Genomic DNA, 115343 nt, shown 5'->3' on the forward strand with positions numbered 1-115343 from the left:
CTTGGCGCCGGCGCCCGCCACGGTGGCCGGCGCGGGTGCGGGGGCCTGCTTGGCGGCCGGTAGCGCACGCTCGGCGTTCCAGGCCGGTTCCGCCGCTGCGGGCGGCGGCGCCAAGGGCGCGATGGCCGGCTTGGGCAATGTCGCTAAGACCGGCGCGCAGGCAGCCGGGCGCAGCGCCGCATCCGGGGCTTCCGGCGCTGCGCAGAAGATGACCGGCTCTTTCCGCGCTGGATGGAACGGCACAGAGGCCGGTGGCGGCGCTACGCCCGGTGCGGCTGGCTCCGGCCAGGCGGCGGCAGGCGAAGCCACAGACAGCGCCGCCAGCTCGCAGAAGCAAGAGCAGCCGGCATGGGCCAAGCGGATGCACCGCCGCCAGCAGATCACCCATGCCGCGACCACTGCCGCACACACGTTGCGCGGCGGCGATGGCGGCGGCTCCGGGCAAGGCCCGAGCCTGCGCGGCTCCGACGACTAAAGCGATTCACAAGGAGAACTGACCATGCGATTCAAACGACCGCAGGTGCGCTATGCCGACACGCCGCAGCCTGCCACTCCATACCAATCCGCCGCGCAGGTGTGGGACGAGCGTATCGGCTCGGCCCGCGTGCAGGCGAAGAACTGGCGTTTGATGGCCTTCGGCTGCCTGGTGCTGGCGCTGCTGATGGCCGGCGGTTTGGTGTGGCGCTCGGCACAGTCCATCGTGACGCCCTACGTCATCGAAGTCGATCAATCCGGCCAAGTGCGTACCGTGGGCGAGGCCGCCACGCCGTATCGGCCCGCCGATGCGCAGATTGCGCATCACCTGGCGCGCTTCGTGACGCTGGTGCGCTCGCTGTCCATCGACCCCATCGTTGTGCGGCAGAACTGGCTCGATGCCTACGACTACACCACCGACAAGGGTGCGGCCGTGCTCAACGACTACGCGAGCAAGAACGATCCATTCGCCCGCGTCGGCCGCGAGTCGGTGACGGTGCAGATCACCAGCGTCACGCGCGCCAGCGATGCCTCGTTCAACCTCCGGTGGACGGAACAGCGGTTCGTCAATGGCGCACCCGCTGGCACCGAACGCTGGAACGCCGTGCTTTCTACCGTCCTGCAAACCCCGCGCACCGAGCAGCGCCTGCGCAAGAACCCGCTGGGGATCTACGTCAACGGCCTGTCGTGGAGCCGCGAACTGGATTCTTCCGAAGGAGCCAAACCATGAACCTGCGTTTCCGCTTATACGCTTTCGTGTTGATGTTCGCGGCCATCACGTCGTCATTGCTGGGCTGCGCCTCGCAAGGTAAGCCGCCGCCGTCAATCTCGCTCGATGAGCCGGTGCAGGCGCAGCCGCTGCCCGAGCCGCCCAAGCCGGTCGAAGTCGTCGCCGTGCCCGAGCCGCTGGCGCTGCCGGCGCAGTTGAAGCCGCTGCCGGAGCTGGACGAGGCAGCGCCCGCGCTGGAGCCGGTCGACGAGAAGCTGCGCGTCTCGCGCGCCAATGCAGAAGCGCGCATCGCGCCGACCCGCGAGGGCTACGTCAACGCGATCCAGGTGTGGCCGTACAGCGACGGCGCGCTGTATCAGGTCTATGCGGCGCCGGGGCGCGTCACCGTGGTGTCGCTCCAGCCTGGCGAGGAACTTGTCACCGTCGCCGCTGGCGATACCGTGCGCTGGATCGTCGGCGACACGTCCAGCGGCAGCGGCGAGGCGCTGCGCGTCAATGTGCTGGTCAAGCCCACCCGCTCGGGCCTCAAAACCAATCTGGTCATCACCACCAGCCGCCGGACGTACCTGTTGGAACTGACCTCGACCGAAAAGGCATGGATGGCATCGGTGTCATGGGACTACCCGAAAGACCGGATGCTGGCCTTGCAGCGCCAGTCGCAGGCGGCCAGCGCCGCCGCGCCGGTCGATACCGGCCTGGCGTTGGACAAGATCCGTTTCCGCTACGCGGTGTCAGGGAGCAATCCGCCGTGGAAGCCATTGCGGGCGTTTGACGACGGCGAGAAGGTCTATATCCAGTTCCCGCCGGGTATCGCCCAAGGCGAACTGCCGCCGCTGTTCGTCATCGGCGCGCAGGGTGACGGGCAACTGGTGAATTACCGCTTCCGCTCGCCGTACTACATCGTGGATCGCCTCTTTGGCGCGGCCGAACTGCGCCTGGGCGGTGATGGCGGAGACGTGGTGCGGATCGAGCGCACCGACGGCGTTGCGCGGAGGAACTGACCATGAGCCAGGACGACACTCCCGACCTCACCGCGCCGCAAGCGGCGGGCAAGATCGCACCCGAGGCGGTGGCGCTGCGCGCCCAGCCGCACCCGGTCACGCGCCTGAACCGACGCACGCTGGCCATCCTCGCTGGCGGCCTGTCAGTCGCCGTGCTCGGTGCGCTGATGTGGTCGCTGCAACCGCAGCGGCGCGGGGCCAACGAGCAGACCGAGCTTTACAACGTCGATCGTGTCTCCAAGTCCGAAGGGCTGGATGCGCTGCCGGCGGACTACTCCAAGCTGCCGCCGGCCTTGCCGCCCACGGTGCCCGAACTGGGGCCGCCGCTGCCGGGCGATCTTGGCCCCGCCATCGTCAAGTCGCAGCAGCCCATGACGGCAGCCTCCACGGCCCCTGGCCACGACCCCAACGATGCGCTGCGCAAGGAAGCCGAAGCGGCCGCAGCGTCGTCCGTGTTCTTCCGCTCAGGCACGCAGAAGGCCGCGCCGGCGGCGCAGTCGCAGGTCGCCGCCGCGCTGGGCTTCGCCGCCAATGCGGCGCTCGACCCGATGGCTGCCGGGCCAGCCTCCACGGCGGCCCAGCCTGCCGACCCGACGACGGTGCAGAACCGGCAAGACCAGAAAGAGGCGTTCCAGAACGCCGGAAGTACGGAAACCCGTAATTCCGGCAATCTGACACTGCCGGCATCGCCGTATCAGGTGATGGCCGGGACGGTCATCGCCGGGGCGCTGGTGACGGGCATCAAGTCGGACTTGCCGGGCGATGTGATCGCCACGGTGACGGAGCCGGTCTATGACACGGCTACCGGGCGCTTCCTGCTGATCCCGCAGGGTTCGCGCATCCTGGGCCGCTACAACAGCCAGGTCAGCTACGGACAAAGCCGCGTGCAGGTGGTGTGGAACCGGATCATCCTGCCTGACACGTCTTCGCTCACGCTCGACAACCTGGTCGGAGCCGACCCGGCCGGCTATGCCGGGCTGGAAGACGACGTGGACTACCGCTGGGGCCGCATCTTTGCCGGCGCTGCGTTGACCACGCTGCTGGGCGTCGGTGCCGAACTGGCCGCGCCGGAGAACCGCCAGGATGGCGACCGCATCATCATCGCCGGGCGCGACAGCGCGCAGGACAGCATTAATCAGGTCGGGCAGGAGATGACCCGGCGCAATCTCAACATCCAGCCCACCTTGACCGAACGGCCGGGCCTGCCGGTTCGCATCATCGCCAACCGGGATCTGGTGCTGCGGCCCTACCAGCCGTTGTTCTTCAACAAGGGGACTTCACGATGACGACGCGCAAGCTGCGGCTCGGGCCGCTACCGAAAACGGAATCCACGAAGCTGACCTTTGCCTGCCCGACCAGTCTGAAAGCCGACCTCGACCGCTACGCCACGCTGCACGCACAGACCTACGGTGAAGCTGTCGATGCGGCGACGCTGATCCCGCACATGCTGGAAGCCTTCATGGCAGGGGATCGGGGATTCAGAAAAGGAAGTGCAAACAAGGCTTCCCTTCTGAAATCGGGTCAATGAACTAGGTTGAACTGCTATCTCCAGTCCTCCAGGCGTTGACCGTCTGGTGGTCATTGCTCTGTAGAGCGGCCCAGATCGGATCGCCGACATGGATCGCGACACTGGTCAGTCCGAACGTGCCCAGGCGCCACAGGACATCCGTCTCGTTGGCGTCCAGGATGGGCGGGCGTTCATAGACAGCGGTTTGCGTGGTCGGCAGAATCAGGGCCGGTCGGCCATCGCGGGTGAGCAGCAGCGCGTCCTCGCCGTCTGGCACGGTGCCTGCCGGTTGGTTCAGCAAGGTGACACGTGGTGCTCCCGTGCGCACCCGGTGCAGGAAACCGGCCATGATGCGTTGTGCTTCTTCGGCGCCTTCGCCGACATCCACGGCAATGCCCGCTGCCCTCAGTTGCGCAAAGCCACCACCGTTGACCCGTGGGTCAGGGTCTTGTATCGAGGCCACCACACGGGCGATGCCGGCCGTCAGGATGGCCTCCACGCAAGGCGGCGTCTTGCCCCAGTGGCAGCATGGCTCCAGGGTCACGTACAGCACGGCCCCTCGGGCGACGTTGCCGGCGCGTTCCAGCGCGGCCCGCTCGGCATGCGGCCGTCCACCGGGATGGGTCGCCGCTTCGGCGACGCAGAGGCCCTCTTTCACCACCACGCAGCCGACCGGCGGATTGGGCCATACGCGCCCGCGCATGGCCCGCGCCAGCGCCAATGCCCGCTGCATCCAGTGGGTATCGTCAGAGCTGTGTGGGGTTGTGGGCATCGCCGTAGACCTCGACCGGGTCGAACACCTTCTCGCTCTCGGCGAATACCAGCGGCTGCGCCGCGCCGGCCCCGTGAGGCACGATGCGGTAGAAGCAGGAGCGATAGCCGACGTGGCAGCTCGCGCCGCCGTTGATGTCCACCCGCAGCCAGATCGCGTCCTGGTCGTCGTCCACACGGATTTCGCGCACCTTCTGCACCAGCCCGCTGGTGGCGCCCTTGTGCCAGAGCACTTGCCGCGAGCGGCTCCAGTAATGCGCTTCGCCGGTCTGGACGGTCTTCTCCAAGGCTTCGCGGTTCATGTAGCCCAGCATCAGCACTTCGCCACTGGTTGCATCGGTGGTGACGCAGGCGATGAGACCGTGCTCGTCGAACTTCGGGGCCAGTTGCTGGCCTTCTTCCACCTGCTCGATGGACAGGCGTTGTGCAAACAGGGCCTCGCTGGATGGGGTGGCTTCGTGGCTCATGAGGCAAGCTCTTTCAGGATTCAGGGAATGGAGATGGCGGGGCGGTTTCGAGAAACCGCAGCGGCTGCCCTTGCGGGGGCGTATCGGTCAGCGCTTCGTCGCGCACGGCGGCATGGCCGCGCACGATGGTATGGATGGGCCAGCCGGTGACGCTCACGCCGTCATACGGCGTCCAGCCGCTGACGCTGGCGATCCAGTCGTTGCGGATGGTGCGGCGCGCCCGTAAGTCGACGATGCTGAAATCGGCGTCGTAGCCCAGCGCGATGCGGCCCTTGCCTTCGGTGCCGAAGATGCGGGCCGGGCCAACGCTGGTGAGATCGACCAAGCGTTGCAGGCTCAGACGTCCGGCATGCACGTGGTCGAGCATCAGCGGCAACAGGGTCTGCACACCGGTCATGCCGCTGGGCGACTGCGGGTAGGGTCTGGCTTTTTCATGAAGCGTGTGCGGCGCGTGGTCGCTGCCGATCACATCGACCACACCGTTGCGGATGCCTTGCCACAACGCATCCTGGTGGTGCTGTTCGCGCACCGGCGGGTTCATCTGCGCGAGGCTGTCCAATCGTTCATAGCAGTCCGGCGCGTGCAGCGTGAGATGGTGGGGCGTGACTTCGACGCTAACGCGGTGCTTGTGCCCCGCCAGGAAGGTGATTTCCTCTGCGCTGGAGATATGCAGGATATGCAGCCTTCGCCCAGTTTCGGAGGCCAGCCGCACGATGCGCTGAGTCGCCATCAATGCGCTTCCCACGTCGCGCCATACGTGGTGTTGGCATACGTCGCCGCTGGCTTCGACGATGGCCTTGCGTTCGCGCAGCCGGGCTTCGTCCTCGGCATGCACCGCCATGCGGCGGCGGCCGTGGCGCAGGATGCGGCGCAGCACCTCGTCGCCATCGGCCAGCAGGTCGCCGAAGGAACTGCCCATGAACACCTTGACGCCCGCGCAGCCGGGCAGGTTCTCCAACTCGGCAAGCTGTTCGGCGTTGACCGTCGAGCCCCCGATGTAGAAGGCATGGTCGCACCAGGCACGGCCATGGGCGGCATCGAGCTTGGCCTGCAAATCGGAAGGTGTGAGCGTCAGCGGACTGGTGTTGGGCATCTCGAACACGGCGGTGACACCGCCCAGCACCGCACCGCGCGTGCCGGCTTCGAGGTTCTCCTTGTGTGTGAGGCCTGGTTCGCGCAAATGCACCTGGCTGTCGATCACGCCAGGCAGCACATGCAGGCCGGTGGCATCGAGCACGGTGTCTGCGCTCCAGATGCCTTGCAGATCGCCCAGCGCAACGATGCACCCCTCCACGCAGGCCACGTCGATGCGTTCGGCGCCGCCCGGTGTCAGCACGGTGCCGCCCTGCACCAGCAGATCGGCATGGCGGCGCGCCAGTCGGGCGCCTGGGTCGAGGCCGTCCCGTGCTGTCATGCTGAAACGGCTTCCGAAGGTGTTTCTGCCAGCGATCGTGCAGAAACCAGCCGCTTCAGCCGTTCAGCCTGCGCGGACTGGCGAGTGGCCGCGTCAGGCGCTTCGGTTTGCTCGCGCAGGAAGGCGATGGCCTCGGCCAGGCCCAGCGTGCCCAGATCCTTTCCATCGCGCGTGCGAATGGTGATGGTGCCGGTGCCGACCTCCTTGGCCCCGGCCACCAGCAGGAAGGGGATGCGTTGCAAGGTCTGTTCGCGGATTTTGTAGCCGATCTTCTCGTTGCGCACGTCGGCCTCGGCGCGCAGGCCAGCGCCGTGCAGCAGTTGCGCCACGTCTTTGGCATAGGCGGCATGCGCCTCGGTGATCGAAAGCACCACGGCCTGCACCGGCGCCAGCCATGCGGGCAGCTTGCCGGCGTGGTGCTCGATCAGGATGCCGGTGAAACGTTCCAGCGAGCCGAACAGTGCCCGGTGCAGCATCACCGGGCGCTTGCGCTGGCCGCCTTCATCGACGTATTCGATGCCGAAGCGCTGGGGCAGGTTCATGTCCACCTGCAAGGTGCCGCACTGCCAGTCGCGGCCAATCGCATCGCGCAGCACGAACTCCAGCTTGGGGCCGTAGAACGCACCTTCGCCAGGGTTGAGCCGGTACTCCAGCCCCATATCGTCCAGCGCCTGCACCAGCGCGCCTTCCAGCAAATCCCAGGTCGCATCGTCGCCCATGCGGTTGTCGGGCCGGGTGGAGAGCTTGATGCGCACGTCCTCAAAGCCGAACTGGTGGTAGATGTCCAGCACCAGCGCCACCACCTCGCGGCACTCAGCGTCCATCTGTGGCGGCGCGCAGTAGATGTGGGCGTCGTCCTGGGTGAAGTGGCGCACGCGCAGCAGGCCGTGCAGCGCGCCGGACGGTTCGTAGCGATGCACCTTGCCGAACTCGCCCATGCGAATCGGCAGGTCGCGGTAGCTCTTGAGGCCGTGGCGGTACAGCAGCACGCTACCGGGACAGTTCATCGGCTTGAGCGCCAGCGCTCGGCCGTCTTCGGTCTCGGTGGTGAACATGTGGTCGCGGTAGTTCTGCCAGTGGCCGGAGATTTCCCACAGGCTGCGGTCCATCACGTCGGGCGAGTTCACTTCCACGTAGCCCGCATCCTGCTGGCGGCGGCGCATGTAGGCGATCAGTTCCTGGAACACCGCCCAGCCGCGCGGGTGCCAGAACACCGCGCCGGGCGCGTCTTCCTGGAAATGGAAAAGATCCAGTTCGCGGCCAAGCTTGCGGTGGTCGCGTTTCTCGGCCTCCTCAATGCGCTGGATATAGGCTTCCAGCTGATTCTTGTCGGCCCAGGCCGTGCCGTAGATGCGCTGAAGCTGTTCGTTCCTGGCATCGCCGCGCCAGTAGGCCCCGGACACCTTGGTCAGCCGGAAGTGCTTGAGGAAGCGGGTGTTGGGCACGTGCGGTCCCCGGCACATGTCCACGTATTCCTGGTGGTGGTACAGGCCCATCGCGGGTTCGTCCGGCATGTCGTCGATCAGGCGCAGCTTGTAGTCCTCGCCGCGTTCCTTAAACACGCGGATGACTTCATCGCGCGGCGTCATGCGCTTGACGACGTCGTAGTCCCTGGCGATCAGCTCTTTCATGCGCTGCTCGATGGCGGCCACGTCCTCGGGGGTGAAGGGGCGCTCGTAGGCGATATCGTAGTAGAAACCATCGTCAATCACCGGGCCGATCACCATCTTCGCGTCCGGATAGCGCTGCTTGACGGCGTGGCCCACCAGGTGTGCGCAGGAGTGGCGGATGATTTCCAGCCCCTCTTCATCCTTGGGCGTGATGATGTGCAGCGTGGCGTCGTGCTCGATGAGATCACTGGCATCGACCAGGCGGCCATCGAGCTTGCCGGCCACGGTGTTCTTGGCCAGGCCGGGGCCGATGGCGGCGGCGACCTCGACAACGGTCACGGGATGGTCGAAGCGGCGCGTGGAGCCATCAGGCAGGGTAATGGTGAGAATCCGATTGGAAGCAATGACGTTCATTTACAGCGCCTGCGGTTGAAACGGCAACGAAGATTGGTGGAGCACGATCCTGACCCTTGCGTCGTCGCAAATCCTGAATACAAAACTCTTGTTGACGAAAATGTGGCTATCGTCCGCGCCGATGAGGTGGACGTTGCACTGAACGATGGCGAGGTCGCCATGCAGCACATAGTCGAGCTGGTTGAACCAGACTTTCACCCAGGGCTTGAGCTTGAAACCTTCGTCGTTCGGAAAGTCGGGATTGCCACCAATGAAGTACGACAGCGCCCCTTCTTTGGTTGGACGAAAGGTCTGTGGGCCAAACGTCAATGTCGGCTTGAACAGCACCTTGCCGTTGTCATAGTCGTAGTTGTCACTGAGTATCTGCGCTGCGGCAGAGGCCACATCACCACCTTCTGCATGGATCTTGCCAATCTGCACGACGTTGTCGCACCAGAGTTGCAGGGTGCTGACGACCTGTTCATCGGTAAAAGTATTTGTGGTCATGCCTCGCCTTGCTGATGCGCTGGGGTGGATGTGCGGCGGCTCACCGTGAGGTCTTTGCGGATCATGCAATTTCTTGTGTTTGGGAAATGGGTTGGTCTGGTGCTGGCCGCACGCCGCGCAGCAGCAGATGGCGCAACAGCGTCAAATGCGGAAACTCCAGCAGCATGCCGATGACAATGGCTGCATGCACCATCGGCTGGTCGGGCAGTGCGGCCATCGTCACTGCCAGCATCAGTGGGGCATTGCGAGCGGCAATCGTCATGGTCAGTAGCGCATGCTCGGGTGGGTGCAGCCGCGCCAGGCGGCTGAGTGCCTCCCCTAGCACAAAGGTGGCCGCGAAGAACAGAAACACCGCCAGCAGCAGCCAGCCGAACACGCCCAGGTGCGCCAGGATCGTCTCGATATTGGCCGCAAAGATTTCGGCTATCAGCGGTGCAATCAGCCACGGCGTAGTGGCATCTGTCCCTGCCAGCACGCGCTCAAAGCGCACAGCCCCCAACAGCAGGCGTAGCAGGTAGTGCGCCACCACGGCAACCACCAGCGGCAACAAAAACCATTGCAGCAAGGTGCTGCCAATCAGGCCCGGCTCCACCAGCACGACATTGCGCGTGAACAGGTGCAGATACAGCGGATACAGCAGCAACTGCACGACCATGTTGACCGGAATCAGCGCCATCCCCAGCGCCACATTGCCCTTGGCCAGGCGCGTGAAACCCAAGAACCAGTCGGTACACGGCGACATGAAGTAAATCACCAGCCCGACCATGAACAACGGGTAGTGGGGCAGGATCACGCTGGCAATGCCCCAGCCGATGAAGGGTATGCACACGAAATTGGCCAGCAGCGCCAGCGCGATGAAGCGCAGATGCCCCAGTGCGCGCACGATGGCATCAAAGCGCACGCCGAAGAACAGCAGGCCGATCAGCACCAGCAACGTTGGATCGATGCGGTCACCCAGCCTGGCACCGCTGGCCGGTGAGAAGTGCCCGATGGTGGCACCCAGCGCAATGGCGCAGATCAGCAGCAGCGAGATACCGCTGCCGCCCAGGAATTTAAGAAGATTCAACATTCACACCCCTCGCAGCAATCGCTGTTGCCAAACGGCCCCCAGGCACCATCGCCTGCCTGCAGAGCCAAGGCATCAACCTCCAGCCGCTCGGCGATGCGCGCGGCGATCAGGGCAAAGCGCTGGCGGAACTTGTAGATGAAGCAGTAGATGCGCTGCTCATGTCGCACTTGCGGGCCGACCAGGAACAGGCCCGGCGCGCGCGTGGACTCGTCCAGGCCGCTCAGCACGATGCGGCCCTCGTCGTTCCAATCCCATAAATCGGCGATCTGCCGCGCGCCGCCGCCCTTGAGGAAGCCGGTGCCGAGAATCGGCGGCTGCGCCTCGTCCCAATGCCGCCCATCGGCGGCGTGGATGCGATAGCCGCCGGCACTGTCGAGCGTGACTTCCACCACGTCTGCGCCGAAGACGATCTCCAGTTGGCCCGTGTCCGCGGCCTCGTAGAGGCGGACGCGAGTATGCGGCGACAGCGACAGGCTGGGGTCGTAGTAACTCTGCATATCCCAGGTGGACCTGCGCGCAAGCAGCCGCACCGTGCGCCCGAGCCGCACGAGCTGGATCGCGGCATCGGTGCCGCTCTCGTAGCCGCCGATCACCGTGTAGCGCGGCGCGTCGAAGTCCGCCCAGGTCGCCACCTGCGCGTAGTGTGGGCACCAGTGCGCGCCGGGGAGTGGTTTCAGGTCGGGGAACTGGTATTCCCCGGTGGCCCAGATCAGAAAGCGGGTATGCAGCTCGCCCTGCTCGGTGGCGAGCACGAAGCCGTCTTGCGGCGCCCGCCTGACCTCCTGAACCTTGCAGGCGCTGACGATCGGCAGCGAATGCCCATTGGCGATGAAGGCCAGGTAGTTGGCGTATTGCTCGCCGCTCGGATGCTCGGCGCCGGTGAAGATGGCGGGCGAACTGTCCTCGTTGACCGCGTTGAGGTCGGCCAGCCCGAATGGGTTGCTGTGGAAGGACGGGGTGATGAAGCGCGTCTGCTCCGGCCAGCGACGGAAGGATTCACCGACACGGTCGCTTTCCAGCACCGCGTAGCGGATGCCGGACAGCTTGGACAGTGCCAAGGCCATGCCGATGCCAGCCGCCCCGGCCCCCACGATGGTCACGTCAAGGCTGCGCATGACACCTCCTTGGCAGCTGAGCCAGCTTCACGCTCAGACCGTCTCGGCATGTGTGCTCTCCTCTTCGGAATCCGTGCAGGGCAGCGGATTGGCCTGGCGTTCGCCGAGCCGCAGACGCTCGAAAAGGTGGGGATCGTGCCATTCGCGCACAATCGCTGGCGAGAAGGTGATGGCGTCCAGGTCGATGTGGCCCATGCGCGGGTTGTCGGCATCCTCGCGGAAGCACTGCGCATAGCCGGTCTCGGTTTCATGGATGATGACCGAGTGCAGCCGCACATCGGCTTCACCGTTGCTCATGTCGGTCAAGGACAGCGCGGTGTCGACGAGGCGGAAGAACAGCCGCGAGAACTGCTCCGCGCTGGGCGATACCGGACTCAGCACCCAGCGTTCGGAATGCTGGCGCATCGCCTCCAGGTAGCTCGGATCGTCACCCGACCATAGCGTGACGGCATGGTCGAAGGCGTCGATCAGCTTGCGCACGTCCCCCTTGAGCAGCCCGAAGTCATAGACCATCTGGCCGTTGTCCAGCGCCTGCGCCTCCAGCAGCAGTTCGACCTTGTAGGAATGGCCGTGGAGCGAACGGGCGCAGCGCCGCGTGCTGCATCCACGCACGATGTGGGCGTTCTCGAAGCGGAACAGCTTGCGGATCAGCATTTCCTCGCCTCCTGCTTGGCCGGCGGCACCGGGTCGTAGCCGCCCGGATGCAGCGGATGGCAACGCAGCACGCGCTTGACCGCTAGCCACAGCCCCTTGAATGCGCCGTGGGCCTGCACAGCCTCGATCGCGTACTGCGAGCAGCTCGGATGAAAACGGCAACGCGGGCCGAGCATCGGGCTGATGAACAGCTGGTAGCCGCGAATCGGCAGGATCACCGCCTTGCCAAGCCAGCGCGTCATGCCGTCACCTCCTCGGCCGCGATCCAGGTGCTGCCCTGCGGCGTGTCCTGCACCAGGATGCCGATCTCAGCCAGTTGCTTGCGCAGGGCATCGGCCCGTGCGAAGTCGCGTTGTTGGCGCGCCTGCATGCGCTCGGTCACCAGCGCTTCGATCCGGGCAAGGTCGAGCGATGGCAGGGTCTGCGCGGAGGCCGGCGCACGCAAGGTGTCCAGCGCGACTGCCGGTGCCTGCTGCAACAGCCCGAGCAAGCGCGCGGAGGCCAGCAGGCGGGATTTGATCGGCGCCCGCTGGACGTCGCTGTTGGCGCCGTCCAGTTCCGCCACTAGGCCATGCAGCCGGGCCAGCGCACCAGGGACGTTGAGATCGTTTTCCAGCGCCGCCAGCACCTCGCCATCGGGCGCGACATCGGGTGCGGCGGCAAGGTGTTCGACCTTCTCCAGGCTGCGGTAGAAGCGCGTCAAGGTTTGTCGTGCGGCCGCCAGACGCTGGGCGTTCCAGTCCAGCGGATGCCGATAGTGCGTGGTCAGCAGCGCTAGCCGGATGGCTTCGCCCGGCGCCTGCGCCAGCAGGTCGCGCACCAGCAGCACGTTGCCCAGCGACTTGGACATCTTCTGTGCGTCCACGGTGACGAAGCTGTTATGCACCCAGGTGCGGCAATACAGGGTGCCGTTGGCGCAGGTGCCCTGGGCGATCTCGTTCTCGTGGTGCGGGAAGATCAGATCCTGGCCGCCGCCGTGGATGTCGATGGTGGTGCCCAGGTGCTGGCCGATCATCGCCGAGCATTCGATGTGCCAGCCCGGCCGCCCACGGCCCCAGGGGCTGTCCCAGCCGGGCAGATCAGGCGTGGAGGGCTTCCACAGCACGAAGTCCAGCGGGTCGCGCTTGTAGGGTGCGACCTCGACCCGTGCCCCGGCGATCATGTCTTGCGGGCGATGCCCGGACAAGCGCCCGTACTCGGGGTAGGACGGCACGTGGAACAGCACATGCCCCTGTTCAGCGTAGGCATGCCCGCGTGCGATCAGGATCTGGATCAATTCGATGATCGCGGGAATGTGCTCGGTAACGCGCGGCTCCAGGTCGGGCGTCAACACCCCGAGGGCATGCATGTCGGCTTGGTAGGCGTCGATGTAGCGGGCCGTGATCGTGCCGATGGGCACACCTTCTGCTGCGGCAGCGGCGTTGATCTTGTCGTCGACGTCGGTGAAGTTGCGGGCATACACCACCTGCGTGTAGTGGTGCCGCAGCAGCCGCGCCAGCACGTCGAAGACCACGGCCGGGCGGGCATTGCCGATGTGGGCGTAGTTGTAAACCGTGGGCCCGCACACGTACATCGTGACCCGATCCGGTCGCTCGGTGCGCAGTGGCTGTTTGGCCCGCCTCAGCGTGTTGTACAGGCGGATGGGAGCGGTCATGCGGCGCGCTCCAGGGCTTGTGGCAAGACCTGCCGGAAGGCGTGGAAGGTTTCTTCGATGGTCTTGCGATCCACATCCCGGGTGATGAACACGAGACGCGAGCGGCGATCCTCGTTGGGCCAGGCTGGCAGCGGCACCGGCGGATGGAAGATGTGCTGCACACCGTGAACGATGATCGGCCCCTCGTGCCCTTCGACGTTGAGGATTCCCTTGACGCGCAGGATGTTGCTGCCGACGAAGGCCATCAGCACGTCCAGCCAGGCTGCCAGCATCTCCTCGGGAATCGGCTCGTCCACCGCGAAGCAAAAGGCCCGGATGCGGTCGTCATGGCGATTCACGTCATGGTGGTCGTGTTCTTCGTGCTCATGCCCATGCGCGTGGCCATGATGGCGGTGTTCGTGTTCGTGTTCGTGTTCGCCGCCGTGGTGGCCGTGGTGATGGTCAGAGCCTTCATGCGCCTGACCGCGCGGTGCCGATTCCGCATAGGCCTCTTCCCGCAGCCAGCGCACGACGTCCGGGGTCTTGCCCTCTACCGAAAACAAGCCTAGGTCGAGCACCTTGGCCGGTGTGATCTCGCCATTGCTCACCGTCCAGCGTGGCGCGGCAGGGTTGATGCCGTCGAGGCGGCGCAACAGCGCCGTGCGCTGTGCGTCCGTCGCCAGGTCGCTTTTGGTCAACAGCAGCGCGTCGGCCATCGCGGCTTGCTTGACGGCCTCGGGGTGGCTGTCCAACGTGTGCATGCCAGCGGCCAGATCCACCGTGGCGACGATGCCGTCGAGCCGGTATTTCGGCGCGATCTGCGGATGGGTCATCAGCGTGTGAATGATCGGTGCCGGATCGGCCAGGCCGGTGGTCTCGATCAGCACGCGCCGGAACTTGCGCTGCCCGTTCCGCGAGAAGCGCCAGGTGATGTCGCGCAGCGTCTTCACCAGGTCGCTGCGGATGGTGCAGCACAGGCAGCCGCTGCTCATCTCCATCACCAGGTTCTCGGTGCTGTGGGCGACCAGCAGGTGGTCTAGCGCCATCTCGCCGAACTCGTTGATGATGACCAGCGCATCGGCCATCTCGGGCTGGCGCACCAGATGGTTGAGCACGGTGGTCTTGCCGCTGCCGAGGAAGCCGGTCAGCAGGGTGACGGGAATTAGAGGGGATGCTGTCGTCATGCGGGCACTCCTTCGGCGACCGAGGCGGCCCACGCCACCGCATCGTGCGGGTGCAGGCTCTCCAGATGGCGGACATGGACACGTGGCTGGGCGTAGCCGTCAGTCAGTGCAGCCTGGATGCGCCGCGCCGCGTCCTCGACGAACATCAGGTTCTGGCCGTTGAGCGCCGCGAACGCTTGCTCGTCGGCGCGTTTGACCGCCGTCTGCACGGGTGTGCCCACGGCTTGCTCGATGCGGTCGATCAGCGTCAGCAGTCCCAGGGTCGGCGCGTCGGCGGCGATGTCCACGGCGACGATGGCCTCGCTGCGCTGGCTGTGCGGGGTCGCCAGCGTGGCCTGCCGACGCAGCCAGTTGGCGATGGCTGCAGACTCAATGAGTTTCTGACCAGCAAACGCCTGCGCGAAGCCTTGTTCGACCAATTGCCGCGTCAGCGCGGCCGAGCACGGGCAGGTCGAGGAATAGCCGACCGTGACCTGCGCGCGCAGCGAGAAGACGCCAGCGGTCAATGTCGCGTCCAGGCGCACCGGATAGGATTTCCAGCCCGCCAGCCCCTCGGTGATCAGCGCCGCGCGGCGTGCCAGCAGGTCGACGTGCAGCCGCACCCGCGCGCTGCCGCTCTCGCAGTCGCGGTGGCTCTCCACCATCGCCTGCAGACAACGGTGCAGGCTGGCGGGCGACAGTGCCTCGTCGTCGCCCAGGGCATCCAGCAGTCGGTACAGCCGGGACATGTGTATGCCCTTGACATGCGGCGCGGGAAGGTCGACCTGCGCATCGCCGCGCGCATGCAGCGTGCGGCGATAGCCGGGTTCGGCAACGGTGACGGGCAGGTCGATGCCCTGCATGCCGACCCATTGCAGGGGGCTGAGGGTCGGCGAAGGTTCGGTCAGGGAAACGTCGGGAAGTGCTGCGTTCATGCTCAAAGTCGTGTGGGGTGCATCCCCCACCCGGTTGGGAGCATGGGGAGCACGGGGTTGTCAGGGCCAGTCGCGGAAGGGGTTGTGCCAGCTTGCCCAGGCCGTGGGGCCTTGGGCCATCTCCGCGTCGGTCAGCAGACACGCATCGAAGCGCGCGCGCAGCCCGTCCTCGTCCATGTCCACGCCGATCAGCACGAGTTCCTGGCGGGCATCGCCCACGCGCTCGTCCCACTTGGCGCGGATCAGGGCCACCGATTCCGGATCCTGCGGCCAGCGTTCCTCCGGCACTGCGGCCCACCAGTAGCCCACCGGGCCGTGGCGGGCCACGGCGCCGGCCTGCGACCAGGAGGCGGCCAGCGTCGGATGGCTGGCCAGCCAGAAGTAGCCCTTGGAGCGCACCACGCCCGGCCACTCGTGATCGACCCAGTCGAAGAAACGCTGTGGATGGAACGGGCGTCGTGCGCGATAGACGAAATTGCGGATGCCGTACTCTTCGGTTTCCGACGTATGCGTGCCGCGCATTTCCTGTAGCCAGCCCGGCGCCTTGGAAGCTTCATCGAAGTCGAACAGCCCGGTCTTCAACACACGGTCGAGCGGCACTTTGCCGAATTCGGAGACCTCGATGCGGGCGCGCGGATTGAGGCGGTGCAGGATCGCCGTCAGCCGTTCGCGCTCGGTATCGCTGATCAGATCGACCTTGTTCAGCACAATCACGTCGCAGAATTCGATCTGGTCGATCAGCAAATCGACCACGGTGCGCTCGTCCTGCTCACCCAGCGACTCGCCGCGCGATTGCAGGCTGTCGCGCGAGCCGTAGTCGCGCAAGAAATTGAAGGCATCAACCACAGTCACCATGGTGTCGAGCTGGGCGACCTCGCCCAAGCTGCGGCCGTCCTCGCCCTCGAAGGTGAAGGTCTCGGCCACCGGCAGCGGCTCGGAAATGCCGGTCGATTCAATGACCAGTTGGTCGAACTTGCCATCGCGCGCCAGCCGATCGACCTCGACCAGCAGGTCTTCGCGCAAGGTGCAACAGATGCAGCCGTTGCTCATCTCGACCAGCTTCTCGTCCGTGCGCGAGAGTTCGGCACCGCCGTCACGCACGAGGTCGGCGTCGATGTTGACCTCGGACATGTCGTTGACGATGACCGCCACGCGGCGGCCCTCGCGATTGTTGAGGATGTGGTTGAGCAGGGTCGTCTTGCCGGCTCCGAGGAAGCCGGACAGGACGGTGACAGGGAGTTTCCTAGGCAGGGTGGAATTCAAGGCCTGGTTATTCATCGTGGTAGGAGCAGAAAGCATCAGGAGTCAGGGAGGGAGATCGTTGCTGGCGTTCAGCTCGTTCCCGCTTGCGGCAGGCTGGCGCAGTTGGCGCAGCGGCCGCGCAGCTCGATCGTGCTGTCACGCATGGCGAAGGCGTTGTTTTTCACCCAGCGGCCCAGACATCGGCCAAGGTCGATGTCCACGAACTCGTCGATGTTTCCGCAGTTGTCGCAGATGGCGAACGCGGTCATGCCGTGTCGACAGTCCTTGGGGTGGGTGCAGGTGACGTAGGCGTTCAGGGTTTCCAGCCGATGCACCAGACCATGCTCGGCCAAGCGTTCCAGCGCCCGATACACCTGCGTGGGCGCGCTGAAGCCCTCCGCACGCAAACGGTCGAGCAAGGCATAGGCGCTCAGTGGCCCGCTGGCTTGCTGGAGCGTGGCGAGCACGCGCTGCTGGTTGTTGGTCAGTTGCATGGCAATTCCCTGGCAAGGGCGGTAGGCACCACTGGAATGATTTTTGGTATTTGATGAGATGTTATAACATAACACTAAAGCGATAATGACTTCAAACCATCGAATCCTGATCGGCCACCGTGTCATCGGCCTGTTCAACCAAAAGGAGAAACCCCAATGGTGATCCCGCAAACTTACGCGCAGTGGCATCACTGCATCACTGTCGAATGCGGCATCGCATTGACGAAGACGTTCGTCGAGCAGCGTCTGACGACTTGGCGCAATGCCCAGTCGGAGGAGTCGGTGCGCTTTCGCCGTCTTTATGGCGATAGGCACTGGCAATCGGTGATTGCTTGGTTTGAGCGAGCCGAGCGCGAAGAGCGTGCCATCGGAAGCTAGATTGAAGATGCTCAGCGCCACTGGTGGGCGATCTCGAACGCGTCACCCAGCGCTGCGCATTCTTCGTTGAGAACGGGGACAAGGAAGGTTATTCTCGCGAAGCAAGCATGTCGTCGTCGGCAAGCGTTCTCGATGCAGCACGACCTTGCCCTCCACCGCGACGCTCCCATACGGTTCCTACCCCACATAGCCGCAGCCTCGCAAAGCGACCCAAAGTAGAGCTAACACCCTGTTTCGTTTAATCTTTCGGCCTCTTGGCGATTTCCGCTAAGGGCTTGACGCCGGCCCTTTTTTATGGGCGCTCTTCCGAAGCATGCTGCGCCAGGACGGTTGCAACCGATACCATCGCCGCCCCGTTGGGGTGCCAGCGCCGCATCCCAATCCCGACCGGCCGGACCACACCGTTCCAGTACGTTTGCGTATGGGATGGCTTTGCTCCGGGGGGCTGAAAACGCGACAATGCTGGGGTTTCCCGCCGTGCGCGCCGTTGGTTGGCGCGGTCCCCGGGGAAAGTGCGGGCCAGGCTGTGCGAGGCCCTGCACGCGACACGGTTGCACGCGGCCCGGCATTGCCGTCGGCCATCATTCACGAGATCTGCAAGAGAGCCCTGATCCCCCATGTCGAACACGCCCAAGATTCTCTACACGCTCACCGATGAAGCCCCGTTCCTGGCCACGCAGTCGCTGCTGCCGATCGTCGAGGCCTACACCGCCACCGCCGGCATCGCCGTGGAAACCCGCGATATCTCGCTGTCCGGCCGCATCCTGGCCCTGTTCCCGGATTACCTGAAAGACGACCAGAAAGAAGCCGATCACCTGGCCGAACTGGGTCAGCTGGCGACCACCCCGGACGCGAACATCATCAAGCTGCCCAACATCAGCGCCTCGGTGCCGCAGCTGAAGGCCGCGATCAAGGAACTGCAGGACCAGGGCTTCGCACTGCCGAACTACCCGGACGTGCCGACCGACGACGTCTCGCGCGACATCAAGGCGCGCTACGACAAGGTCAAGGGCAGCGCGGTGAACCCGGTGCTGCGCGAAGGCAACTCCGATCGCCGCGCGCCGCTGTCGGTCAAGAACTACGCCCGCAAGCATCCGCATCGCATGGGCAAGTGGTCCACCGAGTCCAAGTCGCATGTCTCGCACATGGACGGCGGTGATTTCTACGGCAGCGAAAAGTCGGCCACGCTGGCCAATGCCGGCAGCCTGAAGATTGAGCTGTTCAAGGCCGACGGCAGCAGCGTCGTGCTGAAGGAAAAGACGGCGGTCAAGGCCGGCGAGATCGTCGACGCCGCTGTGATGAGCCGCAATGCGCTGGCCTCGTTCGTGCAGGCGCAGATCGCCGATGCCAAGGCCAAGGGCGTGCTGTTCTCGCTGCACCTCAAGGCCACCATGATGAAGGTCTCCGACCCGATCATGTTCGGCGTGGTTGTCGAAGAGTTCTACAAGGACGTGCTGACCAAGCATGCCGACGTGCTCAAGCAGGCAGGGTTCGATCCGAACAACGGTATCGGCGATCTGTTCGCGCGCCTGCCGCAGCTGCCCGAAGCGACCCAGGAAGCGATCAAGGCCGACCTGGCCGCCGAGTACGGCAAGCGCCCGGGCCTGGCCATGGTCAATTCGGACAAGGGCATCACCAACCTGCACGTGCCGAGCGACGTGATTGTCGATGCCTCGATGCCGGCGATGATCCGCGACTCCGGTGGCATGTGGAATGCCGACGGCAAGCTGCAGGACACCAAGGCCGTCATCCCTGACCGTTGCTATGCCGGTGTGTACCAGGCCGTGATCGATGATTGCCGCACCCACGGTGCGTTCGACCCGGCCACCATGGGCTCGGTGCCGAACGTCGGCCTGATGGCGCAGAAGGCCGAGGAATACGGCTCGCACGACAAGACCTTCCAGATCCCGGCCGACGGCACCGTGCGCGTCACCGATGAGGCGGGCGCCGTGGTGTTCGAGCACACCGTGCAGACCGGCGACATCTGGCGCATGTGCCAGACCAAGGACGCCCCGATCCAGGATTGGGTGAAGCTGGCCGTCAACCGCGCCCGCCTGAGCGGCACCCCGGCGGTGTTCTGGCTGGATGCCGCCCGCGCGCACGATGCGCAGGTGATCGCCAAGGTCGAGACCTACCTGAAGGACCACGACACCAGCGGCCTGGACATCCGCATCCTGGCCCCGGTGGAAGCGACCGCCTTCTCGCTGGACCGCATCCGCAAGGGTGAGGACACCATCTCGGTGACCGGCAACGTGCTGCGCGACTACCTGACCGACCTGTTCCCGATCATGGAGCTGGGTACCAGCGCCAAGATGCTGTCCATCGTGCCGCTGATGGCCGGTGGTGGCCTGTTCGAGACCGGTGCCGGTGGTTCGGCGCCCAAGCACGTGCAGCAGTTCGTGGAAGAGGACTACCTGCGTTGGGATTCGCTGGGTGAGTTCCTCGCGCTGGCCGCCTCGCTGGAGCATCTGGGCAACCGCTACGACAACGCCGGTGCCACCGTGCTGGCCAAGACCCTGGACCAGGCCAACGGCCAGTTCCTGGACAACGACAAGTCGCCGTCGCGCAAGCTCGGTGGCATCGACAACCGCGGCAGCCATTTCTATATCGCGCTGTACTGGGCCCAGGCTCTGGCAGCACAGGACGACGATGCCGCGCTGAAGGCCCGTTTCGCTCCGCTGGCCAAGGCCCTGGCCGACAACGAGCAGGCCATCGTCGGTGAGCTGGCCGCGGTGCAGGGCAAGCCGGTCGACATCGGCGGTTACTACCGTCCGGACGTGGCCAAGGCCAGTGCCGCGATGCGTCCGAGCGCTACCTTCAACAGCGCGCTGTCTGCGCTGTAACGAAGCGGTCCCGCGGCTGCGGTGATCGATGAAGAACCCGCGCTTCGGCGCGGGTTTTTTTGTGGGCGGTGGCTGGGCAAGCGCCCAGTCGCTGCCGTATGGTGGCGGCAGGTCCTGTGGAAGTGGATGCATGCACGGTCGCTGTTCCTGCCAGAACGTTCCATGCCCCATCGGCGGCACCGCATGAATGCATCAGCGGAGGCGATCGCGCGGCTGATCCGCGACGGGTTCGAGGAGTACCATGCGCGCTTCGCAGCGATCAGCCGGCGTGCGCGACAGCGCTTCGAACAGCGTGACTGGGCAAGTGCCCGGCAGGACGCGGTGGAGCGCATCGGGTTGTATGACCAGTGCATTGCCGAGACCGTCGATACCCTGCGCCGCGCAGCCGGTGAGCATGTAGGCGAGCGCGCGCTGTGGCTGCAGGTGCGCACGGCCTATGCAGTGTTGCTGGCGGGGCTGATCGACGCCGAGCTGTACAAGACGTTCTACAACACGCTGGCGCGCCGGTTGTTCGCTACCCGCGGTGTGGACGGCGCGATCGAGTTCATGGCAATGGATGTGGAGCCGTCTGATGCGATCACCCATCCGGTCGCGCGGCACAGCTATACCCTCTCACCCACGCGCCCTGCGGACGCGTTCATGCGGGTGCTCGGTGACTACCGATTCGACGTGCCGTATGCGCACCAGCTGCGCTGCGCCGCCGCGATCGCAGTGCGCCTGCAGGACGATCTGGCGCACTGGGGCGACGACCCGGTGCGCAGCATCGAACTGCTCGACACCGTGTTCTATCGCGAACGCCGCGCCTATCTGGTGGGGCGCGTATTCGGTGAGCATCGCTTCTCGCCCTGCGTGATCGCGCTGGTGCATGACGAGCGCGGCCTGCGCGTGGACGCGGTGCTGACCCGGCGTCGCGATGTCGCGCATCTGTTCGGCGTCTCGCGCAGCTACTTCCAGGCCGATCTGACCACCGTCGGTGATGCGGTGGTGTTCCTGCGCAGCCTGCTGCCGGGCAAGCCGGTGGATGAGATCTACACCGTGCTCGGGCGTGCCAAGCAGGGCAAGACAGAGCGCTATCGCACCTTCTTCCGCCACTTCCAGGAACAGCCAGGTGAGCAGCTCGTGCAGGCCGATGGCACGCCCGGCATGGTCATGGCGGTGTTCACCCTGCCCAGCTATCCGCTGGTGTTCAAGCTGATCCGGGACCGTTTCGCCTGGCCCAAGACCATGACCCGGCACCAGGTTGAAGAGAAGTATGCGTTGGTGTTCAACCTGGATCGCGTCGGTCGCTTGCTGGACGCGCAGCCGTATCGACATCTTCGCTTCCCGCGGGCGCGCTTCTCCCCAGCGCTGCGCGAGGAACTGCTGACCCAGTGCGCCAGCAGCGTGCATGAAGAGGGCGAGGACCTGGTGATTGCGCTGTGCTACGTGCAACGGCGTTTCCGTCCGCTCAACCTGTACCTGCGCGAGCAGACGGCCGAGGCGCGACGTGTGGCCGCGCTCGACTATGCGCAGGCGATCACCGACATGGCGCGCAACAACATCTTCCCTGGTGACATGCTGCCGAAGAATTTCGGTGTCTCACGCCACGGGCGAGCGGTGTTCTATGACTACGATGAACTCTGCCTCGTCACCGAATGCACCTTCCTCGCCTGGCCAACACCGCGCAACGAGGAAGAGGCGCTGGCCGACGAACCTTGGTTCCAGATCGGGCCACGGGATGTGTTCCCGGAACGGTTCTGGATGTTCATGGGCCTGCCGGCACTCGAGCTGGCGGCGGTGCGCGAGCATTTCGCGCCTCTTTTCGATCCGGAGTGGTGGCAGCGGCTGCAGGTCGGCTTCGCCGCAGGTGAGTATCCGGATACGCCTCCCTATTCAGCCAGTAACAGACTTGCCTGATAGGCCTCGGCCGGAACCTGGGCTAGGCTTGGATGCATTCACAAGGAGAAGGTGGAAATGCGTTCATTCCGAGGGATTGCGTTGATGCTTGTACTGGGCGGCGTGGGCGCGTCGACGGTGTTCGATGTCGCCGCGCAGACCAGGCGCGAAGTGCGCGAGCAGGCTGAAGCAAGCATGGTGCTGACCGGTGAGATCGATATCGGTACCGAAGGCCAGGTCGAGGCGTTCCGCCTGGACAAACGCGCGCAGGTCGACGAGACCATCGTCACGTTCGTCGAAGGTGCGGTGAAGACCTGGCGTTTCGCCCCGGTGCTGGTGAATGGTCAGGCCGTCAAGGCGCGCGCGCCGGCCACCATCCGCTTGGGTGCGAAGAACAACCCCGATGGCACCGGTCTGATCACGTTGCTGGCGGCGAACTTCGAGACATATGACGAAACCTCGACAGACAACGTCACCAAGGTAAAGATGTCGCCCCCGATGTACCCCGAGGATGTCTTCAATGCACGCGGGCGGGGCGATGTGCTGCTCCTGGTGCAGGTCGGCCGCGATGGGAAGGTGCTGGACGTGGCCACCGAGCAGGTCAATCTTCGTGTGATTGCCAACGAGGCGAACATGCGGAAAATCCGCGACAAGCTGGCCCGCGTGTCGATGGGCGCCGCACGTAAGTGGACCTTCAAGGCGCCCTCTACCGGCGATGGCAAGGACGACGCCAGCTGGACCGTGCGGGTGCCGGTGCGATTCGAGCTGAGCGATGAGGTTGAGCGCTATGGCCGCTGGGACGTCTACATTCCCGGCCCGCGCCAGCAGGCACCGTGGCGCAGGGACAAGGCATTGATCGCCGATGCCAGTACCGACCTGCTGCCTGCCGGCGGCGTGTTCATGGCCGATGCCACGAGCAAGGGACCGAAACTGCTGACCCCGTTGGGCGGTTGATTATCATCACGACATCCATCGAATCCGTCACCGGCAAGGATGGAACGCAGAAGGAGCAACACAGGATGGACGCAATCAAGGGATTTGCTGTGGCATTGATGCTGGCGGCAACACCGGTGCAGGCTGCCAAGCTGCCGGCCGACGTGCCGGTGGAAGTGGGGATGCGCGTGGAGGGCGCGCTGGCCATTGGAAGCGACGGGCGTATCACTGCGCTGGAGATCGACAAGCAGGACGCGCTTCCCGATGCCGTAGCCGCGCTGGTGCGCAACACGGTGCAGCAGTGGCAGTTCGAGCCGAGTGTGCGTGACGGCGTGCCGGTGCCGATGGACACGCGGATGACCGTGCGCGTGGTGGCGCGGCCGGGGGCGAACGAGACGTTCAACGTGCGGCTGGTCAGCGCGCACTTCGAGCCCGCCAAGAGTGATGCCGAACGTGCAGCAGACATCCGGGGGCGGATGTTGCCGCCACGGTATCCGGCCGAGGTATTCCGCAATGGCGGGCAGGGCACGGTGTATCTGGCGCTGAAGGTCGACGAAGAGGGCCGGGTGATCGACCGGATCGCCGAGCAGGTCAACCTGCGCAGCGCTGGCACGCCGCGACAGATGGACGCGTTCCGCAGTGGCCTGGCCAAGGCGTCGCTGGAGGCCGCACGCAAGTGGCGCTTCCCGCAGAGCGCTGGCGATACCGCCCTCGGTCAGCCTTACCGCACGCTGCGTGTGCCGGTGACCTTCGCCATCAACCAGACGCCTGCCGATGATCTGGGGCACTGGCGCGCTTACATCCCCGGTCCGCGCAGCCGCATCCCGTGGGTGACCGGCGCCGACAGCGCCGGGTTCTCGCCGGATCTGCTGACCGATGGCACGGCGACGCTGGCCGCCGATCCCGACGCACCGCGCCTGCTCACGCCGCTCAGCAGCTGAACTCGCTTCCGGACATCGCGGGCGTCCTGCGCCCGCGATGCGTTTCTTACCCGATGCCGGTACTGTCGGGTTGCGGGTATACCACCGTGCGGTTGCGGCCCTGTTCCTTGGCCATGTACAGCGCCTTGTCGGCCAGGCGCAGGGCCTGCTGCGGGTCGTTGTGATAGGTGGGGTAGTGCGCCACGCCCAGTGATACGGTGACCGTACCGACCTGATCGAATACTTCGGCCGCGACCTGCACACGCAGGCGTTCAGCGACCTGCCCGGCAATGATCGCATCGCTGCCTGGCAGCAGGATCAGGAATTCTTCACCGCCGTTGCGGCACAGCAGGTCGGTGTCGCGCGATCCGTCGCGCATCAACTGCGCGATGCGCAGGATCACGGCATCGCCAACGGCGTGACCGAAGCGGTCGTTGATAGTCTTGAAGCGGTCGATATCCAGCGCGATGATCCCGAACGGCTGGCCACGGGCCTGCCAGTCTTCCAGCCCTTGCTGCAGGCCCCGCCGGTTCTGCAGGCCGGTGAGCGGGTCGGTCATGCTGGCCCGGTTGAGCTTGCCGATGCGGTCCTGCAGCAGATTGAAGCTGTAGAGCAGGGCGGTCTTGAGCTGGGCTACTTCGTAGTACCAGGCGCGGATGCCGGTGACATGGCGGATCGCGATGCCGGTGTCGCGGTTCTGCACGTTGCGGGCAAGCTGCCACAGCGGCAGCGAGATGCGTCGCGCGAACCACCAGGTGATCAGCAATGACAGGATGCCCAATGGAATGGCATTCCAGATCACCGAAGACATCAGCGTGGACAGCGGAGCCAGGGTGGCCGTCGTCGGGCGCTGGGCCACCACGCCCCAGCCCACGCTCGGCACCGGCGCGTAACCGGCCAGCATGCGCACGCCGTGGCTGTTGAGCACCTGTTGCGCGCCCGAGTGCCCTTGAGTGACCGCTTGCACGGCCGGGTTCTCCAGGGCGAACTGACCGACCCGGTCCTGTTCGATGTGGTACAGGATGCGGCCATGGCGGTCGACCACGTACAGGTACGAACCATCCCGGTAGTAATGCTTGCCCAGCAGCGACTGCAGGATGCTGCGCTGGCGCAGGTAGATCGTCCCGCTGACGTAACCTTGATACTCGCCCTGCGCATTGAAGATCGGATGCGAGATCGCGACCAGCAGCCGGCCGGTCGCCGATTGGTAGGGATCGCTGATGAACGGCACGCGGCGTGCCAGGGCATCGCGGTTGCCGGCACTCTTGAGCAGCACGCCCTGCAGCGCCAGGCTTTGCGGTGAGGTGGCCAGCACGGTACCGCCGGCATCGACGATCAGCACGGAATTGAAGCTGTTGGTCTGCAGCTGCAGGCGTGCGGCTTCGGCTTCCAATTGCGTGCGGTCATGGCGGCGCTGGCCGAGCAGGGTGGCGCTGTAGGCCACCTGCTGCTGGGCCGAGAGCACGAAGTTCTGGGTCGATTCGGCGAGCTTGCTGGCGTACACGCGGTTGGCTTCGAGCGTGCTGCCGATCAACTGTTCGCGCTGTACGCGATAGCTGGCATGCAGGGTATTGGCCAGCGCGATCAGGGCACTGAGCAGGGCCAGGGCAAGAATCAGCGTGCCGAGGTTGAGGCGGGCGGACAACGGGCGCATGGGGTTCACGGGCGGGCAGGGCGCAGCGCCAACCGGACATGCGGATGGAACGGCAGCAGCGAAGCGGTCAGGAGCGCACGACATCGGACTGAACCGCTGCGCGTCCTGCGCAGGTCACCCGTCGACCCCGCCCCCGGGCGGTCTACAAGTCTCTCAGGGGGATTATTGCGGATTCTGCCCTGCAAGGGTCAAGCCTGCGATGCCAGGCCGGCGCGGCGATACAAAAAAGGCCCCGCAGTGCGGGGCCTTTTCCTGTCCGGATGGCGCGCCGATCAGCGCTTCATCGAACCGAAGAACTCGTCGTTGGACTTGGTGTTCTTCATCTTGTCGAGCAGGAACTCCATCGCAGCCATTTCATCCATCGGATGCAGCAGCTTGCGCAGGATCCAGATCTTCTGCAACAGTTCCGGTTCGATCAGCAGATCTTCGCGGCGGGTACCGGAGCGGTTGATGTCGATCGCCGGGAACACGCGCTTTTCAGAGATGCGACGGCTCAGGTGCACTTCGCTGTTGCCGGTGCCCTTGAACTCTTCGTAGATCACCTCGTCCATCTTGCTGCCGGTATCGACCAGCGCGGTAGCGATGATGGTCAGGCTGCCGCCTTCCTCCACGTTACGCGCGGCGCCGAAGAAGCGCTTCGGGCGGTGCAGGGCGTTGGCATCCACACCACCGGTCAGCACCTTGCCGGAGCTCGGCACGACGTTGTTGTAGGCACGTGCCAAGCGGGTGATCGAGTCGAGCAGGATCACCACGTCCTTCTTGTGCTCGACCAGGCGCTTGGCACGCTCGATCACCATTTCGGCGACCTGCACGTGACGGGCGGCTGGCTCGTCGAAGGTGGAGCTGATGACTTCGCCGCGCACGGTGCGCTGCATTTCCGTCACTTCTTCCGGGCGTTCATCGATCAGCAGCACGATCAGGTGCACGTCCGGATGATTGGTGGTGATCGCCGTGGCCACCTGCTGCATCATCATCGTCTTACCGGCCTTGGGCTGGGAGACGATCAGCGAACGCTGACCCTTGCCCTGCGGTGCCATCAGATCGAGGATGCGGCCGGTGATGTCTTCGGACGAACCGTTGCCGCGTTCCAGGGTGAAGCGCTTGCGCGGGAACAGCGGGGTCAGGTTCTCGAACAGCACCTTGTTCTTGGACGCTTCCAGCGGCTCACCGTTGATGGTGTCCACGATCGACAGCGCGAAGTAGCGCTCGCCGTCCTTCGGGAAGCGGATGCGGCCGGACAGGTGATCGCCGGTACGCAGGTTGAAGCGGCGGATCTGGCTGGGCGAAATGTAGGTATCGTCCGGGCCGGCCAGGTAGCTGGCTTCGGCCGCGCGCAGGAAGCCGAAGCCGTCGGGCAGGATTTCCAGCACGCCGTCGGCGGCAACGCCGTCGCCATGACGGGTCAGCACCTTGAGCAGGGCGAAGATCACGTCCTGCTTGCGGGCACGGGCCACGCCTTCGGAGATCTGCAGCTGCTCGGCGATTTCCAGCAGCTTCTGTGCCGGCATGCGCTTGAGGTCGCTCAGCGAATAGACCGGGAAGCCTTCGGGCACGTTGGCCTGCTGGCTGCGCACGAACGGCTGCTGTTCGCCGTTGTCCTGCGGCATGCCGTCATCGTTGTAGCGATCGCCACCGCGGTTGCGGTCACGGCGATTGCGGAAACGGTCGCGGCGGTTGCCTTGGCCCTGACCCTGGCCTTGGCCCTGGTTTTGACCCTGACCCTGCTGGTACGGGTTCTGCCCGCCCTGCTGATTCTGGTGACGGCCATTCTGGTTGCGCTGGCCACCGTCGCCGGTGTCCTGCTGACCACCGCCCTGCGAGGGCGATGCGTCGCCACCGGCGGGAGCTGCCGGTGCCGATGCCTGCGGGGCTGCCGAAGGAGCAGCAGCCGGCGCCGGCGCGTCAGACGCGGCAGCCAGAGGCAGAGCGGGTTGTGAGGGGGGAGAACCTGCGTCGGCAGCGGTGTTGGCGGCGGCCTTGGCGACGCGCGGCTTGCGCACGCGCTTCTCGGCGGGCGCGTCGGCGCTCCCGGGTTCGGAAGTAGTGATATCGGACAAGTGCTGGATTCCTCGCTAGAAGGTGCGAGCGCCCGGCAGGGCGGCGAACGTTGGGAAAGGATCTGGAAGGAAACGACGTCCAGAAGATGCGGCGCGCGAATGCGGCCGGATATGCCGACACTAACACCGGCTCGCGGCGGCGCGCAAGCCGGGTGGGGCAGGGTCATTCATGCGGGCGACGGGCCCGCGTGGCAGCCGGACGGGGCCGGCTGCCTGCTGCGATCAGGCCAGGGCCTTGTCGAGCATGCCGGCCAGCTGGGCCTTGCCGACGGCACCGATCTGCTGCGCCTGGACTTCGCCGTCCTTGAACACCAGCAGCATCGGGATCGAACGCACGTGGTACTTGGCAGCCAGGGCGCGGTTCTGGTCCACGTTGACCTTGGCGATCTTGGCGCGGCCGTTGTAGGCGTCGGCCAGTTCGTCCAGCGCCGGGGCGATCATCTTGCAGGGACCACACCATTCGGCCCAGAAATCGACCAGCACCGGTTCCTTGGAATTCAGCACTGCGCTATCAAAGTCGGCGTCGCCGACATGTACAACCTTGTCGCTCATCTTGGTTTCTCGTCTGGTAATGCACCCGGCAGGGCCGGAGGAAGTTGAACCTGGGCAACGCCAACCGGGCGTCACCCTCGTCTGGTGCCTCGTGGCCGCGAACGGCCAGCGGTGCGTTCGGCGGATGCCTGGACGCTCACGGGGCAAAGTGTACCGCTATCGCCGTGACCGGACAGACGCTGGTTGGAAAGAAGCATCCCGTGATCGTCCCCCTCTCCAAGCGGGGCGGTCACGTCAGATATGTGGCACCACGCCCTTGGGTTCCAGTCCAAGGGAGGGGGCTGTTCAACCGGCGGCAGGGCCGGTGAACGTGGGGTCTAGAGGCCGTTCACACACGGCCACGGCCGCCCAACGCCCTGATGTCGGGGATTCTCAAGGTGTGGTGCGACCGGAGGTCCCGGTTTGAGGCCGACATTGCGCTAAACTGGGGCATTGCGCGGCGCCCTGGACCCGAGTCCGGCCCCGCCAATCCCGGCGCAGGGGCCGTTTGCGACGGTGCCCCCCAAGATGATGCAAGCCACCCGCACCTCTGCCGGCTGGCCTTACCAAGACGGACTCATGAGCGACAAACCGCTGACCGATTTGACCTTCTCCTCCTTCGAGCTGCACCCGGCCCTGCAGGCCGGCCTTGAAGGAGCCGGATTCACCCGTTGTACGCCCATCCAGGCGCTGACCCTGCCGGTCGCGCTGCCCGGCGGCGACGTCGCCGGCCAGGCCCAGACGGGTACCGGCAAGACCCTGGCCTTCCTGGTCGCCGTGGTCAACCGCCTGCTGACCCGCCCGGCGCTGGCCGACCGCAAGCCGGAAGACCCGCGCGCGCTGATCCTGGCGCCAACCCGCGAGCTGGCCATCCAGATCCACAAGGACGCCGTGAAGTTCGGCTCCGACCTCGGCCTGCGCTTCGCGCTGGTCTACGGTGGCGTGGATTACGACAAGCAGCGCGAGATCCTGCAGCAGGGCGTGGACGTGATCATCGCCACCCCGGGCCGCCTGATCGATTACGTCAAGCAGCACAAGGTGGTCTCGCTGCACGCCTGCGAAATCTGCGTGCTCGACGAAGCCGACCGGATGTTCGATCTGGGCTTCATCAAGGACATCCGCTTCCTGCTGCGCCGCATGCCCGAGCGCACCACGCGCCAGACGCTGCTGTTCAGCGCCACGCTCAGCCATCGCGTGCTGGAGCTGGCCTACGAGCACATGAACGAGCCGCAGAAGCTGGTAGTGGAAAGTGAATCCATCACCGCCGCCCGCGTGCGCCAGCGCATCTACTTCCCGGCCGACGAAGAGAAGATCCCGCTGCTGCTGGGCCTGCTCTCGCGCAGCGAAGGCGCCCGCACCATGGTGTTCGTCAACACCAAGGTGTTCGTCGAGCGCGTGGCGCGCTCGCTGGAAAAGGCCGGCTACCGCGTCGGCGTGCTGTCCGGCGATGTGCCGCAGAAGAAGCGTGAGAGCCTGCTCAACCGCTTCCAGAAGGGTCAGCTGGAAATCCTGGTGGCCACCGATGTCGCCGCCCGCGGCCTGCACATCGACGGCATCAAGTACGTCTACAACTACGACCTGCCGTTCGATGCGGAAGACTACGTTCACCGTATCGGTCGTACCGCGCGCCTGGGCGAAGAAGGCGATGCGATCAGCTTCGCCTGCGAGCGCTACGCCATGGGCCTGCCGGACATCGAGGCCTACATCGAGCAGAAGATCCCGGTCGAGCCGGTCACCAGCGAAATCCTGACCCCGATTCCGCGCGCGCCGCGTGCACCGTCGCCGGAAGGCGAGGTTGATGCCGAGGGCGACGAGAACGAGAGCGTCGGCCAGATCTTCCGCGAAGCGCGCGAAGCGCGTGCCGCCGAAGAGCAGCGTCGTGGCGGCGGCAGCAGCAGCCGTGGCGGCAAGCCGTCCGGTGGCCGCGGCGAGCGCCGTGCACCGGGTGAGCGCAGTGCCGATGGCAAACCGCGCCGCGAACGCAAGCCGCGCGTGGAGGGCGAGCAGCCGGTGGCTGCCGCCGCCGATGCCGTGGCCACGCCGCAGCTCGCACCGACCGCCGCCCCGTCTGCCGACGGCAGCCCGGCAGTGGAAGGTGAGCGCGCGCCGCGCAAGCGTCGTCGTCGTCGCCACGGCCGCCCGGTCGAAGGTGCCGAAGGCGCGACAGCCACCGGCCCGGTGACCCCGGTGCAGGTGACGGCCAAGCCGATGCGCGGTACGCCGGCCGCCGATCCGGGCGCGTCGTTCCTGACCCGCCTGGGCCGCAAGATCCGCCGGATGCTGTCCGGTTCGTAAGACCTGGCGGATGAGGTAGCGCCGGCCGCTGGCCGGCTCTACCGATCAGCCCCCATCAGGCTGCCGTTACCTACGCGCCACCCTCGTCCTGCATAATCAGGGGATGAGCGTCCTGCGTTTTGACAATGTCAGCAAACAATATGCCGGCGGCCACCAGGCACTGGTGGACGTCAGCTTCGATGTCGCCCCCGGGGAAATGCTGTTCGTCACTGGTCATTCCGGTGCCGGCAAGAGCACCCTGCTCAAGTTGATCCATCTCGACGAGCGGCCCAGCCGCGGCGCGGTGATCTTCGATGAGCGCAACCTGTTGAAGGTGCGCGGCGGCAGCATTCCGAGGCATCGACGCGAAGTCGGTGCGGTCTACCAGGACCACCGCCTGCTGATGGACCGCAGCATCGCCGAGAACGTCGCCCTGCCGTTGATCCTGCGCGGTACCCGCCGCAACGAGATCGGCAAGCGCGTGCGCTCGGTGCTCGAACGGATGGGCCTGGGCCATCGCGAAAAAGCCCTGCCTTCGCAGCTGTCGGCCGGTGAGCAGCAGCGCGTTGGCATCGCCCGCGCGATTGTCGGCGAGCCCAAGCTGCTGGTGGCCGATGAGCCGACCGGCAATCTCGATCCGACGCTGGCAGCGGAAATCATGGCCTTGTTCGCCGAGCTGCCCGACCGCGGCACCAGTGTGCTGGTGGTCAGCCACGATCTGGCCCTGCTGCGGCGCATGCGCAAGCGCGTGCTGATCCTGGACCACGGCCGCCTGGTCGATGACATCTCGCCGCAGGACCTGGCCGAATGAATACCCCGGTGACCAAAGAAACCGCCGCGCCATCGCGCTTGGGCGTGTGGCTGCATCACCACGGCCACAGCGTGGTCTTCAGTCTCGGCCGCGCGTGGCGCAAGCCGTGGGCGACCCTGCTGACCGTGATGGTCATGGCACTGGCGCTGGCCCTGCCGCTGGGCCTGTCGATCGCGCTGGACAACCTCAAGCACTTCGCCGGCAGCGTGCAGCAGTCGCGCGACATCAACCTGTTCCTCAAGACCGATGCCGGGGCCGATGCGGCCCGCCAGGTCGCCGAGACCCTGCGCGGCCGCGCCGATGTGGCCAACGTCACCGTGCAGACCCCCGAGCAGGGCCTGGCCGAGCTGCGTGAGAGCGCAGGGCTGGGTGAAGCGATCGATGCGCTGCATGACAACCCGCTGCCGACCCTGCTGATCGTGACGCCGGGCGAGGGCGCCGATGACGCACGCCTGGCACAGTCGCTGGAGGGTCTGCCGCAGGCCGATCTGGTCCAGCACGATGCGCTGTGGCGCAAGCGTTTGGATGGCTGGCTTGGATTCGGTACGCGCCTGGTGCAGGTGCTGTCGGTCCTGCTCGGCCTGGGGGCCGCGCTGGTGGTCGGCAACACGGTGCGTCTGGACATCCAGGCCCGCCGCGATGAGATCGGGGTGCTGCAGCTGCTCGGCGCCAGCGATGGCTTCATCCGCCGCCCGTTCCTGTATCTGGGTGCGTGGTACGGCCTGGGCGCCGGTGCCGTCGCGCTGGCCTTGATCGGCGCGGCAGGGCTGGCGTTGCGCCCGCCGCTGGCGGCGCTCTCGCAGAGTTACGGCAGCCCGTTCGTGCTGCATGGTCTGGATCTGCTGCATTCGTCGTTCGTGCTGCTTGGCACCGTCGTGCTGGGCTGGCTGGGCGCCTGGCTGGTGACAGGGCATTTCCTGCGCCAGACCCGTCCGACCGAAACCTGAGGCCCGCATGCGCCCGCAAGTCCTGAAGCACCTCGCCGACGATGCGCCGCGCGTGATGGTCGTCGATGGTTCCAAGCTGGTCCGCAAGTTGATTGCCGATGTGCTGCAACGCGAACTACCGGCGGTGGAGGTGGTGGGCTGCGCGAGCATCGCCGAGGCGCGTGCGGCACTGGATGCCGGTCCGGTCAGCCTGGTCACTACCTCGCTCACCCTGAGCGATGGCGACGGGCTGGACCTGGCGCGCATCGTGCGCGACGCGGCGGGCCAGGCCTACGTGCCGGTCATCGTGGTCTCCGGCGATGCGCAGCAGCATCTGGAGCAGCGCCGCTTCACCGAGTACGTCACCGATTACTTCGACAAGGCGCTCGGCCACGAAGCACTGGCCACCTTCATTCGCGGCTACGTGCAACCGGAGACGATTCCGGGCGCGACGATCCTGTATGTCGAAGACAGCCGTGTCGTCGCCGAGGCGACCAAGCGCATGCTCGAACGGCAGGGCTTGAACGTGTTGCACGTGCTGACGGCTGAAGACGCCTTCGCGCTGCTCACTGCCGAGTCGCTTGGCCGCAGCAGCCACCGCATCGATCTGGTGCTTACCGATGTCACGCTCAAGGGCGAGCTCAGTGGCCGCGATGTGGTGCAGCGCGTGCGGGTGGACTTCGGCTACGGCAAGCGCCGCCTGCCGGTGCTGGTGATGACCGGTGACGGCAACCCGCATAATCAATCCGGCCTGCTGCAGGCCGGTGCCAACGATCTGGTGCAGAAGCCGATCGAAGAACGGCTGCTCATCACCAAGGTGCTGTTCCAGCTGCGCCTGTCCCGCCTCAACGACAAACCTGTATTGCGATGAATGACGATGTAGTCCCCAGCATCCAGCTCGAGCCGAGCTGGAAGGCGCGTATCGGCGATTACCTGCTGCGCCCGGAGATGCGTGAGCTCTCCGCGTTCCTTCGACAGCGCAAAGCCGCCGGTGCACAGGTGTTTCCGCCGGGCCCGCAGATGTTCGCCGCGTTCGATGCCACACCCTTCGACCAGGTCAAGGTTGTCATCCTGGGCCAGGATCCGTATCACGGCTACGGACAGGCGCATGGCCTGAGTTTCTCGGTGATGCCGGGCGTGCCGGTGCCGCCGTCGCTGCTGAACATCTACAAAGAGATCGAGGCCGATCTGGGCATTCCGCGTCCGGACCACGGGTGCCTGCTGCCGTGGGCACATCGCGGCGTGCTGTTGCTCAACGCGGTGCTGACCGTGGAAGCGGGCAGCCCCGGTGCGCACCAGCGGCGCGGATGGGAGGGCTTCACCGACCACGTGGTCGATACCCTCAACCGCCAGCGCGAGGGCCTGGTGTTCCTTCTGTGGGGCAGCTACGCCCAGCAGAAGGGCAAGGTCATCGATACCAGCCGGCACCGCGTGCTCAAGGCACCGCATCCGTCACCGTTGTCGGCGCATCGCGGCTTTCTGGGGTGCCGGCATTTCTCGATGACCAACGAATACCTGCAACGCCGCGGCCACGGCAGCATCGACTGGTCGCTGCCTCCGCGCGCTGCGCTGGATCTGCCGGCCTGACGAGCGACGATGCTCGGCTACACGACGAGCATCTCGATGATGGATTGCGCGACTTGCCGCTTGCGGGGTGGCAGACGCCGCAGCAGCGACAGCACGTTGCCCTCCAGGTCATCACGCACGTAGTCCTGCACGGGCGTGTTCACGGTGAGTTCTTCGCCGCTGGCCTTGCACACGCCACGGCCCGTGGCCAACCACTCGAAGCGGACGCGCGTACTGACGGCGATATGTGCCAGGTGCGACACACTCGGGTGCGTCCCGCCGCGACGTTCCCATTGCGCGACCGCACTGCGTTTGACGCCGGTTTCCACGGCCAACTGTGTTTGTGACATCCCTGCACTGGTGCGTGCTGCGCGAATTCGATCCGACATCGCCAACATGGCCTTCCCCTTTCTCGTTCCTTGATCGGTGGATGGTTATCGATACTTACCGGGCAGTGATTCTTTTCCTACTCTGTACAGAATTACTTGCCGCCACTGTCGCACTAAGCGGTCCACCGAGAAACCGCGAGCCGACAGTGAAACTTCCCCCTGTACTGGATGTGGCCGGTTTGACGGTTTCCATCCGTGCACGTAGTTAATCCCTCAAGCCGGCCATGACGCGCCGGGATATCCAAAACATCGGAAGCAGGCCGATGCCCTGTCGATCATGGTCGGTACCCACCGGCCGGTGACAGGCTGCTTCGGCCAGGACGCAGGGGATGGCCGATGGATAAAGTTTCTGCTGTGAAGCTCGCGTTAAGGCGATTCAGTTTCATCGCAAAAACCGCATTATTTGTGATGCTGTTCGCATTAAGTGGCGTTATTTCTTCAGTGAATGCCCAGTCGGCATGTACGGCCGGCGCCTGCATCAGTGCCGGGCCGCGGCTGGCATCGATCGATTCCACGCAGAGTCCGGTGCTCAATCTGCTGTTCAACGCCCTGCTTCCCGGCACCACCCTCAACCTGAGCGCGGCCGACTGGAACAATCTGGCTGGTGCAAACATCAATCTCAACGCGCTGCTGACCCAACTCAACGGCGGCGTGGTGGTGAGTGATCCCAGCCAGGTGCTCAACACCAACATCACCCTCGGCCAGTTGCGTGCGGCCATGGTGCAGGTGCTGCAGGCCGACGGACAGATCGCAGCGGCCAACGTGCTCAACGCGCTCCCGCTGGGAGTGGCCGGCACCAGCGGCAGCATCCGTCTGGCCGACATCCTTCAGATCGCCCTGCCGACCGGTTCGCTGGCGACAGTGCGGTTGAACGTGCTGGACCTGCTCACCGGCAGCGTGCAGCTCTACAACTTCCGCAACGTGCTCACCACGCCCACGCCCATCACCGTCAACACCGCTGCGCTCGGGCTCAACGGCGTGGCCAATGTGCGCCTGTGGGCGCAGGTGATCGAGCCACCTGTCTACAACTGCGGTGCGGTCGGTGCGGCGTTCCACAGCGCGGCGATCCGCATCAAGCTCGATCTGGATCTGGTGCAGGGATTGAACACCGGCACGCTCAGCGCAGCGCTCAGTGGCCTCAACCTGCTGGGTGTCACACTCTCCAACACGAGTGTCAGTGCTGATGTGCTGCACCTGCAGGTGTACGCCGATGTCGCCCGCGCGGAAGGCACGATCTCGGCCATCAACCTGGTGGGCAACGCGGTCACCCTGCAGGCCCGTCCCGGCCTGGTGAATCTGTATGTAGGCCAGATCAGCGACGCCACGTTCTTCAACCGCAGCACGGTGCTCACCGATAGCGCGCTGACGGCCGCCACGCTGACCTCGCTCAGCGTGCGGGTGCGTGTGTCGGCCAACGTGCTGGGTCTGCTCACGCCGATTGCCGATATCACCATCCCGCTGACGGTCAGCATCCGCAGTTTCGCCACGGCCACGCCGGGGCTGCAGAGCGCCAGCTTCACCGGGCCCTATCCACAGACACGCACGTTGAGCGCCGGTACCGTCAGTGCGGCGACCATGGTGTCCACTCTGGTCAATTCGCTCAGCATCCAGGTCACCAGTGGCAACCCTACAGTCACGCTGCTGGGCGGCATCGCCTTGCCGTTGCCGGTAGCAGACCTGGTCAACGGGATCGTCAACACGCTGCTCACGCCGATCCGCACACAGGTCAATGCGCTGGTCACGCCCGTGTTGACCGCGCTGCTGGGCGGGCTCGTCGACAATCTGCTGGCGCTGCTCGGCATCCGCATCGGCCAGGCGGTCTTCACCGTCGAAGGCATCACCCAGGCGTGCGCGGCGACACTGCAGCTGGTCAAGGACCTGCAACCGACCAGCGATACCGGGCGCTTCAATCTGTCCATCACCTACAACGGCAGCACCGTCGGCTCGGCGAGCAACGTGGGCAACAACGGTGCCACCGCGGCGGTGATCACCGTGCCCGGTGGCAGCTACGCGCTGGCTGAAGCTGCTGCGGCCGGCACCACGCTCACCCGCTACGCCAGCACCTGGCAGTGCACCGACCAGAACAACGCCGTGGTGTCCTCTGGCACCGGAGGCAGCTTCACGCTGCAGGCGCCGGCGATGACGGCTACCGCGGTGACGCTGATCTGCCGGATCACCAACCGGACGCGACAGGCGGATCTGTCGATCACCAAGAGTGACGGTAGCAGCAGTTACACGCCGGGCGGCACCGCGACCTACACCTTGCTGGTCCGCAATGACGGGCCCGATGCCGTGACCAACGCCGTGGTCACCGACAGCCTGCCCAACGGCACCACGCTGCGTGGCGCCTGGACCTGCAGTGCCACCAGTGGCAGCACTTGTGCCGCGGCGAGCGGGGGTGCGGTGGGTGGCAACGCCGTGAATGTCGGGGTGAATCTCATCAATGGGGGGCAGGCCACGATCAGCGTACCGGTCAGCTTCAGCAGCAGTCCCGGCGCGTACTAGCGCCGGGAGCAGCATCGCGTGCAGCGCAGGGTTCGCCCTGCGCCGGGATGGACAGGACCACCACAGCCGAACGGACCGACCAAGGCCGTTGGCCGCTTTCGAGGATGAACGCATGGCAGCTACCGGCACGCATCGCAGGGTACGCTTGGCTTCGGCCGGCATCGCGCATGCGGTGGCCCTGTTGGCGTTGCTGCTGCCATCGCTGCTGCTGGCGCAGAGTTACCCCAATCCGCTCAACAACACCGCCACGATCACCGCGCCGACCGACGTGGCCGATCCGACGCCCGGCAACAACAGTGCTACCGACACCAATGCGCTGGCACTGCAGGCACAGCTGAGCGTGACCAAGACGCTGCTCAGCGCCACGCCGGTGGCCGCGGGCGGTGCGGTGCAGTACCGCATCCAGGTCAGCAACGCAGGCCCGTCGGTGACCTCGGCCGTGGCTGTGGTCGACAACGTCTCGCCGTTGCTGACTAATGTCGTCTGGACCTGCCAGGGCAGTACTGGTGCGTCCGCGTGCGCGCAGGCCAGTGGCACCGGCAATGCGATCAACGTGCAGGTCAACGTCGCCGTGGGCGACAGCGTGGTGCTGCTGGTCAACGGGACTGCACCCACCAGCACCCCGGCCACGGTACCGGCCAACACGGTCTCTCTGCTGCTGCCCACCGGCACGACCGATCCGACCCCGGGGGACAACAGCGCCACCACGCCGGCGATTCCGGTGCAGGCCAATGCACTGGTAGCCAACAACGATACCTTCGCCGCCGCGATCTCCTCGGCCACCGGTGGCAGCACGCCCACGGTGCTGGCCAACGACACCCTCAACGGCGCGCCGGTCAATGGCGCCAATCTGATCATCGCGCTGCAGAGCGCACCCGCTGGCTTCACCATCAACAGCGCAGGCGTGATCACGGTGCCTGCGGGTGCGGCCGCAGGCGCGACCACGTTGACGTACCAGATCTGCGAAAACGCCTCGCCGACCAACTGCGCGACCGCCACGGCGAGCTTCATCGTCGCCCCGACAGCGGTGAATGACAGCTTCAATGCCGTCGGGGGCGCGGCCTCGCTCAGTGGCACCGTGAGCAGCAACGACAATGCGCCAGCCGCCGCAATCTTCACTGCCATCGGCACGCCGCCGGCCGGCCTCACCATCAACAGCAACGGCACCTTCACCTACGCACCGGCCGGTGGCATCGCTGCAGCCACCTCATTCCAATACCAAGTCTGCCTGCCCGCGCCGAATGGCAGCGTGTGCGCCACCGCCACGGCCTCGATCGTCGTCAATGCCAATGCGCTGGTGGCCGCCGATGACACCTTCACCACGCCCCTGCCGTCCGGTGCGGGCGGGCTCACCCCGAGCGTGCTGACCAATGACACTTTCAATGGTGGCGCGGTGCCGCAGACCCAGGTGACGATGAGCCTGGTGGGTGCGCCGGCAGGGTTCGCCATCACCGGCAACGGGGCCATCCAGGTGCCCCCTGCTGCGGCAGCCGGCCCGTTGGCCCTGACCTACCGCTTCTGCGAAAACGCGCTGCCGGCCAACTGTGCAGCGGCCACGGCCAACCTGGTGGTCAGCCCCGACGCGGTCAACGACACGGTGACCACGCCCGGTGGCGGACAACCGGCAACCGGCAGCCTGGCCGGCAACGACAACATCGCCAGCGGTTCGGCCTACACGCTGGGAACCGCGCCCACCCGTGGCACCGCGGTGGTCAATGCCGATGGCACCTTCAGTTACACGCCGACCAACGCCAACACCGGGCCGGATTCCTTTACCTATCAGGTGTGCCTGCCGGCGCCGAATATCGGTGTATGCGATACCGCGACGGTCAGCGTGAACGTGCAGGCCAACCAGATCGCTGCGGTCAATGACGTGTTCGCCACGCCGTTGCAGCCGGGAACCACCACTACGATCAGCCTGCTTGGCAACGACTCCCTCAACGGTGTGGCAGTGGTGCCCACCGCGGTGACGTTGACGCTCACAGGCGCCCCGACCAACTTCACCGCCAATGCCGCAGGGCAGGTGGTCGTCCCGGCAGGTGCGGCGGCTGGCGCGGTGAGCTTCAGTTACCAGATCTGCGAACTGGCCTCACCGACCAACTGCGCGACGGCCACCGTGCAATTGGTGGTGGCTCCCGACGCGGTGGACGACAGCTTCGCGGCAACAGCCGGCATCCTTCTGACGGGCACTGTCGTCGGCAATGACAACGCACCGGCCGGCGCGCAGTACAGCCTGTTCGCGGTGGCCGCACATGGCACGGTCGTTCTCGGTGCCGATGGCAGCTTCAGCTACACCGCGCAGGCGGCGTACAGCGGCCCGGACAGCTTCCGTTACCAGGTGTGCCTGCCGTCGCCGAACGGCAACGTGTGCGATACCGCTACCGTGACCCTCAACGTCAGTGCCGCCACGATCATTGCCAACAACGATGACTTCAGTGCCGCGCCGCTGACCAGTGCCGGTGGGCTCACCGCCAGCGTGCTGAGCAACGACACGCTCAACGGTGTCGCCATTGCTCCCGCCCAGGCCACGCTGTCGTTGATCAATGCGCCGCCGGCGGGTTACACCCTCGACGCCAGCGGTCAGCTGCAGGTGCCGGCGGGCGCTCCGGCGGGTCCAGTCAGCCTGACGTATCAGCTGTGCCAGGCGGGCACCAGCAATTGCACCACCGCCACCATCGCGGTGGTGATCGCGCCGGATGCCGTGGCCGATGCGTACACCACCCAGGTCGCCACCCCGCTCAGCGGCAATGTGTCGGTGAATGACAACACGGCCGTGGGCACCACCTTTGCCGTGAACGGTGTATCCCCTCCCGGCTTGGCCTTCAATGCGGATGGCAGCTTCACCTATAGCCCGCCCGCGCAGTACACCGGCACCACCACGTTCGCTTACCAGGCGTGCCTGGCCGCGCCACTGGCAGGCGTGTGCGATACCGCCACGGTGACCCTCAACGTCAATGCGGGGACGCTGGTCGCCAACGACGATGATTTCCGTAGTGCGATCCTCAACCCCGCTGTGGGCGGCACCACCAACAGCGTACTGGCCAACGACACCATCAATGGTGCGGTTCCGCCGGCACCGGCCCAGGTGATCCTCAGCCTGATCGGCGCACCGGCCGGTTATGTGCTCAACAGCAACGGCACGATCTCCGTGCCCGGCGGTGCGGCAGCCGGTGCGGTCGATTTCAGGTACCAGCTCTGCGAAGCGGCGCTGCCAGGCAACTGCACCACGGCCGCAGTACGCCTGCTGCTGGCACCCGTGGTGGTCAATGACACCTTCAGCACGCCGGTGGGCGTTGCGCTGACCGGCAGCGTGGCCGGCAATGACAACGTGCCGGCGAACGCCAGCTTCAACCTCAGCGGCACGGCGCCGACCGGGTTGGTGTTCAACCCGACCGGCAGCTTCACCTATACCCCGCCGGCGGGTACCCAGGGTGCGGTCACCTTCGCTTACCAGGCCTGTCTGCCCGCACCGGATGCTGCGGTGTGCGCGGGTGCGACCGTCACGATCAACGTCAACGCGGGCACGCTGGTCGCCAACGATGATGATTTCCGCACGACGCCGATCGTTCCCGATCTCGGCGGCAGCACCGCTTCCGTCCTGACCAACGACAGCCTCAACGGCACGGTGCCGCCTGCTTCGGCGGACGTGCTGCTGACCCTGGTCGGCGCACCGGCCGGCTATACGCTGGCCACGGATGGCACCTTGACGATCAGCAGCGGTGTGCTGGCCGGCTCGGTCACGCTGGCCTACCAGCTGTGCGAAGCAGCGCTGCCAAGCAATTGCGATTCAGCGCAGATCCGGCTGCTGGTGGCCCCGTCCGCGCTCGACGATGTGTTCTCCACGCCGGCCGGCCAGCTGTTGGCTGGCAATGTCGGCACCAACGACAACGCACCGGCGGGTGCGGTGTTCAGTCTGACCACCACGGCGCCCGCCGGGCTGCAGTTCGGCCCGGATGGCAGCTTCCAGTACACCCCGCCGAGCGGCTTCACCGGGCCGGTGACGTTCACCTACCAAGTGTGTCTGCCGGCGCCGGACGGTGCCCAGTGCAGCCCCGCCACGGCCACCATCAACGTCAATGCCGGCACCCTGCTGGCGCGCGACGATGACTTCAGCGCCACGCCGCTGGCGCCGGGCGGCACAACCGTCACCAGTGTGCTGGTCAACGATGCGCTCAATGGCACCACGCCGCCGGCGGCGGGCAGTGTGCTGCTCAGCCTGGTTGGCGCACCGGCGGGCTACACCCTCGATGCCAATGGCCTGCTGCTGGTGCCAACCACCGCCGTCGGTGGCGCCACCGTGCTGACCTACCAGGTCTGCGAGGCCGTCTTGCCGAGCAACTGCGCCAGCGCTGCCATCCGCCTGGTGGTCTCACCCTCGGCGAGCAACGATGTTTTCTCCACACCGGCCGGACAGGCGCTCAACGGCAGCGTCGGCGACAACGACAACGTGCCACCGGGTGCACTGTTCACGGTGACCGGTACCGCCCCGGCGGGGCTGGTGTTCGGCGGCAATGGCAGCTTCACCTATACCCCGCCCGTCGGTACCACCGGCCCGGTCACGTTCACCTACCAGGTCTGCCTGCCCGCGCCCAACGGCGCGCTGTGTGCCACCGCGAGCGCCACCATCACCGTCAATGCCGGCACGCTGGCCGCCATCAACGATGATTTCAGTGCGACGCCGATCAACCCGATCACCGGCGGCGCCACCACATCGGTACTGGCCAACGACGCGCTCAACGGCAGCACGCCGCCTGCGATGGCCGATGTGCTGCTGTCGCTGCAGGGTGCCCCGGCCGGGGTGGCCATCACCGCCGAAGGCGCGGTGACCGTGGCACCCGGCACGGCGGCTGGAGTCAGGAATGTGACCTACCAGCTGTGCGAGGCGGCTGCGCCGGCCAACTGCGCTGTCGCGACGGTCCGCCTGGTGATCGCGCCGTCTGCGGTGGACGATGCGCTTTCCACGCCGGTAGGTCAGGCGTTGACCAGTTCGGTCGCTGCCAACGACAACGCCCCGGTCGGTGCGCTGTTCACGGTGGTCGGCACCGCGCCGGCTGGTCTCGTGCTCGGCCCCGATGGCAGCGTGGCCTACACCCCGCCGGTGAACTTCAGCGGCGCGGTGAGCTTCACCTACCAGGTGTGCCTGCCCGCACCGGATGCATCCGTGTGCGCCACTGCCACCACGACACTCAACGTCAACAGCGGCACCCTGGTGGCGGTCGATGACGGCTTCACGACACCGGTGGCGCCGGGCGCGCCATCGCCGAGCGTCCTCATCAACGACACGCTCAATGGCAACACGCCGCTGGCGACCGAGGTGGTGCTGTCGCTGGTGGGCGCGCCGACCGGGTTCAGTATCGCCGCCGATGGCACGATCAGCGTGGCCACCGGCACCGCCGCAGGCGCCACCACGCTTACTTACCAGCTGTGCGAAGCCGCCGCGTCGTCCAACTGTGACACCGCCAGCATCGCACTGGTGGTTGCGCCTGCACCTGCCGATGATGTGTTCGCCGTGCAGGCGGGGCAGACGCTCAGCGGCACGGTGTCGGGCAACGACAACATGCCGATCGGGTCGCTGTACACCGTGCCCGGCGCCGTGCCGGCCGGGGTGACCTTCAATGCCGACGGCAGCTTCACCTACGCGCCGCCGGCCGGCACCACCAGCCCGGCCAGCTTCGTTTACCAGGCCTGCCTGCCGGCCCCGAACGCGGCCGTCTGCGGCAGCGCCACGGTCACGCTCAACATCAACAACGGGGCGCTGGTCGCCAGCGATGACAGCTTCGGTGCGATCACTCCGGGTGGCACCACGCCCAGCGTGTTGAACAACGATGCGCTCAACGGTGTCAGCCCGGCGCCCGCCGCACGTGTGTCGCTGAGTCTGGTCGGCGCGCCCAGTGGGTTCTCGATCAATCCCAGCGGCACGGTTTCGGTGGCGGGCGACGCGCCCACCGGGGCGATCACGCTCAGCTACCAGATCTGCGAAACCGCGGCGGCCAACAACTGCGCCACCGCGAACATCACCCTGGTCGTTCGACCGGCCCCGGTGGATGACACGATTGCGGTGCAGGGCGGCCAAGCCAACACCGGCAACGTATCCGGCAACGACAACATGCCGGCCGGCTCCATCTGGAGCGTGGCGGCGCCGCCGCAGGGCCTGGTGTTCAACGGCAACGGCAGCTTCACCTATACGCCGCCGGCAGGCACCGTCGGTCCGGTCACGTTCGCCTACCAGACCTGCCTGCCGGCCCCCGACGCGGCGATCTGCGGCACGGCGACCGCTACGCTGACCATCGCCGTCAACGCGGTGGTTGCCAACGACGACACCTTCGTCGCGCCGGTCAGTGGCGGCTCGGCCACGCCGAGCGTGCTGACCAACGACTCCCTCAACGGTGTGAGCCCGCCGGCCGCTGCATCGGTGCAGTTGCTGCTGGTCGGTGCATCGGCCGGCTTCGTGATCAACAACGATGGCACCGTGCAGGTTCCCGCCGCGGCTACTACCGGCTCCACCGTGCTCACCTATCAGCTGTGCGAAGCGGCATCGCCGACCAATTGCGCCACCGCTGCGATCCGCTTCGTGATCGCGCCTGCGCCGCAGAACGATGCCTTCTCCGTGCAGGCCGGTGGGACCCTCACCAACGGCAGCGTTGCGGCCAACGACAGCATGCCGGCCGGTTCGACCTGGGCGGTGCAGGGCACCCCGCCCGCCGGGCTGGTGTTCAACGCCGATGGCAGCTTCAGCTACACGCCGCCGGCCGGCACCGCCGGGGCGGTGACCTTCACCTATCAGACCTGTCTGCCGGCGCCGAACGGTGGTGTGTGTGGCACGGCGACCGCGACGCTCAACGTCAACCTCGGTACGCTGGCGGCGGCGGACGACCGCTTCGTCGGTATCGCGCCAGGTACGGCCACCCCCAGCGTGCTTGGCAACGATGCGCTCAACGGCGTCAGCCCGCCGGCCCCGGCCAGCGTACAGCTGAGCCTGGTCGGTGCGCCGGCCGGCTACAGCATCGCCGCCGATGGCACGATCACTGTGCCGACGGGTGTCGTCGCCGGTGCGGCCAACCTGACCTATCAGATCTGCGAAACCGCCGCGCCGTCCAACTGCGATACCGCGACCGTCGCGCTGGTGATCCGCCCGGCACCGCAGAACGATGCGTATGCGGTGCAGGTCGGCGGCACGATCAGCAACGGCAACGTGGCAGCGAATGACGCCATGCCCGCAGGGTCGACCTGGGGCGTGCAGGGGACTGCACCGGCCGGGCTGGTCTTCACTGCCGATGGCACCTTCACCTATACCCCGGTGGGCGGTACCACGGGGCCGGTCACCTTCCTCTACCAGACCTGCCTGCCGGCACCGGATGCCGCGCTGTGCGCGACCGCCACGGTCACGCTCAACGTCAATGTGGGCACGCTGGTCGCACTGGATGACACAATCAGCGACGTTGCCGCCGGGGCCACCTCGGCGGCCAGCGTACTGGCCAATGACACGCTCAACGGCACCACCCCGCCGCTGCCGGCGGATGTGGTGCTCAGCCTGGTGGGTGCACCGGCCGGCTTCAGCATCACCCCGGCCGGCACGATCAGCGTGGCCAGTGGTGTGATCTCGGGTCCGACGACGCTCACCTACCAGATCTGCGAAGCCGCGGCGCCGACCAATTGCGATACCGCCAGCGTCACCGTGGTGGTGACACCGCAGCCACAGAACGATGCCTTCAGCGTGCAGTTGGGGCAGACGTTGAACGGCAGTGTCGCAACCAACGACAGCCTGCCCGGTGGCGCAACCTTCGCTGTGCAGGGCATGGCGCCGGCAGGGCTGGCGTTCGCGCCGGACGGTGCATTCACCTACACACCGCCGAGCGGCACGGCCGGGCCGATCACGTTCACCTATCAGGCCTGCCTGCCGGACCCGAACGCGACCCTGTGCGGCACCGCTGCGGCCACGCTCAACATCACCACCGGTGCGCTGCTTGCCGGTAACGACACGCTCAGCGGCGTCGCTCCCGGGACGACCTCGGCGGCCAGCGTGCTGGCCAATGACAGCCTCAACGGTGTCTCCCCGCCGGCGGCGGCCAGCGTGGTGCTGAGCCTGGTCGGCGCGCCTGCCGGTTTCGCGATCACACCCAGCGGCACGATCAGCGTTGCGACCGGCACCATGGCCGGCCCGACCACGCTGACCTATCAGATCTGCGAAGCTGCCGCGCCGGGCAACTGCGCCACCGCCACGGTGACCGTGATCGTCAGCCCGGCACCGCAGAACGATGCTTTCTCCGTGCAGGCCGGGCAGTCGCTGAGCAACAGCGTGGCGACCAACGACAGCTTGCCGCCGGGGTCCAACTGGGCCGTCCAGGGCATGCCGCCGGCAGGGCTGGCGTTCAACCAGGATGGCAGCTTCACCTATACGCCACCGATGGGCACGCCCAGCCCGGTGACCTTCATCTACCGCGCGTGCCTGCCGGCGCCCAACAACAGCCTGTGCAGCACGGCCACGGTCACCCTCAACGTCAACAACGGCACACTCACCGCAGGCGATGACACGCTTACCGGCGTCGTGCCGGGGGCGACCACGGGCGGCAGCGTGCTGGCCAACGACAGCCTCAACGGCGTCTCGCCGCCGTTGCCTGCCGATGTGGTGTTGAGCCTGGTTGGCGCGCCGGGCGGATTCACCCTCAATCCCGATGGCACGATCAGTGTCGGTAGCGGCGTGATGTCCGGGTCTACCAGCATCACCTATCAGATCTGCGAAGCGGCCGCGCCGGCCAACTGCGCTACCGCCAGTGTCACGGTGGTGGTCACGCCCGCACCGCAGAACGATGCCTTCGCCGTGCAGGCCGGGCAGACGCTGAGCAATACGGTCGCGATCAATGACGGTACACCGCCTGGCGCGCTGTTCAGCCTGCAGGGCACGCCGCCGGCGGGCCTGGTCTTCGCGCCCGATGGCACGTTCACCTATACCCCGGCCAGCGGTGTGATCGGTCCGGTCAGCGTCACCTACCAGGTGTGCCTGCCCGCGCCGAACAGCAGCCTGTGCGGCACTGCGATCGTCACCTTCAACGTCAACAACGGTCTGCTGGTGGCCGGCGATGACACGCTCACCGGCGTGGCGCCGGGCAGCACGTCCAGCGGCAGCGTGTTGAGCAACGACAGTCTCAACGGTGTTTCACCGCCCGCACCGGCGGACGTGGTGTTGAGTCTGGTCGGTGCACCGGCCGGCTTCAGCATCACCGCGGCGGGTACCATCACGGTGGCCAGTGGCACCACGTCCGGCGTCACCACGATCACGTATCAGATCTGCGAAGCAGCGGCCCCGGCCAACTGCGATACCGCCAGCGTGACCGTCGTGGTCAGCCCCGCCCCGCAGAACGACGCGTTCTCGGTCCAGGTCGGGCAGACGCTCAGCAACACCGTGGCCGGCAACGACGCCATGCCGCCGGGTGCTGTCTATACGGTGCAGGGCGCGGCGCCGGCGGGCCTGACCCTGGTCGCCAATGGTGGCTTCACCTATACGCCTCCGGCGGGCACGGTCAGCCCGGTCAGCTTCAGCTACCAGACCTGCCTGCCGGCGCCGTATGCCACGCTCTGCGGCATCGCCTCGGTCACCATCAACATCAACAACGGCACCCTGGTGGCCGGTGACGACGTGCTCACCAATGTTGTCCCGGGCACCTCGTCATCGCTCAGCGTGCTCGACAACGATCAGCTCAACGGTGTCAGCCCGCCGCCCGGCAGCGCGGTGCAGCTCAGCCTGATCGGTGCACCGGCCGGCTTCAGCATCAATCTGGATGGCACGATCGCGGTGGGCGTTGGCGCCCTCTCCGGTGCCAGCACGCTCACCTACCAGATCTGCGAGGCCGCCGCGCCGACGAACTGCACGACCGCTACCATCATCGTGGCCGTTACACCGGTCCCGCAGAACGACAGCTTCACCGTGCCGGCCGGTGTGCCGCTCCCGGGCAATGTCAGCCTCAATGACAACGTCGCGCCTGGTGCGGTCTATACCCTGACCAGCGGTGCCCTGCCGGGTCTGGTGTTCAACGCCGATGGCACGTTCACCTACACCGCGCCGGCAGGCGTTACCGGTCCACAGAGCTTCACCTACCGCGTCTGTCTGGCCGCGCCGTACAGCACGCAGTGTGGGGATGCCACCGTGACGCTCACGCTGTCCGTCTCGGCCAACGTCGTGCTGGCGGTCAACGACGACTTCACCGGCACCCCGGTGGACCCCGCGGTGGGCGGCACCATCGCCCGCTCGGTGTTGGAGAACGACAGCTTCAACAACGTCTCCCCGCCGCCCGTGGGCAGCGTGATCGCCAGTCTGACCGGCAGCACGCCCGGCTACACGATGAACAACCAGGGGCAGATCATGGTTGCAGCGGGCGTGCAGCCCGGCCAGGTGCAGCTGGCTTACCAGCTGTGCGAGAACGGCGTGCCGACCAACTGCACCACCGCGATCGCCACTGTGCGGGTCCAAGGCCCGGTCGGCGCGCTGCTGGCCGTGGACGACAGTGGTGGTCCGGTCGGCCCCACCGGCAGCGTGCGCCTGCTCAACGTGTTCACCAATGACACGTTCAACACCGCATCGCTGGATCCCACCCAGGTGAGTTTCGCGCCGGTGAGCACCAATGCACTGAGTTTCAGCGCCGACGGTTGGGTGAACGTCGCGGCAGGGCTGGCGCCGGGCAGCTACAGCACGACCTATACGATCTGCCTGATCAACCAGCCCACCGTCTGCGACACCGGCAACGTGACGGTCACCGTCATCGCGGGTGAGCCGGGCGTGGATGCCACGGATGATCGCGTTGAGATCCCGCAGGACGGCGTGATCGAAATCGACGTGCTGGGCAACGACCGCGTCAACGGCACGCCGATCGATCCGGACACGGTCAGCGTGACCATCACCGCAGCGCCGCCCTACGGCACCGCGACGGTGATGCCGCGTGCGCGCATCCGCTTTGCCGCGCTGGCCAACTTCTCCGGTGAGCAGAGCTTCGACTATCAGGTCTGCGACGTGGCTGATCCGGCGATGTGTGCCGGTGCGACGGTCACGGTCATGGTCGACCCGAACGTACTCACTCTGGCCGATGACGCCATGACAGCCGACACCGCCGGACCGCAGGTGATCGACGTGCTGGCCAATGACAGCGCCCGCACTGCGCCACTGGATCCTGCCTCGCTGCAGGTCGCGGCAGCGCCTGCGCACGGCACCGTGCAATGCGCCAACGGTCTGTGCACGTACACGCCAGCGGCCAACTTCGCCGGTACCGACAGCTTCCGCTACCGGGTCTGCGATGTGTCCATCCCGACGCCGCTGTGCGCCGAGGCCAATGTCGCGGTGACCGTAGCCGGCCAGCAGGCCGTGCTGCGCCTGACCAAGGTGGCCGGCAAGCGCAGCGCGCAGATCGGTGACCTGGTGCGCTACACCGTCACCATCGACAACGTCGGCGAGGTGGATGCCAACGGCGCCACCCTGCTCGATACGCTGCCGCCGGGCTTCACCTTCGTGCGCGGTGGCTTTGCGGTGACCGACGCCGACAACGACGCACACACCAGCGGGGTGCAGCCGCTGCGCATCGATGGCATCGACGTGGCCGCCGGTGAACGGGCCACGGTGGTGTACTACCTGCGCGTCGGCGCGGGTACCGGCACCGGCGTGCATACCAACCGCATCACCGCTGTCGACGGGGAGAACCGCACGATCGGCAACGTCGCCTCGGCCGAGGTGGAGATCACCACCGATCCGCTGCTCGATGAGAGCCTGATCGTGGGCAGCGTGTTCGATGACCGCAACGGCAACGGCATCCAGGATGACGGTGAGCGCGGCATCCCCGGTGTGCGCATCGCGGCGGTGGAAGGCCTGTTGATGGAAACCGATGCCTTCGGCCGCTACCACCTGGTTGGCATCCCCGGCGGTGAGGCACGCGGGCGCAACTTCATCCTCAAGGTGGATCCGTCCACGTTGCCGTCCGGTGCGCGCTTCACCACGCCCAATCCGCTGGTCCGCCGCATCACTCCCGGGCTGCCCGCGCGCTTCGATTTCGGTGTGCGCATGCCCGACGGTGCGCTCAGCACGTCCGGCCCGACCCCGACCGCGACCGGGGCACCGCGCCCGGCGCGCATCGAACTGGGCGAGGCGTTGTTCGCGCCAGGCAGCGCACAGTTGGGTGCTGACCGCGCGCCAGTGATCGCCACCGCCGCACAGGCACTGTCGAGCCGGGGTGGCGGGCGCCTGCAGCTCACGGCCCCCACCGGCCAGGATGCGCTGGCGCGGCAACGCGCGCAGGCGCTGCAGGCGGCGCTGCGGCCACAGTTGTCGGCCGCGGTCGCGGCGGCAACGACGATCGAGGTGCTGGGCGCGGACGGCCGCGTGCTGCACCGGTTGCGCCTGGACGATCCCCCCGAGCCTGCCAGTCCCGGTCGCCCGACCGGGGAGGGGCGCTGACATGGACATGACCCTGATTCCGAGCCCGATCTCCCGTCGCCTCACCCTCGGCCTGGCCAGCGCGTTGCTGCTGGCGCTGCCGGCCGCTGCCCAGCAGGCCACATCGGCGCCGTCCCCCGCGCCGATCCGCTGCGAGGCCGACAGTTGTCGCAACGATGACGGCTTGCTGCTGCGCATCCGCGATGACGATGCGCCGGCGGTCACGCCTGATGTTGCTGCAGGCGGTGGCCAGTTCATGGCCGAGCTGCCCAACGGCGGCGTGGTGTGGGCCACCGAAGACCCGACCATGGTGCCGCCCAGCCTCAGTGTGCAGGCTGCCGCCACGGTGCCGTTCGAGAATGGCCGGGTGATCCGTCCGCTGCGCTTCCACAGCTACAACAACTACGCCTCGTTCATCCAGAAACTGGAGGTCACGCTGTATCGCGGCACCGATACCGATCTGGTCACCCCGCTGGCCCGCATCGAGCTGCCGGCCGACTACGTTGGCGATGCCGAATGGAATGGTGAGCTGCCGCCGCAGATCAAGCTGCGCACGGGCGATGACCTGATCTACGTCGCACGTGCGTACGGTGCCGGTGGCGCGTTCGATGAAACCCGCCTCCAGCGCATCCAGCTGGTCACCCCGGCCGATTTCGACCGTGGCCTGCAGCTCACCCGCGAGAACGTACAGAAGACGTTGGGCCAGGCGTTGGACGGCGACAGCGCGCAGGACCTGCAGCTCAGCAACAGCATCTACGGGCAGAGCATGCTCCGCCTGCAGAACATCCCCATCCACGGCTCGCGCGTGCGCCTGTATGGCCGAAATCTGGAACCCAACAGCCGCGTGCGCATCAACGGTCAGGACTTCCCGGTCGATCTGGAGCAGAAGTTCGCCGCCGAGTTCCTCGAGCCGGTGGGCGAGCATCGTTACGACGTCAGTGTCGAATCGCGCGATGCACCCTCCGCGCAGCGTCAGCTGGATGTGGATGTCACCGGCCGCTACCTGTTCCTGGTCGCCATCGCCGATGTCACCGTGTCCAAGAACAGCGCCAGCGGCAATCTGCAGCCGCTCGCTGCCGATGACCGTGACGACGACAGCTTCCTCAGCGAAGGCCGGCTGGCGTTCTATCTGAAGGGCAAGCTGCGCGGCAAGTACCTGGTGACCGCACAGGCCGATACCCAGGACCGTGAGCTGAAGTATCTGTTCCGGGATTTCACCCAGGCCGACGCCCAGGACGTGTTCCGTCGTCTCGATCCGGACCTGTACTACCCGGTGTACGGCGATGACTCCACCACTTACCGCGACGTGGATACCCAGGGCCGGCTGTATCTGCGCGTGGACTGGGATCAGAGCCAGGCGGTATGGGGCAACTACGCCACCGGTATCACCGGCACCGAGTACGGCCAGTACGTGCGCTCGCTGTACGGCGGCGCGTTGAACTGGCGCTCGCTGGAGGCCACGCCGCTCGGTGAGGCGCGTTCGCAGGTGAAGGTGTTCGGCTCCGAGGCGCAGTCCGCCCCGGGCCACAGCGAATTCCTCGGCACCGGCGGCAGCCTGTACTACCTGCGCCATACCGACGTGTTGCCCGGTTCGGAGCAGGTGGTACTGGAAGTGCGCGATCGCACCACCGGCCGCACTGAAACGCGCGCCACGCTGCAGGAAGGCGTGGACTACGAGATCGACAATCTTCAGGGCCGGCTGATCCTGACCCGTCCGCTGGCGCAGCTGACCCGCGAGAATGTCCGCAGCATCACCCGCGACATGCCGCTCGATGGCTACGACCAGTTGCTGCTGGTGGACTACGAATACGTGCCGCTGGGTTTCAGCAGCGATGACGTGACCTACGGTGCGCGCGGCCGGCAGTGGATCGGCGACCACGTGGCGATCGGCGGCACCTGGATCGACGAAAACCGCAGCGGCGAGAACTACAACCTCAAGGGCGCCGACCTCACCCTGCAGGCCGGGCGTGGCACTTATCTGAAGATGGAGCAGACCCGCACGGAAGCCACCGCCGCCCCGGTGTTCTATTCGGACAACGGCGGCCTGAGCTTCATCCGCCGCAACCCGTACGAAGGCCGGCGTTCGGGCACTGCCAGCGCCGTGGAAGCGCGCGCCAACCTGCGTGAGCTGGGCTGGACCACGCAGGACTGGAGCCTGGGTGCATGGTGGCGCGATGTGGATGCCGGCTTCTCGGTCGCGCGCCAGGACACCGGCCTGCCGATCCAGGAATACGGTGCGGAGTTTCTTGGCTATCTCAACGATGATTTCAGTCTGTACGGTCGACACACCCGTACCGAACAGGGCGAACTGGCGCTGGAGCAGAGCCAGCTGACCGCCGAGTGGCGGCTTGGCAACGACGGCCAGTTGACCGGTGAACTGCGCCGCGTGCGCGAGGAACAGGCACTGCAGAGCGTGGATGCGCTGCTCGCCGCGATCGGGTACCGCCAGCGTTTTGGATCGTCCTGGGAGCTGTACGGCACCGGCCAGGTCACGCTGGACGATGACGGCGGCGCCTACGAGAAGAACGACCTGCTGACCCTCGGCGCGCGGTATCTGTTCGGCGACCGCAGCAGCGTGGGTGCGGAAGTCAGTGGTGGCAGCCGTGGCCATGGCGCCAAGGTCGATGGCGAGTACCGCATGGCACCGGATCACAGCCTGTATGGCAGTTACAGCTACAGCACCGACCGCACCGGCACCGATCCGTTGTTCGATACCGGCCTGCAGAGTGGCTGGACACTGGGCCAGCGCTGGCGGCTGAGCAACCAGGTCAACGTGTACAACGAGAGCCAGTATCTGAAGGATCGCCGCCAGGACAGCGCCGGCATCGTGCATACCTTCGGCATGGATTTCTATCCCGCGCAGGGCTGGAACCTCGGCTTCACGATCATGGACGGCGAGCTGGATTCCACCCTCGGCCGCGTCGACCGCCGGGCCTACAGCGTCAGTGGCGGGCGCACCGATGCGGTGGCGCAGTGGAACAGCAAGCTGGAGTACCGCCGCGACAGCGGTGCCGAGCAGCGCGAGCAGTGGGTGACCACCAACCGCCTGCTGTACAAGCTCAACGAAGACTGGCGGTTTGCGTTGCGCGCCAACTACGCCGACACCGAAGACCGCATCGACCGCCTGGCCGACGCCAAGCTGGTGGAGACCAACATGGGCTTCGCCTGGCGCCCGCACGACAACACGCGCTGGGCCGGTTTCGGCAAGTTCACCTATCTCTACGACGTGGCCTCGCTCGGGCAGGAGGGCGGCAACCTGTACGACCAGCGCTCGCAGATCCTTTCGCTCGAAGGAATCCGGCAGCTCGGCGCGCGCTGGGAAGTGGCCGGCAAGCTGGCCTCGCGCTGGGGGGATTACCGCACCGGCCGCGGTGAGGGGGCCTGGTTGGACAGCCGTGCCGACTTCGCTGCCTTGCAGTTGCGCTATCGCCTGTTCGGCGAGTGGGAGGGCTTGGCCGAGCACCGCTGGTTGAAGGTGCGCGACGGGGGCGTGCGCAAGGGCTGGCTGGTGGGCGTGGACCGCCGGGTGGGGGAGAACTTCAAGGTTGGGGTGGGCTACAACTTCACCGAGTTCAGCGATGACATGACCGAGCTGAAGTACGACCAGAAGGGGTTCTTCCTGAATATGGCCGGGTATTACTAGGCTTCGGTGGTTCGGGCCTGGCACGCATGGCGTGGAATGGGCTCCGGTGAGTTCGGGCTGCCACGCATGGCGTGGCACTACCGGGGATTGCGGTATTGGCGCTGGGCTTCGGTGGGTGGAGGGCGCAGGGGGTAGCCAAGCCATGCCTGGCTGAACTGCCGACAACCTTTCCGGGCTGAATGGGCGCTTCTGGGCAGCCTGTTCAGCCAGAAAACACGCGCCAGCGCCCAATTCATCCATCTATCCTATTGATTTAATGGGAGTTGACGGTTTGTTTCCAGCCTCTCGCCACTGTCATCATTTCGCGGTACGTTAGGGGTGTCTTCGGTGCCAGCGTCCCATGAACAGAACGCTGGAACTTCTTTCCCCTTTAGCAGTCCAATTCCGGGACTGCTAAGATGAGTGCTATGAGCCAGAACACCTCTACTGCCCTTGTGGCAAACAATCTCCCGATTCCCAGTGCGCTCGGTTCGCTGGACGCCTACATCGGTGCCGTGCACCAGATCCCGGTGCTGTCGGTCGATGACGAGCAGGACCTGGCCCGCCGCTTCCGCGACGAGCTGGATCTGGACGCCGCGCGCGAGCTGGTCCATTCCCACCTGCGCTTCGTGGTGCACGTCGCCCGCGGCTACAACGGCTACGGCCTGGCGCTGGGCGACCTGATCCAGGAAGGCAACATCGGCCTGATGAAGGCGGTGAAGCGCTTCGACCCGGACATGGGCGTTCGCCTGGTGTCGTTCGCGGTGCATTGGATCCGTGCGGAAATGCACGAGTTCATCCTAAAGAACTGGCGCATCGTCAAGGTCGCCACGACCAAGGCGCAGCGCAAGCTGTTCTTCAACCTGCGCAAGTCCAAGACCCGCCTGGGCTGGATGAACGCGGCCGAAGTCAGCGCGGTGGCCAAGGACCTGAACGTGTCCGAGCGTGAAGTGCTCGAGATGGAGTCGCGCCTTTCCGGTCGCGATATCGGTTTCGATCTCTCCAGCGATGACGATGACGATCATGCGCCGCCGTCGCCGGCTGCCTACCTGCGGGCCAACGAAGAAGATCCTTCGATGGCCTATGAGCGGATGGACAGCGAAGACAATCAGCTGCAGTTGCTGCGCGAAGGCATGGCCGAACTGGATGCGCGTTCGCGCGACATCATCCGCCGTCGCTGGTTGGATGCGGACAGCAAGGTGACGCTGCAGGAGCTGGCCGATGAGTACGGCGTCTCTGCAGAGCGCATCCGCCAGGTCGAGGCGAACGCGCTGAAGAAGATGAAGGCGCTGTTTACTGCGTAATGCGGTGAGTAGCGTGATTGCGCAAAAAGGCCCGGCTGATGCCGGGCCTTTTTGCGTTCTGGCGCTCAGAGCAGCGCTTTGATGGGGCGTGGCCCCACCGTGCCAGGTCAGCCCTGCTCGCGCGCAATCGCCCGCCAGCCGATATCGCGGCGGTGGAACTCATGGGCCCAGTGGATCGCACCGACGCCGGCGTAAGCGTTGCGCTGTGCTTCGCCCACCGTGCCACCCAACGCCGCCACGCACAGCACGCGGCCACCGGCGCTGAGCACCTGGCCCTGCGCGTCGAGCGTGGTGCCGGCATGGAACACCTTGGCCGTCGCGGCGACCGCCTCCAAGCCATGGATCACATCGCCGGTGATCGGCGTCTCCGGATACGGTGAGGCCGCCATCACCACGCCCAGCGACGGGCGCGGATCCCACTGGGCGTCCACCGTGTCCAGGCGCTCGTCGATCGCCGCTTCGACCAGATCCACCAGATCCGACTGCAGGCGCAGCATCACCGGCTGGGTTTCCGGGTCGCCAAAGCGCACGTTGAACTCGATCACCTTCGGCGCGCCGCTGGCATCGATCATCAGGCCAGCATAGAGGAAGCCGGTGAACGGAATGCCGTCGGCGATCATGCCCTGCACGGTCGGGTTGACCACCTCGCGCATCACGCGCGCATGCACGTCGTCGGTCACCACCGGGGCCGGCGAATACGCGCCCATGCCGCCGGTGTTCGGGCCGGTGTCACCGTCGCCGACGCGCTTGTGGTCCTGCGACGTCGCCATTGGCAGTGCCGTCTTACCGTCCACCATCGAGATGAAGCTGGCTTCTTCGCCGTCCAGGAATTCTTCGATCACCACGCGTGCGCCGGCGTCGCCGAAGGCATTGCCGGAGAGCATGTCGCGCACCGCATCCTCGGCCTCGGTGAGGGTCATCGCCACGATCACGCCCTTGCCGGCGGCCAGGCCATCGGCCTTGACCACGATCGGGGCGCCCTTGTCGCGCAGGTAGGCCAGCGCCGGCTCGACCTCGGTGTGCACTGCGTAGAACGCGGTCGGAATGTTGTGGCGAGCCAGGAAGTCCTTCGCATACGCCTTGCTGCCTTCCAGCTGCGCGGCGGCGGCGGTGGGTCCGAAGATGCGGTGCCCGGCGGCGCGGAAGCGGTCGACCACACCGGCCACCAGCGGCACTTCCGGGCCGACCACGGTCAGGCCGATGCCTTCGCTGCCGACCAGCGCCAGCAGGCCGTCCAGGTCGGTGACCTTGACGTCCACATTGCGGCACTTGGGCTCGGTGGCGGTGCCTGCATTGCCGGGGGCGACGATGACCTCGCGGACCTTCGCGGACTGGGCCAGCTTCCAGGCCAGGGCGTGTTCACGGCCGCCAGCGCCGATGACCAGGATCTTCAATGCAGTTCTCGCGTAAGAGGGCAGGAACGTGATTTTACGCGGTGCGGGCGGCGGGCGCATTCGGGCGGTCGGTTGCGTTGGCAACCCACGGCCTCAACTGTCGGCGCAGCCGTCGCGCTGGAGGTCGTCCGGTACCGGATACGCGCGCTGCCGGGCATCGAAGATGAGGTGGTAGTACTCGGTCGCCGGGCCGTTGCAGTCGTGGCCGCTGGCACGCACCGTCAGCGGCCAGTAGCCATCGACGGCATTGCTGTCGCCCACGGCCGTGCTGAAGTCGACCGCGAACACGCCCTCGCCGCAGTCGGCCGGATTGCCGTCACAGCCGTGCAGGGCGAGATTGTCGAGGTGGTCGCGGTACTGGGCGACATCGCGCAGGCGATCGTTGTGGAGGGCGACGTAACTGCGCCAGATGCGCCGATGGCCCCGCCGGTGCTCCTCATGGGTGATGTGGAAGGCATGGCGTTGCGGGCCGAGCTGCGCGATCTGGACCGTGCCGGGTGCGCCGCGGCGGCCGTAGGGGCGCTGCAGGCGTTGGGCGATGACCACTAGCGGGTCATTGGCCAGCTGCTGGGCAAGTGCGCCGCCGTGACTCGCCTCATCATCATCCTTGCCCAGGCGCAGCACATACAGGTCGACCCGCCCGGGTTCGACAGTGGCGGCGTCATCCAGGGTCTGGCACACCGCCAGCAGCGTCTGCTCGTGCCCCTCGGTAGTGACGGTGTCACGCGCGCACACGCGGCGGGTGACCGGACGCAGCGCCTCCACCTCGGTGTCCTCCCAGTCCTCCTTCCATGGCGCATCGAGCAGGGCGGCGTCGCCGTAGCGCTTGCGCAGAAAGGCCAGCAGACGCTGGTTGGCATCGCCCCGGACGTAGATCATGTCCTCCACCAGCACCGTGGTTCTGAGCACACGGTGCGGCTTGCCTGGTCCGGACGCCGCGGGGGGGCGATCACAGCCGGCCAGCAGTGCCAGCACCACACCTGCCAGTGCCCACGAACGCATCACTCGCACCCTTCGCGCTGAAGCGCCTCGGGGAACGCATACGTCCACGTCTTCGGGTCCAGCGTGAACCGATGTTCGCGCCGCACCGGCTGCCCGCCACAGCCCAGGCCGGTCTCTTCAATCACCAGCGGCCACTGCCGTGCCGCCGGATCACGGCTGTCGAAGCGCAGCGTGAAATCGAGGTTGAACAGCCGCGACTGGCAATCCGGTTCGGCATCGGCATCGTCGCAGTCGTAGGCCGCGTTGTTGTCGATATGGCTGCGCAAACCACCGGCCTCCACCAGCCCATTCGGGCCAGGCAGCACCAGCGTCTGCGTGATCAGCGAATAGCCCTGGCCGAACCAGCCATGCTCGATGCGGAAACCGTAGAAGTCACTGCCGGCGCGGAGAATCTGCACCGTGCCGGGCTCACCCTGGCTGCCGAAGTTCTGCCCGGTCAGCTCGGCGGCCACGACGAAGCGGTCCGCCCCGGGGCGCAGCACGAAGAAGTCGATCGCGCCCGGGTCCGGGTGGGCATTCTCGAGGGGGGAGCCGCAGACAGCCAACAGCTGCTGCCAACTGTCGACGGTCACCACCGGTTGCTCGGCACACACATGCCAATCGGTGAGGCGGGTGTCGCCGTCCTGGGTCCAGCTGCCACGCCATGTTCCTGAAAGCCTGGCGGCCTTGCCGTAGCGCTCGGTCAGGAAGGCCTGCAGGCGCTCCGTGCGGCTGACGCGGGCGAGCAGGGCCGCGTTCGCTGCGGCCGCATCGGGGACTGCCGGCGGCGGTGCCGGTTCACTGGCCGGCGTGCAGCCAGCCAACCCTGCCGCGGTGGCGATCACCACCGCGACGAGGGCAGTGCGGTGCCGTGGAGACATCCGTGTCGATCCAGGCATCAGTGGCGGAAGTGACGCACGCCGGTGAACACCATCGCCAGACCATGCTCGTCGGCGGCGGCGATCACTTCGTTGTCGCGCATCGAGCCACCCGGCTGGATCACCGCCTTGATGCCGGCCGCAGCGGCGGCGTCGATGCCGTCGCGGAACGGGAAGAACGCATCGGAGGCCATCACCGAGCCGTCCACCACCAGGTTCGCATCGGCGGCCTTGATGCCCGCGATGCGCGCCGAGTAGACGCGGCTCATCTGGCCGGCACCCACACCGATGGTGCGGTTGTCCTTGGCGTAGACGATGGCGTTGGATTTGACGAACTTGGCGACCTTCCAGGCGAACAGCAGATCGGCAAACTGCTTGTCGGTGGGGGCCAGCTTGCTCACCACGGTCAGCTCGTCGCGGCTCATGCCACGGTTGTCGGCGCTCTGCATCAGCAGGCCAGAACCAATCCGCTTGGTGTCGTAGTTGTTGAGGCCCTGCCCGTGTGGAATGCGCAGCACGCGCACATTGGCCTTCTTGGTCGCGTATTCCAGCGCGGCCGGCTCGTAGTCCGGGGCGATCAACACTTCCACGAACTGGCGGTCCAGGATCACCTTGGCGGTGGCGGCATCCAGCGGCTGGTTGAAGGCGATGATGCCGCCGAAGGCGCTGGTCGGGTCGGTCGCGTAGGCCAGCTCGTAGGCATCACCGTTACCGGCGCCCACGGCCACGCCGCACGGGTTGGCGTGCTTGACGATCACGCAGGCCGGTACGTCGAACTGCCGCACGCATTCCCATGCGGCATCCGCGTCGGCCAGGTTGTTGTAGCTCAGTTCCTTGCCCTGCAGCTGCTGGAACGTGGCCAGCGTGCCCGGCACCGGGTACAGGTCGCGATAGAACGCGCCGCTCTGGTGCGGGTTCTCGCCGTAGCGCAGGTCCATCACCTTCACGAAGTTCGAATTCATCTGCGCCGGGAACTCCGCACGCACCGGCACGGCGGTGTCGGTGGTGGTCACCGCAGAAAGGTAGTTGCTGATCGCCGCGTCGTACTGGGCCACGCGGTTGAACGCGGCCACCGAGAAGGCGAAGCGCTTGGCGGCCGAGAGCTTGCCGTCGTTGGCGTCCAGTTCGGCCAGCAGCTCGGCGTACTGCGACGGGTCGGTCGCCACGGCCACGCGGGCGAAGTTCTTCGCCGCCGAACGCAGCATCGCCGGGCCACCGATGTCGATGTTCTCCACGGCGTCTTCAAGCGCGCAGTCCGCCTTGGCGGTGACCGACTCGAACGGGTACAGGTTCAGCACCAGCAGATCGATCGCGCCAATGCCGTGTTCGGCCATGACCGCGTCATCCAGCCCGGCGCGGCCGAGCAGGCCGCCGTGCACCATCGGGTGCAGGGTTTTGACGCGGCCATCCATCATTTCCGGGAAGCCGGTGACATCGGCGACGTCCTTCACTGCCAGGCCGGCCTCGCGGATCGCCTTGGCGGTACCACCGGTGGAGAGCAGCTCCACGTTGCGCGCGGCGAGGGCGCGGGCCAGGTCGATCAGACCGGTTTTGTCGGAAACGGACAGCAGGGCCCGGCGCACGGGCAGCAGATCGGAACTCATGGGGGCAGGAGATCGAAGCGGAGCGGGGCCATATTGTAGGCCAGTGACGCGGGCATGGCCCCTTCGGCGTCGATCGCGACGATGCGCAGATCCCAGAAACGACGAAGGCCGGTATCGAGGGCTGCTCGATCCGGCCTTGTTCCGCAGGGCGCGACGCAGGCGCCCGCCGGCATCAGGTCGCGATGCCGTATTCCTTCAGCTTCTTGCGCAGGGTCGCGCGGTGGATGCCCAGCATCGCCGCGGCGCGGCTCTGGTTGCCTTCGCAGTGGTTGAGCACTTCCACGAACAGCGGAATCTCCATCTCGCGCAGCACGATCTCGTAGACATCGTCCGCATCGCAGCCGTCCAGGTCCCGCAGGTAGCGCCGGACCGACTGGGCCACGTGTTCACGCAGGGGTGGCTTGGGCGCGCCACGACTGTTGTCAGGACGAGAGAGGACAGCGTTCAAGGAGTTTCCCGGTGCAAGAGCCGGGGCGGACAACAGCCCACGGCGGAATGGTGATGGGGCCAGTCTAGCGCGTGCGTCGGCCGCCTGCCACGCTCCGGCCGCGCCGAAGACGCCTCAGAGGAACTCAAAGGTGAATGCGACGGTAGACGCCGCAGGCTCGCGCACGCGGAACGCAATCTGTGCGCTCTGGCCGGGTTCCAGCGTGGCTGCCGGGTCTGTTGTGCGGTCCAGATAGTCGGCCGGCGCGAACACATTGGTGCCGATCACGCGGCCATCGGCATCGGACAGCGACAGCCGCAGTGACGGCCACGCCTGGGCCCAGCGGGCATCGTTGCGGATGCTCGCCTGCACCTGCAGCGCGCCGGCCTGGCCCGGAACGGGGCGCACATCGCGGCTGAGCATGCTGAAGGCCGCCGGCTCACGCCAGGCCGGCACTGAACAGCGCAGCACGCTGCACAGTCCGGCGATCCACGGGCGCGTACCGGCATCGCCGGCGAGCCGGGCGCGGTCGGCCACGGCGATCTGGACCAGCAGCACGGCGGCCAGTCCGGCGACCATCCCCCATTGCCAGCGCGGTGTGCGCAGGCGCGCACCGGGCAGGCGCAGGAAACTTGGTGTGGTGATGGCTTCCGCTGGCGGCAGGGCCGCGGTAGCGCTGCCGCGCGCGTCCTCAGTGAGGGCGGCCGCATCTTCCGTGGGCGCTGTCGTGTCAGCAGGCGACGTGGCCGCTGACCCGGCGTCGGCAACCGGCGTGCGTTCGGATGGAGGTGGCAGGTCGAGTTCGAACGCCGGTGCCGGGCGCTGCGGCGTGTGCACCGGCTGTGCATCGATCACCTGTTCCACCGCCAACGGCGCGATGCCATCGTCCACGGGCGAGGTCGGCAACGCCGACGCCTCGTCGTGGGACAGCGAAGACGACTCAGCCGGATCGGCCGGCGCCTCCGGCGACGGACGCAGGAACGTGGCGATCGGGCGTCGCGGCGACATCGGAGGCTCGGACATGGGCACGGGACCGGGCAGGAGACAGACTATTCAAGCACGGCGGACGCCGGTGATGCGCATCCAGTCACCATCCTGCGCCACGGCCAACTGCTCGAACGCGGGGGCATAACGCTCCAGCAGCTCGCCTTCCTGGCCATGCAGGATGCCCGATAGCGCGATGCGGCCGCCCGGTGCCACGCGTGCGGCCAGCACATCGGCCAGTGCATCCAGCGCGGAGGCCAGAATGTTCGCCACCACGACCGGATAGGTTGCCTGCGGCTCATCGTCCGGCAGGTAGACCTGCACGCGGTCCTGCAGGCCATTGCGCTCGGCGTTGTCGCCGGTGGCGATCACCGCCTGCGGGTCGTTGTCCACGCCGACCGCACGGGCAGCGCCCAGCTTCAGCGCCGCCAGGGCCAGGATGCCCGAGCCGCAGCCGAAATCGAGCACGGTGTTGCCGGCCAGTGCGCCTTCGGTGGCCAGGCCGTCCAGCCAGCGCAGGCACAGCGCGGTGGTCGGGTGGGTGCCGGAGCCGAACGCCAGGCCCGGGTCCAGGCGGACCACGGCGGCATCCTGTGCCTGTGCAGCCTCTGGCAGCTCATGGTTCCACGGCACGATCCAGGTGCGGTCACCGAAGGCCATCGGCTGGAACTGGTCGATCCAGGCACGTTCCCAGTCTTCATCGGCCACGGCGCGGAAGCTGGCATTGGCCCAGTCCAGGCCCGGGTCGAAAGCGTCCAACGCGGCCAGCAGGGCCAGCGCGTTGGTGTCGCCCGGGAACAGCGCGGTCAGCACCAGATCGTTCCACAGCGGGGTCTCGCCCACGCCCGGCTCCAGGATCGCGCGCTCGTTGCTGGTGTCGGCATCGGCATCGAGCAGGGTCACCGCCAGCGCGCCCACGTCGTCCAGCGCATTCTCATAGCGCGGCTGGGTGGCTTCGGTGCAGTGCAGGGTGAGTTCCAGGAAGGGCATGGGGGCAGGGACCGGCGGAAAACCGTGCATGTTAGACCAGTGCGGGCCGATGGTCCCGGCAGCGCGGCACCGGTGGCGTCTCGCTGGCCGGTAAGATCGGCCGGACAGCCGGTTCAGACACCGCTGCGGCCGCTTGCTAAACTTGGATTTCTGCTGTCCATCACCGACAGCCTGTGAACCTTCGCCCATGGCGCTCGTGCCGACCCTGAAAACCTGGTTGCTGGTCGTACCGGCCCTGGCGTTGCTGGGGGTGGTGGGCTACCGCGCGGGCGATCGGGTATTGCATGCCGATCAGGCTGCTGCGCACATGGATGAGCTGCCGGCCGGCAATGCGCCGACGGCGGTCCCGGCCGAAGCGCGGCAACTGGCCCGCCGGCTGCTCGGCAGCGAGCGCGGCGCCGCTGTGGCGTCGGGCCTGCCGCTGGACCTGCGCGCCGATATCGAAGGCGATACCGATCTGTTCGCCTATGCACAGCGCCTGCAGCTGCAGGCCGCCAACGGCAACGCCGAGGCCGGGTGGATGGTCAGCCGCGTCTACGACTATTGCGCCATGTACGCGATGGACCCGGGCGGCTACCAGCTCGACAACACGCTGCTGACCGGGCTGGGCATGAATGCGTCGGCACCGATGGTCGCTGCGCGCGAACGCGTCTCGCGCCGTTGCGCGGGCTTTGTCAGCAGCGACAACCTGGGCCGGCCGTTGATCCTGGCGCAGCGGCTGGAATCGGCCAAGGCCGGCAACCTCGCCGCCGAGGCTTCGCTGTTTGCGGAAGGTCATCCGCTGGAAACCGCGCCTGCCTATCGTCGCGGGCTGGTCGAGCGGGTGATGGACTCGCGGGATCCGGAAGCCTTCATGGCGCTGGCACCGGGCATGGGCCAGCGCGCCAGTGGTGACAACGCGATGAGTGGCCTGGTGGCTGGCGATCAGTTCAGTGAACTGGCGTGGCGGCTGGCAGCGTGCGAGCTGGGCATGGCCTGCGGGCCGGACAGCGTGCTGATGAACAATTTCTGCGCGAACGGAGGGATCTGTTCGCAGGACGGTGGGCAGGACTTTGCCACTTTTGTGTATGACGCTGCGGTATCGCGGCAAGGTGCGGGGAAAATGAACGTGTTGGTCGAAGAGCTGGTCAAGCAGAGGAATGGGCGATGAATTACCGTCGAATTCTGCACGGTGCCAAATTCTGGTTCTGGGTGGCGTTGTTCGTGGCGTACTCGGCCGGAGCGGTGGGTCTGGTGATGATCGACACCTATGACGATCGTTACCGAAGCCTGTCCAAAGTGCAGCTGACCTCGGTCAAGGCCGATGCCGAAGTGCGTCGTGCCGGTGCCAGCCAGGTCGCTGCGGTGTACCGCGCGCAGAGTGGCATGCCGTTCGCGTCCTTGCCCAGCGGCAGCACCTTCCAGGTGGTGTGGCCGGATGGCTCCACCGAAACGATGGTGATCATGGATCCGACCTCGTCGCTGGGCGTGGAGCCGGTGAAGAACTCGCAGGTCACTGCGGCTGATACCGCCAAGTGACCTTCCGGCAGGGGCGGCCATGTCCGACCTGCCTGTGCTGATCGTGCTGCCGGGCATGGATGCCACCGGCACGCTGCATGACGGTTTCATCGACGCGATGGCGGCGAGGGGTATGGCGACGTCCGTCATTGCCTATCCGCACGACCGTCCGTTGGATTACCGCCAACTGCTTCCCTTCGTGCAGGCCGCGCTGCCGCGCGATGTGCCGTTCGTCCTGTTGGGGGAGTCGTTCTCCGGCCCGCTGGCGTTGGCGGTGGCGGCCCGCGCACCCGGCGGCCTGCAAGGGCTGATCCTCACCACCACGTTTGCCCGCGCGCACTGGCCGGTAGGGCGCGTGCTGCGTCCGCTGCTGCGCTGGCTCCCGATGCGGGGCATGCCGTCGCCGGCGTTGTCCTGGTGGTTGCTCGGCCGTTGGGCGACGCCGGCGATGCGCGATGCGTTGCAGAAGGCGCTGGCCCAGGTGGACGTGACGGTCTTGCGGGCGCGCCTGCGTGCCGTGCTGGAGGTGGACATGCGTGCGTCCGCGCCCGATGTCGCGGTACCGGTGCTGTGTCTGCACGCCTCGGATGACCGCTTGCTGCCTGCGCGCGCGCAGCGCGAGTGGTCAGCACTGCTGCCGCGCGCGCAGCAGCACACCGTGGCCGGCCCGCACCTGCTGTTGCAGGCCAACCCGCAGGCTGCAGCCGACGTCATCCAGCGGTTCGTCGGCAGGCTGGGCTAGCGCGGCAGCACGCCGCAGGCAAACAAAAAGGCGGGGAGATCCCCGCCTTTCTGCTGTCCGGCATACCGCTTAGAGCAAGCGATCAGGTCAACGCGATCGACTTGTTCTTGCGTTCGGCCAAGCGCTTTTCCAGGTAGTGGATGTTCTGCCCACCGGCCTGGAAGCCCTTGTCGCGCATGATGCGCTGCTGCAGCGCGACGTTGGTCTTGATGCCGTCCACGACCAGTTCGCTCAGTGCAACGCGCATACGCGCAATGGCGGTTTCGCGGTCCGGGCCGTGCACGATCAGCTTGCCGATCATCGAGTCATAGTTCGGCGGCACGCGGTAACCACTGTAGATGTGGGTATCCACACGCACACCGGGGCCACCCGGCGGATGGAACGCGGTGATCTGGCCCGGGCTCGGTACGAAGGTTTCCGCGTCTTCGGCGTTGATGCGGCACTCGATCGCATGACCGGTCAGCACCACGTCGCTCTGCTTGATCGACAGCTTCTGGCCGGCGGCGATACGCAGCTGCTCGCAGACCAGGTCGATGCCGGTCACCATCTCCGTCACCGGATGCTCCACCTGCACGCGGGTGTTCATTTCGATGAAGTAGAAACGGCCGCCTTCGAACAGGAACTCGAAGGTACCCGCGCCGCGGTAGCCGATGCGGATGCAGGCTTCCACGCAGACCTTGCCGATCTCGTCGCGCAGCTCGGCGGTGATGCCCGGCGCCGGCGCTTCTTCCACCACTTTCTGGTGGCGGCGCTGCATGGAGCAGTCACGTTCACCGAGGTGGATGGCATTGCCCTGGCCGTCGGCGAGGACCTGGATTTCCACGTGGCGCGGATTTTCCAGGAACTTCTCCATGTAGACCTGATCGTTGCTGAAAGCGGCCTTGGCTTCGGACTTGGTGGTCTCGATCGCCGCCTTCAACGAGGCTTCGGCATGCACCACGCGCATGCCGCGGCCGCCACCGCCACCGGAGGCCTTGATGATGACCGGGTAGCCGATCTCACGGGCGATCTTGGTGTTGGCCACGATGTCGTCGGTCAGCGGGCCGCCCGAGCCGGGCACGCACGGCACGCCGGCGGCCTTCATCGCGCGGATCGCTTCCACCTTGTCGCCCATCAGGCGGATGGTGTCGGCCTTGGGACCGATGAAGATGAAGCCGGATTCTTCCACGCGCTCGGCAAAGTCGGCGTTCTCCGACAGGAAACCGTAGCCCGGATGGATGGCCTGGGCGTCGGTGACTTCCGCCGCGGCGATCAGGGCCGGGATGTTGAGGTAGCTCTCCGAGGACGGTGCCGGACCGATGCAGACCGACTCGTCGGCCATGGCCACGTGCTTGAGGTTGCGGTCGACCGTGGAATGCACAGCCACCGTGCGGATGCCAAGGGTATGGCACGCGCGCAGGATGCGCAGCGCGATCTCCCCTCGGTTGGCAATAACGACTTTGTCGAGCATGGACTAATCCTTAGCCGATCACGAACAGCGGCTGGTCGAATTCGACCGGCTGGCCGTTTTCGCCCAGGATGGCGACGATGGTGCCGGAAACATCGGCTTCGATCGGGTTGAACATCTTCATCGCTTCGATGATCGCCAGCGTTTCACCGGCCTTGACGGCCTGGCCGACCGACACGAAGGCCGGCTTGTCCGGCGAGGACGACGAATAGAAGGTGCCGACCATCGGCGCGCGCAGCACGTGGCCATCCGGCAGGGCGTTGCCGGCCTTGGCGGTGCCACCGGTGGAGGCTTCGGTCGGCGACTGCATCGGCATCGCCGGGGCAGCGGCCTGGGCCGGTGCGGGGGCCATCATCATCTGCGGCTGGGCCTGGACCATGCCGTAGCCGGAGACGGGCGCGCGCGACAGACGCACGGACTCTTCGCCTTCCTTGATTTCGATTTCGGCGAGGTTCGACTCTTCCAGCAGGTCGATCAGTTTCTTGATTTTGCGGAGATCCATAGGGGCCTCTTTGGCTCGTGGTGTCAGTGGTGGGAAGCGCGGCGCGCTCGGGTCAAAGCAATTCGTAGAAATCGCGCAGCTGCCGCGTACGGTCGCGCGCGAGGGTGGTCAGGCAGTGCATCTGCGCGCCATTGCGCGAGGTGCCATCGGCGTTGAAGGCGTAGACCGCGTCGCAATCGTGGTCGCGCAGCTGCATCCACGCGCGCTGGGCCAGGATCAGCTGCTTTTCGGCATCGGCGCAGTGCGTGCAGGCGCCTTCGGCCGCTTGGCTGCGCAACTGCTGGCGCGCCTGGGCATACACCGCGTTCAATTCGGTATCGGCCGCGCTGGCCACATCCGAGGCGCACAGGTCCGATTCCATGGTGCCGCTCGGCTGCGCGCAGTCGATGCCTTCCGCGCTGCGATCAGCGGCGATGGCGGCGCCGCACAGCCAGCCCCACAGCGCGACGCTGGCGAGGACACGCGGCAGCGTCATCACGCGGAGGTGGCCGCCAGCCGGGTCAGCGCCGCATCCATCGCATAGCGATAGCTGTCCGCCCCGAACCCACAGATGACCCCGACCGCCTTGTCGCTGAAATAGCTGTGCTGGCGGAACGGCTCGCGCGCATGCGGGTTGGACAGGTGAATCTCGATGAACGGCACGTCCACCGCGGCCAGCGCATCGCGCAGGGCCACCGAAGTGTGGGTGAACGCGGCCGGGTTGATCAGGATGAAGGCGGTGCCGTCGTCACGCGCCGCCTGGACGCGGTCCACCAGCACATGTTCGGCGTTGGACTGCAGGCTCTCCACAGCATGGCCGGTGGCCTGCGCCTGGGCAAGCAGCGCCTGGTCGATCTGCGCCAGCGTGGTGTGCCCATAGACCCCCGGCTCGCGCGTGCCGAGCAGGTTGAGGTTGGGGCCATGCAGGACCAGCAGTTTCGCCATGGGTGCCGAACAACAGGAAAGGGCGGAGTCTGGCGGAACTGGTGGATCGTGTCCAGTTCGACGAAGTTACGCGTGTTTCAAGCGGATGTTTGAAAATTGTGTGGGACCGTTGCGGCAGTGGGGTATCGGCCGGTGTGTGCGGCTCAGCATAGTTAGTGGGAATTTCCACCAACTATGACGCGCGCTCACCATAGTTGGTGGAGATAGGGCTGCTAGTGGCCGACGGCGCACGTCACGGCCCCAGAGAACGTTACCAGTAGTGCTGGCGTCCGCTCTTGACCCTAAGCGAACAGCCAGGGGGAGAGGCTCGTTGGTCGAAGAAGGGCGTGTTCAGAGCGCGCATGGGACGCACCTACGAGGGTCAAGCGAAGGAACGCCCCTAGTCTGGGTCCCTGTGGATCCCGTTATAGGTCGGCTTGTTAGCCGGACCGAGCGGCCCTAAGATCGAGTCGTATCAAGAGAATAGCCCGCCATATGGTGCGCTGTGGGTAAGTCGTATGAACGGCCCCTTGGATCCGGCTATTAGGTCATTAGGCGGCACACAGTGGAGTCCAAGTTGAATCTACACCCTGAAAAGCTGCTGAAGGCAGCAGCTGACGAGGTCTATGAGACTGATCAGACCATTGGGAAGTTGCAGACTCTCAGCTTTAAGCTGAATCGAGATAACGACTATTTCGATGAAGAGCACGAAATGACAGGGCACGAACTCGAGTGGAGACTTGAGCGTTCTTATATCTGTCTATCTCTTCTGATAGAGCAACTAGGGCTCACAGAATTCCTAAAGCAGTTCGAAACTGGATTCAAAAGATTCGAAGGAAAGTTACAAGAAGTGGAGATGGTTCCCTACGTCGGCGACTTTTACAGCGAAGCACACTCTTATATTAGGAAGTACCTGTTCTCATTGTCAGCGCTTTTTGGTGCAAACCTCGAGGAGCAGCAACAAAAAGAGCAAATGGCAACTCTTGAAGGAATTCTCATTAATACGCCCAAGATCATATTTGATCGGGGTGTTGAACCGAAGAATGAAGCTGAAGTTCGAAAGAGCGTCTTTGACCTATTGATTCATGTATTTCCGGATACCGTCCGAGAAGCTTCAATTGTTCAGAATACCAAGACCTACAAGCCAGATATTGGCGTCAAATCTCTTTCAACGGCCATCGAATACAAATTCGCGGAATCTCAGGCAGAGGTGAAAAAGGCTGTCGGTGGCCTGTATGAAGACATGCGAGGATACGCGGGTAGCAAAGATTGGACGCGCTTCTATGCAGTCATTTACATGACCGACGCGTTCTTCACGCAGCAGCAGATCATGTCTGAGTTCAAGCACACATCGGCAGACGACAATTGGAAGCCCCTGCTCGTCATCGGAAAAGGCGCGAGGACAAAACGCGGTGACGCCTAACAATTCATTCATGCCGACGCCGCTTCATGGCACGGCTTAATCCAGAGGTTAGCACCCATGACAATCCGCGGCGCTATTCGTAACCTTGTGTTTACGAAAGATGAACAGGATGCTTTAGCATTTCATGCGGCGTACGTAAATCCGGAAAGATTCTTCTTCAAGATGAGCAAAGAACGTTGGGATCCTCGAGATCTGTCCCCCACTCTTTTGGGGGACAAGACTGCTCAGGACATCTATTGGGGCCTTTCCACCAAATACGGATGGGTACAGAACATAACGATCGCTGCGCAAGGTGGAACGGCCACAATAGGACACTTTGGAATTGCCAAAGATTATCTGCGCATGGGCTTGGCTACCCGACTCATTCATAGTGTTGGTCGCCAACTAAAACTCAGCAATAAAGTTTCTGTTCTACAGTTCCAGGACAACAGCCCTGCTTACACTGCATTCTTCACGTCACTTGGAGCTAGCCAGTCATCACCACCTAGTGGCAATAGCTACTCGTGGGCCATTCCATGAGTGCTAACAATCGATTCAAGCCGACCTTGCTTCACAAGCGCTAAGTTCAGGCGTTGAACGGCCGCTTCTGGCCGATAGCATACACGTAGTGCGGATGGTGGCTGTCTATTGCATCCCGGGCGATTCAGGCGGAGCATGGCACTGCCCAGGGGGGGGGGGGGGCGACAACCTACATCCTTCGTCGAAGCAATCGGGTGAGCATTCCGAGTCCAGCGCCAGCGTTTGGCGTCGATGCGGGTAGTGCGAGTCCACTTGGCGAAGATTATGGCCGAATCTCGCTCATCAAGCGCCGAGGATGGATGGGTACCGGGGTTGCCACCGCCGGAAGCAGCGACTTGTGGCTTGGAGCGCCCCCTCTGCAGTCGTGACCCTCCTGCGTCCGAGAGCCCGCATCATCAGTTAAGGGAGAGGCCGCCCCTAGCTTCAGGGAGAGGCGTGGCCCCCCGCTCAGAGGGTCAGCATTGGGGAGCTGAAGCCCAGCCACCTGGTCGCCGCTCTGCCCAAAGCGAGCATTGCGCAAGGCCGGGGCGACCTGCAGGAAAGCTAATTCGGCGCCAGTGGAGGTGGTCGGTAATGGATTGGCATCCACTGCCTGTGCTCCTTGCGTCCGGGTGCCTTAAGATGGATGCTTCCGCCCACATACGCAAAGCACATGCTCATGGACATGTCCAGCACGACTGATCGTTCCGTAGCCGCATCTCGGCTCATGACGATGCTTAAGCTTCAGGACGATATCAACTCAAAGATCAATCCGGCGTGGGTTACGGCGCAGAACGCTTGGTACCGTGCTATCTGGACGGAGTGCGCGGAGATGATGGATCACGTTGGTTGGAAGTGGTGGAAGAAAAAGGAACCAGCTCTTGGACAGGTTCACTTGGAGCTCGTCGACATCTTCCATTTTGGGCTCAGCGAGCTAATCGTCGCCGCTGGCTCTATCGATGACGCCTGGCATGCCAGCCATGCTGCCTATCAACGCATTGAGGCTGCGCCGCAAGGTAGTAAGGCCGAGCCGGGGCAGGTGCTTAAACTCGTTGAGGATTTTGCCTCTTCAACATTGACTACGAAATCTTTCGCATTGGACTCTTTCGCGGAGCTGTGTGCAGCCGTCGGCCTAGTTGGTGACCAGCTGTACAGAACATACATTGGCAAAAATGTCCTGAATGCTTTTCGGCAAGATCACGGATACAAGGACGGAGGCTACCTGAAGCTGTGGGGTGGGAGAGAGGATAATGAGTGGCTCGCGGAGATCGAGTTAACGATAGATTCTACCTCGGAAACCTTTCCTCAGGAGCTGTATGGCGCCCTGGAGCAAGCGTATCGGGCACACAGTGGCGTACAAGCCAGGTGAACGAAGAGCTCTGGAAATACTTCGTCAGGGTTCGTCTCTGGCCGAGGCAGACGAGGTTTGACCCGAGGGGTTGGATGTCCAACTTCCGGGAGTCGGAAAGGCCGTTCGCCTCTCGCTTACTGGCTGGAGTCACGTTCTTCTCGAATGAACTAGTGATTGCGATGTTTCGAGCGGTCTTCAAGAACCTGTCGCAATCAGTTCTTCGAAGTCGATCAAACTACTTGGCTGCTGTGAACGAGTGGGCATCATTCGTAGACTCCGTCATTATCGTTCGAGTCGCGAGTCAGGCGTCAAGCGAGGCGGATAGCGGCTATATCTTCACGCGACTTGCACGGGATGTGATTGGAATTCCTGAAGAGCGGCTGATGTCGCCGCACGCTGCACTTGAGTGCATTCATCGCGAGCCTCAACAAAATATCGTTTTCGTAGACGATTTCGTCGGAACAGGTGAGCAGTTTGTCGATATGTGGAAGCAAATTCATGAGCTTTCCGATGCTTTTGTATCGTTCGAATCACTCGCTCTCACTTCTGGTGCTGGACGCGTCGGCTTCTACTACATCCCCCTGGTCTGTGCGGAAAGAGGCCGTATCTATATTGCCGAGAACTGCCCGCAGGTAAAGCTTCTTCCGGCTCACGTGCTGATGCCGTCCTACAGCGCCTTAGCGACCGATTCCGTCATTTGGCGGGATGATATGGCGATCACTGGCCCACGGTTCATTGAGGATGTGAGCGCACGCGCGGGTTTACGAGATCTAGACGGCGATTCCGGATGTTGGCGCGGTTACCGGAAGCTTGGCTTGACTCTAGCGTTCGAACATGGCGTCCCTGACGCGACTCTCCCTATTTTTACTGTGGCCAACGACCATTGGAAGCCGCTCATTAGATCAGCGTCATTATGAACGAACGAGACGAGACTGTTACAAAAATCAGCAGCGTTCTTGGCCTGTACAAGGCTGAGTGGCTAAACGCAGATCTCTTCAAGCTCTTCACCGAGCCCGGCTATTTTTCTGAGCTAAAGACGCCCAGGCCCTGCGTGCTCATCGGTGGTCGAGGCACCGGCAAGACAACTGTACTACGTGGGCTGTCCTACCAGGGGCAGTTCGCCTTTGGTGAGAGCAAGAAGGAAGCCATCAAAAGCTGGCCGTTCTTCGGGCTTTACATTCGCGTCAACACCAATCGAGTCACCGCATTTCGTGGTCCAGAGTTAAGCATGGAGCGCTGGCAAGCTTATTTTGCCCACTACATGAACCTTCTCTTCTGCTCTCAGATGCTTGAATTCGTAAGTTGGTACGAGTTGCACACCGGGGAAGGCGTTGTCGTCTCCGAGCACGCACTGAAGCTGTTTAGGGCAACTTTGAACCTTCCAGATTTGGGCGGGCTGGCAAAGCTGTCGAATCAGATCCAGATTGCGTTCGTTGACTTCGAGGCATCCATCAATACAGTGGCGGATATGTCCGCGCCGTCATTGTCAATGCAGGGGGCCCCCCTAGATGCGTTGGCAAAAGCGCTTCTCTCCAGCCCGCAGCTTGCAGGCAAACAATTTTTCTTCCTCATCGACGAGTTCGAAAACTTCGAGGACTACCAGCAACGAGTTCTCAACACAATCATCAAGCACGCCACTTCCGACTATACGTTCAAGGTTGGTGTCCGTGAGCTAGGCTGGCGGGAACGCTCTACGTTGAACTCTAACGAGCAACTAACGTCGCCAGCTGACTATGCACGCATTTCAATCTCAGAAGTGCTCGATAGCTCGCGCTTCAAAACTTTCGCTGAGAAAGTCCTGCTGGCGCGCCTTGGAGGGAACGTTTCAGGTGGCGTCGAGTTGCTTCCGCCGGCTGAGATGTTCCCTGGCTACTCCAGCCTTGACGAGGCCGACCAACTTTTGGACGGAGCTGAGAAGAGCAGACTGCAACTCCTGCTAAAAGCAAGGCTGTCTTCTGAGACGCTCGAGGCGGCCCTCGCTTTGCCACCAGGTATTCATTACTTTCTCGAATATACTGCCAAGGCACGACAGGAGCCTATAGAAGAGCTGGTTCGGCTCTGGCTTGCTAATGACGCTACACTCAAGAACAACTTCAACAACCACTTCCATGCCTCGCTCTATGCCATTCGCACAGGCAAGCGAGGAATAAGGAAGTACTATTGCGGCTGGGACGAGTTCCTGGCGCTCTGCGAAGGCAACATTCGCTACCTGCTGGAGTTGGTGCATGCTGCTTTCAGAGGGCATATCGAGTCCGGCGGCCTGCCTGAACAGCCGATTTCTCAGAAGCTGCAAACGGAGGCTGCCCAGGCGGTGGGCCGTAAGAACCTTTCAGAACTCGAGGGGTTGAGTGTGGATGGCGCCCGATTGACAAAGCTTCTGCTGAGCCTGGGGCGTGTGTTCCAAGTGCTGGCGGAGTCCCCGGCGGGTCATACGCCTGAAGCCAACCAGTTCCACCTTCGGGAGGAGGCTGCGGCAGATGGCGTAGACGACAAGGCCAGCGAGCTTTTGAAGCAGGCGGTCATGCACTTGGCGCTCGTTCGCTTCTCCGGCAGCAAGCCACTTGACGAGCGCGATACTCGTGCTTACGACTACATGATTCATCCTATATTCGCGCCATTCTTTGTCTTCAGTCACCGCAAAAAGAGAAAGATTCAACTTACTAGTACGCAACTTCTGAGTCTGATCGACAGGCCGCGAGACGCAATCAAAGAAACGCTTGAAAAGAACAATCGAACGGAGTTGGAAGCGCTGCCTGACCAACTTCGGTTGTTCGGTGACTACTATGCCTGACATCAGACTTGAGCCGGTTCTGACGGAGACGCACGATTCGGCGGAGCTCTTTCGGCCTGCTTCGGGCAGCACTTACATCTATGGTCTCAGTCACGAGGACCGTAGTGGACACATCTCCGCCTGGCGTGATCTGACTACTGACGTGAATTGCATTGAGATATCGCAAGAGAGTCAGGCGTCATTCCGTGCGTCAGGGATTGAGGTGGAGCTCTTCCTGCGAAGCACTCGAGGGCTGTCGAGGCTCTTTGAGGGGTGCGCTCAGGGCGAACGAATATATGTCGACATCACCGGGCTCACCCATCCAGTGTGGGCAGCCATCCTGCGTGCAGCGCTTATGGCTAGATTCGACGTGCTGGCGGTGTATGTGGAGCCTAGCCAGTATGCGCGTAGCTTGGCGCCCGTTGATGGGCAGATCTACGATCTAAGTATGCGCATAGCAGGCATTGCGCCGATACCGGGGTTTACTTGGATTTCTACGAGTCCGAGTGATTTCGTATTTGTGCCTTTGCTTGGCTTCGAGGGTACTCGACTTCGGCACGTCATTGAGCAGGTGCAGCCAAGTGCAGGTAGGGTCGTGCCAGTCATCGGGGTGCCAGGGTTTAAGCCATGGTATGTCTTTGAAACTTATGCGGGAAACCGGGCAGCGCTCGAGGAGGAAGATGCCTGGGAAGCTGCCGAGTACGTTCCGGCAAACTGCCCGTTTAGTTGCTACTACATGCTGCAGCAGATTGCGCAGCGGAATCCTTTGGTAGTTCTGAAAGTTGCCATGATTGGTACCAAACCCCATGCGCTTGGTGCTGTTCTGTTTGCCATCACCAACCCTCAGAAGATCGAACTTATCTACGATCATCCGATTCGTAAGCCGGGCCGCACAGGAGGCGCCGATCGGTTGTACGTTCATCATATCAGCGCGATCGCAGCCGGCGTTAGTCCGCCTCAGCCAACTCAGATTTCGGCATGATTGATCAATTTTATACGCCTCCTGAACTCGCTAAGTCATTGGTGGGATGTCTGCCGGTTTCATTTCGTCCGAAGGTAATTGCCGATTTCGCCGCGGGAGAGGGGAGCCTGTTGTGTGCCGGCTCGATCCTGTGGCCTGGCGCCCAAGCGCTGGCCAACGACCTCTCGCCTGCCACCGCCCGATGGCTAAAGGTTGCGTACCCAGAATGGGTAGTCGCCAATGCCGATTTTCTGCACGACCGGTCTGTTCGCTCCTCATCGCTCAAGGGGTGGATAGGGCGTGTAGATTTGGTGCTGCTGAATCCTCCGTTTTCCCAGCGAAAGCGCGCTCCGTTGACGGTCGAGTATCGAGGCGAAATGTTCGGCGTTAGTTTGGCCATGGCGTTCGTGGTACGTAGCCTCGCCTTCGCACATCGAGGCACCTACGTCCTCGCCGTCCTGCCGGATGGGTGCCTTGTAAGTAAGCGCGACGAGCAAATATGGGCTCGTCTTAGGCAGGATTTTTATATTGAAGTACTAAGGGATAACTCGAATTCAATATTCGGCGGAGTTCGGGCACGAACTTCTATTGTGAGGTTTTCCCGGATTCAGCAATCGGCTCGTCAGACTCCTTCACTTGGAGACCGCAGCTTTGAATTGGATACATCGTATGAGGTGAGGCGGGGGCGGTTGCAGATGCACTCCATAATGCCTTCAGAGGCGCGCAGCGCAGTGCCGCTGGTGCACACTTGCCATCTGATAGATGGCCGAGTGGTGAAGTCTGGCGTGAAGGTTCTTGCCAAGAGGCAGGTGTGTGGACCGGCCATCCTGCTGCCCCGGGTAGGCCGTGTAACGCCGGATAAGATTTGTGTGCTGGAGGCAGGCGAGACCGTGGCGGTCTCCGATTGTATTATTTCGATAGAGCAGCTCCCTCTTAGAGAATTGCTTGAGTTCCGCCAAGATATTCTTGGAAACTGGGCAATCCTGGCTGGGTCGTACCGAGGAACGGGCGCACCGCACATAACTTTGGAGCGAGCATGTTCGGCCCTCGGTCGGATACGTGTGCTGGGCGCTCGCGCCAGGAATCTTAGGTCTTTGATGACGAATCTAAGGGCTGTCTCTCCTGTGTCTGATCATAAAAGCACTCTAGAGCGTGGCTTGACCTATCCGGCAAAGATTTTCGGAGAGCACGAAGTGCTCGATTGATACTCGTCAATTTGAGGTCGCCGCATCTAGCAGGAGCTTACCCGCGCAGCCCGACGCTCATGGGCGGGCCCTTCCCCATATCCCCACAGCATCAATTCGCCATCCCTGATGCCGTCGGCAACCAGCGAGAAGGGCAGCATCGCAGCACCGATGTCTACCTGTGCGGCATCGTTGCAGCTGTGTAAATCTGTGTGCTGAACCGCCCGGCGATGCTACGGCTGCCCCGAGCAGAACCTGCGCCAGTTCACGCCGGCTTGGATGGCCGGCGACATGCGGCAGACGGCCGAGCGCCTCATCAGTGATGGCATGCTGCCGGGCGCTGGTGACGTGGAGCGGGTGATCCCGCTTCTCGGACGGCCGATGCGTACCTATCGCGCGTTTGCGGAGCATATGTCAGTCAGCTAAGGGCCGAACCCCCGTAAGTTGCTGAATCATTACCGCTTGTCGCCTTCAGCCTTCGCCTTCTAGGCGGCGATAGGGTCCGCGCCAATATGCGCACCCACTGTCCCCAGCGTGACAACCAGGAGTTGACAAGTGCTAAGTGCCCGAGTGGAGCCGGCACGCACTGGAGGTCATGCGCGAGCCGATTGAATCCGGTGTTGCCGACGTCAGCCGCGCTGCACTTGCCGAACGGTTTTTGCGCGGTCTCAGCTTCTTGCGGTACACAGGAACCCGTTCTAGGAGCGCCTTTTCCATGCGTAAAGCTTGCCTAGCTCCACGGCTAGTAGCGTAACCTTTCTTCCCATTGACTTAGTGGACCAGAACCCAGGCTAGAGGCTGGCTTGGACACTCGAGAAGGAGGGGCATTGCCCTCAACTCCGGTAGGGGGTTGTCGACCTTTCCACTGGAACACACCATTCGACGTCGCCTCCGTTCGACCGATTGATGCTTTCAATGGAGTTCATGAACATCTTCATCGACACGGTCGAAAGGGCCTGCTCTCTAACCGGGCCGACATGTACGCCTTCTATCGCCTCCGCGGGAATTTCAATTTCAACGTAGGGCACCAGCATTCCATTTCTGGGCCGATACTTGATCTCGCTTGTATCCGGTCGAACGATCATCCGAACCTCGCGTTCTTCTTCAAATCCGGCATCCTTGAAAGTTGCGGCTAGCTCAACCAATGCGACCAGCTGGTCGATCGATTCAAGATCGAGGCATCCACCATTCCGGCCCATGCACTCTGATACCTTGGCGCCCGCTTCCGAAGTAGCCCGCAATGCTCGTTCCAGCTTGGAAGCCTTGGTGTACACGCAGGAGCTAAGCTTCAGATCACAGTCTTGCAAGTACTCTCTATTGAAGCAGACTGAGTAGCCCCCGTACCCACGCCACTGGCTCAGAAGATCATCCTTCTCGCTGAAAGACATAGCAAAAACTGGGTCTTCAAGTCGGGCCGCGTCCTCATACTCGCTGAGTGAACTGGCTAAGTACTCAACTGCCTCCTCGGCATAGCGCCTGTCGTAAAACAGTCCATAAGGCTGTTGCTTCAACGCCGCCTGGAGGAACTCGATTCCGTGCAGCAACTCCGTGGAATCGTTCATGAAACGCAGGTCGGTTAACCAGAGCTTCCGATTGCGGAGTATGGACTGGACGGCGCTTACATCGGTGTAGTGAAATAGCTTCATGGTCTGCCTTTCGATGTTACGAAGGGGGGCGAATGGAGCGTAGCCGGCGCGCGACACGATCGTTTGAAGAGGCTTGAAAGTAAAGGGTCTGGCTACCGAAGCACTGAAGAGGTGTTGCCGAAATGCTAGAAGCCAATACTCATCTGGAGTGCCTAGGCCTGTAGTTCCCTGGTGGTCCAAGGACCACAGGCGTCTTCAGGCACCTCGGGCCGGACCCTTGCGCTACCACCAATCGTCGTACTCACGCTTACTGTCGGCGTCAATCAGGTACGTCTTTCCTCCATGCGTGACGACCGTCAGGACTTCAGAGGTAACCGCAACCGAGCGAATCCGGACGAAGGCGAGACTATTTTCCGCATACGCCACACCAAATCTCTGCGTTAGATCCCCGTCAAAAGGCATATCTCTCGAGAACAGCACAACATTGATGCCTGCAACGTTCTGGGCGGAGCGGAACACAACACCGTCAAACGCAGGCTCGCAGACATGTGCCAAGTACTCGGCCATGGTCTGTGTAATCAGGTAGTCAGCTTCCCTGCCGGGAACAACTGGCGCCGTGACCCACTTGTGCAGCTGTCGAAGCGCACCTAGTCGAATGTGATTTGGTGCGTAATCGGGGTCGAAGAGACTGGTTCCACCTAAGGCGCTCTCAAGAAGGCAGAAATCGAGCACACGCAAGGTGCGTTGGGCCGTAAGCTGGATGACCGCCAAGGTGCTTCCGTTCGCCGGACGCATCTCTGCAACGCACGTGTCTCCATCGGTGGAGGCATAGAGTACGGAAACGCCCTCGGCATTCATACGGCCGCTACGGGCCACCGCAGACGGCGGTGGCCCGACCTCGGCACCGGGGTTGGCGATCACGGAGGATTGTCCGAATTCAGTGTCAACGACGCGCGCTCTGAAGAGCTTCGCATTCGCTGGTAACTCGTAGCAAACGGGCTTTGGCTGTCCCTCACTCCACGCCTGAATCTGACGGATGTCCTTGAACAGTTCGTCAAACATGGCCTTTGCTGTAGGACTAAAGAACCTGCGACCGTGCTTAATCTCGTCTCTGGTCTGATGCCAGCTAGGCAAGTCGCTTGGTTCATAGGTGATGAACCGGAATTGGTAACAAGTCTCCTCGTTCCAGTATGCGGTATCTCCGTCCCATGGATTCCAATCTTCCGCATCTCGGACGGCATCGATTATCCGGTCATGGGCCTTGTAGTGGCAACCGAGGCGCTCTTCGATAATCGCAGACAGGCTCTCGCCGGATTGAGACATATAGCCTTCGTCATCGCCCCCCCCGGTGGACGTCCTGTACTCGTCGCCAACGACGTAGTATTGACGAAGCAATGGCTCCAAGAGCCGGCCGAGATCCTTGAGCGTGATACCCACCGCCTGCTGATCGCACTCTGTGCATGCGACCACCTTGCCCTCCTCGATGCTCTGATCCCTAAGGAAGTCATCTTCGACGCAGCCCTCGCAAAGTCCATCTTCCATATGTAGAACCCCCTTTTGTCATCGGAGATGGATGCCCTCCACAAACTTTCCAAGGGGGGGGGGCGGGCGGGCGTCGCCCATGCACCTGGAAAGCAAGGAAGATCCACCATTCTCACTGCTCGGCCTGCCTCTGATGTTGCTGGAGTGCGCAATTAGCGGCACCGACTTCTGGGGCAACACCCACGGGACTGGGTTCAATACGCAACCATGGCCCGCAAATTGCGGGTAGAAGCAAAGACGTCTGCTTTTGGCCGAAAGATGTCCTTGGCGCGAAGCAGTCAGCGAGTGGCTGAGTGGCGGGGGAGCGGCTATTATGCGACGGGTGCTACACCTATGATGCTTGGAGAGAGGCATCAGTCCCTGTTGTTCTGGCGATGAGCGAGCCAAACCGCTGCCGCCGTAAGCGAGACAATTAAGATCACGATCACTCCGGCAACGATGCTCATCTGTTGAAAGAGCGTCAGGTTGTTCATCATCTGGTCGCCTGAATGGGTAGTGGGAAATATGGCGCGATATCGGAATCAGGCAGCCATTGACACTGCTCTGAGGGACGTTGTTGGCGCGAAAATCACGTATCTCCTTAGTTGAAAGTCTACCGTTGGACGTCTCAAAGACGCAACGTTGCGGCTGGTGTGGCTACAAGTTGCGGGCCGCATGGCTGCATTGCCCGGGCGCTATCTGCCGCGTGAGCTCCGGGAAACTGCTGCGAGCACGCGAAGATGACTGCCTACAAAACCTTGGGCCACTCACCCAGGATGAGCATGAGGTTAGATCAGAGGGCAGGAAGAGCATGCTCGGGGAGAAAGAAGTCTCTCGTGTAAGGACCCCATGGATGTAGGAGGCTATCTATCGGGAGTCCGAGGCGAGCTGACGTTCGTCTGACCATGGAGAGGGTTGGCGGCTGCTCTCGGCGTAGGTAAGTCATGAACTCATGACGTGGCAGCCCTTCGAATCGGTAGCGCTCTCTTTTCTCAAGCCAGACGTAGCAGACGAGTCGATGGATGAAGCTCTTGATCGCTCCCACTTGATAGTCATCAGTCCGGAACATGGAGCTATCGACTAGCTCGACTAGATCTAGCGCGTACTCCTCATGGGCAACTGCTACGCGCGCAGAAGGGTGAACTTGGTCAAAGCGCGTCCCGCAGGCACGACAGGAGTCGGCATACGCTGGGCCCCCAAGCGGCCTTGCGCCGCACTCTAAGCAACGATTGGTGAGTCCCATCCGGTGGGCGTGGCAGGCCTTGACGGCTGAGAAGGACCACACAAGCTTGTGGTGAATCGGGACGCCCTCTAAAGACTGATCCGCGACGCAGCCAGGACACCATTTGCTGAACCGGGAGTAGCAATTCACGGTCCGACTTAGCGCTTTGGATAGGAACATGAAGGTTGAGTTCTTCAGAGCAATCTCGCACTCCGACGCCATTGTTGTGAGAAGCGGAATGACCGAGTGTTCGACTGGGCGCGGTCTATCCAACTGGGGGCCCACTACTGCCGTTATCCTGTCTCCAGGACGAAGCTCCGAGTGTCGGCCCGACCTTCTTGCAATTACCTCGAAGAGGTAGGAAGGAGTGACACTGTGTAGACGTGCAAGCCGGAGCACGTATGAGTGCAGTGCCTCGACATCGCCAGTGTTCTTCCCGATTATTTCCAACGGAAGTAGGCGTGGAGTGGTCTCGTCATCAGATTTCATTGCGGCGTGTTTTCCTCTTGAATGGAGCTGGCTTCTTGCTCGCTCGCACGACCAACGTCGTCGCTGCTTCGGGCATGGCAACGTCCTTTTTTGCTGAAAAGTGGAGTTCTCCACGCCGAATCTCAGCGTTAACCGCGGCAAGCGCTGAGCTAAGCTGCCTGGTCCGAGCCCAATCACCCTGTCCGGGTATCGAGCGGCCTTCAGATCGGCAGGAAGCTAAAGCATTCCGGATCCATCGTGAAAGCGCACCTATGCAGCCCCATGAGCCGTCATGAAGTGCCTCGATGTACTCGTCCATTGCATGCGCGTCCTCATGGATGAGGCTCGAGTAGTGGCGCACTATCCTTGACCATTCGACCATGTCCCTCTCTGACTCCCGGTAGCGGGGGAATTCGATGGTTTGAGATCGGCCGATCAGATGAGGAGCCAAGTTGACCGCGGTGAGAAGATCGTAGGAACCGACGAGAACAAGGCGAACTCCTGTCCTGGCGGCCAGCACCTTGAACGAATCCAAGATTGCACCGGCGGACCTCTCCCCACCTTTCGCGTTCATTACATGGTGGGCTTCGTCTATGACCAGGAACTGCGTACGCCTCGCCACGAGGCATCTCTCGAACGCCGAACGCATCGCACCCTCTGTGGTTCGGCTAAGAAAAGAGTCGCCGAGTCGACCCTCACGTGCAGCGACGTCGGTGCTCAACAGCGGATGGCGGATCGAGTTCAGGCAAGCGCTTAGGAAAGCCTTCGTTGAGAAGGCCCCTGCTGTTGAGTCGTTTCCAGCCGGGACGTAAACAGAGTGCATATGATCCTGCTCATCAGGGGCCTGCTTGGAGTGTGCTCCAAAGACTTGTCGGCTAACACTAGACTTGCCAACCCTGGGCGGTCCGACAAGAATCACTACCTCCTCGGTCAACACTGCGGTCCGAGCTGCTTCCAGATAGCGTCGTGTCTCATCGTAGATTCTGTGTCCAAGACGCTTGGCGACGACGAGGTCAATCTGCTCCGCCAGAGATTTCTCTTGCTCAGCCACTACCAATCCTCGACGGACATTGGCTCAGTGCTAATTGCCTTGAAGCTTCCAAGGGGCAGGGGACAGCTCGTCGGATGTTCCGTTATCAGTTGAGTTTCGTTGGGCTCTGGCGCATGGGGTGAGTTACGAGACCTCTCGCGCCTTTCAATCTCGGCAATGAGCTGCCTATCGGAGTCGGCCTTCATCAACTCTTTCAGTGATGAACCATCTCTCGCCCACACCGCATACGCCATCGCTTCGGCGTGTGACTGCTGCCCTGCTTGGAGCGCAGCGTATGCTTTGCAAACAACCCACTGATCATCGAGCAGTGCATAGAGGATTCGCGGATCCTGGCCGTCGATCCGCGTCGGGACGCGTCTCCCCGCGAAAGCTGCGAGGGCGTCGTGCCACATGTGAAAGTCGCCAGCATGGATTCCCGTGTTCCCCGAGACCTTCAAGGGCTTCTGATTCATTGCAGTTGTGACCAGGAAACTGAGATCGGCCTGAGCTCGTATCCCGCTAAACGGAAACTGTCGTAGCCCGCTTAGCATCTTTGCATCAGGGCATTCGCTGCTTCCGCCTGATGGGCGCCTCCCGATCCACTCACTGAATGCTTCCATCTCGTACCAAAGGTCTACCAAACTAAGCTCTGCCCTTGCCGATGGTTGTCGGTCTGAGGATATGGAGCGAGAGAAGCGAATCGTCTTGATGCTTCCTGGAAGGCAGTCGAGCCAGAACGTTTTTGCTTTACCGAACAGCCGCTCAACCTCACACCCGAACCTTCCGTTTCCCGGTGGGCGAAACATGATGGACATGTTCAGTTGCGCCGCCATTGTCGAGTAATGAACAGATGTGAAGTCTGATCCGTTGTCGCTGATGATTGTTTCGGGAAGCCGCTCGTGCCTGCGTGCACAGTCGCGCAGCACTTGTGAGCTGGTGCCTTTATTGGGAGCGCGTAGTGACATCCCGAATGCAAGGACACATTGGGTGTAGCAGTCGATGAGGACCGTGATCCACGGACGCGCGGTGTAGGTCTTGCCGTTGGCTCTCCCCACCACTACTTCGATGTCTGCTAGATAGTGGTCACATTGAGCGAGTTCGAAGGGACGCATCGCCTTTAGCGCTCGCACTTCTACCGAGGACGGCGATGACTTTGAATTCAGTAGGCGCTTGCCGCCTCTGGATGCAGCCGTTTCCTGTTCAAGCTCGGCAATGATCTTCCGAGCCGTTGTCTTTCCGACGGGACGGTGACCCGGATGGTGCAGTTCCGCGTGAACCTGGTAGCGGCGGTACACCGAAAGTGGACCAGGGTTACTATTGCCTTCAAGGCAACGCTTGAGTTCCTCGCGAGCATATTGCAGGACCGACGCTGGCCGCTTGAGCGTCCTGTTTCCGCTTGATGCGTAACGGGGTGTCAACGCCGCGATTGCAGATTTTCCCTGTGATTCGCCATCTGCACGGCGGAGTCGGAGCCGTCTTGCGTGCTCCTTCTCACTTCTTGTGCGGATCGCGCCTTGAAGGAAGTTCAGGTTTGCGAGTCCCCTTAACAGGTGCGAGCTGCTGGGTATGAGGTCTCTGCTCAACGTGCCTTCGCTCGAAGGAACTATGTGCCTTGAGCGCTCGATTTCCTCGACTAGCTCAGTAGTCAGAAGCTCTGGTGACGCTGCGAGCAGACAAGTGGAGGGACTGCTTAGCGAGTGATTGGAAAGATCAGCAAATATTCGTCCAGACGCAACAAGATGTAACAGTGATGTGCAGTCTTGAGTGTGGATCTTCTGCATCACCTCGGACATCGTCACGACTCTTCTCTGAAAGACATGCGACAGGGCAGCCCGCTCTACCGCCGGATCTGCGGCGGCCAACTCGACCCGACGGAGCGTGAGAAGGTTCTGGGTAACTTGCTTGCAAAGGCGGCTGGACGGGATGACTACATGGCGGATGCCGATCGACGCGAAGAGGTCTCGAGCCGCCAGGTCAACATAGTTGTTGTCACATTTCGTCCAGGAAAGGCGCGTCTCCACCAAATCTTCGAGCTCGGAGGTGTCTTTGACCTGTGCGACGAATAGCCCTGTCTTCCCCAGCACAATGAAGTCAGGCGTGTAGGGATACGGGCGTTTCCCCTTCCGGGTATCACGCACGCACTCCACCGTTGGAGGCTGCTCGTAATAGGCTAGGACGTCTCGGTCGCGCTCTAGCTCTACGGCGTAACAGTGTTCATGCCGACTCTCGAGATTTATCGTGCAGCCCATCTTGAACGACGGGAACTCCACGAGCATAGATGGCCGATTCGGGGCGGTACCGATGTTTCGGCTCACTCCGATGCTCGCCCTCTCGACATAGTCGGCTGCGGCGAATGTCAGCTGATGAGTAGCTGCATAAGCCTTCCGGTCTTCTTCAGTGAACTTCATAGCACCCCGGCCCACAGCAACTAGCTGTAAGGGTTCTTGGGATCAGGCACGGTGAAGCAGGCCCGTGGGAGACGAGACTTGCGGCCTGATGCGTTGGGGGCTAAAGTTGGACCAGCTTCGATAGAAGTGCTGTTCCCAGAGATGCCTCGGTTGCCGCCGGGGCATTTCCTTTTTTAGCCAATGTTTTTTCAGTGGCTATGTCATTGCTTGGTCTCCTCGGTCGCTGTCTCCTCTGCTGCGGGATGACTGGCGCCAAGACTCTCCACCCATGACGCAACGTCAGCCGAGGTGGCGAAGAGACCCTTTCGACCCGGAATGCTGAATAGCGCTATTGGTAGCGCATCCCTTCTGCGCGCCTTCATCAGCGCATCTTTGCTCTTAAACCTGAGCACGCGCGCGACTTCTTCTGAGGTAAGAAGAGCGCCGTAGCGTGTGAGAAGGTCTTGTCGTAGCGCCGAAATAGCGGCCATGGGAGGCGTAGGGCTTGGGTCAGGTAGGCCTACAGTAAGGCGCGCGCTTTGTGTTCGCAAGCGGCTGATATTAAAGAAAAAAAAGAATAAATTGTCTTGGCAAATTGGAAGGATTGCGGGTGGTTGGTTCTAATCCGCGATCCGGTTTAATCGATTCGGTTGGGATGTTCACAGGTGCTCTGACTTAGGCGCCCAGCGCCTTCGAGGTCCTTCGAGTTGGTCCTAGGTAAAGACTGGCCACCATCTATGGCGGCCGGTCTCCCACCAACTATGCGGAGCCGCACACGGTGGCTGGTCGATCGCATGGCAATGCTCCAGTTTCGGGACACCGGGCCGATATGACCGTATGGCCGCCACGCGCGTGCCCGATCGGCCGGTGGGATGGCCGGCTCGACAGCAGAGATCTGGGTGGGACGTGCCGGGAAGGAACCAGGCAGCGGCAGGGGAAGGATCACAATCATTCAGGCGGACGGTCGGTCCTGGGGTACTCCAGGGGCGGTTGCGCTGTTTTCGGCCTTTCCGCGGAGAGGCACTACAAGGCAACAAGGGGTGTCGTGTGTCGTTGATCGTGTCTGCCTGCCGGGCCGCTGGTGTGTGTCCCAAATCCCCAAAGCGTCGCACTCTGCGTCGCCTCACCCTGTTCGCCGCAGCGTTCTGTGGCCTTGCTGCAACCGCGCCTGCGATGGCGGCGCTGTCCAGTGGCTGCCAGGCCATCCAGAACTACTGGGGCAACGGCATCACGGTGAGCGGCGGTAGTGAAGATTATCAAGCGGACTATCAGGTCGCCGAAGGCGAGCGAATCCATTACACGGTGACGTCGTCGGGCAGTACGAATGCGACCGCTGGACCGGGCGGCGGTGGCTTCACCATATGGCAGGCCAACAATGTTACCGACGTGGGTGAGAAGTACGCGGCGCAGAACAATGAGCTGAATCTCAATGACACGCATACCGTGCCAGCCAATTTTCCTGACTACCAGGTGTACCTGTGGTCGGGCACGGGCGGTGGAACGTTCACTGCAAAAGTGACCTGCCAGGCGCCGGCACCTCCGACGATCAGCGACGCACGCATCAGCATCAGTGGCGGGACAGGTACCGGCGGCGCATACAAGATCGGCGATACCCTCACCGCGACGTGGAACAACAGCGCGAGCGGCGACAACAATGCCGGCGTGAGCGCGGTGACCGTCGACTTCAGCCAGTTCGGGGGTGGTTCGGCCATCGTGGCCATCAACAGCGCCGGCATCTGGACGGCGACGTACACCCTCACGGCCGGTTTCATCGACGCCGTCAACCGCAATGTCAGCGTGACCGCAACCAATGGCGGTGGCAGCACCACCCGTGCAGACACCACCAATGCCACGGTGGACACCATGGCCCCGACGATAACCCCTGCAAACATCAGCATCAGCGGTGCGTCGGGAAGTGGTGGCGCCTACAAGATCGGCGACACCGTCACGGCGCTCTGGAACAACACGGCGGGCGGTGACAACAACACCGACACGATCAGCACGGCCAGCGTGAACTTCAGTCAATTCGGTGGCGGTGCCGCTGTCACTGCCTTCAACAGCAGCGGCGTCTGGATGGCAACCTATACGATCGTCGGTGGCGCCATCAATGGTGTGATCAACCGGAATGTCACCGTAACCGCGACGGACAATGCCGGCAACACCACTACCACGGCCGATACCAGCAACGCGACGGTCGACAACCGCTCCCCGTCGGTCAGCAGCATCGTGCGGATGGGCTCCCCTGCCGCCAGCGATGCGGCGGTGGCATTCACGGTGGCCTTCGATGAGACGGTGTCGAATGTGTCCGCGGACGACTTCACGCTCGTCGGTACGGGCAGTGCCAGCGGCAGCATCGTGAGTGTGTCGGCGAGTTCCGGGGCATCGGTCAACGTCAACGTTGGCAGCATCACCGGCTCGGGCACGCTCAAGGTGAATCTCAACGGCGCAACGGACATCGCCGATGCCGCGGGCAACACCGGGGTTGCAGCTTACTCGGCGGGCGCGACCCACACCGTGGCAATGCCTGCCGTACCAGGCGCGCCGGTCATCGGCGCAGCAACCCCCGGCGATGCGCAGGTATCGGTGGCGTTCACCGCGCCGGCCGATGATGGCGGCTCGGCGATCACCGGCTATCTGGTGACCGCGAGCCCGGGCGGTGCCACCGCCGGTGGCAATGGATCCACCACGTCACCGATCGTGGTCACAGGCCTCACCAACGGCACCGCCTACACGTTCGACGTGAAGGCGATCAACGCAACCGGCACTGGCGCAGCCTCCGGCGCGACCGGCGCGGTGACACCGAAGGGCAACCAGTCCATCACGTTCGGCAATCCGGGCACTCAGACCATGGGTACCTCGCCATCGCTCTCGGCGACGGCCAACTCGGGACTCATCCCGGTGTTCAGTTCGTCCACTGGCGGGGTGTGCACCGTCAGCTCGGATGGCACGCTGACCTTCGTCAGTGCCGGCGCGTGCACGATCGATGCCGATCAGGCAGGCGGTCCCGCATGGAACGCGGCGATCACGGTGACGCAGACCTTCACCGTCAATGCAGTGGTGCCAGGTTCGCCGACCATCGGCACGGCCACCGCCGGCAACACCCAGGCCACGGTCACGTTCACAGCACCGTCCTTTACGGGTGGCAGCGCCATCACCGTGTACACGGTGACCGCCAACCCGGGCGGCGCCACTGCGACCGGCGCCGTTTCTCCGCTCACCGTGACCGGCCTGACCAACGGCGTGGCGTACACCTTCACCGCCACCGCAAGCAACGCAGCGGGGGCCGGTGCCGCATCGGCGGCATCCAACAGTGTCGTGCCCGCATCGCCGCAGACCATCACCTTCAACAACCCCGGCACGCAGAACTTCGGTACCACGCCGACGCTGACCGCCACCTCCAGCGCTGGCGCCGGCTATCCGGTCAGCTTCGTATCCGCCACCACCGGAGTCTGTACGATCACGTCCGGCGGCGTGCTGACGTTCCTTTCCGCAGGCACCTGCACCGTCAACGCCGACCAGGGCGGCGATGGCAGCTATCTGGCTGCGCCCCAGGCAAGCCAGTCATTCACTGTCGCTCCGGTGGCGCCGGGCGCCCCGCCCGCTCCGTCGGCCACTGCCGGCGATACCCAGGCCAGTATCGCGTTCGTGCCGCCTGTGTTCACCGGCGGCGCCAGCATCACCGGCTACACGGTCACCGTCAGTCCGGCCGATGTCGCCCCGGTGAATGGAGCGAACTCGCCAATGGTGGTTACCGGGTTGACCAACGGGGTCGCGTACACCTTTACGGTCACGGCAGACAATGCCGCCGGCGCGGGTCCGGCCTCGGCGGCGTCCAGCGCGGTGACTCCCAAGGCCGCGCAGCTCATCACGTTCAACAACCCGGGGACGCAGAACTTCGGTACCACACCGACGTTGACCGCCACGGCAGATTCGGGGCTGACCCCGACATTCACTTCTTCCACCACCGCGGTATGCACCATCACGACCGGCGGCGTGCTGACCTTCGTGGCAGCAGGTACCTGCACCCTGCATGCCGACCAGGTGGGTAACGCCAGCTATCTGCCGGCGACCCAGGTTTCCCAGACGTTTACGGTCGCTGCTGTCGTTCCGTCCGCACCGGGCATCGGTACCGCGGTGGTGACCGGCGCCGGGCAGGTCAGCGTGGCCTTCACCGCCCCCGCCCAGAACGGTGGCGCGGTGGTCACCGGCTACACGGTGACCGCACACCCCGGCGGCGCGACCGCGACCGGCAGCGGCTCGCCACTGCAGGTCACTGGCCTGACACCCGGAACCAGCTACACCTTCACCGCCACTGCCAGCAACAGTGCGGGCACCAGCCCGGCGTCGGCAGCGTCCAATGCCGTCACGCCGGCCCCGGCCCTGGTTGTCGGTCCTGCCACGGCCACCGTCGCCTACGGTGCGGCGGCAACCACGATCACGCTGCCGATCACAGGCACGCCGACCGCCGTGTCGGTGGTGACCCCCCCCAGCCATGGCACGGCAACGGTTAACGGCTTGGACATCGCGTACGTGCCGGCGCCCGGCTATGCGGGTCCGGATAGCTTCACCTACCGCGCCAGCGATGCCTACACCACCTCCGCAGCGGCGGCGGTAGACATCACCGTGTCCGCACCGACGCTGTCGCTGGACCCTGCTTCGCTGGCGTCCACCACGGCCAGCAATGCCTACCGTCACGTTCTGGCGGCCAGCGGCGGTACCGGTCCCTATGTCTATGCTCTTTCCGGTGGCGCATTGCCGGCCGGCGTGCAGTTGTCGCAGGGCGGGGAACTGTCCGGAACCCCCAACGAATCAGGCTCCTTCAGCTTCACGGTGGTGGTGACGGACAGCAGCACGGGCCTGGGGCCGTTCACCGCGAGCCGCAGCTACACCCTCGTGGTGGATGCGCCGACCCTGGTGCTGGACCAGCCGCAACTGCCGCCCGCCGATGGTGGGCAGAACTATCGCCAGCGCCTGACCGCCAGCGGCGGGACAGCGCCCTACCGCTTTGCGCTGCGGTCCGGCAGCTTGCCGCCAGGGCTGCTGCTTGCCGAATCCGGGGACATCTCCGGTGAGGCGACGTCCGCCGGCAGCTTCGATTTCGATGTGGAAGTGACCGACGCCAATGGCTTCAGCGGCCGGCGCAGCTACCGGTTCGTGGTGGAGGCGGGCGTACAGACGATCACAGGCTTTACCGCTACACCGGTCGACCCCGTCTACAGCGTGGGCGGCAGCTTCCGAGTCGCCGCCACCGGCGGTGACTCCGGCAATCCCATCGTGTTTGCCAGCACGACTCCCTCGGTGTGCGCCGTGCAGGGCGACACGGTGACGATGGTATCGGCCGGTCGCTGCGTGCTGACCGCCAATCAGGCCGGCGACACATTGCGTGCCGCCGCAACCCAGCTGCAGCTGGAGGTGAACATCAGCATGGCCACCCCGGTGATCACCTGGCAGGACGATCTGAGAAAGGTGTATGGCGAATCGGACTTCGAGCTGGCCGCGCCGCAGAGCACCAGTCCCGGCGCGTTCACCTTCAGCAGTACCAACACCGCCGTGGCCACGGTCAATGGCCGCAGGGTGAGCGTGGTGGGCGAGGGCAGTACGGTGCTGACCGCGACACAGGCCGCAAGCGGCAGTTACGCAGCGGCGTCGATCGAGCTCCGGCTGGTCGTGGCGGCGCGTCCTGATCCGACCGCCGATGCGCAGGTTGTCGGCAGCCTGCAGGCCCAGGCCGATGCCAGCATCCGCTTTGCCCAGGTGCAGCAGGGCAACATCCGCGACCGCCTGCGTCAGGTGCGGGTCGGCAACAATGCCTCCAGCTTCAACGTCGCCCTGGCCTACGCCGGCGGCCTTGGTGTGCCGGGTATCTCGGTACCGCTGAACAGAGCGGCCGACAGCATGGTAAACGCGATTCCGCGCCTGCCCGATGGCTGGGGTGCGTGGGCAGCCGGTACGGCGAACTTCGGCAAGGCCGGGCGCGGCAGCGGCGGGTTCGACTTCAACACCGGCGGAATCACAGTCGGCGCGGATCGTGCCATCGGCGAGAACGTGCTGCTGGGACTTGCCGGCAGCTGGGGGCGACAGGACACCGACTTCAACAACAGCCCGTCCAGCACCGATGCGGACCAGCGCTCGCTGGCCGTCTACGGCCTGTGGCGCGCGGGCAAGCACGTGTTCTTCGACGGCATGCTGGCCAGCGGTCGGCTGGATTTCGATGTCAATCGCTGGAATGAGTTGGTCGGCGCGTCGGCGCATGGCTCACGCCAGGGCGATCAGTGGTTCGGCTCACTTACGTTTGGTTACGAACATCGCAGTGCCGGCGGCACCACGCTGACCAGCTATGGCCGCTACGATGGGCACCGCGCGAGACTGGATGGCTATCGCGAGCATGGTCTGGATGCGTTCGATCTGACCTACGGTCGTCAGGACATCGACAACAGCAGTGTCGCGCTGGGCATCGAGGGCAACCATGCCTTCCAGGGCAAGCGCGTCAGCTGGCGTCCGCATTGGAACGTGGAGTATCGCAAGGCGCTGGAGAACCGCAGCGAAGCCACGATGAACTATGTGCAGCGCCCGAACGCGAGCGATTACGTCCTCGCGATGCGCAGCTACAACGACGATGCCTTGTCGATCGGCGCTGGCGTGGATCTGCAGCTGGACAGCGGCTGGATGTTCTCGCTGCTGCTCGGTCACGAGCAGGGTCGCAACAGCCTGCGCAGCAACAGCATCGGCGTGCAGGTGCGGTTTGGCGGGCAAGGCGGCGGAGTGTCGCAGGTGGATGCCGATGGCAGGGGGGCGCGTGAGTGCGCGCAGCAGCGTCATCGCGACGCCACCTCGCGTTGTGGCGATCCCCCGGCTGGGGTGCGCGGAGAGCGTTGATCCTTCCGGCGGGCCATTGAGTTTCCGGGCACGTATGACAGCGTGCCCGCTTCAGGGCATGTCGGTCGCATCGAACAACATGTCACCACGGCTTTTCAGTGCGATGGTGCTCACCTCGCTGTGCCCCTTGTCCACCAGCATCTCCGCAGTCCGCTGCAGATAGTCCTTGAAGTGAGGCGTTTGCCGGTGCATGTCATACGCAGCCGCATCGGCGTAGATCTCAAAGAAGATCCACTGCTCCGGATGATCCTGTCGTGTAACGGCATACATCGCCAGTACGCCCGGTTCGATCCGCATGGACTCGCGCATCTCCGCCGTGACGATCCGGGTGAATGCCGGTATATCCGCGGGTTTGACCGTCACATCGACCATCCGGACTTCCGGCGTGTTGCCGCGCTGCATGACCGAGAGACGGTCCGGCTTTTCGGCAAGAAACACGGGTGTTGTTTCCGTCAACGTCTTGTCGGTGATGAGCGGCTGCGTGGCGCGCAGAAAATCGGCGTAATGCGCGGTCGCAAGATGCGTCTTCAACGCGTCCGCATCCGCGTAGATTTCGAAGACGTACGCCACGCCTGGCCGCTGGCGATCAGTGACGGCGTGCATCGCCAGAACACCCGGCTCCGTCTGCAGGGAGGCATCCAGGTTGCGCCGGCCGGCAGCATCGAACGCCTCCTGTCGGCCAGGGTCGGCATGCAGCTCGAACAAACGCACGATGGGCTGCGCGCCGACCTCGGTGCTCCCCAGTATTAGTGACGTCAGCATCAGTGCCTTCCAGCCGGTCATGGCCATCTCCTGTGCAAGGTTCAATTTGCGAGCGTGCCGCGCCGCGCCTGGTCCGCGCGATCGGCGGCCTCGGCACTGACCACGTCGCGCAGCACCGCCACGACGTGCTCCAGCTGCGCCTCGCTGAGCGCCACGTTCCGGCTGATGCGCATGTGCGCCTGCACCTGCGACTCGGTCCCTGTAATGGCAGACAGCGCGGCCACGGTGGCGAGCTCGCGATCACCCCAGTCGAGGTTGTCGCGCGCAAAGATCGCGCCGAACAGATGTTCCTTGAGGTAGCGGTCGATTTGAGGGGAGAACGCGAACAACGGGCCTGCGACCGGCTGACCCGACAACCGGGTCTGGTTGGCGGTGCCGACGGCCAGCATCTGGTCCGGCGCGGGCAGCGCGGTCGGTGCCTTCCCCTGCGCATCGTGGACGCCCTGTGCCTTGCGGTCCTCCACCACCGTCATGAAGGTGCCCAGCGCATTCAATGCGCGCGGAAAGCCTGCATAGGCGTAGAGCTGACCCAGGATTTCCTTGATCTCATTGATCGTCAGCCCGGCGTCCAGCGCGGCGCGCAGGGCCGGTTCGAGGCGGTGAAGATCGCCGGCCGCCGTGAAAGCGGCGATTGGCAGGATGGCCTGTTGGCGTGCGGAGAGAGCCGACTGCGTGTTCATGTGGATATCCGTGGTGTGGGCGGGGGCCGGGTGCTGCGCCAGCAGGGGCAGGGCCATGCCAAACAGAAGTGCCGCAGCGGCAGCCCGCAGGGTGGCGCGGTGGATGAGTCGGCCGTGCATCCGATGATGCGATCGGGCAGCGACAGCAAAGGTGGGGAAAGGCGGGGTGGTCATCGTGCGCTCCTGCTGGGATGGCCCAACATGCGCACCCATGGTGCCGCACCGTTTTATGTGGATAAACCTGCAGGTCGCGAATAGAGTTATAAAAACGGCTTATCAATGGGCGACGATGCGGCGCGAACACTACAACGACCTGCGCGCCCTGATGGCGGTGGCCCAGGAGCGCAGCTTCACCCGCGCGGCCGCGCGGATGGGGGTGTCGCAGGCTGCGCTGAGCTATACCGTGCGGGTGCTGGAGCAGCGGCTGGGGATCCGCTTGCTGACCCGCACTACGCGCAGCGTGACACCGACCGAAGCCGGTGAACGGCTGCTGGCGCAGATCGGGCCGCACTTCGCCAGCATCGACAGCGCTATCGACGACCTGAGTGAACTGCGCGATCGGCCCAGCGGCACCTTGCGCATCAACAGCAGCGATCCGGCCAGCGAACAGGTGGTCTGGCCCAAGCTGCAGCCTCTGCTGGATACCTACGCGGACATCCGGGTGGAGATCACCGACCAGTCCAATCTGGCCGACATCGTCGCGGAGGGGTTCGATGCGGGCATACGCCTGGGCGAGCAGGTGGCCAAGGGCATGATCGCGGTCCCGGTCACGCCGCCGCTCAGGATGGCCGTTGTCGGTGCCCCGGACTACTTCAAGCGGTGCGGAGTGCCGCGTACGCCCCAGGACCTGACCGTGCATGACTGCATCAACATGCGACTGCTGACCCAGGGTGGACTGTATGCGTGGGAGTTCGAAAAGGACGGCCGCAGCGTGAACGTGCAGGTGGAGGGGCGGCTGACGTTGAGCAGTGTGCGCCTGATCGTCCAGGCGGCACTGGAGGGCCGCGGCCTGGCCTGCGTGCCGGACCTGATCGTGGCCGATGCATTGGCGGACAAGCGGCTGATGCGAGCGATGCAGGATTGGTGCCCGCCCTTTCCCGGTTTCCATCTCTACTACCCAAGCCGGCGCCAGAACTCGCCGGCGTTCGCGCTGCTGGTCGAAGCGCTTCGATGGTGTGGTGATGACGCACTGCTGAGAAAACCTCAGTAGTCCATGAACCCCGGGGCTGCTTATCAGTCCCCGCTGCGTGGGCCACCATGGCGCCCACTGAAAGCACGTCCGGGCTCTGTCGCGCGTCGTCCGCGCTGCCCAACGCCACGTCCCTGTCTCGTCCCTGCGCACTGTGCAGGGCGGCAACGCCATTCCTGTTCCAGAGAGTGCTCCCCATGCCCCCTGTCGCCACCTCCCTCCCCGCGCAGAGCGACGCGCATCGCGCTGCCGCCGCGCCGGCGCACTGGGCCGGCATCTTCGCCATGACCCTGTGCGTGTTCTGTCTGGTCGCCTCGGAATTCATGCCGGTCAGTCTGTTGACGCCCATCGCCACCTCGCTCGGTGTTACCGAAGGATGGGCCGGCTATGGGATTGCCATCTCCGGTGCCTTCGCCGTCATCACCAGCCTGTGCATCGCCCGCATCGCAGGTGACCTCGACCGCAAGACACTGCTTCTGCTGCTCACCGTGCTGATGGGCATCTCCGGCGTCATCGTCAGCCTCGCCCCCAGCTATCCGGTCTACATGATCGGGCGCGCGCTGATCGGTGTGGTCATCGGCGGCTTCTGGTCGATGTCGGCTGCGATCGCGATACGGGTGGTGCCGGCCGCGAGCGTGCCCAAGGCGCTCGCCGTCTTCAACGGCGGCAATGCGCTGGCGACGGTCGTGGCAGCCCCGTTGGGCAGCTACCTCGGCGGCATCATCGGCTGGCGCGGCGCCTTTCTATGCCTGTTGCCGATCGCCGTGATCGCACTGGTGTGGCAATGGATCAGTCTTCCTGCACTGAAGCCGGCGCCTCGCCAGGCGACCGGCAGCATCTTCGCTGTTCTGCGGCGCCCGCTCGTGCTGCGCGGGATGGCCGCCGTCGGGGTGTTCTTCAGCGGTCAGTTCATGCTGTTCACCTACCTGCGCCCGTTCCTTGAAACGGTGACCCAGGTCAGCGTGGGCACGCTGTCGATGCTGCTGCTCGCGCTGGGGGTGGCCGGCTTCGTCGGCACCGTGCTTATCGGGAGCTGCATCAGGAAGAGCGTGTACCTGCCGCTGATGATCATCCCATTGGTCATGGCGGCCATCGCGGTGGGGCTCACCGTCTTCGGTCACTCCATCAGCATGGCCTTCGTGCTCCTCGCTGTCTGGGGCCTGGTGGCGACGGCTGCACCGGTCGCCTGGTGGGCATGGCTGGCCCGGTCCATGCCCGATGATGCCGAGGCCGGTGGCGGGCTGATGGTGGCAGTCGTGCAGCTCTCCATCGCGCTGGGTTCCACGGTGGGTGGGCTGCTTTTCGACGGCAGTGGCTACCGCGCGACCTTCATCGTCAGCGCGGCGGTGCTGCTTGTCGGTTCGCTGCTGGCTGTACTTGCCGCGCGCACCCGCACGTCATAGTGCTGGATGACGCAGCGCGTTGATGAGGGCGGCAAACGCAGGCGATCCCTGCCGGCGGTTGGGGTAGTAGAGGTGGTAGCCGGAAAACAGCGGACACCACTCGTCCAGCACCTGCACCAGCTGGCCGCTGGCGAGGTAGGGCGCGGCAAGATCCTCGGTCACATACGCCAGTCCAATGCCATCCACGGCGGCATTGATGACATGGAACATGCTGTTGAACACCAGCTGCCCCTCTCCCTTGACGCTGAATTCCTTGCCGTCCTTTTCGAACTCCCATGCATAGATGCTGCCTGCGGGCCGGTGACGGATGTTGACGCAGGGCAACCCCGTGATCTCGTACGGCGTACGGGGTTTGGGATGGCGCTGGAAGTACGCAGGCGAGCCCACCACCACCAGCCGCCAGTCCGGACCAATGCGGACGGCGATCATGTCGTTGCTCAGTGCCTCGCCCAGGCGGATGCCCGCGTCGAAGCGTTCCTCGACCACGTTGGTGAATCCGTAGTCCACGTAGAACTCCAGCGTGATGTCCGGGTACGCGGCCAGGAACGTCGCCAGCCTGGGCCGGATCACCATCTCGATGGCATCGTCGCTGCAGGTGATGCGAAGGGTGCCGGCAGGGCGGTCACGGAGATCGCCGAGCGCATCCACGCTCTCGCCGATGGCGTCGAAATGCGGGCCGATCGAGCGCATCAGCCGCTCGCCCGCTTCGGTGGGCGCGACATTGCGCGTGGTCCGGGCCAGCAGCCGGACGCCCAGGCGCGCTTCGAGCTGTTTCAGGGTGTGGCTCAGCGCCGATGCAGAGACCCCGAGCCGTGCCGCGGCCTTGGTGAAGCTCTGCTCCCTGGCGACGGCCAGAAACGCCTGCAGATCGTTGGTTTTCAGGACAGCCATTGCTGATTCCGAATCAGGAGTCGGGCGCGATGCCCACAGTAACACCGCGATTTGTGAGCAGAGCTCAGTACGCCTTCCGCATTCCCCCGGCTAATCACGGTGGTTGCGGAGGGCTACCGTGGATCCGGCCTACCAACGCCCCGCATTTCTCGCTGAGTACCTCTCATGAAACGACTTGCCCTGCTGCTGGCGCTGGCCGCCAGTTCCTTCACGACCCTGGGAGCCACCATGCCAACCGGTGCAGACAATTTCTACAAAAGTGACACGGTCACCATTGAACGGGTGACCTTCAAGAACCAGTACCACATGGAGGTGGTGGGGAATCTCGTCCGGCCCAAGGCGGCATCGAACGCCACCGCGTCGGCCGCGGTGATCGTCGGCCACCCGATGGGGGCGGTCAAAGAGCAGAGCTCCATGCTGTATGCGCAGAAGCTGGCCGAGCAGGGCTTCGTGACCCTGGCGATCGATCTACCGTTCTGGGGAGAGAGCGACGGCGAGCCGCGCAATCTGGTCGCCCCGGAGATGTACAGCGAAGCCTTCAGTGCCGCAGTGGATTACCTGGGGACCCGCGACTTCATCGACCGCACGCGGATCGGCGTGCTCGGCATCTGCGGCAGCGGCAGTTTCGCCATCAGCGCGGCCAAGATGGATCCCAGGCTGCGCGCCATTGCCACGGTCAGCATGTATGACATGGGCGACGTGACGCGCAATGGTCTGGGCCAGTCGGTGTCGCTGGAACAGCGCAAGGCGATGTTGGCCAAGGCGGCCGAGCAGCGCTACACCGAGTTCACCACCGGCAAGGGAATCTTCCTCGACTATCTTCCCATCCAGCTGCCCGCCGATGCCGATCCCGTGACCCGCGAGTTCTGGGCGTTCTACCGGACCCCGCGTGGCATCGCCATTCCCAAGGGCCGCACGCTGGAGACCACCCAGAACCGCATGCTGACCAGCGAAGTCCGCTTCGTGAACTTCTACCCATTCAATGACATCGAGACGATCTCGCCACGCCCGATGCTGTTCATCGCCGGCAGCGAGGCCCACTCGCTGGAGTTCAGCCAGAAGGCCTACGCGCTGGCCGGGCAGCCCAAAGCGCTGCATATCGTTCCCGGTGCTGGACACGTGGATCTTTATGATCGCGCCGACGTGATTCCGTTCGACACACTGACGCGGTTCTTCAGGAGCAACCTGAGCGCCGACTGAGCCCAGGCAGGATGCAGGCTCGCATCGCTTCCGGGTAGCTCCCGGAAGCGATGGCGTCCCGTCTGCCAGGTTCAGCTCAGGGCTTGATCTGGCCGGTCCAGGACTTGCTCATGATCTTCCACTGGCCATCGGTCTTGAGCAGAACCACGTAGTCCACGCCGTCCCAGCCGGGGTAATCCAGCATTACGCGGACGGCCGCCAGGTTGGTGGCCATGTCCACGATTTCATAGCGGCGCTTGCGCTGGGCCTCGTTGGCCGCCGGCTTGCCGTTGAAGCCCTCGGCGAACTGTTCCCCGGTCCGCATCTGCAGCGCGCTGCCACGGGCTTCGGAGTAGCCGATCATCACGCCGTCCGCCCGGAAGACTTCCTTGGCCAACGTGTTGTCAGCGTTGATGTAGGCGTGCAGGAACGTCTGCATGACCTTGTCCACGGCCGCGCGGTCGGCGTTCTGGGCCATGGCGGTGGTCGGGAGCAGCAGGAACAGGCTGGCGGCAAGGCCAACGGATCGAATCGATACTTTCATGGTGGTTCCTCAGCGGTGTGGGAGATCAGGGTTGAGCGGCGGCCTGGTTGGACGCCTGCACGGTGTGGACGCGAAGCGCCTCGACCACGGCCTGCGCCACCGGCGTGGCAGAGGCATAGTTCTGCCCGGTCACCAGCCGGCCATCGACTTCGATATGCGGGTCATCGCTTTCCACCGTGCGGAATGCACCGCCGCGCGATGAGACGGTCTGGCGGATCAGGAACGGGAACTGTTTGAAATAGGGGGCATCCTGCCGCTCGTGCTCTTCCGGGTAGCCGCTGATGCGCTTGCCCGAGACGAGGTACTGGCCGCCGGCAAGCTGGAGGTTCACGATGCCGGCCGTGCCGTGGCAGACGGCCGAGATGACCCCGCCGTTGCCCTCGTAGACCTGCATGGCAATGCGTTGAAGTGCCACGTTCTCGGCGACGCCGTACATGGCATTGCTGCCACCCACGTAGTACACCGCCCGGTACCGGGTCGGGTCGATCTGGGCCGGGGTGACGGTGCCGCGCAGCCCACGCATGATCCGGGCATCGTCCAGGCGGTGCGCCACGTCGTCGCTGACGTAGTCATCGAGGATCGGCACGGCGCCGCCGTCGGGTGAGACGAAGTCCACCGCATAGCCGGCGGCATGGAAGACATCCCAGGCATGCACGACCTCGCCAAAGCTGACGCTGGCCGGGAGCGCGGAGGTCCCATGCACCTTGGCGCTGGCGAGGATGAACAGGATACGGCCCTGGTCGCTGCTGGCGGGCTGTCCCGCAACCACGGGGGGGGCGGTCCGCGGCGCCGCATCGGAGGTGCAGGTGCCCCCCAGCCAGACGCTGAGCAGGAGCAATACGAAGGTGGCGATGGTACGTAACGTCTGCATGGCGCTGACTCGCAGGAAGGAGCCAGCACCCTATCCAATCGCTTTCAAATCAATGTATTGCAGCGTCTTCCCGGAGTGCGGGAATCGATTCTAGGAGTGTGTTGCCGCCGCGCGGAAGGCCGCGGGCGTGACGCCCTCGCACTTCTTGAACGCGCTGTAGAAGGTCGACATGGACTGGAAGCCCGCTTCCTGCGCGACGATGTCCAGCGGTTTGGCGGGCTGCTGCTGGAGGATCGCCTTTGCTTCGACCACGCGCAGTTGCGTCAGGTACTGCTTGAAGGACGTCTGGTTGTTATCGTTCAGCAGCTGCGACAGCCGCTTCTGGGGCATTCCAAGCCGGCGTGCGAGGCGGGGCAGGGTCAGCGCCGGATCCAGGTGCAGCCGCTCGCTTGCCATCAGTTCGGCCAGCCCCTGCAACTGCACGGCAGCATCGGACGCGGGAATCCGGCGGTCCTGATACGGCTCGATCGGTGCCCGTCCCGAGCGCAGGCGGAGCCCGACCAGCACGCTGACCGCCAGAACGAAGGTGAAGGACAACGCGCCGACGATGTAGGACGTGTACCCGGCCGTGTAGTAAGCGGTCCAGATGATCCAGATGCCCGCCAGCGCACCCAGCAGCAGCGTGGCGGACGGCGATGACCGGAGCTGTGCACGGTGGCGATATACCTGCACGGTGGTGAGCAGCAGATAGCCCAGCCAGGCATAGTTGATCCCCGGCGTGATGACGTACCGCCACAGCGCGATGTTGCGGGTGTAGGGCAGCAGGATATTCACCGCCACGGCGAGCACCAGCAGCGCGGCGAGGTGCCACCGGCCGATCGTATCGGTCCCTGCAGCGTCGCGTTGGCTGGAGCGCACCAGAAAGTAGAGGCAGGGGCCGATCAGGAAACAGGCGGTCAGCCCGAGCTGCAGAACGACCAGCGGAATATCCGGCCAGAAGTGGAAGGCCACGGATTTTCCTGTTCGCACGCCGACCATCAGGATGAGCAACGACAGCCAGCGCTGCGTGGGCTCGCCCTTGGCCCGCCACCACAGTACCGATGCGGCGACGATGCCATTGAAGGCACCCAGCATGGCGAAGAAGAACAGGAAGTGTTGGCTGAGCATTGGCGCAGTATTGAGAAAATCCGCTGCCCGTCAAGCTGGGTTTTACCCCCGTGTATTCTCTGCGCATGGATGACACTCATTTTCTGGCGCGGCGGCGGCTGCTGCTCGCCACGCTTGCGGGCGCCGCATTGTTGCCCTCATGCGCGCAAGGCAATACGGGAGAGAAGACGGCGGCACTGCCACTGCTGGAGCCCGGGCGGGCCGGGATGGCGCCGTATCTGTTCCTGACCGTTACCAGTGCGACACGCAGCGTGGAGGAACTCGCGCACCTGGTGCAGTCCACGCTGCTGCCGGCGTTGGCACCTGCAGACATCCTGCACGCGTATGGTCCGGTGGCCGGCGCGATACAGCTGTGGATGGCGCTGGAGCCTCACATGCTGGACCACTACGGTATGAGCGTGGATGCCGCGCTGTCCCTGCTGGCCGGCGTGGATGGCACCGTGGGCCCGGTGCCGGGCCGCAACACCCTCGATGCGTGGGCGATCCAGCGCACCCACACCCGGGCGGAGATGAACGTCAACGACGTCACGCTGTCGCTGCCAGGCGAGAGCCACGCGCCGCTGTTCGCCCTGGGCAGCTCGCACTACGCGCTGGCGCCCGCGCCGTGGTCGAGCCAGGCCTGTTACTCCTTCATGCTCGAGCCACGACGTCGCGTGGTCGCACCGTTCGAGCAGCACTGCCAGGCCCTGCTCGACGCCGCGGCCAACGTCATCCCCGAGGATCTGCAGATTCAGATGGGGCGGCTGGGAGAGTTCATGAAAGCCGTGCCAACGCTGTACGTGAGCGTCAAGGATGACGACTCATGACGCCGGCGACTTGCGTTGGCCGCTCCAGGATTTACTCACGATCATCCACTTGCCGTCGATTTTCAGCAGGGCAAGGTAGTCCTCTCCATCCCAACCGGGGTAGTCCAGGGTCAACTTGACCTGCGCAGCGTGTGCGGTGACATCCAGGATCTGGTAACTGCGCTTGCGCTGCGCCTCATCCGCGGCCGGCTCGCCAGTGAAGCCTTTGGCCCATTCTTCCGTGGTCTGCGTGACCATGCGGCCGGCGGCGGGGGAGTAGCCCACCACCACGCCATCTTTCCTGAGCACCTCGAATATCAGCGCCGGGTCGCCTGCCTCGAAGCCACGCAGCATCTTCTGCATGAGCTGGTCTACGGCGTCATGGTCACTGGTCTGTGCCAGAACGGTGGTGGGGGAGAACAGCAGCGCGGCGGAGAAGAGGGCGCAGAGCAGTGAACGTTTCATGGTGGACCCAGGCAGGCAGGAGCCAGCAGGCTGCCTGATCCGTGTCGGATCAAGGGCGTGCACTACGTTCCAGGACTCCGGAATTCGATTCCCGGAGTCCTCGCGTCAGCGCACCTCGGCAAGCACCGCGCGCACCCGCAGGGCCAGCTCCTCCAGCGTGAACGGTTTGCCGATCAGGTGGACGCTGGGGTCCAGTACGCCGTCGTGCTCCAGCGCATTGCGGCTGTAGCCGGTGGTGAACAGCACTTTCAGATCCGGACGCCGCTTCAGGGCCTCATCGGCCAGTTGCCGCCCGTTGACCTCGGGCATCACCACATCGGTGAACAGCAGGGCGATATCGGGATGGCTGTCGAGCAGGGCAAGCGCGGTGGCGGCCCCTTCGGCGGCGAGCACCGGGTAGCCCAGCTCGCTCAACGCATCGATGGAGAACTGGCGGACGCCGGGCTCGTCTTCCACGATCAGCACACGCTCGCGGCCCCCGCTCAGCGGAGCGGTACCGCTGGTTGTCGGCGAGGGCGTGGCGGCGATGTCGGCCATGAGGCGCGGCAGATACAGGGTCACCGTTGTTCCCTGCCCGACGGCAGAGCGGATCTTCACGTGACCGGCCGACTGTTTGACGAAGCCATACACCTGCGACAGGCCCAGCCCCGTGCCTTGGCCCACCTTCTTCGTGGTGAAGAACGGATCGAATGCCTTGGCGATCACCTCCGGCGGCATGCCACTACCGTTGTCGGTGACGGTGATCAGAACGTACTCGCCGTCGGGAACCCCCGCCGGGGCGGAGCCAGCACCTGCGGTGATCTCGCCGTTGGCGGTTTCCACCGTGAGGCGCCCACCGCCAGGCAGCGCATCGCGCGCATTGACGGCCAGGTTGAGAATCACGTTCTCCAGCTGATTGGCATCGGCGAACGTCTGCCACAAGTCGGCCGCCAGTAAGGTCTTCAAACGGATGCTGCTGCCCAGCGAATGCACCAGCAGGTCGGACATGCCCGCCACCAGCTGGTTCACATCCAGGGGCACCGGCTGCAATGGCTGCTGGCGCGAGAACGCCAGCAACCGCTGGGTGAGCTGTGCCGCCCGGGTGGCGCCTTCGATGGCCATGTCGATATAGCGCTTGGTGCGCGGGTCGTTGTCGCCGAGCCGCATCGCCAGCAGATCCAGCGGGCCGATCACGGTCGCCAGCATGTTGTTGAAGTCGTGGGCGATACCGCCGGTGAGCTGGCCGACGGCCTCCATCTTCTGACTCTGCCGAAGCGCATCTTCCACGCGGGTGCGCTCGGCGACCTCTTCGAGCACGCGGCTTTCCAGATGCTCGTTCAATTCCTGCAGGCGGGCATCGGCGATCTTGCGCGCCGTGATCTCGATCACCACCCCCACGATGCGGACGCAGCGGTCGCCCTCGAAGTGACCGCGGCCCTTGGCCGCGACCCAGCGCACGATCCCGTCTTCCTTGCCGACCGTGCGGTACTCCACGTCATAGAGCGCGCGCTGGGCCGGATCAGCCGCGGCGGCAAAGGCGGCGAGGGTCGCTTCACGGTCGTCGGGGTGGATGCCTTCGTTGAAATCACGCAGCGACACCGGAACATCGGGGGAGATGCCGAACATCGCCTTGGTCCGGGGCGGCCAGATCAAGGCGTCCGCCACCAGGTCGACATCCCAGAAGCCCATGTCGCCTGCTTCGGTGGCAAACCGCAGGCGCTCCTCGCTTTTGGCCAGGGCCGCCTCGGCGGCTTCACGCACGGTGAGATCCAGCATCGCACCGATCATCCGCAGCGGCTCACCCACCGCATCGCGCAGGACGGTGCCGCGGTCGAGCACGGAATCGAAGCTGCCATCGGCGCGGCGGAACCGATACTCGCTGTTCCATGCGGTGCCGTCGCCCTCGATCACGGCATGAATGTCCGCATCCACACGCGTCCGGTCGTCGGGATGGATATGGTCCAGCCACCACTGCGCGCTGGTTTCGCTCAGCGCATGGCCGAACAGCGTGGTCAGCGCCTCGTTCCAGATCACGTGGCCATCGGAGATGCGCCAGTCCCAGATCGCATCGTTGGTGGCGTGAGCGGCCAGCCGATAGCGCTCCTCCACTTCAGCATGACGGGCTTCGGCGGCTTTGCGATCGGTGATGTCCAGCGAGGTGCCGACCAAGCCCACCACGGTCCCGTCGGCATCACGCAACGGTGACTTGGTGGACAGCCAATAGGCGCGCCGACCATCGGGAAAGCTCACTTCTTCTTCGAGCTGCTCGGTCTGGCCGCTGGCCATGACGCGCTCGTCGGTGGCCATCACCGTGGCGGCCTGGGCCGGGTCGCTGAGCAGTTCGGCATCGGTGCGCCCCACATACACCTCGGGCGGCAGGCCGATGAGTTCAGTGGTGCCGCGGTTGCCGATCAGGATCCGGCCCTGGCGGTTCTTGGCGTACACCACACCCGGTGCGGCCTCCACGAACGAACGCAGCAGGGTCTGCGCCTGATCACGCTCGGCCTCCACCCGCCTGCGTTCATCGATGTCGATCAGCACGCCGGGAAACCCGACCGCGTTTCCGTTGGCATCCAGATCGACCCGGCCGATGGCCTCGATCCAGCGGTAGGCACCGTCCGCGCCGCGGGTGCGGTACTGGTGGGCATAGCGACCGCCACGGCGCACGGCTTCGGCGATCGCCTCCGCCAGACCCGGGCGGTCCTCGGGGTGCACGGCGGACACCACCTGCTCCAGGCGCAGTTCACTGCGCGCGAGTGCAGGGTCCAGGCCATGCACCTCGGCGAGGGCATCGTCGATGGTCAGACTGTCGCGGGTGACATCCCAGAACCAGGTGCCGATGATCGCGCCGGCGGCCAGCGCCAGTTTGACGCGCTCGGTATCCCGTTCGCCGTGGGAACCCGTGGTAGGTGAAGAGCTCAAGCGGAACCTGCGATCAGCGGGGGGCGGCTGCCATAGCGTATCGCTGCGGGGTGTCGGTGTGGAACCCTCTCAGCGTTCAGCAGCGGGCTTGACCGGTGCGGATCCGGCCGGCGGCGGCGGGGGCAGATGCTGCAGAACCGCTTTGTCCAGCTTGGCCGCCACACCGACGCTGCGACCAGCGAGGTTGGCGACGTGGTACTGCACCGCCACACCCAGCACCTGGGCGGCTTCGGACAGCGTCAGGCCATAGTCCTGACGTAGCCACTGCAGCATGCCCGAGGTCGCGATACGCAGCGCGTCGTCGCTGGAGCCGCCTTGGCCCAATGTCATGATCTGGGTCGGCGACGTGACACGCGGCGTGGCAATCGATGACTGCTTCACCAGCTCGACCCGGAACACGACATCCAGGGAGGTTTCCAGCGCCCACTGCGTAGTTTCTCCGTCACCCTGAAGCGCGTGACCGTCACCCAGATACAGCAGTGCGCCGGGCTGCTGCACGGGCAGGTAGACAGTGTTGCCTTCGATGGCGGCGTTGAAATCCATGTTGCCGCCAAAGTCACCGGTGTCGCCGGTGGAAAACGGCGGGTAGCCGAAGCCGGGCGCGACGGCCAGACCGCCCAGCATCGGCTGGACCGGAACCTGGAAGTCCTTCAGCGCGCCGGTAGCGCCTTCCGGGCGCGCGATGCCTCTGGCGCGATCGAGTACCCACCGGACGGGTTTGCCCAATGCCGTCGCCTCAGCGGCCACACGCGGCGTCTTCAGGCGTCCTACCAGACCATCCAGGCTGTCGGCGTAATCGCGGTTGAGCTTCAGCGACGTGAGCGTGATGGCCAGCGTGTCGCCTGGCTCGGCACCGACCACGAAGAACGGCCCGACCTGGGGATTGCCGAACAATGCGCGGGTGATGCCCTGTTCGTCGACACCACCGGAATCCAGTGTCTTGGTCTGGACCGAATCACCGGGGTGGATCACCAGAACCGGCGCACGGTCCGCACTGAACGTGTTGGAGTAGTCCGTCGGAGTGAACACATGCTGTCGGGGACCACCGGCAGTCCGCGTGGGCAGCCGCCATGCGCTGAACGCATGCCGTGCTCGTGCCGCGCGGTTGTTGGTGTCCGGCTGATCGCTCTCGCCCTGCATGCGCGCATCGTCGACGGTACCGGTGAAGTGCTGGACCTGACCTTCGCTGTCCTTCACTGTGAACTGCAGTGTCGTGCCGCGCAGGGTGCCGGCGATGGGATCGCCGCCCAGCGTTCCGTCAACCCGTTCTCCCTGCACATCCAGGTGCAGCGTCTGGTAGTGCGTGTTGCCCCAGAGGTCGGTGGCGAGAACCCACTGTTCGGCTGCAGACGCGTTCAGCGGCAGCGCCGCCAGCAACAACAACGACGATGTCCAGGGCAGTGGCATGCGAGCGAGATCCGAAGCGGCCCGGTGGGCGTATGCCGCAGCCTATCTGCTGGCATACCGGGGCACCACAGTGTCTAAAGTAACCCTGCCCGAAGCGACGCCAGCGAACGTGCACCCGCGCTGCAAATACACCGCACGTCAGGGAATCAACCGCGCCGCCCGCAGCCGCGTGAACAGCGCGAAGAACGCATCGTCACTGGGCTGGTAATCCAAGAACCCCATCCGGCGGCTCTTGGACATGTCCGTGATCACCTCCAGCGGGCGCCCGAGATCGGCATCGGTGTGCCAGGGAGAGATCAGCCGGTGGATGTCAGACTCGGCCAGGCCGTGGGTGGCGGCCAGCGACGACCACAGCGCGGCATCATCGGCCATCTGCTCGGCGAGCGGACGGACCTGACCGCTGAACGGCACAGCCTCGATATCGAACCACGCGGCAATCCGGCTCCACATCCAGCGCCAGCGGAACACATCGCCATTGACCACGTTGAAGGCCTGGTTGGCAGCGGCCTGTGTCTGCGTCGCCCACAGCAGGTGCCGCGCCAGCAGCCCGGCATCGGTCATATCGGTCAGCCCCTCCCACTGGGCAAGCGAGCCGGGGAACTGGAACGGGCGGCCGGTCTGCCGGCACAGCGTTGCGTGCACGGCCAGGGTCGTGCCCATGTTCATGGCATTGCCCACCGCCGCGCCGATCACCGTATGCGGGCGATGCACGCTCCAGTGGAAGCCATCGCGGGCGGCGGCGGCAAACACCTCGTCTTCCTGTGCGTAGTAGAAGTTGTCCACGGGCAGGCGCGGTTGTTCTTCACGGAACGGCGTCTGCGGCAGGTTGCCCTGCGCGTACGCCTCGAACGGGCCGAGGTAGTGTTTCAGGCCCGTCACCAGTGCTACATGCTGCACGCTGCCGGCCGGCTGCAGTGCCTCCAGCAGATGGCGCACCATCGCGCTGTTGACCCGGATGTTCTCGGCCTCGTTGGCCTGCCGGGACCAGGTGGTGATGAACACGTGCGTGGGGGCCAGTCCGGAAAGCGCTTCACGTGTGGCCTGGGCATCACGCAGATCGGCCGAAACGCCGTGCGCACCCGACGGCAGCGCATCGGGCCGACGCGCCAGGCCATGCACCTCCCAGCCTTCCTGCAGCAACTGCTGGATCAGCGCACTGCCGACGATCCCGGTCGCACCGACCACCAACGCTTTCTGCCTCACGATGTCGCCTCTTTCATTGCTTTACAGGCGCACACCTTAGGATATCGAGGTACGCCTCGAAAGAAGGCACCAAACGGTAACCACACATGAAAACGGGTACTCCCGAAGAGCACTGGCGAGAGGATTGCGCCCCCCGGCGGGTGCTGGAGCTGTTCAGCACCAAGTGGACCTCGATGGTGCTGCACACCCTGGCCGTGCGGCATGACGGTACCGCCCGCAGCAACGCGCTGCACCGCAGCCTGCCGGCCGTCTCCAAGAAGATGCTGATCCAGACGCTGCGTGACATGGAGCATGCGGGGATCGTGCTGCGCACCGAGTACCCCACCGTGCCGCCCTCGGTGGAGTACACATTGACCCCGCTGGGGCGGCAACTGGTCGAACCGATCGAACTGATCTACGACTGGGCGCGCCGCAATGCCGGCGCCCTGGATGCGTTGCAGCCGCGCGCGACGTCACGTCGGCGCTGAGCGGGACGTGCCCGCCGGATCGGGTAGAGTACGGCTCCCCTCCAGCGGATCGATGCGGTGACCCTCAGGTTCTGGCTCCTGCACGTGATGGGTTGGTCGCTGTTCGCGCTGATCGCCTTCATTGCGCGGCCGAGTGAAGCGTCGGTGCCGGACGCGCTTCAGTTCCTGGCGGTGGCTGCAGTCAGCGCAGGTGGGCTGCTGGCCAGCCTGGGGCTGCGTTGGCTGTATCGCAAGGTGCAGGCCGATGGCTCTGGGGAGCTGCGCTGGCTTGGCATGATGCTGGTGGCCAGCGCGGCGTCCGGTCGCATCGCCACGCCATCTTCGATGTCGGCCATGCCGTAGGCCCGGCGTAGCAGGACCTGGTCGCCCTGGGTCACCAGGACCACGCCGCCCGGTTGCTGGTCCTTGAAGAAGGCGTCAGCTTCGCGGGCCAGCGCCTCGGTTCCGGCCGGGGCAGCGTTCGTTGCCGCAGTCGGGCTGCTCATCACCAGCGCCGATGCCATCAGCACAACACCCAGAATCTTCATGCGTCCTCTCCTTCAGTAGATGGGAGAAGCGTAGGGGTGGCCCTGCGATCACATGGAGCGATATATGACCTGCGGTCAGGGACTGGATCCAATGGCGGCCTGACCGGATGAGCGGTCAGTGCTGCGGGGTGACCCGCAGCCCACGCAGCAGCAGGTCGAGCGCCGCCACGCTCTGTGCCAGCCGTGCATCGCCATCATCGCCATCGGCGATCCAGAACGCGGCCTCGGCCAGGCTGCCGTACACCAGGAACGCCAAGGCCTGCGGATTGGCGTCGGCAACGACGCCCTGATCGATCAGGTGCGTGAGCAGGCGCTGCATGGAATCGATGCAGTGACGCTGCGATTCCGGCGAGGCGCCGCCCAGCACGGCCCGCGCATCGCGCAGGACGATGCGCTGGATGGTCGGCTCCAGCGCCATCTCCAGGTACCCGATGCAGCGCAGACGAAAGCCCGCCCAAGGATCCTTGGCAGCGTCGGAGATGGCCTTGAGGCGGTCATCCATCTCGCCGTCGATCTGCGCCACCACCGCCGCGAGCAGGCCCTGCTTGTCGCCGAAATGGTGATACAGCGCGCCCCGGGTGAGGCCTGCCTGCGCGGTCAGATCATCCATGGAGGTATCGGCATAGCCGCGCGCGCTGAAGAACGCGCGGGCGGTGGCCAGCAGCGCGGCGCGGGTCTGCTCCATGTCGGCGCGGGTGCGGCGAACCATCGACATCTCCTTACATACGGTACGTATGATTGTTTACATCCGGTGCGTATGTATATAGGATTTTAAACATACGCTGTGTATGTAAGTGACTGAAGGCAGTGAAGACGACCGTGACCACCTCCTATCGAAACCTCTTCGCGGCCCCGGGCAGCATCGGGTTCGCTTCTGCGGGCCTGCTCGCGCGGCTTCCCTTGCCCATGACCGGGATCGGCATCATCACGCTGCTTGCGCAGGTGCGTGGCAGCTATGCACTGGCGGGCGCGGTGGCCGCTACCTTCGTGCTCACCTACGCGCTGCTTTCACCGCAGGTCTCCCGTCTCGTGGATCGGCATGGGCAGCGCCGGATACTGCCGCTGGCCACCGGCGTCAGCGTGATCGGCCTGCTGCTCCTGCTCGGCGCATCGTGGTGGGCCGCACCGACCGCGCTGTTCTTCGTGGGCGCACTGCTGGCCGGCGCGATGCCCAGCATGTCGGCGATGGTGCGCGCGCGCTGGACCGTCCTCTATCGCGGGCAGCCGCAGCTTCAGACCGCGTACGCGCTGGAAACCGTCTTCGATGAGGTCACCTTCATTGCCGGGCCGCCACTGTCGGTCGGCCTGGCGGTCGCGGTGCTTCCCCAGGCGGGGGTACTCGCCGCTGCGGTGCTGTTGCCGATCGGCGTGCTGGTCTTGATCGCCCAGCGCCGGACGGAGCCGCCCATCGAAGCACCCCTGCCGACCGCCATGCGCGACGGGTCTGTCATGCACCTGCCCAGCGTGCGCTGGCTCGCGCTGTTGATGGTCGCCATGGGCGTGATCGTCGGCACGGTCGATGTCGTCAGTGTCGCCTTCGCCGCGCACGTGGGCCAGCCCGCGGCCGCGAGCCTGGTGTTGTCCGCTTATGCGGCCGGTTCCTGCCTGTCCGGGCTGCTGTTCGGAACGTTGAAGCTGCAGACACCATTGCGCCGCCTGCTGTTGGTGGGTGGGATCGCGACCGCACTGACCACGCTGCCGCTGTGGTGGGCCGGCAGCCTGTACGGCCTGGGCACGGCGGTGTTCGTGGCCGGCGTGTTCTTCGCACCGACCATGATCGTGGCGATGTCGCTGATCGAGCAGCAGGTGCCGGCGCGTCAGTTGACCGAAGGCATGACCTGGCTGCTGGCGGGATTGAACGTGGGCGTCGCATTCGGTGCCGCCGCGTCCGGCCAGTGGGTGGATGCGTACGGGGTGCGCGCTGGATTCCTCATCGCGGTGTGTGCCGGCGGCGCAGTGCTGCTGGCCGCGATGTCCGCGCATCGCAGGGTGCGTCTGCCCCCTGCACACGCCTCGGGGGACGCCTGATGCAAGCGCCTGGAACACTGACACAACACGGAGCTGCAGCATGAGGACACCACGTTCCGAACGACAGCCTGATGGCCGCCACCCGTGGTGGGCCGTCACTGCCGTGAGCCTGGCCACGTTCTCGGTCGTGACCACCGAGATGCTGCCCGTCGGCCTGTTGACCCCGATCGCCCAGGCACTGCAAACAAGCACCGGCACGGCAGGCTTGATGATCTCGTTGCCGGCGCTGCTGGCGGCGTTGTTCGCGCCGATGGTGGTGATCTTCTCCGGCAGGCTGGATCGACGCCCGCTGCTCTCCGGGCTGTTGGGCCTGCTGGTGATCGCGAATCTGGTGTCGGCCTTCGCACCCACCCTGGGCTGGATGCTGACCGCACGGGTGCTGGTCGGGCTGTGCATGGGCGGCATCTGGGCCATCGCCGGGGGACTGGCGCTGCGGCTCGTACCGACGCGATCGGTTGGTCTGGCCACCTCGCTCATCTTTGGCGGTGTGGCGGCGGCATCGGTGCTGGGCGTTCCCCTCGGCGCGTTGATCGGTGAGCTGTTGGGATGGCGCTGGGCCTTCGGCAGCATGGCCCTGCTCAGCGCTGCGGTACTCGGCCTGCACTGGGCTGTCGTGCCCAGGCTGCCGTCCACCCATACCACCACCGTGCGCCAGTTCGGTGAGCAGCTGGGCAACCGGGGGCTGCAGCTCGGGTTGCTGCTGACCCTGCTGCTGGTCGCCGGACACTTCGCTGCCTTCACCTTCGTGCGGCCACTGCTCATGACAGTCTCAGGATTCGACGCGCGCTGGGTGGGGCTGCTGTTGTTCGGCTACGGCGCTGCCGGGATGGCCGGGAATTTCCTCGCGGGCATCGTGGCGGCGCGATATACGGCACCGACGGTGGTGCTGATCGCAGCGGGCCTGGTGCTGGCGCCGCTGCTGTTTCTGTCCATCGGCGACGCGCGCGCCGGCGGTGCCATCGCGCTGATCGCGTGGGGGCTGGCCTACGGCGGCGTATCGGTCGGGTTGATGACCTGGATGATGAAAGCTGCGCCCGGCGCGGTGGAGGTGGCTTCCGCGGCCTACGTCGGCGTCTTCAACATCGGTATCGCATCGGGCGCATGGCTGGGCGGTCAGGCGCTCGACCGGCACGGTCTGAGCGCCAATCTCTGGCTGGCCGGCGGCTTCGCGGCGACAGCCGTGCTGGTTTGGGCCGCTGGCCGCCGGTGGCAATGACCCGTACGGGATGGCAAGAGGCCGACACGCACGCCGTGACGCCGTATGCAGCCCGCTCACTCCCGCGCGGCAAACGTCCCGTGGAAGCCCAGCGGTACCGCGTACGGCAGCCACGCTTGGGCGACCGGGCCGTCCTCGATGCGCCCGGCATCCAGTACCGCGATCCCACTGCGCTGGGTGGCCGAGTCGAGCAGGGTGCCGACCAGCCAGCCGTCGTCCGCACGCTGGCTGCCGGGGCGGGGCACGAACACATGCTCCTCGGCCAGGATGTCGCGCCCGTAGCGCCACACCTGGCGCCGGTTGCGCTCCACGTCGAAGCCAGCCACCGCATTGAAGTAAGGCGCGCTGGTATCGCCCTGCATCAGCGGTGCGTACAGGCGTGCACCGCGTGTGCGCGTACTGCGGATATCGAACAGCGGGAATTCGATACCGTGGATGCCGGTATCTTCCCAATGGGCTTTGCCGGTTCGCAGGTCCAGGTGCAGCTCCATGAGGGTGGCATCGGAGTTGACCGCATGCGCCGCGTCGCCGGCCATGGCCTCGTGCATCGGTGAGCGCGCCCGGTTGATATCGTCGTGGCGCACGGTGCGCATCACGATCCGGCCGTTGCGCTCGTACGCATCGCCGAAGTGGTAGGCCGCGGCGAACGGAGCTTCGAACCAGCGTGCGGTGTCCGGCGCGGCCTTGGGGACGACGGCGATCCGACAGGGCTGGTCCGGCGTGAACTGCAGCCGTTCGAAGAAGGCTTCCCCTTTCGCCTTGTAATTGAACGGCATCAGCATGAAGACCAGGTGGTCATCGGTCATCGCGAAGGCGTGCAGGTAGCCCATGAATGGCGTTTCCACGATGCTGGCCGAGCGCAGTTGGCCGTCGACGCCGATCTTCCAGACCAACAGGCCGGTGCCGCCCATCAGCGACAGCGAGCCGAAGTTCCAGAGCGTGCCGTCGCGCTCCACCAGCGGGTGGGCGGAGAACGGCACCGTCGCCAGGTCCTGGCGCCAGGTCACCGGACCCAGCGTCTGCAGATCGTCGGGATCCACCTCGAACGCCGAGCCTGCCTCGCACAGCGCGAACAGCCGACCGTTGATCATCACCACCGAGGTGTTGGCGGCATTGGCATCGTCGTTGTTGCGCACCATCTGCATGTCCGGCACGCGGGTACCGGCCGCGGGATACAGGAAGCGCCCGGCCTTCTGCTCGCGGGTGAACTTCGGCGTGGCGACCATGCGCGCACGGTGGCTCAGCGTGCCGTCCCCGTTGAAGTGCCAGCCGTGCACCATGCCGTCGCCATCGAACCAGTGGTCGTAGCGGAAGCCATTGCGCTCGGTCCAGGCCGGGCCATTGCGATAAAGCGTGCCGGCCATGCCCGCCGGCAGCGTTCCCTGCAGCGCCACCGTGGAAGGGCCCAGGGTTTCACTGGTGACACTGCGCCAGCCGGTCAGCCACGGGTGCTGGGCGCGCGCCTCGGCGAAGGCGGCCGCATCGCCGGCCATCGCAGGCAGGCTGCGCAGCGCGGTGGCCCCGATGACGGCGGTGGTGGCACCGGAAAGCAGCGAACGGAGGAAACGTCGACGGTCCATGCGGGGTCTCGAACGAAGAGGAGGATCAGCGCAGGCTGATGTTGATCGCGGCGCCGTCGGCCGGGACCTGCACACGCGCCTCCTCGAAGGTGGGCTTGCGCTGTACCCGCGGATTGTTGCTGAAGCCGTAGCCTTCGATCGGCATGCCGAGCACGTTGGTATCCAGTTGGCCGTTGCCGTTCTCGTCATGGGTGACCAGCACCGCGTACTCGCCGGCCGGCAGGTTTTTGAACACGGCCTGCGCGCTGTCGCCGCTGGGGGTCAGGGCTTGCGCCTGCACCGGCGGTGCCTTGCCCTCCCATCCGGCCGGCCCGTCGACCAGGGCCAGACGCACGGTGCCGGTCTGGACGCGAATCCCGTCCAGGTGGACCTGCAGATCGCCGGCCAACACCGGCGAGGCCAGCAGCAGGAGGGCGAACGGAAGGCAGGTCAGGGCGTTGCAGGTCATGGCGAAGTGTCCGTATGGGTGTGGGCTCAGTCTGGGCAACGGCACCCCATACGCCCATGCCCAGTGGTCATCGATCCGCAGTGCCGGAAGTCACTTTCTGCGCTGACCCCATTGCTGCGAAGGGCCACGCGCGGGCAGCATGCGGACATGTCGACCTTTCTGCGTCACCTCATCAGCCCCTTGAGCCTGGCTGGCCTGCTCACCATCGCCGCGGTGGGCCTGTCCCTCAGTTCCTCGCCGGCGCCTTCGGGCACCCTCCGCTGGTGCCTGCTGGGCGCCTTCATGGTGTTGTTCATCGCCTACGACCATTTACCGCCTCGGCCGTCCATCCGGGTCGCCAGCGATGTCGTGCAGGCGATCCTTGCGTTGTGGCTGGCCTGGCTGGAGCCCCGTATCGGCACGGTGCCGGTACTGCTGGTGGTGCTGGTCGCGCACCTGGCCGAGCACTGGCCACCGCGCCAGGTGCTGGTGGCCACGGTGCTGCTCAACGTGGGCCTGTATGCCGCACTGCGTGCTAGCGGGTACTCGCATGCTTTCATGATCGTGGCGATCTACGCCGGGTTCCAGGCGTTCGCTGCACTGACCGCGCATTACGCCCGCAGCGCCGAGCTCGCCCGCGCGGCGCTGGCCCGGGTCAACGCCGACCTGTTGGCGACGCGCGCCCTGCTGGCCGACAGTGCCCGCGATGCAGAACGGCTGCGCTTGGCGCGCGATCTGCACGACGTGGCCGGACACAAGCTCACCGCGATGCGCTTGAATCTGCGCGCGCTGGCCGCCGATCCCGCGTTGGCCGGGCGCGAGCAGGTGCTGCTGGCCGAGCGTCTGTCCGGCGAACTGCTGGGCGACATCCGGCAGGTGGTGCAGTCAATGCGTGACGATCGTGGGCTGGACCTGGTCACGGCATTGCAGGCGATGGCCGCACCGTTCCCGCGGCCGGGCCTGCGTCTGCACATCGCCGAGCAGGTCCGCATCACCAATCCTCTGGTGGCCGATGCGGTACTGCGGCTTGCACAGGAGGCGCTGACCAATGCCGCGCGGCATGCTGATGCCGATACCGTGTGGCTGGATCTGGTGATGGAGGACGCGCAGCTGCGCCTTGATATCCGCGACGATGGCCAGCGCGGCACGCGCATCCGCGAGGGCAATGGCATAACCGGCATGCGCGAACGGCTGGCGGCGGTGCACGGGCAGTTGGACCTGGCGCGCACCGCTGATGGCGGCATGCACCTGACCGCACGGTTGCCGGCATGAGCGCCGGGGACCCAATCCGCGTCGCCCTGGCCGATGACCAGGCGCTGGTCCGTGCGGGCCTGCGCGCGCTGCTGCAGGGGCTGGGCATTCAGGTCGTGCTGGAGGCCGAGGAAGGCGAGGCATTGCTGGACGGTCTGCGCGTTCATCCCGTGGACGTCGTGCTCAGCGACATCCGCATGCCCGGTCTGAACGGCATCCAGGCGTTGCAGCAGCTGCGCGCGCGGGGAGACGGCACGCCCTGGCTGCTGCTGACCACCTTCGATGACAGCGACCTGCTGTTGCAGGCCAGCGCGGCAGGGGCGCAGGGTTTCATGCTCAAGGATGCCGCGCCGGAAGACCTCCAGGAAGCCATCCGGCGGGTGGCAGCGGGCGATACCCTGCTGCTGCCGGTCAGTACCGATCCCGTGCGGGCACGTTATCGCTTTCACGACGAGGCGCCGCCGGCTGATACGTTCGGCGAGAAAGAGGTGGCGATCCTGCGCTTGCTGGCCGGGGGTTACTCCAACAAGGAGATCGCCCGCACCCTGTTCCTGGCCGAGGGGACGGTGAAAAACTACGTCTCCACCATCCTGGACAAGCTGGGGACCCGCGACCGGACCCGCGCGGTGCTCAAGGCGATCACGCTGCGGGTGATCTGAGGCCGCTGGTCCTTGCAGCGTGGACGCATTGATGCGCCCCGGATGTGCCATGCTGCGGAACATCCAACCGGGAACGCTGCCATGGCCAAAGGCCTGAACAAGCAGAAAGAAACGAAGAAGAAGCCCGCCAAGACCGCCAAGGAAAAGAAGGCGGAGAAGAACGAGAAGAAGACCACGCGCGGTTTTGCACCGGTCTGATGGAGTCCGGCGGGTGCCGGCTGCCGCGCAGGTAACGTACCGCGTCGGTCGGCGCCCCTGGGCGGGCGTCCGCTCCCGTCGTCAGAGCGTGCTGGAATCGACGTGGCGTCGGCCTTCCTGGGTCAGATCGATGTCGCCATCTTCGGCCTGGGCTGCATAGCCGGCCTTCACCGCCCAGTTGGCGTCCTCGTCACTGACCGGCCGCGTGGCATTGATGTCAGTGAGGATGCGGCGCTGTTCGTCGGTCAATGGCATTCGGCGGTCCTCCCGGCAGCGTCGCTCATGGCGCGGGGGCATCCACGCTGATCACGCGCTGTGCCAGCCGGGCGCGTTTGGCCCGCCGATGATTCACCCACCACACCAGCCCCGGCAGGCCGTAGAGCAGTGCACCGGCGAGCAGGAAGATTTTCAAGGCGGTCATGGCGGTCTCTCTCCGTACGGCGTGGCGTGTTGGCGGCAATCCACCGCACTCCCAGCGGTAGTTCAGCGCAATCGCTGTGAAGGTGCTGTTCCCTTCTTCACTCTCGCACGTTCGGACCGGCGTGGCCGGTGCCGAATCAACGCGCCCTTCACGGGCCGTCACCAGCGGTGAGCCGGTGCGGTTCGCTATCCTGCACCCATGAAGAAGTCATCGCCCATTACGCCGCCCAGTACCGCCTTCGTCCGCGTCCGCGGCGCACGCGAACACAACCTCAAGAACGTGGATGTCGACATCCCGCGCGATGCGCTGGTGGTGTTCTCCGGCATCTCCGGCTCGGGCAAGTCTTCGCTGGCGTTCGGCACGCTCTACGCCGAGGCACAGCGCCGCTACCTGGAATCACTGTCGCCGTATGCGCGCCGGCTGATCGACCAGGTCGGCGTGCCGGATGTGGATGCGATCGAAGGGCTGCCACCGGCCGTGGCCCTGCAGCAGCAGCGCGGCACGGCCAGCGTGCGCTCCAGCGTCGGCAGCGTGACCACGCTGTCGAGTCTGCTGCGGATGCTCTACTCGCGCGCCGGTACCTATCCGGCCAGGCAACCCATGCTGTACGCCGAGGACTTCTCGCCGAACACGCCGCAGGGCGCCTGCCCGAACTGCCACGGCCTGGGCTACGTGTATGAAGTGACCGAGCAATCGATGGTGCCCGATCCGTCACTGAGCATCCGCGAGCGCGCCATCGCTGCATGGCCGCCGGCGTGGCACGGGCAGAACCTGCGCGACATCCTCGTCACGCTCGGCTACGACGTGGATGTTCCCTGGCGCGATCTGCCCAAGAAGCAGCGCGACTGGATCCTGTTCACCGAGGAACAACCGGTGGTGCCGGTGTATGCCGGCTTCACCCCGGCTGAAACCCGCGCCGCCGTGCGTCGCAAGGAGGAGCCGAGCTACATGGGCACCTTCAGCGGTGCACGCCGCTACGTGCTGCATACCTTTGCCACCACGCAGAGCGCGATGATGAAGAAGCGCGTGGCACGTTACATGATCGGCACCGAATGTCCGGTCTGCGATGGCCGCCGATTGAAGCGCGAAGCGCTCTCGGTGACCTTCGCCGGCATGGATATCGGCACGCTTTCGCAGCTGCCGCTCAGTGCCATGGCCCAGGCGCTGCGACCGGCGGCGGAGGGGCATTTCGAGGTGGCGGCAGCAACCGCCACGCGCAGCCGCAGCGCCGGCCGCCAGGCCACGGCCAAGCGCGTGGCCGCCGGCGGCAACGCGCATGCCGGCGGCAGCGACGTGCGGCGCACGCCGGATCTGTCCGAGGAAAAACGCATCGCCGCCCAGCGCATCGCACACGATCTGGTCGAGCGGATCGGTACG

The 115343-nt window shown here is 64.8% G+C and carries 89 protein-coding genes and 2 pseudogenes (1 of these 91 running past the window's edge); 41 read left to right on the forward strand and 50 right to left on the reverse strand.

What is annotated here, in order from left to right:
• The 5 genes and pseudogenes from ABE464_RS05725 to ABE464_RS05745 form a co-directional block, all read left to right on the forward strand.
• Nucleotides 1-475 (forward strand): annotated as a pseudogene (locus ABE464_RS05725) (P-type conjugative transfer protein TrbL); the annotation flags it as partial.
• A gap of 24 nt (nucleotides 476-499) precedes the next feature.
• Nucleotides 500-1204 (forward strand): conjugal transfer protein TrbF, encoded by a 705-nt coding sequence (gene trbF, locus ABE464_RS05730; RefSeq protein WP_346471141.1) that lies wholly within the window; start codon nucleotides 500-502, stop codon nucleotides 1202-1204.
• The gene (gene trbG, locus ABE464_RS05735) at nucleotides 1201-2205 is read left to right on the forward strand and encodes a P-type conjugative transfer protein TrbG (RefSeq protein ID WP_346471142.1); all 1005 of its coding nucleotides are present in this window, start codon (nucleotides 1201-1203) and stop codon (nucleotides 2203-2205) included. Before trbF ends, trbG begins: the two co-directional genes overlap by 4 nt.
• Nucleotides 2206-2207: 2 nt before the next feature.
• Complete coding sequence (locus tag ABE464_RS05740) at nucleotides 2208-3491, forward strand: TrbI/VirB10 family protein (RefSeq protein ID WP_346471143.1); 1284 nt, start codon at nucleotides 2208-2210, stop codon at nucleotides 3489-3491.
• Nucleotides 3488-3733 carry a DUF2274 domain-containing protein gene (locus tag ABE464_RS05745; RefSeq protein WP_346471144.1) on the forward strand — a complete coding sequence of 82 codons (246 nt, stop codon included), beginning with the start codon at nucleotides 3488-3490 and terminating at the stop codon, nucleotides 3731-3733. Before ABE464_RS05740 ends, ABE464_RS05745 begins: the two co-directional genes overlap by 4 nt.
• Before the next feature lies 1 nt (nucleotide 3734).
• On the opposite strand, the gene ribD is transcribed toward ABE464_RS05745, so the two are convergent.
• From ribD to ABE464_RS05815, 14 genes and pseudogenes are all read right to left on the reverse strand, one after another.
• On the reverse strand, nucleotides 3735-4484 hold the full coding sequence (ribD, locus tag ABE464_RS05750) for a bifunctional diaminohydroxyphosphoribosylaminopyrimidine deaminase/5-amino-6-(5-phosphoribosylamino)uracil reductase RibD (RefSeq protein WP_346471145.1): 750 nt from the start codon (nucleotides 4482-4484) through the stop codon (nucleotides 3735-3737).
• Complete coding sequence (hisI, locus tag ABE464_RS05755; protein WP_346471146.1) at nucleotides 4459-4950, reverse strand: phosphoribosyl-AMP cyclohydrolase; 492 nt, start codon at nucleotides 4948-4950, stop codon at nucleotides 4459-4461. Before hisI ends, ribD begins: the two co-directional genes overlap by 26 nt.
• Nucleotides 4951-4963: 13 nt before the next feature.
• A complete protein-coding gene (locus ABE464_RS05760; protein WP_346471147.1) occupies nucleotides 4964-6364 on the reverse strand; it encodes a dihydroorotase in 1401 nt (466 codons plus the stop codon).
• An 86-nt stretch (nucleotides 6365-6450) separates the two neighbouring features.
• Nucleotides 6451-8364 (reverse strand): annotated as a pseudogene (gene thrS, locus ABE464_RS05765) (threonine--tRNA ligase); the annotation flags it as partial.
• Between the two features lie 24 nt (nucleotides 8365-8388).
• Nucleotides 8389-8874: a hypothetical protein gene (locus ABE464_RS05770; RefSeq protein ID WP_346471148.1), complete on the reverse strand. Its 486-nt coding sequence runs from the start codon at nucleotides 8872-8874 to the stop codon at nucleotides 8389-8391.
• Nucleotides 8875-8935: 61 nt separating this feature from the next.
• Complete coding sequence (locus tag ABE464_RS05775; RefSeq protein ID WP_346471149.1) at nucleotides 8936-9943, reverse strand: hypothetical protein; 1008 nt, start codon at nucleotides 9941-9943, stop codon at nucleotides 8936-8938.
• Nucleotides 9937-11058, reverse strand: a complete 1122-nt coding sequence (locus tag ABE464_RS05780; RefSeq protein ID WP_346471150.1) for an NAD(P)/FAD-dependent oxidoreductase — start codon at nucleotides 11056-11058, stop codon at nucleotides 9937-9939. Before ABE464_RS05780 ends, ABE464_RS05775 begins: the two co-directional genes overlap by 7 nt.
• Nucleotides 11059-11091: 33 nt before the next feature.
• Nucleotides 11092-11712 carry a 6-carboxytetrahydropterin synthase gene (locus ABE464_RS05785; RefSeq protein ID WP_346471151.1) on the reverse strand — a complete coding sequence of 207 codons (621 nt, stop codon included), beginning with the start codon at nucleotides 11710-11712 and terminating at the stop codon, nucleotides 11092-11094.
• Nucleotides 11706-11954, reverse strand: a complete 249-nt coding sequence (yidD, locus tag ABE464_RS05790) for a membrane protein insertion efficiency factor YidD (protein WP_346471152.1) — start codon at nucleotides 11952-11954, stop codon at nucleotides 11706-11708. The genes ABE464_RS05785 and yidD overlap by 7 nt, the downstream gene beginning before the upstream one ends.
• Nucleotides 11951-13366, reverse strand: a complete 1416-nt coding sequence (gene cysS, locus ABE464_RS05795) for a cysteine--tRNA ligase (RefSeq protein WP_346471153.1) — start codon at nucleotides 13364-13366, stop codon at nucleotides 11951-11953. Before cysS ends, yidD begins: the two co-directional genes overlap by 4 nt.
• Nucleotides 13363-14529 carry a GTP-binding protein gene (locus ABE464_RS05800; RefSeq protein ID WP_346471154.1) on the reverse strand — a complete coding sequence of 389 codons (1167 nt, stop codon included), beginning with the start codon at nucleotides 14527-14529 and terminating at the stop codon, nucleotides 13363-13365. Before ABE464_RS05800 ends, cysS begins: the two co-directional genes overlap by 4 nt.
• The gene (gene folE2, locus ABE464_RS05805; protein ID WP_346471432.1) at nucleotides 14526-15443 is read right to left on the reverse strand and encodes a GTP cyclohydrolase FolE2; all 918 of its coding nucleotides are present in this window, start codon (nucleotides 15441-15443) and stop codon (nucleotides 14526-14528) included. Before folE2 ends, ABE464_RS05800 begins: the two co-directional genes overlap by 4 nt.
• A 60-nt stretch (nucleotides 15444-15503) precedes the next feature.
• Complete coding sequence (gene zigA / locus ABE464_RS05810; RefSeq protein ID WP_346471155.1) at nucleotides 15504-16721, reverse strand: zinc metallochaperone GTPase ZigA; 1218 nt, start codon at nucleotides 16719-16721, stop codon at nucleotides 15504-15506.
• Nucleotides 16722-16774: 53 nt separating this feature from the next.
• Nucleotides 16775-17179 (reverse strand): Fur family transcriptional regulator, encoded by a 405-nt coding sequence (locus tag ABE464_RS05815; protein WP_346471156.1) that lies wholly within the window; start codon nucleotides 17177-17179, stop codon nucleotides 16775-16777.
• A 156-nt stretch (nucleotides 17180-17335) separates the two neighbouring features.
• On the opposite strand from ABE464_RS05815, the gene ABE464_RS05820 reads away from it, so the two are divergent.
• The 5 genes from ABE464_RS05820 (at nucleotide 17336) to ABE464_RS05840 (ending at nucleotide 24149) form a co-directional block, all read left to right on the forward strand.
• Nucleotides 17336-17557, forward strand: coding sequence for a hypothetical protein (locus ABE464_RS05820; RefSeq protein ID WP_346471157.1), 222 nt, complete (start codon nucleotides 17336-17338; stop codon nucleotides 17555-17557).
• A 617-nt stretch (nucleotides 17558-18174) separates the two neighbouring features.
• Nucleotides 18175-20400: an NADP-dependent isocitrate dehydrogenase gene (locus ABE464_RS05825; protein WP_346471158.1), complete on the forward strand. Its 2226-nt coding sequence runs from the start codon at nucleotides 18175-18177 to the stop codon at nucleotides 20398-20400.
• 183 nt (nucleotides 20401-20583) lie between these two features.
• Nucleotides 20584-22296: a bifunctional isocitrate dehydrogenase kinase/phosphatase gene (gene aceK, locus ABE464_RS05830; RefSeq protein ID WP_346471159.1), complete on the forward strand. Its 1713-nt coding sequence runs from the start codon at nucleotides 20584-20586 to the stop codon at nucleotides 22294-22296.
• A 57-nt stretch (nucleotides 22297-22353) separates the two neighbouring features.
• Nucleotides 22354-23229 carry an energy transducer TonB gene (locus tag ABE464_RS05835; protein ID WP_346471160.1) on the forward strand — a complete coding sequence of 292 codons (876 nt, stop codon included), beginning with the start codon at nucleotides 22354-22356 and terminating at the stop codon, nucleotides 23227-23229.
• Between the two features lie 65 nt (nucleotides 23230-23294).
• Nucleotides 23295-24149: a protein tonB gene (locus tag ABE464_RS05840; protein ID WP_346471161.1), complete on the forward strand. Its 855-nt coding sequence runs from the start codon at nucleotides 23295-23297 to the stop codon at nucleotides 24147-24149.
• A 46-nt stretch (nucleotides 24150-24195) separates the two neighbouring features.
• Here the strand turns inward: ABE464_RS05840 and ABE464_RS05845 are convergent, their stop codons facing one another.
• From ABE464_RS05845 to trxA, 3 genes are all read right to left on the reverse strand, one after another.
• The gene (locus ABE464_RS05845) at nucleotides 24196-25782 is read right to left on the reverse strand and encodes a sensor domain-containing diguanylate cyclase (RefSeq protein ID WP_346471162.1); all 1587 of its coding nucleotides are present in this window, start codon (nucleotides 25780-25782) and stop codon (nucleotides 24196-24198) included.
• 272 nt (nucleotides 25783-26054) lie between these two features.
• Nucleotides 26055-27839, reverse strand: a complete 1785-nt coding sequence (gene rho / locus ABE464_RS05850; RefSeq protein ID WP_346471163.1) for a transcription termination factor Rho — start codon at nucleotides 27837-27839, stop codon at nucleotides 26055-26057.
• 222 nt (nucleotides 27840-28061) lie between these two features.
• On the reverse strand, nucleotides 28062-28391 hold the full coding sequence (trxA, locus tag ABE464_RS05855; protein WP_019183509.1) for a thioredoxin TrxA: 330 nt from the start codon (nucleotides 28389-28391) through the stop codon (nucleotides 28062-28064).
• A gap of 558 nt (nucleotides 28392-28949) precedes the next feature.
• Here trxA and rhlB point away from each other — a divergent pair.
• The 5 genes from rhlB to ung all read left to right on the forward strand — a co-directional run bounded on the left by rhlB (nucleotide 28950) and on the right by ung (nucleotide 33968).
• Nucleotides 28950-30665: an ATP-dependent RNA helicase RhlB gene (gene rhlB / locus ABE464_RS05860; protein WP_346471164.1), complete on the forward strand. Its 1716-nt coding sequence runs from the start codon at nucleotides 28950-28952 to the stop codon at nucleotides 30663-30665.
• 103 nt (nucleotides 30666-30768) lie between these two features.
• A complete protein-coding gene (gene ftsE / locus ABE464_RS05865; RefSeq protein ID WP_019183511.1) occupies nucleotides 30769-31455 on the forward strand; it encodes a cell division ATP-binding protein FtsE in 687 nt (228 codons plus the stop codon).
• Nucleotides 31452-32402 (forward strand): permease-like cell division protein FtsX, encoded by a 951-nt coding sequence (gene ftsX, locus ABE464_RS05870; RefSeq protein WP_313211330.1) that lies wholly within the window; start codon nucleotides 31452-31454, stop codon nucleotides 32400-32402. The genes ftsE and ftsX overlap by 4 nt, the downstream gene beginning before the upstream one ends.
• Before the next feature lie 7 nt (nucleotides 32403-32409).
• Entirely contained in the window at nucleotides 32410-33252 is an 843-nt protein-coding gene (locus ABE464_RS05875) for a response regulator (RefSeq protein ID WP_123729990.1), read from the forward strand.
• On the forward strand, nucleotides 33249-33968 hold the full coding sequence (gene ung / locus ABE464_RS05880) for a uracil-DNA glycosylase (protein ID WP_346471165.1): 720 nt from the start codon (nucleotides 33249-33251) through the stop codon (nucleotides 33966-33968). The genes ABE464_RS05875 and ung overlap by 4 nt, the downstream gene beginning before the upstream one ends.
• A 17-nt stretch (nucleotides 33969-33985) precedes the next feature.
• Here the strand turns inward: ung and ABE464_RS05885 are convergent, their stop codons facing one another.
• Nucleotides 33986-34345, reverse strand: a complete 360-nt coding sequence (locus ABE464_RS05885; protein ID WP_346471166.1) for a helix-turn-helix domain-containing protein — start codon at nucleotides 34343-34345, stop codon at nucleotides 33986-33988.
• 266 nt (nucleotides 34346-34611) lie between these two features.
• A complete protein-coding gene (locus tag ABE464_RS05890) occupies nucleotides 34612-34851 on the reverse strand; it encodes a hypothetical protein (RefSeq protein WP_346471167.1) in 240 nt (79 codons plus the stop codon).
• A 10-nt stretch (nucleotides 34852-34861) separates the two neighbouring features.
• Here ABE464_RS05890 and ABE464_RS05895 point away from each other — a divergent pair, with 10 nt between their 5' ends.
• The 4 genes from ABE464_RS05895 (at nucleotide 34862) to rpoH (ending at nucleotide 54179) form a co-directional block, all read left to right on the forward strand.
• Complete coding sequence (locus ABE464_RS05895) at nucleotides 34862-36841, forward strand: hypothetical protein (RefSeq protein ID WP_346471168.1); 1980 nt, start codon at nucleotides 34862-34864, stop codon at nucleotides 36839-36841.
• Nucleotides 36842-36953: 112 nt separating this feature from the next.
• Nucleotides 36954-49274: an Ig-like domain-containing protein gene (locus ABE464_RS05900; RefSeq protein WP_346471169.1), complete on the forward strand. Its 12321-nt coding sequence runs from the start codon at nucleotides 36954-36956 to the stop codon at nucleotides 49272-49274.
• 7 nt (nucleotides 49275-49281) lie between these two features.
• The gene (locus ABE464_RS05905; RefSeq protein ID WP_346471170.1) at nucleotides 49282-52896 is read left to right on the forward strand and encodes a TonB-dependent receptor; all 3615 of its coding nucleotides are present in this window, start codon (nucleotides 49282-49284) and stop codon (nucleotides 52894-52896) included.
• A 407-nt stretch (nucleotides 52897-53303) separates the two neighbouring features.
• Nucleotides 53304-54179, forward strand: coding sequence for an RNA polymerase sigma factor RpoH (gene rpoH, locus ABE464_RS05910; protein ID WP_019183519.1), 876 nt, complete (start codon nucleotides 53304-53306; stop codon nucleotides 54177-54179).
• 107 nt (nucleotides 54180-54286) lie between these two features.
• Here rpoH and purD read toward each other — a convergent pair whose 3' ends face one another.
• From purD to prmA, 7 genes are all read right to left on the reverse strand, one after another.
• On the reverse strand, nucleotides 54287-55573 hold the full coding sequence (gene purD, locus ABE464_RS05915) for a phosphoribosylamine--glycine ligase (RefSeq protein WP_346471171.1): 1287 nt from the start codon (nucleotides 55571-55573) through the stop codon (nucleotides 54287-54289).
• A 93-nt stretch (nucleotides 55574-55666) separates the two neighbouring features.
• Entirely contained in the window at nucleotides 55667-56575 is a 909-nt protein-coding gene (locus tag ABE464_RS05920) for a hypothetical protein (protein ID WP_346471172.1), read from the reverse strand.
• Nucleotides 56575-57435, reverse strand: coding sequence for a hypothetical protein (locus tag ABE464_RS05925; RefSeq protein ID WP_346471173.1), 861 nt, complete (start codon nucleotides 57433-57435; stop codon nucleotides 56575-56577). Before ABE464_RS05925 ends, ABE464_RS05920 begins: the two co-directional genes overlap by 1 nt.
• 17 nt (nucleotides 57436-57452) lie before the next feature.
• Complete coding sequence (gene purH, locus ABE464_RS05930; protein ID WP_346471174.1) at nucleotides 57453-59036, reverse strand: bifunctional phosphoribosylaminoimidazolecarboxamide formyltransferase/IMP cyclohydrolase; 1584 nt, start codon at nucleotides 59034-59036, stop codon at nucleotides 57453-57455.
• A gap of 172 nt (nucleotides 59037-59208) precedes the next feature.
• Nucleotides 59209-59484: a DNA-binding transcriptional regulator Fis gene (gene fis, locus ABE464_RS05935; RefSeq protein ID WP_038685853.1), complete on the reverse strand. Its 276-nt coding sequence runs from the start codon at nucleotides 59482-59484 to the stop codon at nucleotides 59209-59211.
• Nucleotides 59485-59598: 114 nt separating this feature from the next.
• On the reverse strand, nucleotides 59599-60486 hold the full coding sequence (locus tag ABE464_RS05940) for a DUF3426 domain-containing protein (RefSeq protein ID WP_346471175.1): 888 nt from the start codon (nucleotides 60484-60486) through the stop codon (nucleotides 59599-59601).
• 30 nt (nucleotides 60487-60516) lie between these two features.
• Nucleotides 60517-61437 (reverse strand): 50S ribosomal protein L11 methyltransferase, encoded by a 921-nt coding sequence (gene prmA / locus ABE464_RS05945; RefSeq protein ID WP_346471176.1) that lies wholly within the window; start codon nucleotides 61435-61437, stop codon nucleotides 60517-60519.
• Between the two features lie 187 nt (nucleotides 61438-61624).
• Here prmA and ABE464_RS05950 point away from each other — a divergent pair, with 187 nt between their 5' ends.
• The 3 genes from ABE464_RS05950 to ABE464_RS05960 are packed head-to-tail and all read left to right on the forward strand — an operon-like array spanning nucleotide 61625 to nucleotide 63676.
• Nucleotides 61625-62587: a hypothetical protein gene (locus ABE464_RS05950; protein ID WP_346471177.1), complete on the forward strand. Its 963-nt coding sequence runs from the start codon at nucleotides 61625-61627 to the stop codon at nucleotides 62585-62587.
• A complete protein-coding gene (locus ABE464_RS05955; RefSeq protein WP_346471178.1) occupies nucleotides 62584-62955 on the forward strand; it encodes a hypothetical protein in 372 nt (123 codons plus the stop codon). The genes ABE464_RS05950 and ABE464_RS05955 overlap by 4 nt, the downstream gene beginning before the upstream one ends.
• 19 nt (nucleotides 62956-62974) lie before the next feature.
• Complete coding sequence (locus ABE464_RS05960; RefSeq protein ID WP_346471179.1) at nucleotides 62975-63676, forward strand: alpha/beta hydrolase; 702 nt, start codon at nucleotides 62975-62977, stop codon at nucleotides 63674-63676.
• Between the two features lie 82 nt (nucleotides 63677-63758).
• On the opposite strand, the gene accC is transcribed toward ABE464_RS05960, so the two are convergent.
• From accC to aroQ, 4 genes are read right to left on the reverse strand one after another with little or no spacing between them, the layout of a single operon-like run.
• Nucleotides 63759-65126 (reverse strand): acetyl-CoA carboxylase biotin carboxylase subunit, encoded by a 1368-nt coding sequence (accC, locus tag ABE464_RS05965; RefSeq protein ID WP_346471180.1) that lies wholly within the window; start codon nucleotides 65124-65126, stop codon nucleotides 63759-63761.
• A gap of 10 nt (nucleotides 65127-65136) precedes the next feature.
• Nucleotides 65137-65625 (reverse strand): acetyl-CoA carboxylase biotin carboxyl carrier protein, encoded by a 489-nt coding sequence (gene accB / locus ABE464_RS05970; RefSeq protein ID WP_121040377.1) that lies wholly within the window; start codon nucleotides 65623-65625, stop codon nucleotides 65137-65139.
• Between the two features lie 52 nt (nucleotides 65626-65677).
• Entirely contained in the window at nucleotides 65678-66100 is a 423-nt protein-coding gene (locus ABE464_RS05975; protein ID WP_346471181.1) for a lysozyme inhibitor LprI family protein, read from the reverse strand.
• The gene (gene aroQ / locus ABE464_RS05980) at nucleotides 66100-66549 is read right to left on the reverse strand and encodes a type II 3-dehydroquinate dehydratase (RefSeq protein WP_346471182.1); all 450 of its coding nucleotides are present in this window, start codon (nucleotides 66547-66549) and stop codon (nucleotides 66100-66102) included. Before aroQ ends, ABE464_RS05975 begins: the two co-directional genes overlap by 1 nt.
• A 556-nt stretch (nucleotides 66550-67105) precedes the next feature.
• On the opposite strand from aroQ, the gene ABE464_RS05985 reads away from it, so the two are divergent.
• The 8 genes from ABE464_RS05985 (at nucleotide 67106) to ABE464_RS06020 (ending at nucleotide 75469) form a co-directional block, all read left to right on the forward strand.
• The gene (locus ABE464_RS05985) at nucleotides 67106-67951 is read left to right on the forward strand and encodes a hypothetical protein (RefSeq protein WP_346471183.1); all 846 of its coding nucleotides are present in this window, start codon (nucleotides 67106-67108) and stop codon (nucleotides 67949-67951) included.
• Nucleotides 67952-68008: 57 nt separating this feature from the next.
• Complete coding sequence (locus ABE464_RS05990; protein WP_346471184.1) at nucleotides 68009-68470, forward strand: hypothetical protein; 462 nt, start codon at nucleotides 68009-68011, stop codon at nucleotides 68468-68470.
• Between the two features lie 706 nt (nucleotides 68471-69176).
• Complete coding sequence (locus ABE464_RS05995; protein ID WP_346471185.1) at nucleotides 69177-69818, forward strand: dUTP diphosphatase; 642 nt, start codon at nucleotides 69177-69179, stop codon at nucleotides 69816-69818.
• Nucleotides 69819-69892: 74 nt separating this feature from the next.
• The gene (locus tag ABE464_RS06000; RefSeq protein WP_346471186.1) at nucleotides 69893-70717 is read left to right on the forward strand and encodes a hypothetical protein; all 825 of its coding nucleotides are present in this window, start codon (nucleotides 69893-69895) and stop codon (nucleotides 70715-70717) included.
• On the forward strand, nucleotides 70714-72591 hold the full coding sequence (locus ABE464_RS06005; RefSeq protein ID WP_346471187.1) for a hypothetical protein: 1878 nt from the start codon (nucleotides 70714-70716) through the stop codon (nucleotides 72589-72591). Before ABE464_RS06000 ends, ABE464_RS06005 begins: the two co-directional genes overlap by 4 nt.
• Nucleotides 72592-72925: 334 nt before the next feature.
• Nucleotides 72926-73552 carry a hypothetical protein gene (locus ABE464_RS06010; protein WP_346471188.1) on the forward strand — a complete coding sequence of 209 codons (627 nt, stop codon included), beginning with the start codon at nucleotides 72926-72928 and terminating at the stop codon, nucleotides 73550-73552.
• Complete coding sequence (locus ABE464_RS06015; RefSeq protein ID WP_346471189.1) at nucleotides 73549-74736, forward strand: hypothetical protein; 1188 nt, start codon at nucleotides 73549-73551, stop codon at nucleotides 74734-74736. Before ABE464_RS06010 ends, ABE464_RS06015 begins: the two co-directional genes overlap by 4 nt.
• Nucleotides 74737-75310: 574 nt before the next feature.
• Nucleotides 75311-75469, forward strand: coding sequence for a hypothetical protein (locus ABE464_RS06020; protein ID WP_346471190.1), 159 nt, complete (start codon nucleotides 75311-75313; stop codon nucleotides 75467-75469).
• Between the two features lie 79 nt (nucleotides 75470-75548).
• Here the strand turns inward: ABE464_RS06020 and ABE464_RS06025 are convergent, their stop codons facing one another.
• The 4 genes from ABE464_RS06025 to ABE464_RS06040 all read right to left on the reverse strand — a co-directional run bounded on the left by ABE464_RS06025 (nucleotide 75549) and on the right by ABE464_RS06040 (nucleotide 82680).
• Complete coding sequence (locus ABE464_RS06025; RefSeq protein WP_346471191.1) at nucleotides 75549-76361, reverse strand: DUF2971 domain-containing protein; 813 nt, start codon at nucleotides 76359-76361, stop codon at nucleotides 75549-75551.
• A gap of 222 nt (nucleotides 76362-76583) precedes the next feature.
• Nucleotides 76584-77843, reverse strand: coding sequence for an RES family NAD+ phosphorylase (locus tag ABE464_RS06030; protein ID WP_346471192.1), 1260 nt, complete (start codon nucleotides 77841-77843; stop codon nucleotides 76584-76586).
• Between the two features lie 1679 nt (nucleotides 77844-79522).
• Nucleotides 79523-80563, reverse strand: coding sequence for an ATP-binding protein (locus ABE464_RS06035; protein ID WP_346471193.1), 1041 nt, complete (start codon nucleotides 80561-80563; stop codon nucleotides 79523-79525).
• Nucleotides 80563-82680 (reverse strand): DDE-type integrase/transposase/recombinase, encoded by a 2118-nt coding sequence (locus ABE464_RS06040; RefSeq protein WP_346471194.1) that lies wholly within the window; start codon nucleotides 82678-82680, stop codon nucleotides 80563-80565. Before ABE464_RS06040 ends, ABE464_RS06035 begins: the two co-directional genes overlap by 1 nt.
• A 1422-nt stretch (nucleotides 82681-84102) precedes the next feature.
• Here ABE464_RS06040 and ABE464_RS06045 point away from each other — a divergent pair.
• Nucleotides 84103-89805 (forward strand): autotransporter domain-containing protein, encoded by a 5703-nt coding sequence (locus tag ABE464_RS06045; protein ID WP_346471195.1) that lies wholly within the window; start codon nucleotides 84103-84105, stop codon nucleotides 89803-89805.
• A 51-nt stretch (nucleotides 89806-89856) separates the two neighbouring features.
• Here the strand turns inward: ABE464_RS06045 and ABE464_RS06050 are convergent, their stop codons facing one another.
• Nucleotides 89857-90588 carry an antibiotic biosynthesis monooxygenase gene (locus ABE464_RS06050; RefSeq protein ID WP_346471196.1) on the reverse strand — a complete coding sequence of 244 codons (732 nt, stop codon included), beginning with the start codon at nucleotides 90586-90588 and terminating at the stop codon, nucleotides 89857-89859.
• Nucleotides 90589-90608: 20 nt separating this feature from the next.
• Entirely contained in the window at nucleotides 90609-91367 is a 759-nt protein-coding gene (locus tag ABE464_RS06055; RefSeq protein ID WP_346471197.1) for a carboxymuconolactone decarboxylase family protein, read from the reverse strand.
• A gap of 169 nt (nucleotides 91368-91536) precedes the next feature.
• On the opposite strand from ABE464_RS06055, the gene ABE464_RS06060 reads away from it, so the two are divergent.
• Nucleotides 91537-92457: a LysR family transcriptional regulator gene (locus tag ABE464_RS06060; RefSeq protein ID WP_346471433.1), complete on the forward strand. Its 921-nt coding sequence runs from the start codon at nucleotides 91537-91539 to the stop codon at nucleotides 92455-92457.
• Between the two features lie 47 nt (nucleotides 92458-92504).
• Nucleotides 92505-93839, forward strand: a complete 1335-nt coding sequence (locus tag ABE464_RS06065; RefSeq protein ID WP_346471198.1) for an MFS transporter — start codon at nucleotides 92505-92507, stop codon at nucleotides 93837-93839.
• Here ABE464_RS06065 and ABE464_RS06070 read toward each other — a convergent pair.
• Entirely contained in the window at nucleotides 93834-94730 is an 897-nt protein-coding gene (locus tag ABE464_RS06070; RefSeq protein ID WP_123730014.1) for a LysR family transcriptional regulator, read from the reverse strand. The genes ABE464_RS06065 and ABE464_RS06070 overlap by 6 nt on opposite strands.
• A gap of 165 nt (nucleotides 94731-94895) precedes the next feature.
• Between ABE464_RS06070 and ABE464_RS06075 the strand changes: the two genes are divergently transcribed.
• The gene (locus tag ABE464_RS06075) at nucleotides 94896-95930 is read left to right on the forward strand and encodes an alpha/beta hydrolase (protein WP_346471199.1); all 1035 of its coding nucleotides are present in this window, start codon (nucleotides 94896-94898) and stop codon (nucleotides 95928-95930) included.
• Between the two features lie 76 nt (nucleotides 95931-96006).
• Here ABE464_RS06075 and ABE464_RS06080 read toward each other — a convergent pair whose 3' ends face one another.
• From ABE464_RS06080 to ABE464_RS06090, 3 genes are all read right to left on the reverse strand, one after another.
• Nucleotides 96007-96453, reverse strand: a complete 447-nt coding sequence (locus ABE464_RS06080) for a nuclear transport factor 2 family protein (RefSeq protein ID WP_346471200.1) — start codon at nucleotides 96451-96453, stop codon at nucleotides 96007-96009.
• A 25-nt stretch (nucleotides 96454-96478) separates the two neighbouring features.
• Nucleotides 96479-97324: a type 1 glutamine amidotransferase domain-containing protein gene (locus ABE464_RS06085; RefSeq protein WP_346471201.1), complete on the reverse strand. Its 846-nt coding sequence runs from the start codon at nucleotides 97322-97324 to the stop codon at nucleotides 96479-96481.
• Nucleotides 97325-97414: 90 nt separating this feature from the next.
• On the reverse strand, nucleotides 97415-98398 hold the full coding sequence (locus ABE464_RS06090; protein ID WP_346471202.1) for a helix-turn-helix domain-containing protein: 984 nt from the start codon (nucleotides 98396-98398) through the stop codon (nucleotides 97415-97417).
• Between the two features lie 98 nt (nucleotides 98399-98496).
• Here ABE464_RS06090 and ABE464_RS06095 point away from each other — a divergent pair, with 98 nt between their 5' ends.
• A complete protein-coding gene (locus ABE464_RS06095; protein ID WP_346471203.1) occupies nucleotides 98497-99237 on the forward strand; it encodes a hypothetical protein in 741 nt (246 codons plus the stop codon).
• Here ABE464_RS06095 and ABE464_RS06100 read toward each other — a convergent pair.
• The 4 genes from ABE464_RS06100 to ABE464_RS06115 all read right to left on the reverse strand — a co-directional run bounded on the left by ABE464_RS06100 (nucleotide 99232) and on the right by ABE464_RS06115 (nucleotide 105195).
• Nucleotides 99232-99681 carry a nuclear transport factor 2 family protein gene (locus tag ABE464_RS06100; RefSeq protein WP_346471204.1) on the reverse strand — a complete coding sequence of 150 codons (450 nt, stop codon included), beginning with the start codon at nucleotides 99679-99681 and terminating at the stop codon, nucleotides 99232-99234. The two genes, ABE464_RS06095 and ABE464_RS06100, sit on opposite strands and share 6 nt — an antisense overlap.
• Nucleotides 99682-99786: 105 nt before the next feature.
• Nucleotides 99787-102582: a PAS domain-containing protein gene (locus ABE464_RS06105; RefSeq protein WP_346471205.1), complete on the reverse strand. Its 2796-nt coding sequence runs from the start codon at nucleotides 102580-102582 to the stop codon at nucleotides 99787-99789.
• Nucleotides 102583-102651: 69 nt separating this feature from the next.
• Nucleotides 102652-103989 carry an acetamidase/formamidase family protein gene (locus ABE464_RS06110; protein ID WP_346471206.1) on the reverse strand — a complete coding sequence of 446 codons (1338 nt, stop codon included), beginning with the start codon at nucleotides 103987-103989 and terminating at the stop codon, nucleotides 102652-102654.
• A 138-nt stretch (nucleotides 103990-104127) separates the two neighbouring features.
• Nucleotides 104128-105195, reverse strand: coding sequence for an SDR family oxidoreductase (locus ABE464_RS06115; protein WP_346471434.1), 1068 nt, complete (start codon nucleotides 105193-105195; stop codon nucleotides 104128-104130).
• Nucleotides 105196-105278: 83 nt separating this feature from the next.
• On the opposite strand from ABE464_RS06115, the gene ABE464_RS06120 reads away from it, so the two are divergent.
• Nucleotides 105279-105659 carry a helix-turn-helix domain-containing protein gene (locus ABE464_RS06120; protein WP_088433629.1) on the forward strand — a complete coding sequence of 127 codons (381 nt, stop codon included), beginning with the start codon at nucleotides 105279-105281 and terminating at the stop codon, nucleotides 105657-105659.
• A gap of 158 nt (nucleotides 105660-105817) precedes the next feature.
• On the opposite strand, the gene ABE464_RS06125 is transcribed toward ABE464_RS06120, so the two are convergent.
• Both ABE464_RS06125 and ABE464_RS06130 read right to left on the reverse strand, forming a co-directional pair.
• Nucleotides 105818-106186, reverse strand: a complete 369-nt coding sequence (locus tag ABE464_RS06125; RefSeq protein ID WP_346471207.1) for a hypothetical protein — start codon at nucleotides 106184-106186, stop codon at nucleotides 105818-105820.
• A gap of 115 nt (nucleotides 106187-106301) precedes the next feature.
• Nucleotides 106302-106895, reverse strand: coding sequence for a TetR/AcrR family transcriptional regulator (locus ABE464_RS06130; RefSeq protein WP_346471208.1), 594 nt, complete (start codon nucleotides 106893-106895; stop codon nucleotides 106302-106304).
• Between the two features lie 110 nt (nucleotides 106896-107005).
• On the opposite strand from ABE464_RS06130, the gene ABE464_RS06135 reads away from it, so the two are divergent.
• Entirely contained in the window at nucleotides 107006-108214 is a 1209-nt protein-coding gene (locus ABE464_RS06135; protein WP_346471435.1) for an MFS transporter, read from the forward strand.
• Nucleotides 108215-108254: 40 nt separating this feature from the next.
• A complete protein-coding gene (locus ABE464_RS06140) occupies nucleotides 108255-109430 on the forward strand; it encodes an MFS transporter (protein ID WP_346471209.1) in 1176 nt (391 codons plus the stop codon).
• 56 nt (nucleotides 109431-109486) lie between these two features.
• Here ABE464_RS06140 and ABE464_RS06145 read toward each other — a convergent pair whose 3' ends face one another.
• Together ABE464_RS06145 and ABE464_RS06150 are read right to left on the reverse strand one after the other, a co-directional pair.
• Nucleotides 109487-111010, reverse strand: coding sequence for a carotenoid oxygenase family protein (locus ABE464_RS06145; RefSeq protein WP_346471210.1), 1524 nt, complete (start codon nucleotides 111008-111010; stop codon nucleotides 109487-109489).
• Nucleotides 111011-111035: 25 nt separating this feature from the next.
• Nucleotides 111036-111458, reverse strand: coding sequence for a DUF2141 domain-containing protein (locus tag ABE464_RS06150; protein WP_346471211.1), 423 nt, complete (start codon nucleotides 111456-111458; stop codon nucleotides 111036-111038).
• A gap of 147 nt (nucleotides 111459-111605) precedes the next feature.
• On the opposite strand from ABE464_RS06150, the gene ABE464_RS06155 reads away from it, so the two are divergent.
• A complete protein-coding gene (locus tag ABE464_RS06155) occupies nucleotides 111606-112709 on the forward strand; it encodes a histidine kinase (protein ID WP_346471212.1) in 1104 nt (367 codons plus the stop codon).
• Nucleotides 112706-113347 carry a response regulator transcription factor gene (locus tag ABE464_RS06160; protein ID WP_346471213.1) on the forward strand — a complete coding sequence of 214 codons (642 nt, stop codon included), beginning with the start codon at nucleotides 112706-112708 and terminating at the stop codon, nucleotides 113345-113347. The genes ABE464_RS06155 and ABE464_RS06160 overlap by 4 nt, the downstream gene beginning before the upstream one ends.
• Before the next feature lie 279 nt (nucleotides 113348-113626).
• On the opposite strand, the gene ABE464_RS06165 is transcribed toward ABE464_RS06160, so the two are convergent.
• Nucleotides 113627-113800 (reverse strand): hypothetical protein, encoded by a 174-nt coding sequence (locus ABE464_RS06165; RefSeq protein ID WP_346471214.1) that lies wholly within the window; start codon nucleotides 113798-113800, stop codon nucleotides 113627-113629.
• A 25-nt stretch (nucleotides 113801-113825) separates the two neighbouring features.
• Nucleotides 113826-113966: a hypothetical protein gene (locus ABE464_RS06170; protein WP_184997194.1), complete on the reverse strand. Its 141-nt coding sequence runs from the start codon at nucleotides 113964-113966 to the stop codon at nucleotides 113826-113828.
• A 198-nt stretch (nucleotides 113967-114164) separates the two neighbouring features.
• On the opposite strand from ABE464_RS06170, the gene ABE464_RS06175 reads away from it, so the two are divergent.
• Nucleotides 114165-115343, forward strand: the start of a protein-coding gene (locus ABE464_RS06175) for an excinuclease ABC subunit UvrA (RefSeq protein WP_346471215.1). Its footprint extends 1446 nt past the window's final position; only the first 1179 of its 2625 coding nucleotides appear in the window; it begins with the start codon at nucleotides 114165-114167; its stop codon lies off the right edge, out of view.

The organism is Stenotrophomonas sp. TWI587, assembly GCF_039674145.1.
Taxonomy (GTDB): Bacteria; Pseudomonadota; Gammaproteobacteria; order Xanthomonadales; family Xanthomonadaceae; genus Stenotrophomonas; species Stenotrophomonas maltophilia_AY.

Excerpts from the sequence above, each read along its gene's own strand:
- trbF (WP_346471141.1), top strand. The coding sequence starts at position 500 with ATGCGATTCAAACGACCGCAGGTGCGCTATGCCGACACGCCGCAGCCT.
- trbG (WP_346471142.1), top strand. The coding sequence starts at position 1,201 with ATGAACCTGCGTTTCCGCTTATACGCTTTCGTGTTGATGTTCGCGGCC.
- ABE464_RS05740 (WP_346471143.1), top strand. The coding sequence starts at position 2,208 with ATGAGCCAGGACGACACTCCCGACCTCACCGCGCCGCAAGCGGCGGGC.
- ABE464_RS05745 (WP_346471144.1), top strand. The coding sequence starts at position 3,488 with ATGACGACGCGCAAGCTGCGGCTCGGGCCGCTACCGAAAACGGAATCC.
- ribD (WP_346471145.1), bottom strand. The coding sequence starts at position 4,484 with ATGCCCACAACCCCACACAGCTCTGACGATACCCACTGGATGCAGCGG.
- hisI (WP_346471146.1), bottom strand. The coding sequence starts at position 4,950 with ATGAGCCACGAAGCCACCCCATCCAGCGAGGCCCTGTTTGCACAACGC.
- ABE464_RS05760 (WP_346471147.1), bottom strand. The coding sequence starts at position 6,364 with ATGACAGCACGGGACGGCCTCGACCCAGGCGCCCGACTGGCGCGCCGC.
- ABE464_RS05770 (WP_346471148.1), bottom strand. The coding sequence starts at position 8,874 with ATGACCACAAATACTTTTACCGATGAACAGGTCGTCAGCACCCTGCAA.
- ABE464_RS05775 (WP_346471149.1), bottom strand. The coding sequence starts at position 9,943 with ATGTTGAATCTTCTTAAATTCCTGGGCGGCAGCGGTATCTCGCTGCTG.
- ABE464_RS05780 (WP_346471150.1), bottom strand. The coding sequence starts at position 11,058 with ATGCGCAGCCTTGACGTGACCATCGTGGGGGCCGGGGCGGCTGGCATC.
- ABE464_RS05785 (WP_346471151.1), bottom strand. The coding sequence starts at position 11,712 with ATGCTGATCCGCAAGCTGTTCCGCTTCGAGAACGCCCACATCGTGCGT.
- yidD (WP_346471152.1), bottom strand. The coding sequence starts at position 11,954 with ATGACGCGCTGGCTTGGCAAGGCGGTGATCCTGCCGATTCGCGGCTAC.
- cysS (WP_346471153.1), bottom strand. The coding sequence starts at position 13,366 with ATGACCGCTCCCATCCGCCTGTACAACACGCTGAGGCGGGCCAAACAG.
- ABE464_RS05800 (WP_346471154.1), bottom strand. The coding sequence starts at position 14,529 with ATGACGACAGCATCCCCTCTAATTCCCGTCACCCTGCTGACCGGCTTC.
- folE2 (WP_346471432.1), bottom strand. The coding sequence starts at position 15,443 with ATGAACGCAGCACTTCCCGACGTTTCCCTGACCGAACCTTCGCCGACC.
- zigA (WP_346471155.1), bottom strand. The coding sequence starts at position 16,721 with ATGAATAACCAGGCCTTGAATTCCACCCTGCCTAGGAAACTCCCTGTC.
- ABE464_RS05815 (WP_346471156.1), bottom strand. The coding sequence starts at position 17,179 with ATGCAACTGACCAACAACCAGCAGCGCGTGCTCGCCACGCTCCAGCAA.
- ABE464_RS05820 (WP_346471157.1), top strand. The coding sequence starts at position 17,336 with ATGGTGATCCCGCAAACTTACGCGCAGTGGCATCACTGCATCACTGTC.
- ABE464_RS05825 (WP_346471158.1), top strand. The coding sequence starts at position 18,175 with ATGTCGAACACGCCCAAGATTCTCTACACGCTCACCGATGAAGCCCCG.
- aceK (WP_346471159.1), top strand. The coding sequence starts at position 20,584 with ATGAATGCATCAGCGGAGGCGATCGCGCGGCTGATCCGCGACGGGTTC.
- ABE464_RS05835 (WP_346471160.1), top strand. The coding sequence starts at position 22,354 with ATGCGTTCATTCCGAGGGATTGCGTTGATGCTTGTACTGGGCGGCGTG.
- ABE464_RS05840 (WP_346471161.1), top strand. The coding sequence starts at position 23,295 with ATGGACGCAATCAAGGGATTTGCTGTGGCATTGATGCTGGCGGCAACA.
- ABE464_RS05845 (WP_346471162.1), bottom strand. The coding sequence starts at position 25,782 with ATGCGCCCGTTGTCCGCCCGCCTCAACCTCGGCACGCTGATTCTTGCC.
- trxA (WP_019183509.1), bottom strand. The coding sequence starts at position 28,391 with ATGAGCGACAAGGTTGTACATGTCGGCGACGCCGACTTTGATAGCGCA.
- rhlB (WP_346471164.1), top strand. The coding sequence starts at position 28,950 with ATGAGCGACAAACCGCTGACCGATTTGACCTTCTCCTCCTTCGAGCTG.
- ftsE (WP_019183511.1), top strand. The coding sequence starts at position 30,769 with ATGAGCGTCCTGCGTTTTGACAATGTCAGCAAACAATATGCCGGCGGC.
- ftsX (WP_313211330.1), top strand. The coding sequence starts at position 31,452 with ATGAATACCCCGGTGACCAAAGAAACCGCCGCGCCATCGCGCTTGGGC.
- ABE464_RS05875 (WP_123729990.1), top strand. The coding sequence starts at position 32,410 with ATGCGCCCGCAAGTCCTGAAGCACCTCGCCGACGATGCGCCGCGCGTG.
- ung (WP_346471165.1), top strand. The coding sequence starts at position 33,249 with ATGAATGACGATGTAGTCCCCAGCATCCAGCTCGAGCCGAGCTGGAAG.
- ABE464_RS05885 (WP_346471166.1), bottom strand. The coding sequence starts at position 34,345 with ATGTTGGCGATGTCGGATCGAATTCGCGCAGCACGCACCAGTGCAGGG.
- ABE464_RS05900 (WP_346471169.1), top strand. The coding sequence starts at position 36,954 with ATGGCAGCTACCGGCACGCATCGCAGGGTACGCTTGGCTTCGGCCGGC.
- ABE464_RS05905 (WP_346471170.1), top strand. The coding sequence starts at position 49,282 with ATGACCCTGATTCCGAGCCCGATCTCCCGTCGCCTCACCCTCGGCCTG.
- rpoH (WP_019183519.1), top strand. The coding sequence starts at position 53,304 with ATGAGCCAGAACACCTCTACTGCCCTTGTGGCAAACAATCTCCCGATT.
- ABE464_RS05920 (WP_346471172.1), bottom strand. The coding sequence starts at position 56,575 with ATGCGTTCGTGGGCACTGGCAGGTGTGGTGCTGGCACTGCTGGCCGGC.
- ABE464_RS05925 (WP_346471173.1), bottom strand. The coding sequence starts at position 57,435 with ATGTCTCCACGGCACCGCACTGCCCTCGTCGCGGTGGTGATCGCCACC.
- purH (WP_346471174.1), bottom strand. The coding sequence starts at position 59,036 with ATGAGTTCCGATCTGCTGCCCGTGCGCCGGGCCCTGCTGTCCGTTTCC.
- ABE464_RS05940 (WP_346471175.1), bottom strand. The coding sequence starts at position 60,486 with ATGTCCGAGCCTCCGATGTCGCCGCGACGCCCGATCGCCACGTTCCTG.
- prmA (WP_346471176.1), bottom strand. The coding sequence starts at position 61,437 with ATGCCCTTCCTGGAACTCACCCTGCACTGCACCGAAGCCACCCAGCCG.
- ABE464_RS05950 (WP_346471177.1), top strand. The coding sequence starts at position 61,625 with ATGGCGCTCGTGCCGACCCTGAAAACCTGGTTGCTGGTCGTACCGGCC.
- ABE464_RS05955 (WP_346471178.1), top strand. The coding sequence starts at position 62,584 with ATGAATTACCGTCGAATTCTGCACGGTGCCAAATTCTGGTTCTGGGTG.
- ABE464_RS05960 (WP_346471179.1), top strand. The coding sequence starts at position 62,975 with ATGTCCGACCTGCCTGTGCTGATCGTGCTGCCGGGCATGGATGCCACC.
- accC (WP_346471180.1), bottom strand. The coding sequence starts at position 65,126 with ATGCTCGACAAAGTCGTTATTGCCAACCGAGGGGAGATCGCGCTGCGC.
- accB (WP_121040377.1), bottom strand. The coding sequence starts at position 65,625 with ATGGATCTCCGCAAAATCAAGAAACTGATCGACCTGCTGGAAGAGTCG.
- ABE464_RS05975 (WP_346471181.1), bottom strand. The coding sequence starts at position 66,100 with ATGACGCTGCCGCGTGTCCTCGCCAGCGTCGCGCTGTGGGGCTGGCTG.
- aroQ (WP_346471182.1), bottom strand. The coding sequence starts at position 66,549 with ATGGCGAAACTGCTGGTCCTGCATGGCCCCAACCTCAACCTGCTCGGC.
- ABE464_RS05990 (WP_346471184.1), top strand. The coding sequence starts at position 68,009 with ATGACAATCCGCGGCGCTATTCGTAACCTTGTGTTTACGAAAGATGAA.
- ABE464_RS05995 (WP_346471185.1), top strand. The coding sequence starts at position 69,177 with ATGACGATGCTTAAGCTTCAGGACGATATCAACTCAAAGATCAATCCG.
- ABE464_RS06000 (WP_346471186.1), top strand. The coding sequence starts at position 69,893 with ATGTCCAACTTCCGGGAGTCGGAAAGGCCGTTCGCCTCTCGCTTACTG.
- ABE464_RS06005 (WP_346471187.1), top strand. The coding sequence starts at position 70,714 with ATGAACGAACGAGACGAGACTGTTACAAAAATCAGCAGCGTTCTTGGC.
- ABE464_RS06010 (WP_346471188.1), top strand. The coding sequence starts at position 72,926 with ATGGCTAGATTCGACGTGCTGGCGGTGTATGTGGAGCCTAGCCAGTAT.
- ABE464_RS06015 (WP_346471189.1), top strand. The coding sequence starts at position 73,549 with ATGATTGATCAATTTTATACGCCTCCTGAACTCGCTAAGTCATTGGTG.
- ABE464_RS06020 (WP_346471190.1), top strand. The coding sequence starts at position 75,311 with ATGCGCGAGCCGATTGAATCCGGTGTTGCCGACGTCAGCCGCGCTGCA.
- ABE464_RS06025 (WP_346471191.1), bottom strand. The coding sequence starts at position 76,361 with ATGAAGCTATTTCACTACACCGATGTAAGCGCCGTCCAGTCCATACTC.
- ABE464_RS06030 (WP_346471192.1), bottom strand. The coding sequence starts at position 77,843 with ATGGAAGATGGACTTTGCGAGGGCTGCGTCGAAGATGACTTCCTTAGG.
- ABE464_RS06045 (WP_346471195.1), top strand. The coding sequence starts at position 84,103 with ATGGCGGCGCTGTCCAGTGGCTGCCAGGCCATCCAGAACTACTGGGGC.
- ABE464_RS06050 (WP_346471196.1), bottom strand. The coding sequence starts at position 90,588 with ATGACCGGCTGGAAGGCACTGATGCTGACGTCACTAATACTGGGGAGC.
- ABE464_RS06055 (WP_346471197.1), bottom strand. The coding sequence starts at position 91,367 with ATGCACGGCCGACTCATCCACCGCGCCACCCTGCGGGCTGCCGCTGCG.
- ABE464_RS06060 (WP_346471433.1), top strand. The coding sequence starts at position 91,537 with ATGCGGCGCGAACACTACAACGACCTGCGCGCCCTGATGGCGGTGGCC.
- ABE464_RS06065 (WP_346471198.1), top strand. The coding sequence starts at position 92,505 with ATGGCGCCCACTGAAAGCACGTCCGGGCTCTGTCGCGCGTCGTCCGCG.
- ABE464_RS06070 (WP_123730014.1), bottom strand. The coding sequence starts at position 94,730 with ATGGCTGTCCTGAAAACCAACGATCTGCAGGCGTTTCTGGCCGTCGCC.
- ABE464_RS06075 (WP_346471199.1), top strand. The coding sequence starts at position 94,896 with ATGAAACGACTTGCCCTGCTGCTGGCGCTGGCCGCCAGTTCCTTCACG.
- ABE464_RS06080 (WP_346471200.1), bottom strand. The coding sequence starts at position 96,453 with ATGAAAGTATCGATTCGATCCGTTGGCCTTGCCGCCAGCCTGTTCCTG.
- ABE464_RS06085 (WP_346471201.1), bottom strand. The coding sequence starts at position 97,324 with ATGCAGACGTTACGTACCATCGCCACCTTCGTATTGCTCCTGCTCAGC.
- ABE464_RS06090 (WP_346471202.1), bottom strand. The coding sequence starts at position 98,398 with ATGCTGGGTGCCTTCAATGGCATCGTCGCCGCATCGGTACTGTGGTGG.
- ABE464_RS06095 (WP_346471203.1), top strand. The coding sequence starts at position 98,497 with ATGGATGACACTCATTTTCTGGCGCGGCGGCGGCTGCTGCTCGCCACG.
- ABE464_RS06100 (WP_346471204.1), bottom strand. The coding sequence starts at position 99,681 with ATGAAACGTTCACTGCTCTGCGCCCTCTTCTCCGCCGCGCTGCTGTTC.
- ABE464_RS06110 (WP_346471206.1), bottom strand. The coding sequence starts at position 103,989 with ATGCCACTGCCCTGGACATCGTCGTTGTTGTTGCTGGCGGCGCTGCCG.
- ABE464_RS06120 (WP_088433629.1), top strand. The coding sequence starts at position 105,279 with ATGAAAACGGGTACTCCCGAAGAGCACTGGCGAGAGGATTGCGCCCCC.
- ABE464_RS06125 (WP_346471207.1), bottom strand. The coding sequence starts at position 106,186 with ATGAAGATTCTGGGTGTTGTGCTGATGGCATCGGCGCTGGTGATGAGC.
- ABE464_RS06130 (WP_346471208.1), bottom strand. The coding sequence starts at position 106,895 with ATGGTTCGCCGCACCCGCGCCGACATGGAGCAGACCCGCGCCGCGCTG.
- ABE464_RS06140 (WP_346471209.1), top strand. The coding sequence starts at position 108,255 with ATGAGGACACCACGTTCCGAACGACAGCCTGATGGCCGCCACCCGTGG.
- ABE464_RS06145 (WP_346471210.1), bottom strand. The coding sequence starts at position 111,010 with ATGGACCGTCGACGTTTCCTCCGTTCGCTGCTTTCCGGTGCCACCACC.
- ABE464_RS06150 (WP_346471211.1), bottom strand. The coding sequence starts at position 111,458 with ATGACCTGCAACGCCCTGACCTGCCTTCCGTTCGCCCTCCTGCTGCTG.
- ABE464_RS06155 (WP_346471212.1), top strand. The coding sequence starts at position 111,606 with ATGTCGACCTTTCTGCGTCACCTCATCAGCCCCTTGAGCCTGGCTGGC.
- ABE464_RS06160 (WP_346471213.1), top strand. The coding sequence starts at position 112,706 with ATGAGCGCCGGGGACCCAATCCGCGTCGCCCTGGCCGATGACCAGGCG.
- ABE464_RS06165 (WP_346471214.1), bottom strand. The coding sequence starts at position 113,800 with ATGCCATTGACCGACGAACAGCGCCGCATCCTCACTGACATCAATGCC.
- ABE464_RS06170 (WP_184997194.1), bottom strand. The coding sequence starts at position 113,966 with ATGACCGCCTTGAAAATCTTCCTGCTCGCCGGTGCACTGCTCTACGGC.